Source organism: Pantoea piersonii, from assembly GCF_003612015.1.
Taxonomy (GTDB): domain Bacteria; phylum Pseudomonadota; class Gammaproteobacteria; order Enterobacterales; family Enterobacteriaceae; genus Pantoea; species Pantoea piersonii.
In genome coordinates, this window is the sequence record NZ_RARB01000010.1 from 1 (window position 1) to 115343 (window position 115343).

Below are 115343 nucleotides of genomic sequence, written 5' to 3' on the forward strand. Positions count from 1 at the left end.
TCGGAGTCAACCACTTTTTTCAGCGATTTTCTCCGGCGGCTCAGCTGCCTGAGCCTCCTGAACACTGCGCTTCGTAAGCCGTTGTGCCGTGTCAGTGGAGGCGCATTATAGGGAGTTCTTTCCGGCTGACAAGCGCTAATTTAAAAAAAATTATCGTTCGCATTAATTTTCGTCAAATCGCTGTTATTCACGCCGATTTGGTGGGTAACTGAGCAAATTCCTGCGCAAAACGCGCCACCTGATGCCAGTCGGTGTACTCCACCTCTTTCGTCTTGTCCGTTTCCCCGCCCGTCATGCGCATAATCAACTGAATCATCACCCGGTCAAACCAGCGATAGCGTGGATAGCGCAGCGCGCCAGCGAACACGGCGCAGCAATCAGGCTGCCAGGGCGACTGCTGTAAGAACTTACGCGTATAGGCATTGGTTTGCGGAGAACGTTTCTCCGGCTTACGCGCAGTCAGGTTCACGCAGAAGAAGCCGCTCGCACGCTGCTGCAGTTCACGCAGATGCGCCTTAACGAATTTCGCGACCGCCGGATGGAAATGGCCATAGCGGATCGAGGCGCCAATCAGCACGCGATCGTATTGCAGCCAGTCAACGGACCCGGCATGCAGAATATTGATAACGTCGCACGCCTGCTGCGCTTTTATCTCGCTGGCAATATAAGAGGCGATTTCGCGCGCTTGCCCGTCGCGGCTGGAAAAGAGAATCAAGGCTTTCATCGTTACATCCTGTTTTGCTTATTCACGCCAGAAGGTCGGCGTAAAGAGGACTAATAAGGTAAACACTTCAAGACGTCCAAACAGCATGGTCGAGATCAGGATCCATTTCGCCACGTCATTCATCGACGTAAAGTTGTCCGCAACTACGCCCAGTCCTGGCCCCAGGTTATTCAGGGTCGCCGCAACGGCTGCAAACGCAGAAAAGTCATCGACGCCGGTCGCGATAATCGCCAGCATGCTGATTAGAAACACCAGCGCATAGGCGGAGAAGAATCCCCATACCGCTTCCAGAATACGCTCCGGCAGCGCGCGGTTGCCGAGCTTGATGGTGTAGACCGCATTTGGATGCACCAGACGCTTCAGCTCGCGCGAACCCTGCTTGCACAGCAGCAGTATACGGATCACCTTCAGACCGCCGCCGGTAGAGCCCGCCATTCCGCCAATAAAAGCGGAGCAGAGCAACAGCACCGGTAAAAACAACGGCCAGCGTGCAATGCTGTCGGTAGTGAATCCTGCCGTGGTCGCCATCGATACCACCTGGAAAAAAGCCTGATTCAGGGTTTGCCAGCCGCTGGAGTAAACGTGGTGGAACCAGAGCACCAGCGTGCAGATAATGACCAGCGTAAGCTGCACGCCGATAAAGGTGCGAAACTCCGGATCGCGCCAGTAGACGCGTAGGCTGCGATTGCTGAGCAGCGAAAAGTGCAGGCCGTAATTACAGCCTGAAATCAGCAGAAAGATACCGATGATAGTGTTGATGGTGCCGCTATTGAAATAGCCGATACTGGCGTCATGCGTAGAAAAGCCGCCAATGGCGATGGTCGAGAAGCTGTGTCCTATCGCATCGAACAGCGGCATGCCCGCCAGCCAGAGCGCCACGGCGCAGGCTATTGTCAGCAATACGTAGATAAGCCACAGCGTTTTCGCGGTTTCGGCAATACGCGGTCGCATCTTATTGTCCTTCAGCGGCCCCGGCATTTCCGCGCGGTAAAGCTGCATGCCGCCTACGCCCAGAATAGGGAGAATCGCCACCGCCAGCACAATGATCCCCATCCCCCCCAGCCACTGCAGCATCTGCCGATAAAACAGAATGGCTTTAGGCATCGTATCGAGCCCCACAAGGGTGGTTGCGCCGGTCGTCGTCAGACCGGAAAAGGACTCAAAGAAAGCGTCAGTCACGGAGAGATGCGGCTGCTCGGCGAAGATAAAAGGCATCGCCCCCACGCTACCCAGCACCGTCCAGAAAAGCACGACGATTAAGAAGCCTTCGCGCGGCTTCAGCTCGGTACGCTGTTTGCGGTTCGGCCACCACAGCAGCGAGCCGATCGCCAGCGCCATCAAAAAAGTCTGGCTAAACGCGCGCCCGGCGCCATCGCGATAAATTAAAGCCACCAGCCCCGGCACGATCATGGTTACGGAAAAGAGAATGACCAGCAGACCGACAATGCGAGTAATGGCGCGAAAATGCATTCAGCCGTTCCTTAGAAATGAGTTGTCATGGTGTTAAAGGGTCGAGGCTCAGCGCGCCCCGGCTAAAGTCAGAAAGCGTCTGTTTGAAAGCGTCAATGTGCGCATAAGGTAGCGCCAGCGTCAGAGCGATACGGTCCAGGTAAACAACCTCATCGATGCGGCCGTCGAACCTGGCCAGCAGGCGTTCGATATCGCCTAACTGAGCATAATCGCACTTTAGCTCATAGCGTTTCACAGGCACTTTGCGCATGCGCGCCAGCTGCTTAAGCCCTTGCTGAACGCCGCCACCGTAGGCTTTTACCAGTCCGCCGGTGCCCAGCATAACGCCGCCATAGTAGCGCACCACCACGGCGGTGATCTCGCCGATATCCGCGCCCATCAGCTGCGCCAGCATCGGTTTGCCCGCCGTACCGGAGGGTTCGCCGTCATCTGAAAAGCCCAGCTGCTGCGAATCCTGCGGCGCGCCCGCAACCCAGGCCCAGCAGTGATGACGCGCGTCGGGATGTTCGCCTTTCACCTGCTGAACAAAGGCGCGCGCCGCCTCCACGCCGTCGGTATGGGCCAGCAGCGTGATAAAGCGGCTTTTCTTAATCGTCTCCTCGCTGATGCTGACAGCATCAGCGGGAATATCGTAAGCGTCCATCAGGCAAGATGCAGATCGCGCGTCATGTTCTCAATACGGTTCGCATGGATCACGACGTTATCTTCAATGCGAATGCCGCCGTAGGGCTTCAGCGCATCAATCGCCTGCCAGTTAAGGTATTGACTGAACGGACCTTCCCGCAGCGGCGCCAGCAGCGACTCGATAATATAGAAGCCCGGTTCGATGGTCAGCACCATGCCTGGCTCCAGCACGCGCGTGCAGCGCAGATAAGGATACTGTGCCGGGGCCGCCAGATGCGTGCCCGCCTCATCCTGCATAAAGCCTGCGACATCATGCACCTGCAAACCGAGCGGATGCCCCAGCCCGTGCGGCATAAAGGGTCCGGTGATGTTTTCCGCCACCAGTGCCTCTTCGCTTATCCCTTGCGCCAGCTCGAACTTCAGCAGCAGCTTAGCGATGCGCTGATGCATCTGCAGATGATAGTCGGTGTAGCGAACACCCGCTTTCAGCGTGCCAATCAGCGCCAGCTCCTCGCTGTTCATCGCCGCGACCAGGCTGGCGTAAAGCGAGTTCTTTTGCGCCGCATAGCTGCGCGTTAAATCGGCGGCATAGCCGAGATATTCGGCGCCCGCGTCAATCAGAAAGCTGTGGCGTTTCGACGGTGGCTGGTGATCGAGGCGAGTGTAATGCAGTACAGCGGCGTGCTCGTTAAGCGCAATAATATTGCCGTAGGGCACATCGATATCGCGATGGCCAGTCGCCGTCAGGTAAGCCTGATTGATATCGAACTCGCTCAGACCAGAGAAAAACGCCTCTTTTGCGGCGCGATGCCCGGCGACAGCCAGCTTTTGCGCCTCGCGCATACAGGCCAGCTCGTAATCGGTTTTGATGCTGCGATGGTAGTGCAGAAAATCGATCACCGCTTTCGGGTTAATGTTATCGGCGCTGATGCCCAGCTGCGCGGCGCGCTGCACGACTGGACCGATATAGGCGACCTTATCGCGCTGCGCGGGCAGCAGCTGAGCAATCTCATCGGCGCTTTTCAGACCCATTACCTCAACGGCCTCAGTCCAGAAGCTGTTCGGTAACGGCTCAACGTTATGCCAGTAATCGACCGGCGAGTAGAACCAGAGTTTGGGCTTATTGACCCCGTCGATCCAGAGCCAGCAGTTCGGCACCTGCGTGACCGGCACCCAGGCTTTGAACTGGGGATTCACCTTAAAGGGATAGTCATGATCGTCGAGAAAAACCGTCAGTAATTCGCCGGAGTGAATCAACATCGCATCCAGTTTATTACGTGCCAGCACCTGCTGCGCCCGCTGTTGCAGCGTAGCGATATGCGTCTGATACAGCGTTTTCATTGAATCCATTGCTCGCTCTCCCGTGTCGCGAAAATCGCCGCAGTGTAGCACAGCCGCAGCCTGAACGCCGCGTTGCAGACGCTGTGATCCTGTTAGCAAATAATCAAACTTTGGTTTGCAAAAAATTAACACGAATCCCACACTCCTGATCATCTGGTACGACCAGATCCCCTTTCGCGATCAGGAGACGCACATGCTCTACCAAGGCGATACCCTTTCACTGCGCTGGCTTGAAGACGGCGTCGCTGAGCTGCAGTTCAACGCCCCCGGCTCAGTCAATAAACTCGACACCAAAACCGTCGCCAGTTTTGGCGAAGCGATTAGCGTGCTGGAGCAACAGACCGCACTGCGCGGCGTGCTGCTGAGTTCGGCTAAACCCGCCTTTATCGTCGGGGCCGATATTACTGAATTTCTCTCGCTGTTCGACGCACCGACGGAAAAGCTCAGCCAGTGGCTGGCCTTCGCTAACAGCATTTTTAACCGGCTGGAAGATCTGCCGGTGCCGACTATCGCCGCTATAGATGGCTACGCGCTGGGCGGCGGGTGCGAATGCATCCTGGCGACCGATCTCCGCGTCGCCACTCCCGGCGCGCGTATCGGGCTGCCGGAAACCCGACTGGGCATCATGCCCGGCTTCGGCGGCAGCGTACGCCTGCCGCGCCTGCTGGGCGCAGATGCCGCGCTGGAGATCATCGCCGCCGGAAAAGAGGTCGACGGCGTTAGCGCGCTGAAGCTCGGGCTGGTCGATGCGGTGGTCAGCAGCGACAAACTGCACGACGCCGCGCTCGCCATGCTGAAAGATGCCATCGAACAGGGCGGCTGGCAGACGCGCCGCGCGCCAAAACTGGCGCCGCTGCGCCTGAGTCCCATCGAGGCGGCCATGAGCTTTACCGTTGCTAAAAGCGTCGTGCTGCAGACCGCAGGCAAACACTACCCTGCGCCGCTCGCCGCGGTAAAAACCATTGAGGCCGCCGCCGCGCTGGGACGGGACGATGCGCTGAAGCTGGAAACCGCCGCCTTCGTGCCGCTGGCACAGAGCGATGAGGCGCGCGCGCTGGTCGGCATTTTCCTTAACGATCAGTACGTCAAAGGGCTGGCGAAAAAATACGCCAGCGCCAGCAGCACGCCTGAGCAGGCGGCAGTACTGGGCGCGGGCATTATGGGCGGCGGCATCAGCTATCAGTCGGCGTGGAAAGGCGTACCGGTGAAGATGAAAGATATTCAACCGCAGGCGCTGGCGCTGGGCATGAGCGAAGCGAGCAAGCTGCTGAATAAACAGCTGGAGCGCGGCAAGATCGACGGCGCCAGGCTGGCCAGCACCATTGCGATGATTCAGCCCACGCTCGACTATGCCGGTTTTGAACACGCCGATATCGTGGTCGAAGCGGTAGTGGAAAATCCGCAGGTCAAAGCGAAAGTGCTGGCGGAAACCGAACAGCATCTGCGCGCGGATGCGGTACTCGCTTCTAATACCTCTACGATTCCCATCAGCCAGCTGGCGCAGGCGCTAACACGCCCTGAGAATTTCTGCGGCATGCACTTTTTTAACCCGGTGCCGCGCATGCCGCTGGTGGAGGTGGTGCGCGGCGAGAAGAGCAGTGACGCCACCATCGGCAAAGTGGTGGCCTGGGCGAGCAAAATGGGCAAAACGCCGATCGTCGTCAATGACTGCCCCGGCTTCTTCGTCAACCGCGTGCTCTTCCCCTATTTCGCCGCGTTCGGCCTGCTGCTGCGCGACGGCGCCGATTTCCGCCAGATCGACAAAGTGATGGAGAAGCAGTTCGGCTGGCCGATGGGCCCGGCCTGGCTGCTGGACGTGGTCGGCATCGATACCGCGCATCACGCGCAGCGCGTGATGGCGGAGGGTTTTCCGACGCGCATGCAGAAAGATTACCGCGACGCTATCGACGTGCTGTTCGAAGCCGAGCGCTATGGCCAGAAGAACGGCAAAGGCTTCTACCGCTGGGAGACGGATCGCAAAGGCAAAGCGAAAAAAACGACCGATGCAGAGGTGGACGCGCTGCTTAACCCGGTATGCGCCTCTACGCGCGTCTTCAGCGACGAAGAGATCCTCAACCGCATGATGATTCCGATGCTTAATGAAGTCGTACGCTGCCTGGAAGAGAACATTATCGCCTCTCCAGCCGAAGCCGATATGGCGCTGGTCTACGGGCTCGGCTTCCCGCCCTTCCGCGGCGGCGCGCTGCGCTATCTCGACACGCTCGGCAACAGCAACGTTGTAGATCAGGCGAGACGCTACAGCGATCTTGGCGCGCTTTATCAGCTGCCTGAACTGCTGCTACAGAAAGCGCATCGACGCGAAAACTGGTATCCGGCGGTTAAACCCATCGACGAAGCGGCGCTGCAAAGCGCCTGAGGAAAGAAAATGGAAAATGTGGTGATTATTGATGCGCTCCGCACGCCGATGGGCCGCTCCAAAGGCGGCGCCTTCCGCCAGGTAAGGGCGGAAGATCTCTCCGCGCACCTGATGCGCGAACTGTTAAACCGCTATCCGGCGCTCAATCCCGCGAGCCTGGATGATGTGGTGTGGGGCTGCGTGCAGCAGACGCTGGAGCAGGGTTTCAATATTGCGCGCAACGCCGCGCTGCTGGCGGAAATCCCCCATCGCGTTCCGGCGACCACCGTCAATCGCCTGTGCGGCTCATCAATGCAGGCGCTGCACGATGCGGCGCGGGCCATCATGGTAGGCGACGCGCACGCCTGTTTAGTCGGCGGCGTTGAACATATGGGACATGTGCCGATGAGCCACGGCGTCGATTTTCATCCCGGGCTGGGCCGTACGGTGGCTAAAGCGGCGGGCATGATGGGTCTGACCGCGGAAATGCTGGCGCATATGCATCATATCAGCCGCGAGCAGCAGGACGCCTTCGCGCTGCGCTCTCACCAGCGCGCCTGGGCTGCAACGCAGCGCGGCGACTTTCTGCGGGAGATTGTGCCAACCTACGGACACGACGCCGACGGCGTGCTGAAACGCTACGACTATGACGAAGTGATCCGCGAGGAGACCAGCCTCGAAGGGCTGGCGGCACTGAAGCCGGCGTTCGACCCGGTCAACGGCACGGTCACGGCGGGCAGCTCATCGGCGCTCTCCGACGGCGCGTCCGCGATGCTGGTGATGAGCGAGAGCCGCGCGCGCGAACTGGGCCTGACGCCGCGCGCGCGTATCAAAAGCATGGCAGTCATCGGCTGTGACCCGTCAATTATGGGTTACGGCCCGGTGCCCGCCAGCAAGCTGGCGCTGAAGCGCGCCGGACTGAGCGTGGAAGATATTGAGGTATTCGAGCTGAATGAAGCCTTCGCCGCGCAGACGCTGCCCTGCATTAAAGATCTCGGTTTGCTGGAAAAGCTGGACGACAAGGTGAACCTGAACGGCGGCGCGATTGCGCTCGGGCATCCGCTCGGCTGTTCCGGCACGCGCATCAGCACCACGCTGCTGAATATTATGGAACGACGCGATGCCCAGTTCGGCCTTGCCAGCATGTGCATCGGCTTAGGCCAGGGCATCGCAACCGTATTTGAACGTCTGTAATACGTTGATTATGTTGGTAGTTTGTTCCCGCCTGTCAGGGGCGGGTTTTTTCTGCCTGCGGCGCCTTAAATAAAGGCGAACGCGTCACCAAACATCTGCGTCTCTTTTGCGCCGCGCTCGGCGCAGAAGCGGTCGCGCGCGATCTTCGCCATCTCAAAGCGTCCGGCGATATAGATATCATGCTCCGCCAGCGTGGCGTAATCCTGCATAACAGCAGTCAGCACCGTACCAGAACGTCCCTGCCAGCCCTCTTCCGGCTGCTCGACTACCGGCACCACGCGTAAATTCGGGTGCTTCACCGCCAGCGCCTTGAGCTCATCCAGATCGTAAAGGTGCTGCAGTTCGCGGCCGCCCCAGTAAATGGCGATATCGCGATCCGGCTGCTGCGCCAGCGCGGTCAGCAGGATTGAGCGCGCATAGGAAAAACCGGTGCCGCCAGCGATCAGGACAATCGGGCGCGTGCTATCTTCCCGTAGCCAGGCGTCGCCGTGCGGAATATCCACGGTGATTCGACGATCGTCGCGAATGCGATCCATCACCGCCATGGCGTAGAGATTAAGATCGGAAGCACCGATATGCAGCTCGATAATATCCTTTTCCATCGGCGTCGAGGCGAGCGAGAACGGGCGCTTGTCGCGTTCGTCCATTACCACCATCAAATACTGCCCGGCGCGAAAGGTAAAATCCGCTTCGGGGATCAGGCGAACGCGATATACGGTATCGGTAATCGCTTCAACCGAGGTTACTTTACAGCTTAAGGTTGTCATGCGTTCCCTCTGTCGGGTCGTCATTAGGGTTGTGCTCGCCGTCAGCGCTGCGGCGGCGGGTTAAAGATGCCTAAGTCATCCCAGATCGCGTCGATGCGCGCCGTCACGGCGGGATCTTTCACGATCGGACGTCCCCACTCGCGCTGGGTCTCACCCGGCCATTTATTGGTCGCGTCCAGGCCCATCTTGGAACCCAGACCGGAAACCGGCGAGGCGAAATCCAGATAGTCGATAGGCGTGTTCTCTACCAGTACCGTATCGCGTGCCGGATCCATACGCGTGGTAATGGCCCAGATCACGTCGTTCCAGTCACGTGCGTTAACATCGTCGTCACACACAATAACAAATTTGGTGTACATGAACTGCCGCAGGAATGACCAGACGCCGAACATGACGCGTTTGGCATGACCTGCATACTGTTTCTTCATCGTCACTACGGCCAGGCGGTACGAACACCCCTCCGGCGGCAGATAGAAATCCACGATCTCCGGAAACTGCTTAATCAGGATCGGCACCAGCACTTCGTTCAGCGCGACGCCCAGCACCGCCGGTTCATCTGGCGGACGGCCGGTATAGGTGGAGTGATAGATGGCGTTCTGCCGCTGCGTGACATGCGTGACGGTGAAAACGGGAAAGTTATCAACTTCATTGTAGTAGCCCGTATGATCGCCATACGGCCCTTCCGGCGCCATATCGCCCGGCTCAATATAGCCTTCCAGCACGATCTCTGCGCTGGCAGGCACTTCCAGATCGTTGGAGAGACACTTCACCACTTCGGTTTTGTTGCCGCGCAGCAGGCCGGCGAAAGCATACTCCGACAGCGTGTCCGGCACTGGCGTCACCGCGCCGAGAATAGTGGCGGGATCGGCGCCGAGCGCCACCGACACCGGGAAGCGTTCGCCGGGATGCGTCTGGCACCACTCCTGAAAGTCGAGCGCGCCGCCGCGGTGGGAGAGCCAGCGCATAATCAGGCGGTTTTTGCCAATCACCTGCTGACGATAGATGCCCAGATTTTGCCGCTCCTTGTGCGGGCCACGCGTGACGGTCAGCCCCCAGGTAATCAGCGGCGCGGCGTCGTCCGGCCAGCACTTCATAACCGGAATGCGCGACAGATCGACCTCATCACCGCTGAACACCACTTCCTGACAGGGCGCGTTGCGCAGCCGTTTGGTCGGCATGTTCAGCACCTGTTTAAACTGCGGCATCTTGTCGAACAGATCGCGAAAGCCTTTCGGCGGCTCCGGCTCTTTCAGAAACGCCAGCAGCTTGCCGACTTCGCGCAGAGCGCTGACCTCTTCCTGGCCCATGCCCATCGCCACGCGTTTCGGCGTGCCAAACAGGTTGCACAGCACCGGCATGTCATAGCCTTTAGGATTTTCAAACAACAGCGCCGGTCCGCCAGCGCGCAGCGTGCGGTCGGCGATTTCCGTCATTTCCAGTTCAGGATCGATAGACTGGCTAATACGCTTCAACTCGCCGCGCTGTTCCAGCAGGGTGAGGAAGTCTCGTAAATCGTGATATTTCATGCGGCCTTCGCTTCCAGCCAAAGTGAATCGGCCATTATAGGGCCGATTCTTAAGCCGTGTTGGATTTTATGCGGCAACCTCAGTTGCAGCGAAAAGGAACCAGCGCCTGTAGCGCCGAGACGTCGCGATAAGCCTGGATCGGCTGTTCGTGGCGAAAAACTTTAAAGTCTTCGTCGCGCACGCTGAAGTAAGAGAGCTGGTTTTCATGCACATGCAGGAAGCTGCCTTCGCGCAGCGCAATGACCGACTCCTCAGGATTGACGGCGCAAAACTCCGCCAGGCGTTCGTCGCGCGTTTCGCCCATATGCCCGCTGGCATGCGCATCAAGATAGTGTGGGTTGATCTGGAGCGGAAACAGGCCCAGCGCAGGCAAGACCACACTACTGCGCACCGGCATATCATTAGTGGTGCGAATCGACGGCGTCGCCACGTTGCAACCGGCGCTCCAGCCGACGTAAGGCACCGCCCGTTCGCGTACAGCGCGCTGGATCGCTACGATCAGGCCGGTCTCGTGCAGCATCTGATTGAGCAGCCAGGTATTGCCGCCGCTGACCAGAATCAGTTCGGCCTGCTCGATGGCCGCCACCGGCGTAGCGAAATCCTGCACGCAGCGAACCGCCACGCCCAGCGACGCACTCAGCTCGGCGGCGCGCTGTTGATGGTCGCCGCGAATAATGGCGTACGGCACCAGCACCGCAGAACGGATGCCGCGCTGGGCGATCATCGCGTGCAGCTGCGGCTGCGCATAACCCAGCAAAGGCGCATCGTCAGCCAGCTTGCCGTTGCTCAATAAAAACAGTTCCATCAGCAGATCCTTTTCGCAAACGTGATAAGCACCGAGTCTGACCCAGCGCACCGCCGCTCGTCAATTATCCTTCTTGCGCCGGGCTGTTTGCGGAAACCTCAGCCAGTTTGCCCGCCCCGGCATCTTTCCGCGCTGCGATGCGCTATAACTCTGGCAGCAGGTTTGCTATTCTTAGCGTCCATTCAATGGGAGCATTTATGGAATCCTGGTACTTACTCTATTGCAAACGTGGACAGCTGTTGCGCGCGAAAGAGCATCTTGAGCGGCAAGAGGTGCATTGCCTCAGCCCAATGATCGCTCTGGAAAAAGTGGTGCGCGGCAAACGGACCACCGTGAGTGAGCCCCTGTTTCCTAACTACCTGTTTATCGAATTCGATCCGGAAGCGATTCATACCACCACCATCAGCAGCACGCGCGGCGTCAGCCACTTCGTGCGCTTCGGCACGCTGCCCGCGACGGTGCCTTCAGCGGTCATCGAAGCGCTGCAAACCGACGCGCCGCAAACGCTGATCGATCCGGAAACGCCGCAGGTCGGCGATGAGGTCATCATCACCGAAGGAACCTTTGAAGGCCTGCGCGCCATCTTCGCCGAACCAGACGGCGAAACCCGCTCTATGTTGCTGCTTAACCTGCTGAATAAACAGGTAATGCGTAGCGTAGATAACAAGCAGTTCCGCAAACTTTAAGCCAGGCGGAACAGCGCACGCGCGTTGCGATCGACCTGCGCCGCCAGCGCATCCTGCTCTTCCCCGCGCCACTTCGCCACCTGCTGCACGATATGCGGCAGAAAACAGGGCTCATTACGACGTGACGCGGGCCGTGGATGCATATCGCGCGGCAGCAGATAAGGCGCGTCCGTCTCCAGCAGCAGACGATCTGCTGGAATCAGCGGCAGCATGTCGCGCAGCGCCATGCCACGTCGTTCATCGCACACCCAGCCGGTAATGCCCACCGACAGCCCCATCGCCAGACAGGCCTCCAGCTCCTCACGCGTGCCGGTAAAGCAGTGCACCACCGCGCCCGGCAGCTTCGGCAGCCAGGGCGCCAGCACCGCCGCAAAACGATCGTGCGCCTCGCGGCAGTGGAGAAATACCGGCATATTCAGTTCGGCGGCCAGCGCCAGCTGCGCGTCAAAAGCGTACTCCTGCTGATCGTGCGCGGCGAGGTTGCGGTTGAAATCGAGCCCGCATTCGCCAATCGCCACCACCTGCGGCCGCTCTGCCAGACGACGCAGCGTATTGGCCGTCTCATTCGACCACTCACTGGCGTGATGCGGATGCACGCCCGCCGTAGACCAGCAAAAGTCGGGCTGGCGCTCCGCCAGCCGCTGCGCCTGCTGGCTCTCCAGCGCATTGGTCCCGGTTATTAATATGCCGGTGACGCCCGCTTCGCGCGCGCGCTTTACCACCTTGTCGCGGTCGGCGGCGAATTGCGTGCTGGTCAGGTTTACACCGATATCAAACATAATTTTTCCCATAGCTTATTAAACAAAAACCGCCCAGATGGGCGGTTCGGTAACAGGTTCTACCCGCCAGGCGCGGGAAACATAATCAGAGCGGATCAGGAATCGGTATGCTGTTCCTCTTCTTCCTGCGACCGCCGTCCCTTCCCGACGTAGTAACGGGAAAAGAATACGCCGACTTCAAACAGGCAGTACATCGGAATAGCGAGCAAAGTTTGCGAGAAAACGTCCGGCGGTGTGAGCAGCATCCCAACAACGAACGCGCCGACCAGGATGTAAGGACGTTTCTTTTTCAAATCTTCCGGCGTGGTAATGCCGGTCCAGCAGAGCAGCACAATCGCCACCGGCACTTCGAACGCCACGCCGAACGCCATAAACAGCGTCATCACGAAGTCGAGGTAGTTAGTGATATCGGTTGCGATAGTCACGCCCTGCGGCGCGGTTTTAGCAAAGAAGCCGAACGCCAGCGGGAAGACGATAAAGTAGGCAAAGGCCACGCCGACGTAAAACAGCAGGGTGCTGGAGAAGAGCAGCGGCATCACCAGCTTACGTTCGTGACGATAGAGCGCCGGGGCGACGAAAGCCCATACCTGATAGAGAATGACCGGCACCGCAAGAAAAACCGACACGATGATGGTGAGCTTAATCGGCGTAAAAAAGGGCGACGCGACATCGGTAGCGATCATGCTGGCGCCTGCCGGCATCTGGCTGATCAGCGGCGAGGCGACCAGATGATAGATGTCATTGGCGAAAGAGATCAGCGCCAGGAAAATCACAAACACCGCGATAATGCAGTACAGCAGGCGCTTACGCAGCTCAATCAGATGGCTGATAAGCGGTTGGGTATCTTCAACGGCCATGGTTATCGTTCATCATTTGCAGAAGAGGTTGTTGCCGGACTGCGCGACGCGGCCGGTTGCGGGTTAACAACCGGCGCTTGCAGGTTCGCATCGGTTTTAGCGGGGTCAGCGACATCTGGCGTCTGCGCCGGGGCGCTGGCCTGCGTGTGGGCCGTCGCGGGCGTCACGGATTCAGCCGCGCGCTGCTGCTGCGGCGCATGAATGGTATTGGCTTCGTCCTCGGCTTTCTCGATGTCGATGCTCTGCTGAACCGAACGCTTCATTGAATCGGCGGTTTTACGCAGCTCTTCCATTGACTCTTTCAGCTCCGGCGACATGGTGCCGCGGCTCGCCTCTTCCACTTTTTTCAGGCTGTCCTGCAGCTCCTGCAGTTTCAGCTCTTGCGCCAGCTCATGCTGCACGTTGGCGGCCAGCGAGCGCATCGCCCGAATCCAGCCGACTACGGTTTTTACCGCAACCGGTAATCGTTGCGGGCCGAGAACAATCAGCCCGATCACGAACACTAATACCAGTTCACTAAAACCAATGTCGAACACGGTTTATACCTGCTTGTCGTTTTTGGCTTCTTCTTTGTTAGCCGGAGTTTGCTGTTTGTCCGCCAGCGTTTTAGCGCTGAAGTCAGCGTCCTGCGGCGGGTTTGGTTCGTTCTTTTTCTCTTCTTCATCGCTCATGGCTTTTTTAAAGCCCTTGATAGAAGAACCAAGATCGGAACCCAGGTTTTTTAACTTATTGGTTCCAAACAAAAGAACAACGATGACGGCAATGATTAACAATTGCCAGATACTGATACCGCCCATGAGATATAGCCTCTGATGTTGCGAGATATTGAGAAGAATAATGTCAGCCAAAAGCCCTGATGACGCCGGGCTTAAGGCTGCGACATTACCGCGATTCAGGCGTGGCTGACAATTAGTTTGTCTTACGCCAGCCGATGAGCCAGGTGACGAAACCCGCCGCCATTAACAGGGCCGGGAAGAAATCCCAGTCCGGACGACTCAGCAATACGGCAGTACCGCTTAACAGCAGGGTCGCGCCGACGCCGAACAGATAGCGCGCTTTATGATGGCGCGTCCGCTGGGCGTGCATATCGTGGGTCAGCTTATCGACGCTGTGCTGCAAAAGTTTATGGTGCCGCATGCTTTCATAGAAAAGCTCCGGCAGCTCCGGCAGCTTCTCCGCCCAGAATGGCGCTTTCTCTTTTACGGCGCGCAGAATCGCAGGCAGACCAATCTGATCTTTAATCCAGTCCTCAAGGAATGGCTTTGCGGTTTTCCACAAATCGAGCTGCGGGTAGAGCTGACGACCGATGCCTTCAATATAGAGCAGCGTTTTTTGCAGCAGCACCAGCTGCGGCTGGACTTCCATATTGAAACGGCGCGCGGTGCTGAACAGGTTCAGCAGCACATGGCCGAAAGAGATCTCCGCCAGCGGCTTTTCAAAGATAGGTTCGCAGACGGTACGAATTGCGAACTCAAAATCTTCCACGTTGGTGTCGGGCGGCACCCAGCCTGAATCAACGTGCAGCTCTGCCACTTTGCGGTAGTCGCGGTTAAAGAAGGCGATAAAGTTTTCCGCCAGGTAGCGCTTATCCTCTTTATTCAGCGAACCGACAATGCCGCAGTCGATGCCGATATATTGTGGATCTTCCGGATGGTCATAGCTGACGAAAATATTGCCGGGGTGCATATCGGCGTGGAAGAAGCTGTCCCGAAAAACCTGGGTAAAGAAGACCTGCACGCCGCGCTCGGCCAGCAGCTTCATATTGACGCCGTGCTGCTCCAGCGTCGCCACGTCGGAGATGGGGATGCCGTAGATGCGTTCCATCACCAGCATCGTCTCGCTGCAGTAGTCCGAGTAGACCTCCGGCACGTAAAGCATGCGGCTGTCTTCGAAATTACGGCGCAGCTGAATGGCGTTGGCCGCTTCACGCAGCAGGTTCAGCTCGTCGATTAACGTCTTCTCATAGTCGCGCACCACTTCCATCGGACGCAGACGACGCCCGTCTGGCAGCAGACGCGGCACCCAGCGCGCCAGGCGGTAGATCAGCTTCATATCCGCCTTGATCACCGGCAGGATGTCCGGGCGAATCACCTTGATCACCACTTTTTTGCCGGTGGCTTTCAGGGTAGCGGTATGCACCTGGGCGATCGACGCTGACGCCAGCGGTTTGATATCGAAATCGTCAAACCAGGTTTCAACCGGACCGCCGATCGACTTTTCAATTTGCTCTTTGGCTTTCACGCCGTCAAAAGGCGCGACGCGATCCTGCAGGATGGCGAGCTGATCGGCAATAACGGGCGGAAAAAGGTCGCGACGCGTTGAGAGCATCTGACCGAATTTAATCCAGACCGGTCCCAGCTGTTCCATTGCCAGTCGCATACGGACGCCAATCTCTTCATCTTTATGACGATTGGGGATCCAGAAAATAGTGCGACGCCAGAGGCGCAGCGGGATGGTAAGGCGCATGCGGGGGATCAGTTCATCAAGACCGTAGGTCAAAAAGATCCTGATGATGAAATACAAACGGCGAATCTCTCCAAATGTCATTTCGCCTCCAGCTGCGCTAAACGCGCATTCAGCGCATCAAGCGAACGTTCCATCGCGTCTACCTCCTCAGAAAACCACGCCAGTTCCAGCGCGCCCGGCGCGACGCGCCACTCTTCGGTTAATGCCTGCCCCAGATAATCCTGACGACGTGAGACCTCGCCACGTAGCCGCCGCACAACGCGCTGCGCCGCCTGGCTGACGCCCTGCGCGGCGATATCGCCGATCCAGGGCGCGAGATATTCGGCAGGATCCAGCTCCGCCAGATCGATCAGCGCGGAAAAGCGCTGCACAACCTGCAGATCGCCTTCGACCTGCAGCTCGCCGCTGCGGATCAGGCTGGTCAGCTGCTGGCGGTCGCGCAGCTTCGGCAGGGTCTTCAGCTGCGTAATCACGGTGCAGTCGCTGCTGTCCTGCCAGTCGCTCAACACATCGAGCTGCTGTTCGCTAAAGACCAGCACCAGCGGATGGGAAAGCTCCTCAAGACGTAGCGTCAACACCTGTCCCACCAGTCGCTGGCGAGCGGCTTTCAGGCTGCGATCGCGATAGAGCATGCGGTTTAGCGCGGTCTCAAGACCGGCGGTAATCAAGGGCGTCAAGCGCATCACCATATCCGGTTAAAACTTAAATCCACGATGCAACGCGACGATGCCGCCGGTCATGTTGTAATAAGTGGTGTTCTCGAATCCGGCGTCGTTCATCATCGCCTTCAGGGTTTCCTGATCGGGATGCATGCGGATCGACTCCGCCAGATAGCGGTAGCTTTCCGCGTCCTGCGCCACCAGCTGACCGACGCGCGGCAGAATATGGAACGAGTAGGCGTCGTACGCCTTGCTGAGCGGATCGAGCACCGGTTTGGAGAACTCCAGCACCAGCAGACGTCCGCCTGGCTTGAGCACGCGGAACATTGACGCCAGCGCCTTCTCTTTGTCGGTCACGTTACGCAGCCCGAAAGAGATGGTGATGCAGTCGAAATAGTTATCCGGGAAGGGCAGCGCTTCGGCGTTGGCCTGCACATAGCTGACGTTGCCGACTACGCCGAGATTGCGCAGCTTGTCGCGGCCCATTTTCAGCATCGAGCTGTTGATGTCCGCCAGCACGACCTGGCCGTTATCGCCAACCAGACGGGAAAACTTCGCCGTCAAATCGCCGGTGCCGCCCGCCAGATCCAGCACGCGCTGTCCGCGGCGCACGCCGCTGCTGTCGATGGTAAAACGCTTCCAGATGCGATGGATGCCAAACGACATCAGATCGTTCATCAGGTCATATTTCGCCGCTACGGAGTGAAACACGTCCGCGACTTTGTCAGCCTTTTCGCTTTTGGCGACCGTCTGAAAGCCAAAATGGGTAGTTTCCTGCTGTGATTCATCTGCCATCGGTTTTACCTGTTCCACAAACAATACTTCCCGAAGTGTATCAGAGTCAGGGTAGTCAGGCACGCGACGACCCGCTTATTCGTGGAGCCGCCTTACGCGCGCTTCCATTGCTGCGACGTCGTCGTCGGGCGTCTCCTCGTCGTCCCATGCCTTTTCCGGCATAGCCTGCTCGACTAACTGCGGATTAATTGACCGTTTAACTTCAACGCCCAGGGATTTAAACGCCTCGCTCTGCGCGATCAGGTTGCCGCGCCCTTCCGCCAGCTTTTTCATCGCCTCGCGGTAGCTGTTATGCGCCTTGTCCAGATTATGGCCGATGCCGGTCATATCATCGACGAATAGCCGCATTTTGTCGTACAGGCGCGCCGCGCGTTCGGCGATACGCTGAGCGTTGCGGCTCTGATGCTCGTAGCGCCAGAGATTATTAATAGTACGCAGCGCTACCAGCAGCGTAGTCGGGCTGACCAGCATAATGTTCTGCTGCAGCGCCTCGCTGATCAGCTCCGGCTGACGGTCGATCGCCAGCAAAAACGCCGGCTCCACCGGGATAAACATCAACACATAATCGAGGGAGCGTAAACCGGCAAGTTGTTGATAATCTTTACGACTCAGCAGGCGAATATGGCTGCGTACCGCGGCGACATGCTCCTGCAGTGCCTGTTCGCGCGTCGCCTCATCTTCCGCGTTGAAGTAGCGCTCATAGGCCACCAGCGTCATCTTGGCGTCGACCACCACATCTTTGCCCTGCGGCAAACGCACGATCACATCCGGTTGCATTCTCCCCTGCTGTTCCGACTGTAAACTCACCTGCGTCTGATATTCATGACCTTCGCGCAGGCCTGAAGCCTCCAGCACGCGGCTCAGCACCACCTCGCCCCAGTTGCCCTGAATTTTGTTGTCGCCCTTCAGCGCCCTGGTCAGGTTGATCGCCTCCTGCGCCATCTGCGCGTTCAGCTGCTGCAGCTGACGGATCTCATGCGCCAGCGTGTGACGCTCGCGCGCTTCCTGACCAAAGCTGTCGTGCACCTGACGACGAAAGCCGTCCAGCTGTTCACGCAGCGGGCCGATCAGGCTGTTCAGGCTCTGGCGGTTCTGTTCGTCGACGCGGCGACCGCTGTTTTCGAAGATGCGGTTGGCGAGATTTTCAAACTGCGCGCTGAGGCGCTGTTCGCTGTTGGTGAGCAAACGCTGCTTCTCCTCGGCGGCGAAGCGCGTCTCTTCAAGGCGGATGGTCACTTCGCGCAGTTCAGCTTCCTGCGCGCTGTTGACCTCCAGCTGGTTGCGCAGTTCGCGGTTAAGCTGTTCGCATTCGCCGCGCCAGTAATTGAGCTGTTGCAGACGCTCCTGCGCACCGCTCAGCGAGCCGTGCAGCTGGCGCAGCTCTTGTTCACGCTGCTGAAGCTGTTGCTGGAGCTGTTCAAGCTGCTGCTGTTGACGCTGCTGCGCCTCCTGCTGCAGGCGGCGCTCGGTGGCGAAGCTGGCCGCCTGATGGCTGGCACGCAGCTGCGCCAGCATCCAGCCGATACCCAGTCCGGCGAGCGCCAGACAGGCGCTGATAATAATCTGCTGATCCATAATTCCCTCGCGACGCGCGTTGCTGGGAAGAAAGTAGAGTCGCACTGTATGAATGTCCAGACTATTTTCAGTCCGGGAAAGGATTTACAGCGCTTTTACCTGCAGGTCGCCCGCTTTCCAGGCGTCAGTTAAAAAGAACGGCATCGGCATTATCCATTCATCGCCGGTTACCCGCGCCGGATAAACAAAGGCGCTGCCGCCGTAGGTCAGTTCTACAGGCTGCATCTCGCCCTCTTTCACCGTCGCCTTGCCTGCCATGCTGGCGAAACCGGCGTTGCTGCCGACGTGGAAGTTGTCCATTCGCCAGCGCACCGGCGCATGCGGCGGCCAGGGCTGCGCCTGATGAAAATGAAAAATCTCGTCGTGGCTGAGCAGGCTCTCCCGCACCGTCGGCCACAGCGCCACCTTCAGGAAATATTGATCGGTAAAGCGCGCGCTGCCGCTATAGCGGGCGATAAAGTCGCGCATCGCCTGCGCCATATTGCTGAAGACGCCGTTGCAGCCGCCCCACATGCCCGCCAGCAGCAGCTCGGTATGAGAAAAATAGTCGCGCATATGGTGGAACCAGTATGGCGAAGCGAGCCAGGCGTTTACCGCCGCTGCTTCACGCTCCGACAGCAGCGAGTCGGCGTCACGGATAATGAAGCGTCTGACGCTGGGGTCGTCCATTACCAGAAAACGCCACAGCGTCGGGTAAATCGCTTTTTCCTGCGACATATCGATCAGCGTGACGTGCGGCTGCTTGAGACGCTGCCACACATGCTGCGGCACGCTCTCATCCAGATAGATGCGACAGGTCCAGCCGGGATAAAGCGCCTGCGCGACCTCAACGTTTTTAATCAGGGTTTCGCAATAGCGCGGGTGGCTGCCATAAAGGCTGAAGGCGATTACGTTCTGCTCGGGCCGGGTGAGATCGACAGGTTCAGGCCGCGCCGCCGGAAAGGCGAAACGCTGGCCCTGGCGGAAACGCGCGTCCGCGCCGTTGAGCGATTCCAGACCATATTTCGCCAGCTCATCTTTTTTACCCATCCAGCCGCACAGCTCCGCCAGACCATCCAGCCAGGTTTCCGATGCGGTTGCGCGCACCGCGGGCGGCGCCTGATATATCTTCTGATAGATCTTGTAAGACTTGTTGTACTGACCAAGCCGCAGCAGGCAGAGCGCATAGTCGCTCAGCACCTGCATCTGACTGGGCATCGCGCGCAGCACCTCTTCACAGCACCGGGCGGCGGCGGCGTAATCCTGCTGCGCCATATGCTGGCGGAAGCGCGCGGCGGCATGTTCAAGACGCGCCTGCATGACGGCGGGGGAAGCGGTTAAGGCCGGTTTTTGTCGGGGCGGAGTCTGGCGCATCGGGCGGTCCTCGCTTTTGCTGTAAAGAGCAGAGGCAGCGCGCGCGGGCGCGCTGCCTGAAAAGCGTTATAACAAACGGCGCGCCGCTTCGACCACTATTTTTACCGCATCGCTCTCGGTCTGCTTCATGGTGGCTGCATCCGGGATCTCTTTCTGGGTACGGTTGACGATAACGCCCGCCACCATGCCCGCGCGCAGTCCCTGGCTGGCGCACATCGTCAGCAGCGTAGCGGACTCCATCTCATAGTTGAGCACGCCCATCTGCTGCCACTCTTTCATTGAGCCCTGAAAGCGGCTGACTACGCGGCCAGAGAAGGTGTCGTAACGCTCCTGGCCCGGATAGAAAGTATCGGACGATGCGGTAACGCCGATATGGGTCGTGGCGCCGCTCGCCTCCGCCGCCGCGACTAGCGCGGTGGTACAGGCGAAATCGGCTACCGCCGGAAACTCCAGCGGCGCGAAGTGCTGGCTGGCACCGTCGAGACGCACCGCGCCGGTGGTGACCAGCACGTCGCCGACGTTAATGTGCGGCTGGATCGCGCCGGTGGTGCCGACGCGCAGGAAGGTGCGTACGCCAAGCTGCGCCAGTTCTTCCACTGCGATAGAGGTCGAAGGCCCGCCGATGCCGGTCGAGCAGACGACGACGGGTTTGCCGTCCAGCTTCGCCAGCCAGGAGGTGAATTCCCGGTGCGATGCCAGCGGCTGGGCATCCGCCATCAGTCCGGCAATTTTTTTTACGCGCTCCGGATCGCCGGGAACGATAGCCAGGGTCGCGCCCTGCAGATCGGCTTTGGTCAGGCCAAGATGGAAAACGTCAGACATAGCAAACTCCTGAACAGGGAAGTGAAGCGCGCCACTCTACGTGAGCGCAGCGCAAATTTGTGTGATAACAATCACCATCAAAAATGAATGTTACATTTTATCAGTCCACAAACGAGACCTTTGTCACATAACTCATCCATTCAGAGCGCCATTGCTACAAGCTGTATGCGCCAGGGTTGGCAGCAATGTTAAAGAGAAGAGTGTTTTTACTCGCTTCCTGCTCTGTTCCCCACCTCTGGCTCAGACGTCATCTGGCCAGGCTATAGTTACGTGATTGCGCTACTGCCAGCACGGAGAGAAAAATGAAAACCGAAGACAATATGGCACAAAAATCATCGACGGGCGGTTTTGCACCCGCAGTACAGCCGACCGCCTCAACCACTATTCACACCGACAGCCCGGATATTCAGGCTGGCGAAACCTCGGTGCCGAGCCAGGGCGAAAATATGCCCGCCTGGTACGCCAGACCCAAAGAGGCCAGCGGACCGCTGCCAGTGGTGCTGGTGGTGCAGGAGATCTTTGGCGTGCACGAGCATATTCGCGATATCTGTCGCCGCCTGGCGCTGGAAGGCTATCTGGCCGTCGCGCCGGAGCTTTACTTCCGCGAAGGCGATCCGAATGATTATCACGATATCCCGACGCTGTTCAGTGAGCTGGTAAGCAAAGTGCCGGATACACAGGTACTCTCCGATCTCGACCATGCCGCTAACTGGGCGGCGCGCAACGGCGGCGATATTCGCCGCATGGGCATTACCGGCTTCTGCTGGGGCGGCCGCATCAGCTGGCTTTACGCCGCGCACAATCCGCAGCTGCGCGCCGCCGTCGCCTGGTATGGCCGTCTGATCGGCGAAAAAACCATGAAGCAGCAGAAGCATCCGATCGATATCGCGGTAGATTTAGGCGCGCCGGTGCTGGGCCTCTACGGCGGCCAGGATGAGGGCATTCCGCTGGAGAGCGTAGAGCAGATGCGCCAGGCGCTGCATGCCGCTAACGCTAAAGCGGAGATCGTCGTTTATCCCGACGCGGGCCATGCGTTCAACGCCGACTACCGTCCGAGTTATCACGCCGAGTCGGCGCAGGATGGCTGGGCGCGTATGCTGACATGGTTTAAGCAGTTCGGCGTTGTCTGATTTCGCCATACAAAAAGGGGGCGCATAGCGCCCCAATATCAACAACACACAGCAAAATCAGGCGGTTTCGCCGCGCAGTTTCTTCGCCGCTTCCACCATGTTCGCCAGCGCCTGACGGGTTTCCGTCCAGCCGCGCGTTTTCAGCCCACAGTCCGGGTTAACCCACAGACGCTCTCGCGGAATGCTCTGCGCCGCTTTACGCAGCAGGTTTTCCATCCACTCAACGCTCGGCACGTTGGGCGAATGAATATCGTAAACGCCGGGGCCGATTTCGTTCGGATACTCAAAGGCTTTAAAGGACTCCAGCAAATCCATATCGGAACGTGAGGTTTCGATGGTAATAACGTCCGCATCCAGCGCCGCGATAGCGTCCATGATGTCATTGAACTCGCAGTAGCACATATGGGTGTGGATCTGCGTGTCATCTTTCGCCACGGCAGCGTTAAGACGGAAGGCGTCTACCGCCCACTTCAGGTAGGCCGCCCAGTCGGACTGGTGCAGCGGCAGCCCCTCGCGCAGCGCCGGTTCGTCAATCTGGATAATGCCGATGCCCGCCGCTTCGAGATCCGCCACCTCGTCGCGCAGCGCCAGCGCGATTTGCTTCGCAATGGTTTCGCGCGATACGTCTTCACGCGGGAAAGACCAGCAGAGAATAGTCACCGGGCCAGTCAGCATCCCTTTTACCGGCTTGTCGGTAAGCGACTGCGCGTACTTCGCCCACTCCACGGTAATCGGCTGCGGACGGCTAACGTCGCCGATAATGACCGGCGGCTTGACGCAGCGCGAGCCGTAGCTCTGTACCCAGCCGTTTTGCGTGAACACAAAGCCGTCGAGGTTTTCGCCGAAGTATTCCACCATATCGTTACGCTCAGCTTCGCCGTGAACCAGCACGTCGAGACCCAGACGCTCCTGCTCGAGGATCGCCTGCCTGATATGTTCCGCGATGCCGGTGCGGTAGTTGCCGCCGTCGATGTTGCCTTTCTTGAAGTCGAGACGCAGACCGCGAATTTCAGGAGTCTGCGGGAAGGAGCCGATGGTAGTGGTCGGCCAGGCGGGCAGATTAAAACGGTTGCGCTGCTTGCTGGCGCGTTCGGTATAGGGACTTTGACGCTCGGTATCCTGCGCCGAGATCGCCGCCAGACGCTTGCCGACCGCAGCATTGTGTACGCGGCTGGAGTGAGCGCGGTTGCGGATCGGCGCGCTCCAGGCCTCCAGCGAGGCCGCGTCGTTGTTATTAAGCGCATCGCTCAGCAACTTCAGCTCGCCGCATTTTTGCAGCGCGAAGGCGAACCAGCTTTTCACTTCGTCATCAAGGCGCGTTTCAACACTCAGATCGATCGGACTGTGCAGCAGCGAACAAGAGGAGCCGATCCACAACTGGTTGCGCTTGCCGACCAGCGGCTGCAGACGCTCGAACCAGCGGCTCAGATCGGCACGCCATACGTTACGGCCGTTGATGACGCCGAGCGACAGCAGCCACTCCGCGGGCAGCTGCTGATTGAGCAGGTCGATATCGTCGTGACCATGCACCAGATCCACATGCAGCCCCTGCACCGGCAGGTCGCGGATCACGTCAAGATTCTGGCCGATACTGTCGAAATAGGTGGTCAGCAGCAGCTTCACGTTGCCCTGCAGCGCGCTATAAGCGGGTTTGAACGCGTCGCGCCACGCCTGCGGCAGTTCCAGCGCCAGCGCAGGCTCATCAATCTGCACCCACTCAATATCGCGTTTTTTCAGCTCGGCCAGTACCTGCTGATAAACCGGCAGAACGGCATTCAGCAGCGACAGACGATCAAACGGCTCGCCTTTGACTTTGCCTAACCAGAGCCAGGTCACCGGGCCGAGCAGCACGGGTTTCACCTTATGGCCCAGCGCCAGCGCTTCGTCCACTTCGTCCAGCAGCTGCGTCCAGGTCAGTTTGAACTGCTGACCTTTAGTGAACTCCGGCACGATGTAGTGATAGTTGGTGTTAAACCATTTGGTCATCTCACCGGCCGCTGCCGGTTCACCGGTCGGTGCACGGCCGCGTCCAATGCGGAACAGCGTATCGAGATCGACGGAGCCGTCTCTATTCTGATGGCGCGCCGGTACGTTGCCCAGCATCAGGCTGGTGGTCAGCACATGGTCATACCAGGCGAAATCGCCGACCGGCACCAAATCAACGCCCGCCTCCTTCTGCTGCTGCCAGTGACGGGCGCGCAGCTCACGGCCCACGGCCAGCAGCGCTTGCTGAGTGGCATTGCCCGCCCAGTAGCTCTCCTGCGCTTTTTTCAGTTCACGACGCAGACCGACGCGGGGAAAGCCAAGGGTGTGGTTCAGAATAGTCATTTGCTCTTCTCCAGTAATCTCTCTCTTAGGCTTCGCCTGGAAGCCAAAGGATGTTTAGCCGTCCAGATGTTTACACCGCTATATTCTGCGGGTAGTGTATGTTCCTCAAGCGCAAATTGTTCAATCTCGATGTGAAGGACTCTCATGATCGAACTCAAGCACCTGCGGACGCTTCAGGCTCTGCGTAATACTGGCTCGCTGGCCGCCGCCGCCGCGCAGCTTCATCAGACGCAATCCGCGTTGTCTCATCAGTTCAGCGATCTCGAACAGCGGCTGGGATTCCGCCTGTTCGTGCGTAAAAGTCAGCCGCTGCGCTTCACGCCGCAGGGCGAGATCCTGCTACAGCTGGCGGAGCAGGTGCTGCCGCAGATCCAGCAGGCGCTGCAGGCGTGTCACGAGCCGCACCAGGCGACGCTGCGCATCGCGATTGAGTGCCACAGCTGCATACAGTGGCTGACGCCCGCGCTGGATAATTTCCGCCAGAGCTGGCCGCAGGTGGTGATGGATTTCAAATCGGGCGTCACCTTCGATCCGCAGCCTGCGCTGCAGCAGGGCGAACTGGACGTGGTGCTGACCTCGGATATCCTGCCGCGCAGCGGCCTGCACTACACGCCGATGTTCGATTTCGAGGTGCGGCTGGTGCTGGCGCCGGATCATCCGCTGGCGCAGATTGAACACATTACGCCGGAGGATCTGGCGCAAGAGGTGTTGCTGATCTATCCGGTACAGCGCCAGCGGCTGGATATCTGGCGGCATTTTCTTCAGCCGGCGGGCGTCAGCCCGGCGCTGAAAAGCGTCGACAACACGCTGCTGCTGATTCAGATGGTATCGGCGCGCATGGGTATCGCCGCGCTGCCGCACTGGGTCGTAGAGAGCTTTGAAAAGCAAGGCTTAATCGTCACGAAAACGCTGGGAGAAGGTTTGTGGAGTCGCCTTTATGCCGCCGTTCGCGACGGCGAGCAGCGTCAGCCGGTACTGGAAGCCTTTATCCGCTTTGCACGCCAGCACGCTTGCGAACATCTGCCGTTCGTGCGCGATGCCGCGCATCCCGGCGCGATTTTGCAACGCTGAGCCGCAATTTCCCCTATAATGCGCAGCCTGTTAAACGACCATGAGAAAATCTCACCATGACCAATAACGATATTTTGCGCAGCGTGCGCTTTATGCTGGATTTAAGCGATGCCAAAGTGGTGGAGATTTTCGCACTGACCGACTGCGAGGTCGCGCTGAGCGACGTGCAGGCCTGGCTGAAAAAAGAGGATGACGCCGCCTATAAAGCGCTGCCGGACGTGCTGATGGGCTACTTTCTTAACGGCCTGATTTTCTTCCGCCGCGGCAAAAGCGAAGATGCGCCCGCGCCCTCCATCGAGCGTCGGATGAACAACAATATTTTTATGAAAAAACTGCGTATCGCTTTCGATCTGAAGACCAGCGATATTCCGGCGGTGCTGGCTAAAGCCAACTTCTCGGTTTCCCAGGCGGAAATAGGCGCGATTTTCCGCAAGCCGGATCATAAAAACTATCGCGAATGTGGCGACCAGATTATGCGGAATTTTTTAAAGGGCCTGACGCTGACGCTGCGCCCGACGCAGGCGGCGAAATCAAAATAATCCCAACCTCAGTCAGGGCGTGAAGCCTGTCTGGCCCCTGCCCTGACTGCCGGCGCTAGTTATTGCGTACTACCCAGCGCTTATGCACATACAGCGAGGCGAAAATCACCAGCGCCCCGGCGATAAAACTGGGCCAGTGCGGCTTCTGCTGCCAGATAGCCAGGTTAACCAGCAGCCCCGCCGGAACGTGCATATTGTTCATAATGCCCAGCGTGCCCGCATCCACCTGCGTGGCGCCGTAGTTCCACATAAAGTAGCCCAGCCCTGACGCCGCCACGCCCAGCCAGACCAGAATGCCCCACTGTAGCGAGGTGGTCGGCAGCTTCGCGGCGTTGCCCCAGAGACACCAGGCGATAATCGCGATCAGCACCGCGCCGAGATAAAACCAGGAAAAGGCGGTGTGCTGCGGCATTGGCCGGGTTTCCTGGAGACGCTTGTAACCCACCATACCTACGGCAAAGCAGATATTCGCCAGCTGCACCAGCAGCAGACCCAGCCAGAAATGATCGCTGACCTTGTCATAGCGAATAATCGCCGCGCCCGCGACCGCCAGCAGCGCGCTGAAGGCGTAGCCAATACGCAGCGGCCGCTTGCTGATCAGATCATAAATCAGGGTGACATAGAGCGGCGTCATGACGGTAAACAGCAGGAACTCCGATACGCTGAGGTAAAGGTAAGCCTCGAAGCTGATGAGATACATGATGCCAAGCTGAAGCATGCCCACCAGCATATAGAGCAGCAGCGTGGACGGACGGTAGCCGCGCCAGCGCAGAAAGGGTAAAAACACCAGCGCCGCCAGCGCCAGGCGCATCAGAACGGAGAACCAGGTATCTACCTGCCCCGCCAGATATTCTCCGATCAGGCTAAACGAAAAAGCCCAAAGAATGGTGGTAACGATCAGTAACAGCACAGCGTCAATCCTGAAAAAAGAGAGAGGCGGCTAGTGTAATCAATGTCCTCTGCGCACGCGGCGCTTTTTGGTTGACAACTGTTCACAAACAAGACGTTTAGCGTGCATTGCACCCGGTCGTTTTATCAGCCATGCGCGTTTAACACCTCTGTGTGAATTTAACTCGACGTGATTGTCATAAAAGTGTAACAAATGTGTCAACTGTCACAGCCAGCATGCGCGAAAAACGCCACAATAAACGCGAAAAGGAACATGGCGGCGCAACCTCTGGGCATATCCGCTCATTTCCATTTCCCATAACGACAATACCGCCTGGGAGGGCAGCTATGCTGAGTATCTTTAAACCCGCGCCTCATCGACCGCAGGTAGCGGACGATCAGGTTGATCCTTTATATCGCCGCCTGCGCTGGCAGATCTTCTTCGGGATCTTCTTTGGCTACGCCGCCTACTATTTGGTACGCAAAAACTTCGCGCTGGCGATGCCCTATCTGGTAGAGCAAGGCTTTTCGCGCGGCGATCTTGGCTTTGCGCTTTCCGGCATCTCGATTGCGTATGGCTTTTCGAAATTCATTATGGGTTCGGTCTCAGATCGCTCTAATCCGCGCGTCTTCTTGCCTGCCGGGCTGATCCTCGCCGCTGCGGTAATGCTGATAATGGGCTTCGTGCCCTGGGCGACCTCCAGCATTATGGTGATGTTCGCCCTGCTGTTTATTTGCGGCTGGTTCCAGGGCATGGGCTGGCCCCCCTGCGGACGCACTATGGTGCACTGGTGGTCGCAGAAAGAGCGTGGCGGCATCGTCTCGGTGTGGAACTGCGCCCATAACGTCGGCGGCGGCCTTCCGCCGCTGCTGTTCCTGCTTGGTATGGCCTGGTTCAGCGACTGGAAAGCGGCGCTCTATATGCCCGCTTTCGCCGCCATCGCCGTGGCGCTGATCGCCTTTGCGCTGATGCGCGACACGCCGCAGTCCTGCGGGTTGCCGCCGATTGAGGCGTACAAAAATGACTACCCGCCGGACTACAGCGCCACGCATGAAGAGGAGCTGACGGCGAAGCAGATTTTCACCCAGTATGTGCTGCCCAATAAGCTGCTGTGGTATATCGCGCTGGCCAACGTCTTTATCTATCTGCTGCGCTACGGCATTCTCGACTGGTCGCCGACCTATCTGAAAGAGGTGAAGCACTTCACGCTGGATAAGTCTTCCTGGGCCTACTTCTTTTACGAGTACGCCGGGATCCCCGGCACGCTGCTGTGCGGCTGGATGTCGGATAAAGTGTTCAAGGGGAACCGCGGCGCGACCGGCGTCTTCTTTATGACGCTGGTAACCATCGCCACGGTAGTCTACTGGTTTAATCCGGCGGGCAATCCCGGCGTGGATATGGCCTGTATGATCGTGATCGGCTTTTTGATTTACGGCCCGGTGATGCTGATCGGTCTGCATGCGCTGGAGCTGGCACCGAAAAAAGCGGCGGGCACCGCAGCAGGCTTTACCGGCCTGTTCGGCTATCTCGGCGGATCGGTCGCGGCCAGCGCCATTGTGGGCTATACCGTCGACTTTTTCGGCTGGAACGGCGGCTTTCTGGTGATGGTGGTGGGCTGCGTACTGGCGGTGATCCTGCTGCTGTTAACCATGATTAATGAACGCAAACACAAGCAGCAACTGGCGTCATAACTAAAGGGGCCGGCATCGCGCCGGCCCTTTGGCCGTCAGGATAAAAACAGCGTGCGCAGCGTATGCGGCACGGCGTCTTCTGCATTGCTGCCAATCACTTCCAGTTCAGGCAACGTATCTTTCAGCCGCTGATGAGCGTTGCGCATAATGCAGCCTTTGCCCGCCATGCTCAGCATCTCTACATCATTCATGCCGTCGCCGAAGGCGATACACCCTTTTAGCGAGTGCCCAAGCTGTTTCGCCACCGCTTCCAGCGCATGCCCTTTCGACACGCCGCCCGCCATCACCTCCAGGCAGGTAGGCAGCGAAAAGCTGACGTTGACGCGATCGCCCCAGCGCGCCTGTAGCGCCAGCTCAAGCGGAATGAGCGCGTCGGGATCGTCGCTGGTGAAAAAGACCTTGCTGATATTATCGCCGGGCAGCATGCCTGGCTCATAAACCTGATAAGTGAATACGGACTCGCGAAAATAGTCCTGTTCCGCCGGATGCGCGCGGCTCATAAACCACTCATCGTCGCGGTAGACATGCGTCAGGATAGCGGGACTGGCGTAGTGCAGCTCGTAAAGCTCCAGCGCGATATCTTCGTCAAGGTTGTGGCTGAACACCAGCTCGCCCTCGGCATTGTGCACGCGCGCGCCGTTAGAGGTAATCATATAAGCGGGAATGCCCAGCTTGTCGCGCATCTGCCCCACGTCGATGTAATGGCGTCCGGTAGCGAAAACAAAGTGGATATCGCGCGCCACCAGCTGTTGCAGAGTATCGTGCGCGTAAGGCGTCAGGCGATGTTCAGGAGAGAGCAGCGTGCCATCCAGATCGGATGCGACGATTTGAAACATGAAAACCTCAGGTATTGTTTTAGGCCGTAGCCGGTAAGGTAGCGATTCGAATTACGGGTGCGCCTCGAAAAAATCGACCAGCGCGTTGAGCGCCTCAGCGCGCATGGCATCTTTTTCAAACAGGATTTCATGGCGCGCTTCTTTAATCAGGCGCGTCTCGCATCGATGACCCGCCTGCGCCATCGCCGCGCAGAAGAGATCCTGCGAACGGTTATCCACCACGCGGTCGTCGCCCGCCTGCAGCAGCAGGACCGGCGTAGTGATAGTGTTTGCCACGCTCAGGATATTGCGCCCGGCATGGATGCCTTCACGTACCCAGTGATAGGTCGGGCCGCCCACGCGAATAGCGGGATCGTCAGCGTAAAAGCGCAGGCTACGGCGGTAGCGCTCCGCACTGTGCGTCAGGCGATTGATGCCGAACGGATGGGCACGCCAGCGCCCGGTGCCGAGCGCATACCCATCGCGGATCGCCGGTCGCTTTTCCGCCCAGTCGAGGATGCGGTTCGCCAGGAACGAGGGCATCGGCAGCGCGATGCCGAACATCGGTGCCACCAGCGTTACGGCGTGAAACGCCTGTGGCTGACGCGCCAGAAACAGCGCCAGGATCGCGCCGCCCATCGAATGCGCCAGCGCGTAACGGCGCTGGTAATGTCCGCCGACGATCTCTTTCAGGTAGAGAGTCTCTAAATCATCCACGTAGTGCGTGAACTCTACAACATGGCCGCGATGGGTATCCTGCAGCAGGCGATCGGAACGTCCCTGCCCGCGATGATCGAGGATCACCACGTCAAAGCCGCAGTGAAACAGGTCATACGCCAGTTCGGGATATTTGACGTAGCTTTCAATACGTCCAGGTACGATAAGGATAACGCGCTTATGTTGCGGTGCAGTGAAACGTACATAGCGCAGCGTGACGTTTTCCACGCCGATAAATTCACGCTCTTCGCGGCGGTGCCAGAAGTCGAGCAGCGGACCGTGCGCGAAGGCGGCAAAGGCTTTTTCGCGATTGAGCCAGCTCGCTTTATGTCGTTCCATCCAACCCCCTGCAGATGCGCGATTAAAGAGTAACAGGCTGCGCATGCAGCCCGTAGCGCCGCGCTTGTTTCTGGCGTATTGTGTCACATTTCCGCCCAGACAGGGAGCGCAACCCATGACCACTGAATGGTGGCTGACCTACCTTCTTACTACCACTATCCTCAGCCTTTCGCCTGGCTCCGGCGCGATTAATACCATGAGCACCGGCATCAGCCACGGTTATCGCGGCGCAGCGGCCTCTATTAGCGGTCTGCAGCTTGGGCTGGCGATTCATATTGTGCTGGTGGGGATCGGTCTGGGCGCGCTCTTTTCGCAGTCGCTGCTGGCGTTCGAAATTCTGAAGTGGGCGGGCGCAGCCTATCTGGTGTGGCTCGGCATTCAGCAGTGGCGCTCTGCAGGCGCGATCGATCTGGATGCGGTAGCCAAAGCGATGCCGCGCCGCCGCCTGTTTAAGCGGGCGGTACTGGTGAACCTCACCAACCCGAAAAGCATCGTGTTTCTCGCCGCGCTGTTTCCGCAGTTCATCCTGCCGCACCAGCCGCAGGCGATGCAGTATCTGGTGCTCGGCGCGACCACCATTGTCGTCGATATTATCGTGATGATTGGCTACGCCACCTTAGCCACGCGCATTGCGGCATGGATCAAGGGACCGAAGCAGATGAAGCTCTTGAACCGTATTTTCGGCGGATTGTTTATGGCGGTCGGCGTGCTGTTAGCCAGCGCCAGAAAAATCGCATGAAGGTGTAACGAGAGCACCAGGAATAAGAGCCGTCGGCGGCGCAGTCAGATTGCGGGCGGACAGCGCGCAGTCACCGCAGCGTACTTTGAGTACGTGAGGATGACGAGCACTGCCCGCCCGCAAGCTGGCCAGTAAGCCAGGCTCTAGCGTGAAAGGATAAGGTGAATGCCGAAACCGGCGAATAACACGCCCGCCACGCCATCCACCCATTTTGCCGCACGCTGATACTTGTCGCGCATCCACGGCAGAGCGAAAATCGCCGCCACCAGCGTAAACCATGCAAAGGTTTCGCCAACGATCAGCAGAAACAAGCCCCAGCGCTCCAGCGCACCGACGTCGTTGCCGACGAACAGCGAGAATACGCTGCCGAAGTAGATAATCGCTTTTGGATTGGAGAGGTTAGTGAGAAAGCCTTTCAGAAAACTTCTGCCTTTTTTCGGCAACTCTACCACCGGGGCATCCTGCACCGGCTGTTTATGGCGCTGACGCGCCGAGCTGAGCAGCTGCCAGCCCATCCACAGCAGATAGAGACCGCCGCCAATCATTATAATCTGATGCAGCCACGCCATTTTCTCCAGGATCAGGTGCAGCCCCATCAGCGCGACGCCCGCCCAGATAACGATCCCCAGCGTAATGCCCAGCACGCCCATCATCGCCTCTTTGCGCGAGCGGCTGGCGGCGGTTTGCGAAACGAAAAAGAAGTCCGGGCCAGGACTCATCAGCGCAACCAGATGCACCAGCGCGACCGTAGCAAATAACATCAGCATGGGTAGTATCCTTTACTCTTCATCAAGATGCTCTTTGATCATTACCAGGAAAGGTTTGCCAAAGCGCTCCAGTTTGCGATGGCCGACGCCATTGACGCTCAGCATCTCCGACGCCGTGACCGGCATCTGCTCTGCCATTTCAATCAGCGTGGCGTCGTTAAACACCACGTAGGGCGGAATGTTCTCTTCGTCGGCGATGGCTTTACGCAGCTTGCGCAACTTGGCGAACAGCTTGCGATCGTAATTGCCACCATAAATTTTCGGCGAGCTGCTGCTCTTCGGCTTCGCCGCGTTCAGACGCGGCACCGCCAGCATCAGCGGCACTTCGCCGCGCAGCACCGGGCGCGCCGCTTCCGTCAGCTGTAGCGCAGAGTGCATGGCGATATTCTGCGTCACCAGCCCAAGATGGATCAGCTGGCGCAGCACGCTGACCCAGTGTTCATGGCTCTGCTCGCGGCCGATGCCGTACACCGGCAGCTTGTCATGGCCCTGCTCGCGGATGCGCTGGTTGTTAGCGCCGCGCAGCACTTCCACTATATAGCCCATGCCGAAACGCTGCCCGACGCGATAGATGCTGGAGAGCGCTTTCTGCGCCTCGACCAGGCCATCGTAACGCTTCGGCGGATCCAGACAGATATCGCAGTTGTCGCACGGCTGCTGGCGTCCTTCACCGAAATAGTTAAGCAACACCAGACGACGGCAGGTTTGCGCTTCGGCGAACGCGCCCATGGCGTTAAGTTTATGGCGTTCTATATCCTGCAGCGGACCTGGCGCTTTCTCTTCCAGGCATTTGCGCAGCCACGCCATATCCGCCGGATCGTAAAGCATCATCGCTTCGGCCGGCAGCCCGTCGCGTCCGGCGCGACCGGTTTCCTGATAGTAGGATTCGATATTGCGTGGAATATCGAAGTGCACCACGAAGCGCACGTTGGGCTTGTTGATGCCCATACCGAACGCGACCGTCGCCACCACGATCTGCAGATCGTCGCGCTGAAACGCCTCCTGCACGCGCGCGCGCTGCGCGCTGTCGATGCCCGCATGATAGGCGCCAACGCTCAGCCCGCGGCTTTGCAGACGCGCGGCGGTGTCTTCCACTTTGGCGCGGCTGTTGCAGTAGATAATGCCGCTCTTGCCGCGCTGATCCTGAACGTAGCGCAGCAGCTGCTCAGTGGGCTTGAACTTTTCCACCAGCGTGTAGCGAATATTGGGACGATCGAAACTGCTGATCTGAATCAGCGGGTCCTGCATATGCAGCAGGTGCACAATGTCGTTGCGCGTGGTTTCGTCGGCGGTGGCGGTCAGCGCCATAACCGGCAGCTGCGGGAAACGCTGGCGCAGCTGGCCCAGTGCGCCATATTCGGGACGGAAATCGTGACCCCACTGCGAAATACAGTGCGCCTCATCGACCGCCAGCATCGCAGGCTGCCAGTGCGCCAGGCTCTCAAGGAAGTTGTCCATCATCAGACGCTCAGGCGCGATATAGAGCAGCTTGACGCGGCCGGTGCGGCAATCCGCCATTACCTGCTGTTGCTGCTCGCGCGTCATGGTGGAGTTGAGGCACGCCGCCGCCACACCGTTCGCCAGCAGCTGATCCACCTGATCTTTCATCAGCGAGATCAGCGGCGACACCACCAGCGTCAGCCCGTCTTGCACCAGCGCGGGGATCTGATAGCAGAGCGATTTACCGCCGCCGGTGGGCATAACGACCAGACAATCCCGACCGCTCAGCGCCGCATTGATAATGGTTTGCTGACCGGGACGAAAATGCTGATAGCCGAAGGTATCCTGCAATACCTGCTGCGCCAGCGACTCCTGATTATGTACTACCGAGATTGCCACTGTATTCCTGTTGTTTTCCGGAGAGTCAGAACAGATCGTTTAGCATGACGCCGACGCCAACACGCGTCTGGCGATGGTTGTAGTCGATAAGCGACTCGCCATAACCGCTAAACACCTGGGTATAGAAACGAACGTGTTCGCTGATGGGATAGCTCCAGCCCAGCGTCGCGCCGCCAAAACCGGTGTTCCAGTTGTAGTTGCCTTCCACGCTGAAGATATTGTCGCCGGCGATATAGCCCAGTTTAAGACGGTAGTAGCCCATATATTTAGTAATATCCGGGTTATCGTCTTCACTGTCCGGTATGCGATACCAGGGTTTTACTTCGGCGAGGAAGTTACCGTTCTGCGCCATCAGGCGCGCGTAGACGCGGTTCCAGCTGCGCGAAGTTGGATCGCTGCGGCCGTTGGACTGGTGATTGAAGCCCATTTCAACATCGCGCAGCGTCCAGCCGGCGAAGTCATAATCCGTAGCCCAGCCGAGGAAAATCTGCGGCTCGTAGTTGGTTTCGCGAAACGGCGACGATTCGCCGCGGTTCGACAGCTGCCACCAGGAGCGCTGCGTATAGGAAGCCGCCAGTACGGAGTTATCCCCCAGAATACCGCGCCACAGCGGAAACGCCAGACTGAGCTGAAATTTCACTTCATCTTTACGCGCATTATCTGCCCAGTTATATGAGGAGATCGCCTCTTTATTCAAGTCGCTGGTATAGGTGTAGAGCAGATAGTTGCTCTCATACGGGTAGAGCACAAACGGGTTGTCGTGCTTCTCCAGCAGATTGGCGATAATGCTGCCGCGCACCTGAGGGGTGTCGTGGACATCTTTAACGGTGGCTTCCTCAGCCAGCGCCAGCGCAGGAAATAACAGGGCGGCTGCTAACAAGGCGCGATGCTTGCGCATAACTTTCTCCGATGAAGGCTGCGTGTCAAATGAATGGGGAGTCATAAAAAGGAGGCCATTCTACACGCAAAATGCGGTGAAGATGAGCGCTGATTTCTGAAACTGGAAACCCCTTCGCGCGCGGCTTAGAATACACAACTCGTTAACATTTCACGCCGCTAAAGGCGTGTTCGCAGGAATCTCGTCATGTCATCAGTGCTGCTGTCTCAGCATGAAGCCCGCCGGATGGTGGGCGAAATCTTTGTTTATCATATGCCCTTCAATCAGGCGCTCGGCCTGGAGCTGGATCGGCTGGAGAGCGACTACGCTGAAATCAGCTTCGCCAGTAAAACCATGCTCATTGGCAATGCGGCGCAGCAGATCCTGCACGGCGGCGTTATCGCCTCGGTGCTGGATGTCGCCGCCGGTATGGTCTGCGTCAGCAACGCCCTGACGCGCGCGGAAACCATTAGCGAAGAGGAGCTGCGTCAACGTCTCTCGCGCATGGGCACCATTGATATGCGCGTCGACTATCTGCGCCCCGGACGCGGCGAACGCTTTACCGCCACCAGCAGCCTGCTGCGCGCCGGGAATAAGGTGGCAGTGGCGCGCGTAGAGCTGCATAACCAGCAGGGCGACTATATTGCCACGGCGACGGCGACCTATTTGATTGGTTAATCGCGGGCGCCATGCGAGAATCGACTTTTTGCGGACGCTTTCTATCTATGGATACGCAACAAACTCGCCAGGGCATAGGCTTCGCGCTCGGCGCCTACTTTATCTGGGGCATCGCTCCGGCCTACTTCAAGCTGGTCAAAACCGTTCCGCCGACAGAGATCATGACGCATCGCGTGATCTGGTCAGCGCTCTTTATGCTGGTGCTGATTAGCCTGAGCCGCAGCTGGGGACAGGTGCGCAGCGTGCTGGTGCAGCCGAAGAAGGTGCTGCTGCTGGCGCTGACCGCCGTGACCATCGGCGGCAACTGGCTGCTGTTTATCTGGGCGGTGAATAACCAGCATATGCTGGAAGCGAGCCTCGGCTACTTTATCAACCCGCTGATTAACGTGGTGCTCGGCATGCTGTTCCTGCGCGAGCGCTTCCGGCGGCTGCAGTGGCTGGCGGTAGCGCTGGCGACCATCGGCGTGCTGGTGCAGCTGTGGAAGTTCGGTTCGGTGCCCCTGATCGCGCTGGGCCTGGCGCTGAGCTTCGCCTTTTATGGACTGGTGCGCAAAAAAATTCAGGTCGATGCGCAGAGCGGCATGCTGATTGAAACGCTGTGGCTGTTTCCGCTGGCGGCGATCTATCTGTTCGGCGTCGCCGATACGCCGACCAGTCACCTGAGCGCCAATCCGCTGAGTCTGAACCTTAAGCTGGTCGCAGCAGGCATCGTGACGACGATTCCGCTGATGCTGTTTGCCGCCGCCTGTACGCGGCTGCGTCTTTCCACCGTCGGCTTTTTTCAGTACCTCGGCCCGACGCTGATGTTCCTGCTGGCGGTGCTGTTTTACGGCGAGACCATTACGCCCGACAAGATGGTGACGTTTGCCTTTATCTGGCTGGCGCTGGCGGTGTTTATTTTCGATGCGCTGGTGGCGACGCTGCGTAGCCGACGCGCGATAAAGCAACAGGTTATTTAATTCAACAGCGCGCAAAAATGTCAAAACGCGAATGACAGGGGCCTAAAAGCAAAGCGTCCCGCGCCAGGGAGGGCGCGGGACGAGCGGGCAGCGATACCGTTTTTTGCGTCTTTGCGATCGGTCCTTGCTATTTGCGTAGGCCCCGGATTCGCCGTCCGCTGATGAACGATTACAACCAGTTTTTGCGCTTAAAGTAGAGATAAGGCGCCAGACCGGCGAGGATCATCAGGCCAATCGCCGCGGGATAACCAAAGCTCCACTTCAGTTCAGGCATAAATTCAAAGTTCATGCCGTAGCTGGAGGCCACCAGCGTCGGCGGCAGGAAGACAACCGACACCACCGAGAAGATCTTGATAATGCGGTTCTGCTCGATGTTGATAAAACCCATCGCCGCCTGCATCAGGAAGTTAACCTTCTGGAACAGTGATTCGTTATGCGGCAGCAGCGACTCGATATCGCGCAGGATCTCGCGTGCCTGCTCCAGCTGGTTGTTCGGCAGACGCGCCTTGCGCACCAGGAAATTAAGCGCGCGCTGGGTATCCATCAGACACAGCCGCACCTTCCAGCCGATATCTTCCAGCTCGGCGAGACGCGACAGCGCCTGGTCATACTCTTCGCCCTGCTGCCCTTCCATAATCACGCGGCTGAGCTTCTCCAGCGCGCTATAGATGTTCTCGATCTCATCCGCCAGCTGTTCGATTTTAGTCTCAAACAGATCCAGCAGCAGTTCGAAGGCGTTACCGTCGATCAGCGTCTGATTGCGGGCGCGCATACGGTAAAGGCGAAACGCAGGCAGCTCGCGCTCGCGCAGCGTATAGAGCCGCCCTTCACGAATGGTGAACGCCACGGTGGAGTTGCCGGCGTGGTCTTCCGCATCTTCATAAAAGAAGAAAGAGTGGATATGCAGCCCGTCTTCATCTTCGAAGAAACGCGCCGAGGCTTCGATATCCTCCAGCTCCGGACGCGTAGCCAGGCTCTGGCCCAGCTCGCTCTGCACGCGCTCGCGCTCGCCCTCTTCCGGCTCGATCAGATCGACCCAGACCGAGGTGGTCAGTTTGTCGTTTTCGTCTTCCAGCTCCAGACGCGTAAGGCGGCTGCGATCCAGTTTAAATGCGCTCAGCATAGCAATACTCCCCATTGCAGACTTAATGGGACAAGGCCGTAGAACGATCGGCCACGGCAAACGCCTGAACACGGAAACGCTCGTTCAAAAGGTGAATCAGTGCTGACTCATGCGACGGGATAAAAAAGGGAGGTCGCTGATAACCGCTAAGGCTACCAGCCAAAAGAGGTAGCCTTAGATGTTATTCCTGGTAACCAGGTGACTGAGCCAGCATCGACTGGGCGTGTCCAAGGCATTGTCCTCTCTTGATAATAGTGCGCGCATGTTACGCTGAGACGAAAAAGTCGTCAACCGGTGACTAAGCAGTTTCCAGCTTCGCATAGGCGGCCACCAGCCACTTGATGCCCTGGCCCTGAAACGCCACCTGAACGCGGCTGTGCTCGCCGCTGCCCTCCAGATTGATGATGGTGCCTTCGCCGAATTTCGCATGCTTCACGCGCTGTCCCAGCGAAAAACCGCTGTCGCTTTTCGAGACCGGCGTGCCCATACGCTGATGGCTAACCGGACGGCTGACGCTGGCGCGCAGGCGCACCTCTTCGATGCACTCTTCCGGCAGCTCGCCGATAAAGCGCGACGGCCGGTGATACACCTCTTTGCCGTAGAGCCGCCGCGTCTCGGCATAGGTCAGCGTCAGCTTCAGCATGGCGCGCGTCACGCCGACATAGGCAAGACGACGCTCCTCTTCCAGACGTCCGCCCTCATCCAGCGACATCTGGCTAGGGAACATTCCCTCTTCCATACCGACGATAAAGACCTGGCTAAACTCCAGCCCCTTCGCCGAGTGCAACGTCATCAGCTGCACCGCATCCTGCCACTTATCGGCCTGGCCTTCGCCCGCCTCTAGCGCGGCGTGCGACAGGAACGCCTGCAGCGGCATCAGATCTTCATCTTCATCCTGGTAGCTGAACTGGCGCGTTGCCGTCACCAGTTCCTCAAGGTTTTCAATACGCGCCTGGCCCTTTTCGCCTTTCTCCTGCTCATACATGACCCACAAGCCGGAATCTTTAATCACGCGGTCGGTTTGCACATGCAGCGGCATTTCGGCGGTTTCGCTCGCCAGTGAATCGACCAGCTCGCAGAAGCGCTGCAGCGCCGAGGCCGCACGGCCCGCCAGCGCTTTGGTTTGCAGCAGTTCGCGCGTCGCCTGCCACAGCGTCATCTGCCGTTCGCGGGCGGTCTGGCGTACCACGTCGAGCGTGCGATCGCCCACGCCGCGCGTCGGCGTATTGACCACGCGCTCAAAGGCCGCATCGTCGTTGCGGTTGGCGATCAGGCGCAGATAGGCGAGCGCGTCTTTAATCTCCTGACGCTCGAAGAAGCGCATGCCGCCATAAATGCGATACGGCATGCTGCTCTGCAGCAGCGCCTCTTCCAGCACGCGTGACTGGGCGTTGCTGCGGTAGAGAATGGCGCAGTCCTGCAGGGCGTTGCCGTTCTCCTGCCAGGTTTTGATGCGGTTGACCACAAAGCGCGCTTCGTCCAGCTCGTTAAAGGCGCAGTAGATCGAAATGGGATCGCCGTCGGTGCCATCGGTCCACAGCTCTTTGCCGAGACGGCCATTGTTATTGGCGATCAGGGCGTTAGCTGACTTCAGGATATTATTGGTAGAGCGATAGTTCTGCTCAAGACGAATGGTTTCCGCCGCCGGGAAATCCTGCAGGAAACGCTGAATGTTCTCGACCTGCGCGCCGCGCCAGCCGTAAATCGACTGATCGTCGTCGCCGACGATAATCACGCGGCCGCTGTCGCCTGCCAGCATGCGGATCCAGGCGTACTGAATGCTGTTGGTGTCCTGAAACTCATCCACCAGAATATTGCTGAAGCGTTCCCGATAGTGATTGAGAATATGCGGCTTATGCAGCCACAGCTCATGGGCGCGCAGCAGCAGCTCGGCGAAATCGACCAGTCCGGCGCGGTCGCAGGCTTCCTGATAGGCCTGATAGATGCGCAGCCAGGTCTGCTCTACCGGATTGCCATAGCTTTCAATATGTTTCGGGCGCAGCCCTTCATCTTTTTTGCCGTTGATGTACCACATGCCCTGACGCGCGGGCCACTGCTTCTCATCCAGATTCATCGCCTTAATCAGGCGTTTCAACAGGCGCAGCTGATCTTCGCTGTCGAGGATCTGAAAATCCTGCGGCAAGCCAGCGTCGAGATGGTGGGCGCGCAGCAGACGATGCGCCAGGCCGTGGAAGGTACCGATCCACATGCCGCCCTGGCTGGTGCCAATCAGCTGCTCGATACGGTGGCGCATCTCCGCCGCCGCTTTGTTGGTAAAGGTCACCGCCATAATCGAATAAGGCGAGCAGTTCTCCACCGACAGCAACCAGGCGATGCGGTGCACCAGGACGCGTGTTTTTCCGCTGCCCGCGCCTGCCAGCACCAGCAGGTTGCCGCGCGGCGCCGCCACGGCTTCGCGCTGTTTGTCATTCAAACCGTTGAGCAGATCAGAAACGTCCATAAGCACCGTTCACTAAAGAAAACAAAAAGCGAACCCTGAATCATTCGGCTTGCAGCAAGGCGCATGACTCAGGGTACGACTGGATAAATCTACAGCCATTATAACAGTGAGGTCAGGGATGCCAATCGCGAAATTTCCACATGCGGCACCAGACGCGCATCGGCAATGTGCATCAGGTTGCCGCCGCGCAGATTGATCCAGCACGCCTGCATACCGCAGCGCAACGCGCCAGCCACATCGGTGGTCAGATCGTCGCCCACGTGCAGGATCGCTTCCGGCGGAAGGCCGAGACGCTGCGCGGCGAGATGGTACATATCCTGATAAGGCTTCGCGCGGCCGTCCGGCCCGGCGCGCAGCGCGAACTGAAAATAGTCGGCGATCCCGAGCTGTTCCGGACGCGCATTGCCGTTGGTGATCGCCACCAGCGGGACTTTTTCGCCGAGCGCTTTGAGCGTCTGATGCGTCTCTTCCGGCATCTCCACCTGGCTGCGCCAGTGATGGAATACGCTCATGATCTCTTCAGCGCCGGTCGTCGCTTCCTGCGCCGAAAGACCGACGTTCAGCAGCGCCAGCTCGACCGAGCGTCGACGCCACTCTGAGACGTCGTGGTAAATATCCGGCTCGCGTGCCAGCAATTCGTCGCGCAGCTTCTGATAGTCCAGCGGCGTAAATTCGCGCAGCGACGGATGCCAGGCCTGCAGCGCCGCGTGCGCTTCAGCGGTGGTTTTGCGGATCACGGGATAGTTGTCGTAGAGCGTATCGTCGAGATCGAAAGTGATAGCCTTAACGGCGCGTAACGGACGGTAAAACTTCATTCGTTCTTTCCTCGTTTGGCGCGGGGATGCGCAGCATCATACACCGTCGCCAGATGCTGGAAATCGAGATGGGTATAGATTTGCGTCGTAGAGAGGTTGGCGTGGCCCAGCAGCTCCTGCACTGCGCGCAGATCGCCGCTCGACTCCAGCAGATGGGTAGCGAAGGAGTGACGCAGCTTGTGCGGATGGATGTGGCTGGCGACGCCCTGTTTGACGCCCCATTCGGCGAAACGCTTTTGCACGTTACGTGCCGAAATCCGGCGTCCGCGGCTGGAGAGAAACAGCGCGTCATCCTCGCCGCCGAAACTGGCGCGCAGCGGCAGCCAGCGCTCCAGCCAGGCAACGGCGGTGCGGCCGATCGGCACGCGACGCTCCTTGCTGCCTTTTCCCACGACCCAGACTTCGCCCGCCTCAAGATCGACGTGACGGCAGTCCATATTGACTAGCTCCGACAAACGCAGCCCGCCGCCGTACATCACCTCCAGCATCGCGCGGTCGCGCACCGCCAGCGGATCGTTGAGGTCGATCTCCAGCAGCTGATTGACCTCATCGACGTCGATATTCTTCGGCAGGTGACGCGCGTTGCGCGGCGTGGTGACGCCTTTAGCGGGGTTAGCGGAGAGCCGACCCTGGCTGACCTGCCAGTCGAGAAAACTGCGCAACGCCGACAGGCGCAGCGCGAGGCTGCTGGCGCCTAAACCAGCGCGGCGGCTGCGTGACGCCATGCTGCGCACCTGCGCAGGCTCCAGCTTCGCCCAGTCGTCCAGCTTCATCTCTTCGGCCATCGTCGTCAGCGCCGCCAGCTGGCGCGCATAATTCTCCTGCGTCAGCGGGCTGAGCTGGCGCTCAACCTTGAGGTAGCGCAGAAATTCGTCGACGACCGCCTGGAGCGCGTTCATGAGCGTTCTACCCAGCGCGACAGCAGCTCCGGCATCATCTGCGCCAGATGCTGCAACAGCAGCGTGCCCATACCAGCCTGATAGTGCTGGCTGTCGCGGCTGCTGAAAATCAGCACGCCCAGTTCGCCGCGCTCGCCCATAAGCGACATCGCAACCGAACCGATCGCCTTGGCCTGCGGCAGCAAGAGCAGCAGTTCGGGACCGTTCAGGCTGCCGAGAAAATGGTGTTGCTGACCGAAACGCTGGATGCGCAGCGGTTCAAACGCCTGACGCGACAGGCTGAGCTGCACGAACTCAGAGGGTGCGCCCAGTCGCCACTGGTCGGCGAAGAGGCGCAGGTTAGCACCAGCCAGACCCAGCTCGCGCGCCCAGCGTTGCAGGCGATTAAGCATCTCCTGCAGCGAATCGGCCGCCGCCAGATGTCCCTGCAGCGCCAGCAGCCGATCGAACAGCTCATGGTTAGCGCTGGCCTGTTCCATCAGCAGTGTGATCTCTTCCTCCAGCCGCTGAATATGGTTGCGCTGGCGCGCCATATGCCACTCTACCAGCGACACGCTGCCGCGCACCGGATGCGGCACCGCCATCTGTTCGACCTGGCGGGCGTTGCGAATAAAGAAGTCAGGATTTTGCTGCAGATAATCGTTAACGGCCTGATCGTCCAGCAGGAGAGTATTATCAGCCTGCTCTTCGATATTTTTCATAAATGAATAAACCCATCGTAAACGTGTGTGGCGGGTCCGGTCATAAACAGCGGCTGACCGGCTCCTTTCCAGGCGATATGCAGCATGCCGCCCGGCAGATCGACGCGCACCTTCGGCGCCAGAATGCCCTGCTGAACGCCGCAGGCTACCGCGGCGCAAGCACCGCTGCCGCACGCCTGGGTTTCGCCCGCGCCGCGCTCGTAGACGCGCAGGCGAATATGCTCTGACGACACCACTTCCATAAAGCCGACGTTGACGCGTTCGGGAAAGCGCTCGTGGCTTTCCAGCGCCGGGCCCAGCGTTTCGACCGCGGCGGTCTGCACGCTGTCGACCTGGATCACGCAGTGCGGATTGCCCATGGATACCGCACCGAACATCACCGTCTGTTCAGCGACGCGCAGCAGATAGAGGTTTTCCGCCTTATTGGCGCGGAACGGCACCTGCTGCGGCTCGAAGTTGGGCTCGCCCATATTGACGCGCACCAGTTCGTCCGGCGTCACGCTCAATACCATGCGGCCGGTTTGGGTGCTGACGCGGATCTCGCTTTTGTTGGTCAGGCCTTTCAGCCGCACAAAGCGGGCAAAGCAGCGCGCGCCGTTGCCGCACTGCGCCACCTCGCTGCCGTCGGCGTTGAAGATGCGATAGTGGAAGTCGAGGTCGGGATCGTAAGGCGGTTCGACGATCAGTAGCTGATCGAAACCGATCCCCAGATGGCGATCCGCCAGCCGGCGAATCAGCTCCGGCGAGAAAAAGACGTTTTGCGTCACGGCATCCACAACCATGAAATCGTTGCCGAGTCCGTGCATTTTGGAGAACTGCATTTTTTGCTCCGCCGGGTGCGCCATTACAATTATTCTGCTGACATGCTGGCGTTGCCGCCGCTCACCAGTCCACGCGTATCCGCCTGCGCCGCTCGCTGTTGCTGCTGCTTTTTCTGCTGCTCAGCTTGCTGTGGAGTTTGCGTTTTCGGCTGGTTAGCGGGCGGGAAGTAAAGCGGTCCTTTTAGTCCACAGCCTGCCAGGCTCGTCAGCGCCAGCGCCATTGCCAACAGGCTTTTTACTCTCTTCATCTCTTCTGCTCTTTTGTCCTTAACCTGGTTGCTTATCATCGCAGTTGAAGATGGAAAAGCAACAGGAAATCCCCGCAATTCACGTGCGCGCGGTGACAGTTCAGCAAGGAAAGGGCCGCGCGGCGAGCGCGGCGTCAGTGTACCTGGTAGCGCGGCTGATAGTCGCCGTTGTCGTTATCTGGCTGCGTGGCGCAGAGCTGGGCCAGCGTCTGGCTGCGGAACGGGATAACCTGGAAGCGTTCGCCGGTATTTACGATCTGGTAGAACTGCGGCAGGTTAAAGTTGATAAAGCTGGAGCCGTAGGTAAAACGATCGTGCGAAGAGGAGTAAAAGCGGCTAACGTCGCGCACCAGCTCCTCTTTGCTGCCTTCGCAGTGGTGATAGACCTCGACGCGGTTGGTTTCATCCAGAATATAGATGTTGAAACCTTGCTCGTCGGTGGTGTCTTCGAAGAAGAACTGAATAATGCCTTCGCTGGCGTAGCCGTTCACGACCGGCGGCAGGGGCGTTTGGTTCGACTCCACTTTAATCGACAGGCCGTGCAGCTTGTTGTTGGAAATCGCGCCGTAAAACTCCACGGCATTTTCCAGCTTCTGTACCGAGACGCTCATGCGCTCAAAGAAGAGTCCCCACGTCTGGCCAGCCATGCGCAGCGCCTTAAAGCGACCCGGCTCCTGACGCGTGCTGGAGAGACGCAGCTCAATACATTCGGAGACGAGCTGCTGAACGCGCGTGCGAATCAGCCCACGCAGATGCTGGCTGTAGCAGAACACTTCGACCGTGTCCGGCGGCGCGGCATCCTGGTGCATTTTGCCCAGAATAGTTTTTAACGCCTCGATCATCGCCTGCTCGCCGCTGAAGTGCAGCGTGCGCACTTCATTCCATGAGTTGCGGTAGAGCAGATCGATGCTGCCGATCAGGCACTGCTGCTGTTGACCGAAGCTAAAGACGTCGAGCTTACGGAAATCGAAATGCACCACCTGATTGCGGAAAGCGGAGGTCGGGTCGTGCTCAAGGTTGACGATAATCGCCAGATGACGGATCTCGCATGGGCTGTAGAGCGCTTTCGGCGTTGGCGCAGGCAGACGCAGCGGGAAGTGAGACGACACGTCGTTCACCAGCTCCTGCAGACGCGCCAGATCGCAAATCTCGTTGCCTTTGATATGCAGACGCGTCTTGCTGGTCAGCAGGCCGTTGAACCACGCCCAGGCCACCAGCTTATTCAGGTAGCGGTTATACTCCAGCGGCTGATGGCTGATGATTGAGCTCATATCCGGCGCCTGATTATAGAGATACCAGCCTGAACGGTTGGCGCGACCAGCCGGGACATGAATAAAGGTGAGGTTCTCTTCCGACAGATCGGGTGAAATCTGCGGGTTGACCAGCGTCACTTTGCCCGGCAGCGCTTCAAAAGCGGCGTACAGTTTACGCGTCAGCACGCCGATATCCTGCGGACTCGCGCTGACGCTTAAATTGTTGCGGCGGGCAAAACGGATCAGGTTGCGATAGCTCTGCATCATCGCATCCAGCAGTTCGTTGTGCGCCTCGCGCACGCGTTCGATTTTCCAGCCGCCGCGGTTATCGAGGATCGCCAGTTTCTCCTCGTCCCAGCCCCACTCTTTCACCAGCTGCGACAGGATCTCGCGTCGCCAGCCTGAGCGGCTGCTGTTTTCGTCGGCGCTCAGCTTCTCGCACACTTTCAGATAGAAACAGCGGCGCACCAGATCGAGACGCGGCTGATCGTCCACGCTGGTCAGATAGTGCGTCACGCGCTCCAGCATCATGCAGTAAGGATCAAGACCAAAGCTGACGATTTCGCCGTCGTGCAGGCGCTGTTTAATGTCCATCGCCAGCAGCTGCGTGTTGGGATACTCCCAGCTATACGCTTCCAGCAACAGGGTTTTCAGCACCGCCTTATAGGGTGAGTCGATACTTTTATAGAGCTGCCACAGGCTGGCGCCGAAATACTCTTCCGCCGACAGCGTGCCGAGTCCGCCAAGATCGAGCCACTCGTTAGGCGTCAGCACGCCCTGCGCATAAAGCGACATCACATAGTCGTCGTAGTGATGTTCTTCTTCGCACGGCACCATATTCCACAGGATGCGTTTACCCGCCATACGCACGGCGGTGCGATAGAACTCGTCCAGCAGCAGGATATGTTGCGTCGAGCCGCAGTCTTCTGCGCCGAGGCTGCCGCTTTCATTATGACGGAAGCGGTTTTCATCAATCAGGAAGAAGCTGACTTCCACGCCCATCGACACGCACCACTTCTGCAACAGCGTACATTTGCGCTGCAGGTTGAGACGCTCTTCGTTGTCCAGCCAGGATTGATGGCAGACCCAGATATCGAGGTCAGAGACGCTGTTCTGCCCGACCGACGAGGTGCTGCCCATGGAGTAGATGCCGGTAATCGGCATTTCGCCGGTGCGCGACACGTCCAGCATCAGCTCATGACCGCCCGCCAGCTCACGCATCAGCAGAAGCTGGTTTTCTTCAGGCGTGAAGAAGCTGATACCGCGGGGAACGTTACCGTCGAAGTAACCCGGCATCAGCGGATGATGATAATGCAGTAAGGTCGGCAGCAGACTGTATACGTGCTGGAAAGCAGGTCCCATCGCAGCCAGCGCACGATCGACGCGCAGCTGATTAATGGCATCCAGTCTCTGTTTCAGTGTCTCAATGTAGAGGTACAAGACGTTTCGCCTGATTGTCCCAGTGTTTAAGCAACCTGTTTCCGAAATCCGCCGCTTAATAATCGAAAAAGATGGGCAGATTATTGCTGGAAACGTGATCAATCTAACACCTGGCAGATTGACCGTAAAGAAAGTTGCGCTACTTAACAGTTTAGCACGTTCCTGTTCGCTTCCTGCGCTTTCGGACACCGGTATCCGCTTCATCCTCTTTTAACTGGCGAATCTTCCCGCCTGCCCGGTCAAATAATCCGTTGAAACTGTCAGCCTTCAGCCGACAATGATAGGATATTCGGTGAACGATCAAAATGGTTAACAGCATGTTAGACAAAATTTTCAGAATTGCTACAAGACAAAGTCCTCTTGCGCTCTGGCAGGCACATTATGTCCAGCAACGCCTGATGGCCGCGCATCCGGGCCTGCGCGTTGAGCTGGTGCCTATGGTCACTAAAGGCGACGTCATCCTCGACACGCCGCTGGCGAAAGTGGGCGGTAAAGGACTATTTGTCAAAGAGCTTGAGCTGGCGATGCTGGAAAATCGCGCCGATCTCGCCGTCCACTCAATGAAAGATGTGCCGGTCGCGTTCCCCGAAGGATTAGGGCTGGTCACGATTTGCGAACGCGAAGATCCGCGCGACGCCTTCGTCTCGAACCACTACAACTCGCTTGACGAGCTGCCGCAGGGTGCCGTGGTAGGCACCTCCAGCCTGCGTCGCCAGAGCCAGATTAGCGAACGCCGTCCCGATCTGGTGATCCGCTCGCTGCGCGGCAACGTCGGGACGCGCCTGTCGAAGCTCGACGCCGGCGAATATGACGCCATTATTCTGGCGACCGCCGGACTGAAGCGTCTGGAGCTTGAAGCGCGCATTCGTCAGCCGTTGCCGGCGGAAATTTCTCTGCCTGCTGTCGGTCAGGGTGCGGTGGGCATTGAATGCCGCCTCGATGACAGCGAGCTGATCGGGCTGCTGCAGGCGCTCAACCATGACGATACTGCCGTGTGCGTCAAAGCCGAACGCGCCATGAACACGCGCCTGGAAGGCGGCTGTCAGGTGCCGATCGGCAGCTTTGCGCTGCTGGAAGGCGACGAGCTGTGGCTGCGCGGCCTGGTCGGCGCGCCAGACGGCAGCGTAATGGTGCGCGGTGAACGTCGCGGCCCGCGCGCCGAGGCGGAAGCGATGGGAATTTCTCTCGCCGAAGAGCTGCTCGGCAAAGGCGCGCGCGATATTCTGCGCGACGTCTACCAGGGGCAGCAGCCGCTATGACTATTCTGGTCACTCGCCCGGAGCCCGCAGCCAGCGCGCTGGTGACTCGCCTGCGCGCGCTTGGCCGCGAGGCGTGGAGCCTGCCGCTGATTGAGTTTGCACCGGGCAGCGACCTTGACCGCCTGCCACAACAGCTTGCCACGTTACGCAAGGGCGACCTGGTTTTCCTGCTTTCTCAGCAGGTGATCCAGTATGCGCAGCCCGCGCTGGCGCGCCACAACGCAGCGTGGCCCGCAGACGTGGACTATTATGCAATTGGTCGCAGCACTGCGCTGGCATTTCACACCACCAGCGGCCGTCACGTCGACTATCCGCACGCGCAGGAAACCAGCGAAGCGCTTATCAACATGGCGGCATTGCAGCGGGTATCCGGTAAGAAAGCGCTGATTTTACGAGGGAATCCAGGACGCGAACTGCTGGCGGAAACGCTGATCGATCGCGGTGCGGAAGTCTCGTTCAGCCAGTGCTACCAGCGCTGTCAGAAGCACTACGACGGCCCCGTTGAAGGCCGACGCTGGCGTAACCGCGGCATCACAACGCTGGTGGTCAGCAGCGGTGAAATGTTACAACAGCTCTTTTCTCTGTTCCCCGCGGTCGATCGCGAGGAATGGTTATTACGCTGCCGACTGGTTGTCGTCAGCGAACGTTTGGCTACGCTCGCCAGTGAACTGGGCTGGCAGGATATTCAGGTAGCCGATGGTGCCGATAACGATGCGCTGCTGCGCGCGTTACGCTGAACTTAATCATGGGATGTGCCACAGATGACGGAACAAAAAGCGACCTCCGCCACGGTTGAAGAGACTACGCCAGCGGCAGATACTTCGCCCTCTTCCCGCCAGCAACCGCCGCGCGACAAAAAGAGCGGCGGCATGGTGCTGGGCGCAGTGGCGATTATCATTGCCCTGGCGACCGGCGCGGGTTTATACCTTAACGGGAAACATCAGGCTGAACTTCAGGCGCAGGCAAATCAGAGCCTGAGCGATAAGCTGAACGCCTTGCAGCAGCAAGCGAGCAGCGACAAACAGCAGCTGGCGCAGCAGCTCAGCAGCGCACAAAACGCGCTGAACGACGCGCGCACCCAGCAGGCCGCCACGGCGAAGGAGCTGGAGACGCTGCGTGAAAAGGTCGCCACCATCTCTGGCAATGATGTGCACGCCTGGCTGGTGTCGCAGGCCGACTATCTGGTGAAACTGGCGGGCCGCAAGCTCTGGAGCGATCAGGATGTCACCACGGCGGCGGCGCTGCTGAAAAGCGCCGATGCCAGCCTGGCCGATATGAACGATCCGAGCGTCACCAACGTGCGTCGCGCGCTGACGCAGGATATCAGCACGCTCTCGGCTATCAACCAAATCGATTATGACGGCATTATTCTGAAGCTGAACCAGCTATCGAACGGCGTCGATAATCTGCGTCTGGCGGACAACGACAGCGACGACGCACCGATGGACAGCGATGGCGGCGAGCTGACCTCCTCGCTGCGCGAATGGCGTCAGAACCTGGTGAAAAGCTGGCATAACTTTATGGATGACTTCATCACTATTCGCCGCCGCGACAATACGGCGCAGCCGCTGCTGGCACCGAACCAGGACGTCTATCTGCGTGAGAACATCCGCTCGCGTCTGCTGATCGCCGCGCAGGCAGTGCCGCGTCATCAGGACGAAATTTATAAGCAGTCTATCGACACCGTATCCAGCTGGGTTCGCGCCTGGTACGACACTAACGATCCCGCGACCAAAGCCTTTCTGGCGCAGCTGGACGAACTGAGCCAGCAGAGCATCAATATGAATCTGCCGGATAATCTGGAAAGCCAGCCGCTTATCGATAAGCTGATGCAGACACGCGTGCGCAACCTGATCGCGCAGCCTTCCGTCGCCGCTGACCAGCAAGGAGGCTAAGCGCATGCTTAAGGTATTTATCCTGTTCGTCCTGCTTATCGCCGGCATTGTGGTAGGCCCGATGATTGCCGGTCATCAGGGCTATGTGCTGATTCAGACCGATAACTGGAATGTAGAAACCAGCGTAACCGGACTGGTGATCATTCTGATCATCAGCCTGCTGATTATTCTGGGTGTTGAATGGCTGCTGCGTCGTCTGTTTCGCACCGGCGCACGCACCCGAGGCTGGTTTACCGGTCGCAAACGCCGTCGTGCGCAGCGCCATACACAGACCGCGCTGATGAAGCTGGCCGAAGGCGATCACCGTCAGGTTGAAAAGCTGCTCTCTAAAGATGCCGATCACGCTGACGTGCCGGTAGCCAACTACCTGCTGGCGGCTGAAGCGGCGCAGCAGCGCGGCGATGAAATCCGCGCCAACCAGCATCTTGAGCGGGCCGCTGAACTGTCGGACAACGATGTTATTCCGGTCGAAATCACCCGCGCGCGCATTCTGCTGGCGCGTAACGAAGATCACGCTGCGCGTCATGCCATCGATCGACTGCTTGAAGTCGCGCCGCGCCATCCGGAAGTTCTGCGTCTGGCGGAGCAGGCTTACGTGCGCACCGGCGCATGGAGCTCGCTGATTGAGATTCTGCCTGCGATGGAGAAATCGCAGGTTGGAGATGAGCAGCATCGCGCCGACCTGCAGCAGCAGGCGTGGCTGGGTCTGATGAATCAGGCGATGGCCGATCAGGGCAGCGACGGCCTGAAGCGCTGGTGGTCAAATCTGAGCCGTAAAACACGTCAGCAAACGGCGCTGCAGGTGGCGATGGCTGACCATTTGATTGAGTGCGACGATCATCAGACCGCGCAGGATATCGTGCTGGACGGCCTGAAGCGACACTACGACGATCGTCTGGTGCTGCTGATGCCGCGCATCAAAAGCAGCAATCCGGAAGCGCTGGAGAAAGCGCTGCGCCAGCAGATTAAGCAGCATGGCGCGACGCCGCTGCTGCACAGCACGCTGGGGCAGTTGCTGATGCGCCATGGCGAATGGCAGCAGGCCGTTGACGCGTTCCAGCAGGCGCTGGCACAGCGTCCCGACGCGTTTGACTACGCGTGGCTGGCGGACGCCTACGACCGTATGCATCGCCCGGAAGAAGCAGCGAAAATGCGCCGTGAAGGCTTACTGCTGACGCTGAAAAACAACCCTAATGCTTAATGTTGTTGTTACTTGTTTACGCCGGGCTTGCCCGGCTTTTTTTTGCCCTTTATCCGTACCAAAAAAAACACCTGCCAGAGGCAGGTGTAAAATCAGGTCGGTAAGACAACCTTGAGGTATCCGACTCAACGGTATGTCTGTTGACCCTGCAAGGCGTAAGCGATGCAGGCAGGCAGACAACGGATACCCAAAAGTGGCTCTGCGTCATTCCCAGGTTTATGCAGCATCAGCAGACATAAGAGGTGGAATGAGCATCTACGCGATAATTATTGCACAGCGCGTGCCAGGTTGCAGAAGATAAAATAAAAGCTTTAATTTCAACGCATTGAATTTTACCGCTCAGACAAAAAAGGCGCAGGTTGTCTGTGCCAGACGACAAACAGCCTGGACGCTGTCTCCTTTTTGAGACGATGAAGCGCATTTATTTTTAATATCTGTTAAATCAATAAATTAGTAGTCTCCAGAAAGAGACAATGAGTCTGTTTCTGTCACAGAGGGCAATCTGCTTATCCTCTTTTCTACAGACGAAAAAAAACCTGCTTTTTCAAGCAGGTTTATAAAATGGTCGGCGAGAGAGGATAACGCTTATCTGCGATAAGCGCCCTTCGGGCCGTTGCTGCGCAACGTTGTCTCGCTACGCTCGGCGCAAACCTCCTTCGGAGGTTCTCATCCTCTTTTTCTACAGACGAAAAAAAACCTGCTTTTTCAAGCAGGTTTATAAAATGGTCGGCGAGAGAGGATGACGCTTATCTTCGTTAAGCGCCCTTCGGGCCGTTGCTGCGCAACGTTGTCTCGCTACGCTCGGCGCAAACCTCCTTCGGAGGTTCTCATCCTCTTTTCTACAGACGAAAAAAAACCTGCTTTTTCAAGCAGGTTTATAAAATGGTCGGCGAGAGAGGATTCGAACCTCCGACCCACTGGTCCCAAACCAGTTGCGCTACCAAGCTGCGCTACTCGCCGATAATTTTTATTGTTTTGTTTTGCCTGGTGCGAAGAGAGGGACTTGAACCCTCACGTCCGTTAAGACACTAACACCTGAAGCTAGCGCGTCTACCAATTCCGCCACCTTCGCGTATCCCAGCAAAATCTGGGGTGGCTAATGGGACTCGAACCCACGACAACTGGAATCACAATCCAGGGCTCTACCAACTGAGCTATAGCCACCACAATTCGTTATGTTGCAAGTCTCTGACCTACAGCATGTAACTCTTTACTAACGCGGTAATGTAACCACCGCAGCTCCTGCGCACAAACTAAATGGCGCGCCCGACAGGATTCGAACCTGAGACCTCTGCCTCCGGAGGGCAGCGCTCTATCCAGCTGAGCTACGGGCGCGTAGCGCCGTTGCGGATGGGCATACTACGGACTTGGGGTGATGCTGTCCAGTGCTTTTTTAATAAAAAAACGCGTTTGATTACGCTTTGTGCATTTCGTCGAGTAATGCAGCACTCTGGCTATTTCCTCAGCGAAAAAACGCCGCAGTAATCAGTGATATCAGAGATCGCCGCGCCAGTGATAGCGCAAATATTTGATCAGTTTTAACTGGCGGCGCAGTCGGCTGGGCTGTCGAATCAGGCGATAGAGCCATTCCAGCCCCAGACGCTGCCAAATCTTCGGCGCGCGCTTTATCTGTCCCGTAAAGACATCATAGGTTCCGCCGACGCCCATATAGAGTGCGTGCGGCCAGCGCGCGCGGCAATCGCGCATTAACAGCTCCTGACGCGGCGATCCCAGCGCCACGGTGACGATACGTGCGCCGCTGGCGGCGATGCGGGTAAAAAGCGCATCACGATCGGCTGGCGCGAAGTAGCCGTTCTGCGCGCCGACGATATTCAGGTTCCACTGGCGACGCAGCTTATTGCAGGTCTCATCCAGCACCGCCTGTCGCCCGCCAATCAAAAACACCGGCGTGCCCTGCCGTCCGGCGCGTTCCATCAAGGCCTCCCACAAATCCGCGCCCGCTATACGCTGCACCTCGGCATGGGGATATTTTTTACGGATGGAGCGCACGATACTGATGCCGTCGGGATATTTAAACTCCGCCTCCTGCAACAGCGCGCGCAGTTCATCATCCTGCTCCGCCGTCAGTATCTTTTCGGCATTAATCGCCACTAACGTTCCGCTGCGTACCGCCTCGTCCGGCAGCAGAAAATCCACAAACGCGGACATACTGTCGAAACCATACAGCGACACGCCGCGTATCTCATACTGCGGCGCTTCTGGTAACCTTGTCATGGTTGAGTTTTGTTTCCCTGTTATGCCAGAGGCGTTAAGTGGGGCTCTGTAAAACCTGGCCGCCGCGACGTCGAATCAGCCCGGCACGATCCAGCAGCCAGTAAAGCATCTTCGCCACGCCGAGGCAGGCCAGAAAAATTAAAGCGAAAAAGACCACGCGGGAGCCGAATGCATCCAGCCCCTCGCGCGCCAGCACAATCATATTGAACACCGCGCCAAAGCAAAAACTCTGCATGATCGCACCGCTGTAGCGGTTGCTGGCGTCGCGGCCGCGCAAATAAAGCGTATCGAAACCCTTAATAATCAACCCGACCGCCACCGCGCCCGGCAGAATAAACCAGATGCCGCCCATTACCAGCAGCGAGCCCAGCAGCGTAGGCGAAATCGCCAGGCCTGAATGGTTGTTCAGTACTTCCCAGGTAAAATAGTTAGCACTGTTCAGCACCATCGACGGCCTGCCCGGCCACAGCCAGCCCGGAATATAGACATAGAAGTCGCGCCAGATGGGTGCCAGCCCCTGAAATTCTATTTTGGAATAATTTTCCAGCAGCAATGCCAGATTCTCCCACGGCGAAAACGTATCGCGTGTCAGGTAAAGAAACGTGTAAACCGCCTCTTCGCCGAGCACGTTAAGGTTATAGCGCCGCAGCGCCAGCCAGAACATGCCGCCTATCGCCAGGACGCCCGCCGCCGCCAGCATCCACAGGCTGATCCAGCCGCGCGTAATGCCGATAAACAAAAACAGGGCAAAAGCGATAATGATATTGGCGCGCGTACCGCCGACCAGCGCGTAGGTCAGCAGGCCGAACGCGACCGTAACCACCAGAAACAGCAGCCAGTTGCGCTGCGTAGGACGCAGAAAATAGAGGATCAGCATCGCCGGAATAAAGAAATAGAAAAAGCGCTTCAGCGCCACGCCGGAGACTTCGCTGGAGAAAATCTGGTTATAGGCGGTCAGGCGGAACAGCAGAAAGCCGTTGTTCAGGAAAAACACCGTCACCGTGCCGATAGCGACCAGCGCCAGCAGCACGCAGGTCAGGTGCGTCTCGACGCGATTCATCTGCAGCCAGGGTCTGGCGCGCGGCACCGTCGCAGGCCGCAGCCGCACCTTATAGCTGACGTAATAAACGGCATAGAATGCCGTCGCCGACAGCAGCGCCTGCAACAGATACTCAGGCGGCACCACCTCAACGTTAAAGCGGAACACCAGCAGGCTGGTCAGCGGGAAGCCGAAATAGAACGTCAGTAAAAACAACAGGGTAAAAAAGAGGTGAAAGTTAAAGCGTACACGCCTGAACTCCCGCCAGGTCAGGGTCAGGATAAAACCCAGCGACAGCAGATAAACCACCAGCAGACCGCTGAACTGCATCAGGTTCATGAGGACTCCCTTTCACAATGGCGCAATGCCTCACGCCAGCCCGTCACATAGCCCGGCGCGAAAAAAGCGATGGCCTGTTTGTCGCAGCTTGCCAGCTGGCGGCGCGCTTCCGCCACGCTCCCGCTGTCCAGCGCATCGCTGCTAAACAGCACCGGCAGCCCCTGCTCGCTGAGATCGCGCCAGAACGGGTTGCGTCGGTTAAGCACAAACGGCACGTTGGCCTGAATCAGCAGGCAGAGCGTTCCTATACCCTGCTGCCGCTCGAACATAAAATAACCTAAATGACAGCGGGCGAGCAGCGCTAAATAGTCATCAAAGGCGAGATTGCTGCGCAGCAGCTCGACCTGGCCGTCAGGAAACAGCCTGTCTGCCGCTGTCGCTACCTCGTTGATGTAGGCTTCATTGTTCGGCGGATAGCCCAGCGGCACGACGATGCGCACCTCTGTGCCAAACTGCTGGCGAATTGACGTTAAGCCTTCAATATGGCGATTGCTGGCGTCGCCGGAATTGCCCAGCAGAATGGTAAAACGCGATTCCGGCGCGCTTTGCGGCGCGGTGGAGGGCATTTTAGTTGGAAAATAGAGCCGCGCGGCAGGCACGCGGGGATGGCGCTGCTGGTAATAGTGTAAATCGCCAAGAGTGGCGAAAACCTGCGCCACGCGCCCCTGCGCGATACGTCGCAACAGATAAAAGAGGCGGAACTTCAGGCTACGCGACTCTTCGTAAAGGTCGGCGCCCCAGACGTGCCAGTAGAGCTGGCTGGAGCGGATCTTACCGCTCAGCAGCGCCAGCCAGATGCCCGGATTAAACTGCCCGTGGCAGAAAAAACGCTGTTCACGGTTTTTCGCCCGCGCCGTCAGCGCCTGCGCCAGCGCTTTCTTCGAACCAAAGGTCTCAATAGCAAGATTGCTGAAAGCGGCGAGCGAGGCGGGCTGCTGCGTCACCACCATAAAGTGGCGCGGCTGGTCGACAGGCAGCTCAACGCTTAACACATCGTTGAAAAAGCGCAGCACCGTTTGATTGTGATGAGGGATATCCGATCCCAGAACGTGTATTAACGTCATTTTTTCCGGTAATAAACCATAAATGCGCCGCAGCAGAGCGCGAAATAACAGAGATAGGTCGCCATGTAGGCCTGCGCTGCGCCGGTCGCTCCCGACAGCGGGATCAGCCAGCGCGAGAAGAGCGTCAGCAGCACGAACTGGCTGATTTCGGCCAGAATATAAAAGCGCAGCGACGCCTTAGCAATCACCAGATAACCGAAAACGTAGGCGCCGACCTTAAACACATCGCCGCACAGCTGCCAGACAAAGAGATCGCGCATGGCGTGAAACGCCGGAGAAAAGAGCAGCCAGATCGCCAGATCGCGCAGCAGCCAGACGCAAAAGCCGACTGCCGCCACGGCAGGCAGAACAAAGCGCAGCGCCCGCATGATTTCGCGCGCAATATCGCGCTTCTGCTCCAGGCGCGCCAGCGTCGGCAATAGCCAGACGCTGAAGGTGGCGGTAATGAACTGCAGCCAGGCGTCCGAGATGCTGGTGACGCCCTGCCACAGACCGACCTGCGCCCAGCCGTTATGTTGCGCCAGCAGGTTACGCATCATGACCCAGGCTACCGGCAGCGTTACCGAGGTAATCAGCGCCATCAGGGTAAACTTCGCCAGGCTGCGCGCAAAGTCTGGCTGCCACTGCGGCTTCAGCCAGCCGATCGGCAGCGGTACGCGTCGCTTTAGCAATGCGAATGCCGGTACCACAACCAGCGCAGGCACCAGCGCAAACCCTACCAGCGCGCCCGCATAGCCACCAACCCACCAGCACAGCACGTAGGCCGCGACCCCGATTAGACTGCCGATGATCAGCACCAGCGCGTTGCCGCGCGCGTCGCGATAGCCTTTCAGCAGCGCCAGCGCCAGGTTAGCCCAGGCGATGCCGAACTGCAGGAAGGCGACAATACGCACCACATTCTCGAAGCGCGTGTGGCCGAACAGCGCCTGGCTGATCGGCGCGGCCGCCAGCAGAAAAACCAGCGCCAGCAGCGTGGAAAAGCCCAGCACCATCGCGGATGCGGTACCCAGCAGCGCGCGTAGCGGCTCCGGCTGATGCTGATACTTCGCCACAAAGGTAGTGACGCCATTAAAGATGCCTGCGCCCGCCAGCACGCCCAGAACGGTGATCAGCTGGCGAAAGTTACCCGCCTGCCCGACGCCTTCCGGGCCGAAACTCACCGCCAGTAGTTTCACCACCAGCAGCCCGGCAGCGATTTTCACCAGCGTGGACGACGCCGTCCACACCGACGCTCTGGCCAGCGACATCAGGCGAAGAAGCTCAGTAAGGAACTTATAACCGTATTCTGGTTATTGTCCGTGAGGTTATAAAACAGCGGCAGGCGCAGCAGCCGCTCGCTCTCGCGCGTAGTAAAAAGGTCCTCGCCATGAAAGCGGCCAAACTCTTCGCCGGCGGGCGAGCTGTGCAGCGGGATATAGTGAAAAACCGTCAGGATCTCCGCCTCTTTCATCCAGCTAATCAGCGCCTGGCGATCGTCGCTGTCGCGCAGTTTGATATAGAACATATGCGCATTGTGTTCGCAGGCGGCAGGCAGCGTCGGCAGCTCGATGCGCCCTTTCGCCGCCAGCGGCTGCAGCGCGTCATAGTAGCGCTGCCACAGGCGCAAACGCTGCTGATTGACGCGCTCGGCCGCCTCCAGCTGCGCCCACAGGTAGGCCGCCTGTAGATCCGCCATCAGATAACTCGAGCCGATATCGCGCCAGGTATACTTATCTACCTGGCCACGGAAAAACTGGCTGCGGTTGGTGCCCTTCTCGCGAATCACTTCAGCACGCTCGATTAGCGCCGCATCGTTGATCAGCGTCGCGCCGCCTTCGCCGCCCGCGGTGTAGTTCTTGGTTTCATGGAAGCTGAAGCAGCCGATATGGCCGATAGTGCCCAGCGCGCGGCCCTTGTAGCGCGACATCACGCCCTGCGCCGCATCTTCGATCACCCAGAGCTTATATTGCGCCGCCAGCGCCATAATAGCGTCCATTTCGCAGGCCACGCCCGCATAGTGCACCGGCACGATGGCGCGCGTTTTCTCGGTGATCGCCGCTTCGATTTTGCTTTCGTCGATATTGAGCGTATCCGGACGAATATCCACGAAGACGATGGTCGCGCCGCGCAGTACAAAGGCGTTGGCGGTAGAGACAAAGGTATAGCTCGGCATAATCACTTCATCGCCGGGCTGAAGATTAATCAGCAGCGCCGCCATCTCCAGCGACGCGGTGCATGACGGCGTCAGCAGCACTTTTTTGCTGCCGAAGCGCTGTTCCATCCACTGCTGACAGCGACGGGTAAAACCGCCGTCGCCGCACAGTTTGCCGCTGGCCATCGCCGACTGCATATATTCAAGCTCGCTACCCACTATCGGCGGCGCGTTAAATGGGATCATGATCTTTCCTGTAGAACCAGTAAGCGGTGCTTTCCAGCCGGGCACCGCTGCGTAAATAGAGTCGCATCGCCGAGAGGTTGCTGAGCTGCGTCGCAACGCGCAGACGGCTGAGCTGACGAACCCGTCCCCAGTCTGCGCCCGCCAGCAGCAAACGCTGCCCGATGCCGTTGCCCTGCGCATGGGGCAGGACGCCCAGCAGCCCGACGCGCGCGTCGCCTTCCGTCTCGCGCAGCGAAATAAAACCCTGCAGTGCGCCGGACTCATCGCTGGCGATCAGGCACTGATGATCAAAAGTGCCGCGCACCGCGTTTTCAATCCACTGGGCGTAAAAGCGGGCGCTGGCGTCCGCATCGAACCAGGGCGCGCGAAAGCGGCTCTGCACGAAGATCTGCGCCGCCGCTGCGCGCAGCGCGTCGATTTGCGCTTCACGGGCGATGCGGATACCGCTCTGTCGTTCCGTGCGTTTAATATTAATAGCCAGGTCTGCTTCGCCTTCCGCCAGCTGAAAACCCTGCTGGCAAACGGCGTCGATCGCCTCAAGACGGTCGGCAGGCACTTTGATTTGCCATAACCCGGCCGGATGGCGCAGCGCCTCGTCCAGCGACAGGTCTCCATCGAGATCGAGGCGCGCTGTCTCGCAGCCGAAAAAGGCGCTTTCCCACGCCAGAGGATTAATACTGACGCGGACGGGCATGTAGGAGATCCAGCAAACATTGTTTCACCGCCATACTCCCCGCGTATCCACAATCCAGGATTGGGTAACCTGGGAGGTGTCAACGGCGCGGAAATGGTCATGATCCACCAGCATTACCAGCACGTCGGCCTGCGCCAGTGCCTGCTCGCGGGAGACGAGTTCAGCGTTGTCGCCAAGCGTGGCAGGCAGCGCGGCGATATGCGGCTCCACCACCCAGCTCTGGCCGCGGTGCCATTCGGCGATCATCTGCGCGACCTGCATCGCCGGGCTTTCGCGTAGATCGTCGATATTAGGTTTAAACGCCAGGCCGAAGCAGGCAATAACGATCTCATCGGCGCGTTTGCCGCTCTGGGTCAGGCAGTCAGCCAGCGCCGCCTTGACCTGATTAAGCACCCAGTGCGGCTTGCTGTCGTTCACTTCCCGCGCGGTGCGGATCAGTCGCGCCAGCGATGGGTTCTGCGCCACGATAAACCAGGGATCGACGGCAATGCAGTGCCCACCGACGCCCGGGCCAGGCTGCAAAATATTGACGCGCGGGTGGCGGTTCGCCAGCGCAATCAGTTCCCAGACGTTAATTCCCTGATCGGCGCAGATTAGCGACAGCTCATTGGCGAAAGCAATATTGACGTCGCGGAAGCTGTTTTCCGTTAGCTTGCACAGTTCCGCCGTGCGCGCGTTGGTCTCAACGCATTCGCCCTGCAGGAAAATGCGGTAGAGCGCGCTGGCCTGCGCCGAGCAGGCAGGGGTCATGCCGCCGATCACGCGGTCGTTGTGAATCAGTTCCTGCATGATTTTGCCCGGCAGCACGCGCTCCGGACAGTAGGCGATAAAGATATCCGGTTCGCCGCCGTGTTGCGGAAAACGTAGATCCGGACGCGTCACCGCCAGCCACTCTGCCATCTGCTCCGTCGCGCCAACCGGCGAGGTCGATTCCAGGATGACTAAATCGCCTTTTTTCAATACCGGCGCGATCGATTCCGCCGCCGCCTTAACGAAGCGCAAATCGGGCTGATGATCCGCCATAAAAGGCGTCGGCACAGCAATCAGAAAAGCATCGGCCGCTTCAGGCTGCGTGGTGGCGCGCAGAAAGCCCTGGGTAACCGCATCATGGACCACTTTGTCCAGCGCGGGCTCGACGATATGGATCGCCCCGCGATTAATGGTTTCTACTGCGTGGGCGTTGATATCGACGCCCACAACGTTTTTCTTCTGCGACGCAAAAACGGCTGCGGTCGGCAGCCCGATATAGCCCAGTCCAATCACGGAAATGGTATCAAAACTCATAGGTTAACTCGGGTATCTTTTAAGGCTTGCAGAATGCGCTGACAGGCGTTGCCGTCGCCGTAAGGGTTATGCGCGCGGCTCATGGTTTGCCATGCCGCGTCGTCGGTCAGCAGCAGGCTGGCTTCGGCCACGATTTTCTCCACGTCGGTGCCGACCAGCTTCACGGTGCCAGCATCAACCGCTTCGGGACGTTCGGTAGCGTCGCGCATGACCAGCACCGGCTTGCCCAGCGACGGTGCTTCTTCCTGAATACCGCCTGAATCAGTCAGAATCAGCCAGGCGCGGTTCATCAGCCAGACAAAAGGCAGATAATCCTGCGGCTCGATCAGCACAATATTGTCGATGCCGCTAAGAATACGGTTTACCGGCTCGCTGACGTTGGGATTGAGGTGCACCGGATAGACGATTTGCGCGTCAGGATGCTGGCGAGCGATGCGCGCCAGCGCGCTGCAGATGCGCTCAAAGCCTTCGCCAAAGCTTTCACGTCGATGGCCGGTAACCAGCACCAGTTTTTTTTCGCTGTCGAGGAAGGGATAGTGCCCCGCGAGCTGCGCGTTGAGGCCCGGATCGGCGATAACCCGATCGCGTACCCACAGCAGCGCGTCAATCACCGTATTGCCGGTAACGAAAATACGCGCGTCGGGCAAATTTTCCGCCAGCAGATTCTGGCGCGATCGTTCAGTCGGGGTAAAGTGCAGTCGGGCAAGATGGCCTGTTAGCTTGCGGTTGCCCTCTTCCGGCCAGGGCGAGGTCAGATCGCCAGTACGTAGCCCCGCCTCGATATGCGCGACCGGTATCTGGTGATAAAACGCAGCCAGACTGGCGGCGAGCGTCGTGGTCGTGTCGCCATGCACCAGCACAACGTCGGGTTTGAAATCGAGCAGTACGGTTTTCATGCCTTGTAAAATGCGGCAGGTGATCTCCGTTAATCCTTGCTCAGGGCGCATAATGTTCAGGTCGTAATCTGGCTGCAACGCAAAGAGGCGCAGCACCTGATCAAGCATTTCGCGGTGCTGCGCCGTAACGCACAGGCGCGATTCAAACGCAGGATCCTGCGCCAGCGCCTGCACCAGCGGCGCCATTTTTATCGCCTCCGGGCGAGTCCCGAATACTGTAAGCACTTTCACGCGGTATCTCTCACTGATCTGGCGCCGGAACGGCGCGCCAGCGCCACGCCTGCGCCCGTCAATGCGCCTAACGCGCCCCACATAATCATCATAAACAGACGACGCGGACTGTCGCGTGAAACCGGCTCTTCCGGCGTACGCAGATAGCGGTAGGTCTGGAAGGTTCGGTTTAACGTCGGCCCGGCGCTCAGGGTCGTGAGCATCGCCCTGTTCTGATCGTAACTGATATCGTAAGTCGGCCCGGTCGCCTGCAGCGTTTCCAGCTGCGCCTGCAGCTGCGGCTCGCCGAGCAGGAAGAGATCGCTGTCGGCGATCGGCTCGCGCGCGTCGCGCGAACGGTTCTCATGAATGCCTTGCTGGCTGGCCACCTTCAGCGCCTGCTGCAGACGGTGCTGCTGACGCTGGAAAACAGCGTTCGCCACATCTTCCTGCCGTTTCACCTGCGCCCGCAGCTGCTCGCTGCGCGCCTGCCAGGCACCTTGCAGTTCACCGTTAAGGTGGCGCGCCGCGCGCTCGCTGGCAAACGCGATATACTGCCGCAGCAGGTTATTGGCGTCGCTGGCGGTTTCCGCGATCAGCTTAACGCTGTCACGCGTGTTGCGCGCCGTATCGGCGGGCAAAAACTGGATATTAGCGACCATATCGTCCAGCAGCGCGGCGTCGTTGTGTGCGTTGCCTGAGCGGCGGCTTTTATAATACTCCGTCTGCTGCCAGAAGTCGCGGCGCGTATCCCAGGCGCCCAGCTGCATAATAAATTCCTGATAGACCTCATCCATTATGGTCGGCGAGGAGGTCGCCAGACTGAGCGTATTGTTGCGCACGTCGAGGTTGTTCAGAAATTGTTCCTGTGCGTAATAGTCGCCGAGCATATTTACCGTTGGACGATCGGTGATCGCCGTGGTGCTCCACGCCTGCGTCATCAATAGCGAAGCGAGCCAGGCGACCAGCGCGAAAAGCAGCGCCAGGCCGATAATCCAGCGCTTACCGCGCCATAACGTGCAGCCCAGCCCGCGAATATCCAGTTCGTTATCTGCAACCTCAGAGGTCATAACAAGGCAATCCTTATCAGGGTAATTTTTTCTTAGCATCGCCGTGAGCGTTCAGACGACGTTTTATACGACGAATCAGGCGCGCCACGCGCCAGGCGTGTTTCAGGCAGTAGCCGTAAAACATAAACGCCACCATAAACAGCACCAGCATCACCCATTCAGGGATAAAGGCGAGATATTCGCCGAGCACGCCGATACCGGCGAGAATAGCGGCTGCCACGGTGATCAGCACAAAAGCCTGACGCGAGGTGAAGCCAGCGCGCATGATCAAATGGTGGATATGCTGGCGGTCAGCGGAAAAGGGACTCATGCCTTTGCGCAGGCGGCGATACATAATCGCCACCATATCCATCAGCGGAATGGCGATCAGCCAGAGCGCGGTAACGGGCGTAATCGGATGGCTTAATCCCTGCGTGGTTTCCAGCAAAATCCAGATAATGGTAAAGCCAATCATGGTGCTGCCCGCGTCGCCCATAAAGACTTTATAGCGGCGGCCGAGGAAACCCAGATTCAACAGGATGTAGGGAATGGTGGCGGCGATCATGGCGAAGCACCACACCGCAAGGCTGTACTGTCCGTCGAAGCAGAGAATAATGCCCATCGCCGCAAAGGTGACGGACGAAAGGCCGCCCAGCAAGCCGTCGATGCCGTCCACCATATTAAAGGCGTTAATCGCGGCCCAGACGGCGAACAGCGTCAGCACATAGCCGAACGGCCCCACCACCAGTTCCACCGGGCCGATAATAAAACCGAGGCTGAGCAGATAGAGCTTGGCACCCACCATCATCGCCACCGCTACGGCCGCCTGCACAACGGCGCGGATTTTAACGCTGATATCGAAGCGGTCATCGAGCGCGCCGACCAGCACCAGCAGCCCCGCGCAGATAAGATAGAGCGTGGCGTGCGGCAGATAAAAACGGGTGATGAGAAACATAAAGCAGATGCCGGCATAGACGGAAATGCCGCCGACCAACGGAATCGCGCCGTGATGGCGTTTACGGGAATTCGGCGTATCGACCAGACCTATTTTTTTAGCCGCTTTGCGCGCAAAAAAGATAAAGACTAAAGAAAATAGAAAAGTAAGCCCCAGCTCAGTACTCATAGTGAGTAAATTCACGTTTAACGCTCTCAGCTAAAATCAGGGACAGGATAAACAAACTGCATGTTTTTGCCTTTCATCCCGAGTCCGAATTCTGCTTCCGACCACGCGCGCATGGTTAACTTTTGCGCACTGCCGCCGCAGTCATTATAAATGCTCCTGCCAGCGGTAATCCTAATGCGCACAAATAAAAAACGCCACGTTAAGACGTGGCGTTAGGGCGATTTCCTGCGCATTTAGGCTAAAAAAGTCGGTTTAGCCGTTTCGATTAGTCGATGCAGGATTACGAGCGCTTCATCATATCGAAGAATTCGTCGTTGGTTTTGGTCATCGCCAGTTTGTTGATGAGGAATTCCATCGCGTCGATCTCGCCCATTGGGTGAATGATTTTGCGCAGGATCCACATCTTCTGCAGCTCTTCCTGAGTAGTGAGCAGCTCTTCTTTACGCGTACCGGAGCGGTTGTAGTCAATCGCCGGGAAGACGCGTTTTTCCGCGATTTTACGAGAGAGATGCAGCTCCATGTTACCGGTGCCTTTAAACTCTTCGTAGATCACTTCGTCCATCTTCGAACCGGTGTCGATCAGCGCGGTTGCGATGATGGTCAGGCTGCCGCCCTCTTCCACGTTACGCGCAGCGCCGAAGAAACGTTTCGGACGATGCAGGGCGTTGGCGTCAACACCACCGGTCAGTACCTTGCCGGAAGCCGGCACGACGGTGTTGTAGGCGCGCGCCAGACGGGTGATGGAGTCGAGCAGAATAATGACATCTTTCTTGTGCTCAACCAGACGCTTCGCCTTCTCGATCACCATTTCGGCGACCTGAACGTGGCGTGAAGCCGGTTCGTCGAAGGTAGAGGCGATAACTTCGCCTTTGACCAGACGCTGCATCTCGGTCACTTCTTCCGGACGTTCGTCAATCAGCAGCACCATCAGCACGCAGTCTGGATGGTTGTAGGCGATGCTCTGCGCGATATTCTGCAGCAGCATGGTTTTACCCGCTTTCGGCGGCGCGACGATCAGACCACGCTGGCCGCGGCCGATCGGCGAAGCCAGATCCAGCACACGTGCGGTAAGGTCTTCCGTCGAACCATTGCCGCGCTCCATGCGCAGACGGCTGTTGGCGTGCAGCGGCGTCAGGTTTTCGAACAGAATCTTACTACGCGCGTTTTCAGGCTTATCGTAGTTAACCTCGTTAACCTTCAGCAGTGCAAAGTAGCGCTCGCCCTCTTTCGGCGGACGAATTTTGCCGGAAATGGTGTCACCAGTGCGAAGGTTGAAACGGCGAATTTGGCTGGGAGAAACGTAGATATCGTCGGGACCGGCGAGGTAGGAGCTGTCTGCGGAGCGGAGGAAACCAAATCCGTCCTGCAGTATCTCCAGCACACCATCACCGAAGATGTCCTCGCCGCTCTTCGCGTGCTGTTTGAGGATGGCGAAAATAATGTCCTGTTTGCGCATACGCGCCAGGTTTTCCAGCCCCATATTTTCGCCGAGGGTTATCAGCTCAGAAACCGGCGTATTCTTTAATTCGGTAAGATTCATAGTGATGGGTTCTTAAACTCGGGGTAATTCTCGAAATGTTGGTCGTGAATGGTATGGCTTAATATTCCATGCCTGTTAATGGCGCTTTCAACTCTTCTCGACGATCATCGTCAGGGATGGCGACTGGAAGCGAGAGAGACGGTTGAAATGCGATGCCAAAGTTGGTGCTAACCGTCAGAATTGTCAAACCGCTGCATACGGAACGTGCTTCAGGGTTTAACAAAGGAAATCTTTAAGATGCAAACTACAAGGTAAGTGCGTAATGCAGTGAAAGTAACTTAGCACGCTAAAATGCGAACGTCCAGCAGTGGAAGAAAATTCGCCACCGCCGAACGTTCTCGTCCTTACGCCAGGTTGGCGTTCAGGAACTCTTTAAGCTGGCTTTTAGACAGCGCGCCGACTTTGGTCGCCGCGACTTCACCGTTTTTAAACAGCAGCAGCGTCGGAATGCCGCGAATGCCGTACTTCGGCGCCGTGCCCGGGTTGTCGTCGATGTTCAGCTTGGCGATAGTGAGCTTACCGTCGTACTCTTCGGCAACTTCGTCGAGAATCGGGGCGATCATTTTGCAAGGACCACACCATTCAGCCCAGAAATCAACCAGCGTGACACCTTCTGCTTTCAGAACGTCTGCATCGAAACTGTCATCGGTGAGGTGAACGATTTTATCGCTGCTCATGTATTACTCCACAAGATTATGCCTGGCGAATTGGCGTAAAGTTTACCAACGAAGGTTGACTTTATTTCATCGGATACGCTTTCGTAAAGCGATAGTAAGCTGATATTCTACCACACTATGAGCAAAACACACTTAACAGAACAGAAGTTTTCCGACTTCGCCCTGCACCCTCTGGTCGTGGAAGCCCTTGATAAAAAAGGCTTTCATCACTGCACGCCTATTCAGGCGTTAGCTCTGCCTTTTACGCTTTCAGGGCGTGATGTCGCAGGCCAGGCGCAAACCGGTACCGGCAAAACGATGGCGTTTCTGACGTCAACGTTTCATCATCTTCTCTCTCACCCCGCGCAGGAAGGCCGTCAGATCAATCAACCGCGCGCCCTGATCATGGCTCCAACGCGTGAACTGGCAGTACAAATCCACGCCGACGCCGAACCGCTGGCGCAGGCAACCGGTCTGAAACTGGGCCTGGCTTACGGCGGCGACGGTTACGACAAACAGCTTAAAGTGCTGGCCGACGGCGTAGATATTCTGGTCGGTACGACAGGCCGCCTGATCGATTACGCTAAACAGAATCACATTAACCTCGGCGCGATCCAGGTACTGGTGCTGGACGAAGCCGACCGCATGTTCGATCTCGGCTTTATTAAAGATATTCGCTGGCTGTTCCGCCGCATGCCGCCTGCAACGCAGCGTCTGAGCATGCTCTTTTCCGCTACGCTCTCGTGGCGCGTGCGTGAACTGGCTTTCGAACACATGAATAACGCTGAGTACGTTGAGGTAGAGCCAGAGCAGAAAACGGGGCACCGCATTAAAGAAGAGCTCTTCTACCCGTCGAACGAAGAAAAAATGCGCCTGCTGCAGACGCTGCTGGAAGAAGAGTGGCCGGATCGCGCCATCGTCTTCGCCAATACCAAGCATCGCTGCGAAGATATCTGGGGCCATCTGGCGGCGGACGGCCATCGCGTCGGCCTGCTGACCGGTGATGTCGCCCAGAAGAAGCGCCTGCGCATTCTGGATGACTTCACTAAAGGCGATGTCGATATCCTGGTTGCCACCGACGTTGCGGCGCGCGGTCTGCATATTCCTGCGGTTACCCACGTCTTTAACTACGATCTGCCTGACGATCGCGAAGACTACGTTCACCGTATCGGCCGTACCGGCCGCGCGGGCGCAAGCGGACATTCGATCAGCCTGGCCTGTGAAGAGTACGCACTGAATCTGCCGGCGATTGAAGAGTATATCGGCCACAGCATTCCGGTGAGCAAGTACAACAGCGATGCGCTGATGAACGATCTGCCGCCGCCGAAGCGCCTGGCACGTACCCGCACCGGCAATGGTCCGCGTCGCGGGGGCAACAACGCGAATCGCCGTGGAGCGCCGCGTAATAACAACCGTAAACGTTCAGGTTAATCCACACTATGCTAAGCGCATCGTCACTTTATGCTGCGATTGATCTGGGCTCCAACAGCTTTCATATGTTGGTGGTGCGCGAAGTTTCCGGAAGTATTCAGACCGTCGCGCGTATTAAGCGCAAAGTGCGCCTGGCTGCGGGCCTGGATAAAAATAACCACCTTTCCGCCGAGGCGATAATGCGCGGCTGGGAGTGCCTGAAGCTCTTCTCCGAACAGCTGCAGGATATCCCGTCTGAGCAGATACGCGTTGTCGCTACCGCTACGCTGCGCCTGGCGGTCAATGCGAACGACTTTCTTTTTACCGCGCAGCAGATTCTCGGCTGTCCCGTCAACGTTATCAGCGGTGAAGAGGAAGCGCGCCTGATTTATCAGGGCGTCGCGCACACCACCGGCGGTTCGGACAAGCGGCTGGTGGTCGATATCGGCGGCGGCAGCACCGAGCTGGCCAGCGGCGACGGCTCGCACGCCTCTGTGCTCTTTAGCCTGCCCATGGGGTGCGTCACCTGGCTTGAACGCTTCTTTAGCGACAGGCATCTGGCGAAAGAGAATTTCGCCGCCGCCGAACAGGCCGCGCGCGATATGATCCGCCCGATTGCCGCACCGCTGCGCGCTCATGGCTGGGAAGCCTGCGTCGGCGCCTCCGGCACCGTACAGGCGTTGCAGGGGATTATGGTGGCGCAGGGCATGGATGAACGCATCACTCTGAGCAAATTGCAGCAACTCAAACAGCGCGCCATTCAGTGCGGCAAGCTGGAAGAGCTGGAGATCGAAGGATTAACGCTGGAGCGTGCGCTGGTTTTCCCCAGCGGGCTCTCGATTCTGATCGCGGTATTCCAGGAGCTTGGCATTGAGAGCATGACCCTGGCTGGCGGCGCGCTGCGCGAAGGGCTGGTTTACGGCATGCTCCACCTGCCGGTAGATCGCGATATTCGCAGCCGAACGCTCCAGAACGTACAGCGTCGTTTTTCCATTGATGTGGAACAGGCGGCGCGCGTGCGTCAGGTAGCGGACGTTTTTTTCCGCCAGGTAAGCACGGTATGGAAACTGGATCAGCGCTGTCGAGAGCTGCTGCTCAGCGCCAGCGCAATACATGAAATCGGCCTCAGCGTCGATTTTCGCCAGGCCCCTCAGCACGCCGCCTATCTGGTTCGCCATCTTGATTTACCCGGCTTTACGCCCGCGCAAAAGAAACTGCTGGCCTGCCTGCTGCAAAACCAGAGCGGCAGCATTGATTTAGCGCTGCTTACCCAGCAAAACGCCTTGCCGCCACGTCTTGCCGAGCGCCTGTGCCGACTGCTGCGGCTGGCGATTATCTTTTCCAGCCGTCGTCGCGACGACACCCTGCCTGCGGTGCGTCTGCAGGCTGACGACGATACGCTGCAACTTACTCTGCCGACAGACTGGCTGGACGCGCATCCGCTGCGCGCCGAGCTGCTTGAGCAGGAGAGCCATTACCAGTCCTATGTGCACTGGCTGCTGACCATCGCCTGATTTCAGACGGGGCTTTTTAGCCCTTTTTCGCCTTCTCCAGCATCGCTCGCAGTCCGGCAACCCGCGTTTGCCCGGTTTTCATTCGCTCTTCTGCGCTGACGACTTTACGCTCGGTTTCCCAGACGACATCATCCTGCGGCAGCTCCAGCAAAAAGCGGCTCGGCTCCGGGCGCACCAGTTCGCCATACTGACGACGCTCGCGGCAGAGCGTAAAAGTCAGCTCTTTCTGCGCGCGCGTGATGCCGACGTAGGCCAGACGGCGCTCCTCTTCGATATTGTTCTCATCGATGCTGCTCTGATGCGGCAACAGTCCCTCTTCCATGCCGACCAGAAAGACATAGGGGAACTCCAGCCCTTTCGAGGCGTGCAGCGTCATCAGCTGAACCTGATCGAGATCTTCATCGCTTTCGCCGCGTTCCATCATGTCGCGCAGCGTAAAGCGCGTCACCACCTGGGTCAGCGTCATCGGCTCATCAATATCGCTGCCTTCCAGCATCTCCGTCATCCACTGAAACAGCGTATTGACGTTCTTCATCCGCATCTCGGCCGCTTTCGGACTGCCCGACGTTTCGAACAGCCAGCTTTCATAGTCGATGCCGCGGATCAGATCGCGCACCGCATTGACCGGCTCGCGCTCGGTCATCTGCACGATCTCATGCAGCCAGTGGGTAAAGCGCTGTAAGTGCTCCAGACCGCGCCCGCTCAGCGTCTGGCCTAATCCAACGTCGAAGCTGGCGTTAAACAGGCTTTTGTTGCGCAGGTTCGCCCACTCTCCCAGCTTTTGCAGCGTCGCCGGACCGATCTCGCGACGCGGCGTATTGACGATACGCAGAAACGCGCTGTCGTCGTCCGGGTTAGTCAGTACGCGCAGGTAGGCGAGCAGATCCTTAATCTCCGGCCGCGAGAAAAAAGAGGTGCCACCTGAGATGCGATAGGGAATGCGGTTCTGCATCAGCAGCTTTTCAAACACGCGCGACTGGTGATTACCGCGATAAAGAATCGCATAATCTTTGTACTGCGTTTTGTTGATGAAATGGTGAGCAATCAGCTCGCCCGCCACGCGCTCTGCCTCATGATCTTCATGATTCGCAGTCAGCACCTTTAGTTCGCTGCCGAGCCCCAGCTCGGAGAAAAGGCGTTTCTCAAATACGTGTGGGTTGTTGGCGATAAGGATATTTGCCGCCTTCAGGATACGCTGCGACGAGCGGTAGTTCTGCTCCAGCTTGACCACTTCCAGCGCCGGAAAATCCTCTTTCAGCAACACCAGGTTTTGCGGCCGCGCGCCGCGCCAGGAGTAGATAGACTGATCGTCATCGCCTACTACGGTAAAGCGCGCCCGCGCGCCGACCAGCAGCTTCACCAGCTCATACTGGCTGGTGTTGGTGTCCTGATATTCATCCACCAGCAGATAGCGAATGCGCTGCTGCCAGCGTTCGCGGACCTCCTGGTTGCGCTGCAGCAGCAGCGTCGGCAACAGGATCAAATCGTCGAAATCGAGCACGTTGCAGGACTTCAGATGCTGGTCGTAAAGGCTATAGCAGTGGGCGAAAATATTGTCGCGCTCGCTGCGCGCCAGCGCGGCGGCGCGCGGCGGATCGACCAGATCGTTCTTCCAGTTGGAAATGGTGGAAATGAGCTGCTGTAGCAGCGTCTTGTCCTCTTCCAGCCACGGCTGCGTCAAATCTTTCAGCAGCGCCAGCTGGTCGGTATCGTCGAACAGCGAGAAATTGGACTTCATGCCCAGCGCGGCATATTCGCGCTTGATAATTTCCAGCCCCAACGTATGGAAGGTAGAGATCATCAGACCGCGCGCCTCTTTTTTCCCCAGCGTCTGGGCTACGCGCTCTTTCATCTCGCGCGAGGCTTTATTGGTAAAGGTCACCGCCGCGATATGACGCGCCTGATAGCCGCATTCGCGAATCAAATGGGCAATCTTGTTGGTGATGACGCGGGTTTTGCCCGATCCCGCTCCCGCCAGTACCAGACAGGGGCCGGTAACAAACTCGACGGCGCGTTGTTGGCTGGGGTTTAAACGCATAGTAAAAAATCGCTCAGTAAAAAGGGAGGAGGATGAAATAATGGGCGGTCAGTATACACAATCAGAGGACTATCATGGCGAAAACCGCGGCGGCTTTACACATTCTGGTGAAAGAGGAAGCGCTGGCTCAGGAGCTGCTGGCGAAGCTGGAAAAGGGCGCCAGTTTTCAGCAGCTGGCGAAGAAGCACTCTACCTGTCCTTCCGGGCGCAACGGCGGCGATTTAGGCGAGTTTCGACAAGGCCAGATGGTGCCGGCCTTTGATAAAGCGGTCTTCACCTGCCCGCTGCTGAAACCTTTTGGGCCGGTGAAAACCGCATTTGGTTATCACATCATTAAAGTGCTCTACCGCAGCTGATTACTTCTTGCTTTTCATCTGCTGCAGCACGTTGCTGCACTGGTTATCCTCGTTGTCGCTTGGGCTGATTAACGCCAGCAGCGCGGCGGCGGGGCCTACCACAGTGCCGAGCGCCACGGCCACCGCGCCGCGCGCCAGCAGTGGTCCAGCTTTTACTCCCGCGTCTGGATTTTTAAAAGTGCCGCGTACATAAAGCGGCGAACGCAGCGTCACAATACGGATGCCTTTACTCTCGGGATTAATCGACAGATCCAGACGCTCGCTGGCGAAGTTGGCGTTGCCGGTAACGTTGATTACCGCGTTTTCGGTGTCAAACACAAACAGGTTCGGCGTTGCTACCCCGTTTTGCAGCTTCACATCCGTCGCGGCGCAGTTAATGCGCACCTCATCGTCGCCAAAGAGCTTGCCGACCACATAGTTGCCGACGTTCAACCCGGCGATCTCCATCAGGCTACGGCTGATCACGCCGTCGTTCATCAGCAGCTTCAGCTGGCCGTTGCTGGTCGCCAGCAGATCCGCCACTGAATTGCCGGTGCCGGTAAAGCTGGCGTCGCCGTTCAGCTGACCCAGGCTGCGCTGCATCGCTTCGACGTTCGGGAAGAGCTGCCGCAGGTGCAGGCGACGCGCGTGGATATCGGCGCGGCCGCGCATCGGCGATTTATCCCCTTCAAGACGGATGGTGCTGTTCAGCGTACCGCCCGCCATGCCGAAGCGCAGCGGATCGAGCAGCAGCTCGCCATCTTTTAGCTGCAGATGAGTATAAAGATCGCTTAACGGTAGCGAACTGCCATGTTCGATGCGCTTGCCGGTGAACTTCACGTCGGCATCCATCACGTCCCAGCTTTTGGTGTCGAAGCTGTCATGCGGCAGCACGCGATCGGCGGGCTGCGTCGCCTTACCGTCTCGCTTCGCCTTCGCCTGTTCGGTTTTCGCGCTGCCTTTGCCGGAGTCAACGCCGATAAGCGGCCCCAGGTCCGCCATACGCAGCTGTTTCGAACTCAGCTCGCCCACCAGTGCCGGACGCGGTTTGCCCTGTGTGTAGGTAAGCGAGCCATGAATATCGCTGTCGCCGATATGGCCGTTAAAGTTCTCGTAATGGTATTCCGGCCCTTTTTTCCCGGCGAAGCGGGCGATCAGATGGCCGTCGGTTTCATAGGGCGGCGTGTCGGGCAGCAATACGCCGGTCAGGCCGTAGAGGTTAGCGAGCGTATCGCCGGAGAAGCGCAGTCGCACATTCACGCCGCCGAGATTCATTGGATCCTGAATGCCGCCCGTGACCTGCACGCGCGTCGTACCGTTACGCACATCGGCCTGAATGGGGAATGGCGTCGTTTTGCTGCGCAGCGAGAGCATGCCGCCGGTTTTGCCTTCGCCTTCCAGCTGCTCGTTGTTATAGGTGCCGCGCGCTTCCCAGCCGAAAACAAAGTCGCCCGCGCCTTTTTGCGCGTCGCTGCCGCCCGCCACCTGCCCGTAAGCCACCGGTTTGCCGAGCGGATTAATTTTTACCGTGACGTCAGCTTTATTAACCGCATCGCGGTAGCGCACCAGGCCCTGGTCGAACAGAATATTGTCGAGGCGGAATGACCAGGCGGATGGCGGTGCGTTAGGATCGGTATTACCGCTGTTGGCGAGATTGAAGGTCCAGTTGTTCTTTTTATCGGCAGTCTGAATCAGCCGCGCATCGGGCTGCTGAAGTTTGATCCATGGAATGTAGATCTCCTTATGCAGCAGCGCCAGCGGCGACAGGGTCGCGTCGACGCGCTCCAGATGCACCATCGTAACCTCTGCCATCTCAGGCGGATTGCCTAATATGATGTCCTGCGCGTGAACATGGGGCCAGGGGATCCAGCTGCGCCAGCCAGGTTCATTACGGTTGCGCTCCCAGGCGACGCCCAGATCGCCGCGAATCGCGAACTGGCGGTTCAGCTCCGTCGAGACCTTCTGATTGATGGTGGGCTTCAGACGATTCCAGTCAAAGGTCGCGATGATTACGATAATCACCACGATCAACAGCAAAAGAATCCCGACTATCCAGCTAACAATTTTTCCTGCGCGCGACATCTCGCTTCCTCCTTGCCTTTCCACAGTCTCCGTTAAAGATAGTCGAGACGTTGTAGAAGGACATCAGACAAGCTGAAGCGGCAGATGATTAAGTTGTGAAAAAGGGACCGGTCTTGAAAAAAAATAGCCTTGCGCCGCCATTGCAGGGGAACAGCACACCTGCCGCCACTCCTCTTCGGTTTCGACGCCTTCGACGATAACGCCGTTGCAGTAGCGGTTAATCAGCGCCAGCAGCATCGAGAAGAGCGCTTTGCCCTCTTCGGTTCTGCGCAGCAGGATAAACAGCTCGCGCGACAGCTTGATATAGTCATACTTCAGTTCCGTCAGCGCTGAAAAGTTCGCCATGCCGGAACCGAAATCGTCCAGCCACAGCGGCCCCAGCTCAGGCATCTGCGCGATCATCTCTTCCTGCGGCAGCGCGTGATGCTCGGTCAGCTCGAAGCGCACCCACGGCAGATCGGTGATTAAACGACGAATCGGCGGGTGCTGCTGAATCGCCATGAGCGTCGGACCGTCGATATTGACCGACGCCACGACCTGATTGTCGCAAAAAAAGCGCTCCCACTCTTTCAGCAGCGCCAGCTGTTCATGGACCACATGCAGGCGCTGGTTAATCGCCAGCGCCTCGAAGTAAGCCTCCGGCGATAGCCGTTTCTCCGGCGCGGCTGGATGCGTTACCGCAGTCAGGATTTCAATTGCCAGCAACCGGCCCGATACCTGGTATATCGGCTGGAAAGTGTAGAATCGTTGGCATTGCTGCCAGAAGAGACGCGCTTCCTGTTGTGGGTTGATGTCAGCTGAAGAAGGTAGCCAATGACTAATATTCTTCATCACCATGGTTTTTTCCTGGTTGTTGGCGAGTGCCATGTGTCAGCTCAGCGGCAAGTATCGGCTGTCCCCGCCATATCTTTATCCGCCTGCTGGACACATAAGACTACAGAGTGTAACAACCCGAATCGGACGCAATCGTGAAAAAAAGCCCGGCTTTGACCGCTAAATCGCCGCTAAGAAAGGCTTTTTTTACCTTAAGTGGAATTAAAACGACGTTTTAAAAATCATTGACGTCTGCCATACCAGACGCGAGACTAAGGCACTATTTCACTACAGGCCAAATACCATGACGCATAAAAAAATAGCCATTATCGGCGAGTGCATGATTGAGCTGTCCGAGAAGGGTGAGAACATTAAACGCGGCTTTGGCGGCGATACGCTGAACACGGCGGTTTATCTGGCGCGCCAGGTCGATGAGGCGCAGCTCAGCGTCGATTACGTCACGGCGCTGGGCATCGACTCCTTTAGCGATCAGATGATCGCCGCATGGCAGCAGGAAAAGGTGAATACCGGCTTAATCCAGCGGCTGGAAAACAAAATGCCTGGCCTCTATTTCATTGAAACTGATGATAAAGGCGAGCGCACCTTCTGGTACTGGCGCAGCGACGCCGCCGCGCGCTACTGGCTCGACGCCCCGCACGCCTCTGCCATCGTCGACGAGCTGGCGCACTACGATTACCTCTACCTGAGCGGCATTTCGCTGGCGATTTTGCCTGCCGATAGCCGCGAGAAGCTGATGACGCTGCTGGATCGCTGCCGCGGCAATGGCGGTCAGGTGATTTTCGACAATAACTATCGTCCCCGCCTGTGGGCCGACAAAACAAGCGCGCAGCAGGCTTACCGCGCCATGCTGCAGCGCACCGACATCGCTTTTCTGACGCTGGATGACGAACATCTGCTGTGGGGCGAGCATCCGCTAAGCGCGGTGATTGAGCGCACGCGCGCGGCGGGTGCCAGCGAAATCGTGATTAAACGCGGTGCGGAGTCGTGCCTGGTAGCGATCGGCGACGATGCGCTGATCGACGTGCCAGCGATGCGCCTCGATTCGGCGAGCGTGATTGATACCACTGCGGCGGGCGACTCCTTCAGCGCGGGCTATCTGTCGCGGCGTCTGACAGGCGGTTCGCCGCAGGCGTCCGCCGAGCGCGGCCACCTTACCGCCAGCACGGTTATCCAACATCGCGGCGCGATTATTCCGCTGGAGGCGATGCCGGAATAAAGGCGCGCCAGGTAGCCGGGGCGTGTTATTTTCACCGCTGCATAGCCAGCCAAACAGCGTTGCATTTGCGTTAGCACACGATATTCAGCGGTAAATATTAGTTATCATCACAGTAAAGGCTGGCGTTGATTTTTAAGCGAACGCCAGTCTCGCTTTTTCGCCCTTAACCCTTATCGATCCTCACTCCAGGCATAGTCTGAATCCTTCTTTGCACTCCGTTTTCGGATGGACGACCGCCGAAAAAAAGACCATCTTTTCTTCAATAACAGCAGGACGCTGTTTATCCGGCCGCGAAAAAAAAATTACAACACTTCTCGCATCAGGACCGTTTTATGCACACAGAAATTATCAATATCTGGCCAAACGGCGACGCGCCAGGTGCCAGCGATTCGCGCGCGCAGCCGCAGATTGTCGATCTGGCGAAAGAGTATGAGCCTTACGATCGCGCAGCCACAGGCGTGCGCTGCCCGGAGATCGCCATCTGGCATCCCGAAGAGTCTAACGGCATTACGCTGCTGGTCGCGCCGGGCGGCGGCTATCAGCGCGTCCTTATCGATCGCGAAGGCAGCGCGCTGGCGACATTTTTTACCGCGATGGGCTATACCCTGGCGGTCATGACCTATCGTCTGCCCTACGACGGCCACCACGAAGGCCCGGACGCGCCGCTGGCCGATGCGCAGCGGGCGGTGCGCGTGCTGCGCGAACGCGCCCAACGCGGCCTCAACGGAAAATATATCGTTATGACGGGCTTCTCGGCGGGCGGCCATGTCGCCGCCAGCCTGGGAACGCGCTTTGCCGAGAAAATCTATCCGGTACAGGACGGCGCGGATAACTTCTCGCCGCGTCCGGATGCGATGGTGCTGGTCTATCCGGTGATCAGTATGCGCGACGGCATTGCACATGAGAGTTCGCGTACGCGCCTGCTCGGCGCCTGGCCCGATGAGAAAACCATCGAAGCCTATTCGCTGGAGACGCGCGTCCACGCGCAGACCCCGCCAACGCTGCTCATCCACGCGGCGGATGATGAAACGGTCTCGGTGAACAACAGCATGGCGTTTTTCAGCGCGCTCCGCGAACATAAGGTGCCCGCAGAGCTGCACTTCTATCAGAAAGGCGGCCACGGATTCGGCATCCGCGGCGTAGCTGATCTGCCCCTTGCCAGCTGGCCGATGCTGGTGACCGAGTGGCTCAGGGCGAAAACCTGAGGGATCAGGAAGAAGGCGGCGCGCTGTCGCTGGCGCTGCTCTCCTGCGGCGCGGCGTCAGCTGCCGCTGGCGGCGCCATTACCTTATCCCAGATGGCCTGCAGGCTTTTGACGTTGGTTTCCGCTTCGCCTTCCGGCTGCATCAGCACCATGGTGAGCTCTTGCGACAGCTGCTGACGCAGCTCCTGATTCAGCTGCTCACGCGTCAGGCCGCTCAGAAACGCCTGACGCAGCTTCTGATACTGCTCAGGCGCGATATCTACCACGGCGTTCTGCTGCGAACGCAGACGCTGACTCATCAGCACGTCGGTATCGGTGCGCGCATAGGTAGCGAACAGCTTGTTCAGCTCCAGCAGCTTCTGCGCCATCAGCGCATCAAACTCCTCCTGCGGCAACCCTTTGTCACGCACCTCGGCCAGCTCGCGCGCCACCATATTCAGGCCCGGCTCCAGAGCGTCGTTGCGCGCGTCGAGATTAACCGAGCACTGGGCGCGCTGGTAGAGCACGCGGCAGTCGAAACCGACCTGCAGGTTTTGCGTTTTGCTGTCGCCCAGCGTGCGCTGCAGATGCCAGAACAGCGCCTCGCGCGCCAGATCGCTCTGCCAGTAGCGCTGCAGATTTTGCGAATCGCGAATCGGCTGCCAGGGCGTATCCCACACCAGCGCCAGTCGATCCTGACTTATCGCGCTGTTGACCAGATTAATCGGCTGATGCGGCAGCGGCGAGAGGGTCGGCAGCGGTGCGGGACTGCTGCGCTTGCCTTTCAGCGAGGAGAAAGCTTTATTGATCTGCTCCGCCAGGCTGCGGCTCTCAACGTTGCCGACGACATAGAGCGTCATAGCATCTGGTGTGTACCACTGCTGGTAAAAGTCGTTCAGCGCGTTCAGGTCGACGGGCGCGCGCGGCTGCTCGGCGGGATCGTGCGCCAGCAGCGTCGAGCCTTTCAGGCGGTAGCGCCACCAGACATCCTGGGTACTGGCAGGCCAGGTCGCTGTAGGATCGGAGGCGCTCAGCGCGGTGCTGACCACCTGCTCGTTAATGGACATCTTGCCCGCCGTCGCCGCCAGCCAGTTAAGCGCTTCTTTCAGCAGCTCCGGGCGGTTGTTGGGCAGGCTAAGGTTATACTGGGTAAAGTCGTAAGAGACGATCGCGGGCGGCAGCGGATGCTGCGGATCCATCGCCTGCTGCCACAGCGCGCGCTGCTGATTGGTGTCGAGCGCGGCGTTGTGCACCATCGCCAGACGCGGCAGAAGATGGCTGAAGCCGCTCTGCTGGGTCGTTTCCACCAGCGATCCGGTATTCACAACCATGCGCAGTTCAATGCGATCGCTGGGACGCTGCGGCGTAGTCAGCAGCTGCCAGCTCAATCCGTTATCCAGTTTCCCTTCCTGCCAGGCAGGATCGGGCTGCAGCGTTTCGGCATAAGCGCCAAAACTGGCGGCCACCCACGCTAACCCCCCAACCAAAAGCCGAATTCTGGTGCCCTGCATGTGAACCTCTAATCTAAAAGTCGTTATCACTGGCACGTTTCGCCGTTGTAATACGCGGTGAGTTTTTCTCTTTTTAGCCGCGTCGTTTTTCGACAACAGAGTCTTTGACCACGTGAAGGCCAGGATGTCGCGCAACGAAGTGAAAAACCATGAAAAAAATAAGTGGGCATTATTATGCAAATGCCCGCTGTCAGGGCAAGCGACAGCGGGCATTTAGAGGGTTTTTGCTAAAAAGGGGGCGTTATACGGAGGTTTCCGGCACTTTTTTCGCCTTTGCTTTGCCGGAAAGCGTCGCCTTTAACTGATTTTCATCGAGCTGGCCGACCCACTTCGCTACCACCACCGTCGCCACGCCGTTGCCGACCAGGTTGGTCAGCGCGCGCGCTTCAGACATAAAGCGGTCGATGCCGAGGATCAGCGCCAGACCCGCTACCGGCAGGTGGCCTACCGCCGACAGCGTCGCTGCCAGCACGATAAAGCCGCTGCCGGTTACGCCCGCCGCGCCCTTCGAGGAGAGCAGCAGCACCACCAGCAGCGTAATCTGATGGAAGATATCCATATGCGCGTTGGTGGCCTGGGCGATAAATACCGCCGCCATGGTCAGGTAAATTGAGGTGCCGTCGAGGTTAAACGAGTATCCGGTCGGAATCACCAGCCCCACGACTGACTTTTTACAGCCCAGCTTCTCCATCTTATCCAGCATACGCGGCAGCGCAGATTCAGACGAAGAGGTGCCGAGCACAATCAGCAGCTCTTCTTTGATATAGGCGACGAAGCGGAAGATATTGAACCCGGTGACGCGCGCAATAATCCCCAGCACCACCACCACAAACAGCACGCAGGTAATATAGAAACAGACGATCAGCTGGCCGAGCTGTACCAGAGAACCGACGCCATATTTACCGATGGTAAAGGCCATGGCACCGAACGCGCCGATTGGAGCAAGGCGCATAATCATATTGATGATGCCGAAGATAACCTTCGAAAAGCTCTCAATCACGTTAAAAATCAGCGTACCGGCACTGCCGAGACGATGCAGCGCGAAGCCGAACAGAATCGCGAACAGCAGCACCTGCAGGATATTGCCGCTGGCGAAGGCGCCGATGACGCTGCCAGGGATCACGTCCAGCAGGAAGGCGACCACGCCCTGCTGTTCCGCCTGCTGGGCATAGACCGCGACCGCTTTCGCATCCAGCGTCGCCGGATCGACATTCATGCCCACGCCCGGCTGCAGTACGTTAACCACCACCAGACCGATAATCAGCGCGATAGTGCTGACGATTTCAAAATAGAGCAGCGCGACCGCACCGGTACGCCCTACTGCTTTCATGCTCTCCATGCCGGCAATACCGGTCACGACCGTACAGAAAATCACGGGCGCGATGATCATCTTGATCAGTTTGACGAAGCCATCTCCAAGCGGCTTCATTTGCGTGCCTAGCTCTGGGTAGAAATGGCCTAACAGAACGCCGATGCCGATGGCTAACAGCACCTGAAAATAGAGGCTTTTAAACAGTGAAGTTTTCATAAGATGTGTCCACTACAACAGGGTTGTGAGGTTGTCGTTTTATTGTGTCCGCAAGTAAAGCGCTCCCCGGCGCTGGCGGTTGGCAAAAAATAACACCCTGTTAACGGGATTAATACAGGCCTACAAAGGCCGAGGGTTTTCTGGAAACGCAACTATGAACTGAAACGCTTCAGCAAGACCTTTTGTAACTAAAAAACGCGGGAAATCAACGAATCAGGTTGTTAAATCTTTTCGCAAGCGAGTAGCTGAACGGAGGTGCAAAGCGCCCCGCTGCGTTAAAAGCGCGGCAGAAGCAGAAGAGAGGGTCGCACTGACAGTCGTTGATGTCGCGCCCTGACCGGCCTACTGGTCAGAAGCGAGAGCGGGCAGCCAGGTTTGCACAAACCGCTCCAGCGGCAGCGCTTCGGCATAGAGATAGCCCTGGCCGATATGAATACCCCGCGCCAGCAGCCAGTCGCGCTGCTCTGCGGTTTCTACCCCTTCAGCGATAACGTCGAGATCGGTGATTTCGGCGATGGCCGCCACGATGCGCACCATGGTGTCGTCATCCGGCAGCGCAGCGACAAAGCTGCGATCCATCTTCAGCTTGTTGACCGGCAGCGACTTGAACTGATGCAGGTAGTTCAGATTGGAGTAGCCCATGCCGAAATCGTCCAGCGCGACCGCGACGCCCACCGTCTGCAAAGAGCGCAGCAGCGCCATCGCCACTTCGGCATCGCCAATCTGCGCGGTTTCGGTAATCTCCAGCACGAAACTGCCGGGCGCGATCTGATGACGCTGCAGCAAGCCCTGCAGATGATTCACCATGCTGGCGTCGCGCAGCTGCACGGCGGAAATGTTGACGCTAAGCGGGATGAATATGCCGCGCTTCTGCCAGCCAGCGAGAATGCGGCACGCCTCTTCAAATACCCAGCGTCCGATGGCAGCGATGACGCCGATCTCCTCCGCGCTGGCGATAAACTCTTCCGAGAGGCCGTAGCTGCCGTCCGGCATGCGCATACGCAGCAGCGCCTCCGCACCCGCCAGTTCGCCGGTTTGCATATTGATCTGCGGCTGAAGAAACAGCCGGAACTGCTCATCCTGCAACCCCTGCAGAATGTCATGCTCCTGCGTCAGGCGCTTCTGCGCGCGCTCGGTAAGCGCCGCATCGAAAAAGAGGATCTGGTTTTTACCTGAATGACGCGCTGACATCATCGCCGAGGTAGCGCGATCGAGCTGCTCGTTGGCGGAGAGGCGCTCTTCGTCATACAGCGCAAGACCGATGCTGGCATTGGGCCGCAGCTGGAGCTGATGCAGCGTCACCGGCTGGTTAAGGCGGATCATCAGATTGCGCGCCAGGCGCATCGCGCGAAACGGGGTACTGGCGCGCTTCATCAGCAGCGCGAAGTCGCTCGGCCCGGTCTGCGCCAGCAGCGTATGATCGTCGATGGTGCTGCGTATCTTCTCGACCAGCGTCAGCATCAGGGTGTCGCGCTGCTCGTCGCTCAGCACGCCGTTGGCTTCCTGCAGCGTTTCGATGCGGATCACCATCAGCCCAAACCCTTTGCTGTGACTGCGCAGGTGCTGATCGACCAGCGCCAGAAAGAGCGCGCGGTTGGGCAGATCGGTCACGGCGTAATGGGTGGTCAGCCGGCTCATCTCGTCATGCACCGACTCCAGCACCTGCTGGTTGCGGTTATAGCTGCGGATCAGCATGCCGATCTCATCGTCACGGTGGCTGGCGGGCAGCGCCAGCTTGTGGGTGAGAATCGCCTGCGGCGGCAATTCCTGCAGCTCGCGTGAGATATTGCGCAGCGGATGGACCACCAGCCGGTTGATGCACCAGCTGATCGCCACCGACAGAATAAGCGCCAGCAGCAGATAGGTGGTGACCATAGTGGAGACGGTGCTGAGGATAAACTGATAAACGCGTGTGGAGTTGGCCTGCAGCACCAGATAGGCGAGCGGCTTGGGCGAAGCGCTGCTCTCGACCGAATAGAGCGGCACGGTGATCTGCACCGGCAGTTCGAACAGGCGAGTAATCAGCAGCGGGATCGGTTTTTCATTCTCGAAGCTGGCGTGCAGCGCCTGAAAGGCGTTAGGTAAAACCACGTCGGCACGCGAAAGGACGCCAGCAGGCTTCAGGGTTTGCAGAATGCGCTCGGCCTGGGCGATATCCGCTTTCAGTACCGCCTCGGAGAGCGGTTGCCGCACGGTATGCGCAATATTCTCCATCTGCTGGGCGTAGTCGATCCTGCGCTGTTGCACAAAATGAAACAGTTGAATGACGATAAAGACAGAGACGGTTATCAGCGCCACCGCAGATACCGTCGCCATTTGCTTTATCGTAAGTGAACGGCTGACGCGCAAAATCTTCTCCAGGCTAAAAAGCACAGCTATCAGACAGGAAAATGCGCAGCAAGTATATCCTGGAACTCACTTTTTTTACTGCCTGCCAGAGTCCGAGTTTTACACGACCCGACGATTATTTAAAATCTGCGTAAGGGGTAAGCGGCTCTGGCGGCATATCGAGATCGCCGTCCCAGCCGGCGGCAGAGTAGCGCACATAGAGCAGCCCGTGGCTCGGGGTATAGTCCTTCGCCTGTTGAATATCCACTCCTGCGCCGATAAACCAGTGCGGTGTAATACGGCGCTCGACGACGGCCTGTAAAGTATAGCCGACGCCACCTCCGCTGCTGCTCGCCGAGGTGGGATTACTCGCCAGCGTAAAGCCGGGGTTCACCGGATAGCGCTGCTGCGCGTCTGTTTTCGAATGCGACCAGGAGACCGAGCCGCCCAGATCGAACGACCAGTTTTCGGTGCGCTGCCGCCAGGTGACCGGCACGGAAAACGACAGATACTCTTGCGGGCTGTAGTAGCCGCCCTGGCCGAAGGTATAGCCGCTGAGATCTTTCTGGTAATGCCACAGCATGGAGTTGAACCCCACGGTGGCGCGCTGGTTATCGGTATTGATCAGCTTGTAGTAGTAGCCCGCCATCAGGCGCTCGCGGCTGTTGTCCGTGACGTTCTCGCCGGTGATCTGATGCGCGCTGATATCGGCCCAGACGCCGTGTGCGCCGCCGCGATCGTAGCTCAGCCCGACGCTGCCGCCGGTCGCCACCACGCCGCCCCAGGTTTTGCCGCCGTTGGCCGCCGGATCGCGCGCGCCCGCAAAGGCGAGCAGCGAGCTGGAAACAGGCCGCCGCGAGGCGGTGAGCGTCACGCCGACCTCTTTTACGTCGGTTTTCCAGCTCACCCCACCTACCCAGTTAGTGACCTCAAAGCCAAGCGGCGTCGTGCCGAGGTCGGCCGACCAGACATCGTTGCGCCAGCCGACGCCCAGCGCGGTGCCTTCATCGCGCTGGTTGGCGTAGCGGCTACAGCCGCCTGAGTTCGCATCGTCGCAGCTGCCAAAAGTCTCGTCAAAACTGCCGTTGCTGGTAGAGAACGTGCCTGCCGATACCTCAACGCGATCGAGTCGTAAAAAGCCGCGTCCGTCAGCAAGCGGCGTTTCCGCCTGCAGCATAGTGGTATGGGCGGTAAAGTCAGAAACGCCGCCGGTGCCCTTGTTACGCGAATAATCCTGCTCCAGCATCAGCGTGGTGTCCTGCTGGCGATAGAGATCGGCGGCGTCGCTGCGAATGCTGCGCTTCAGCCAGTCATCCTGCGCGTTATTGCGCGTCAGTCTGCTGATATTCTCGCCGTCGCCGATACCGCTGGCGACCATCGCCTGTCGGTAATCCGCCAGCGCGGCGTCGGGCTGCTGCTGCGTGCGCTCAAGCCGCGCTGCATCACGAAATACCAGTGCCTTATCCTGCGAAGGCGGCTGCGAGGCGGCGCGCTGCTTCAGACCCGCAAACTGCGCGGCGGCCTGCGTGACGTCGCCTGTCGCCTGCCACGCCAGCGCCACGCGGCGGTCGGCGTTCAGGCTGGCCTGCGCGGGCGGCAGCGCCTTTAACGCCGCGCGCGCCTCGCTGGTGCGGTTCAGCGCCACCAGCGCCTCGATACGCCCGAGCGACGCATCGCCGTTGTCGGCGTCCCGCGCAAGCACCTGTTGATAACTATCAAGCGCCTCTTGCGCATCGCCGCGCGCCAGCGCCCAGTCGGCCAGCGTCAAATCGCGGCGGCTCGAAGCAGGCTGCTGGCGCAACAGGGCGATGGCCTCTTTCTCCTGCCCTGCCGCGCGTAAATCCTCCGCATGCGCGAACAGCTTATTCTGCGTCAGGCGTTCAGCCAGCTCGCGCATATTGCTGCTCCACTGCGCCTCCGGCAAACGATGCAGCGCCGCCAGCGCCGCCTCGTCATCATCCTTGCCGGAGAGATAGAGTGCCGAAGCATAGAGTGCGTTGGCATCCTGCGGGCGCTGCTGCTGCAGCGCCGCCATAACGGCATCCGCCTGCTGCGGTGCGCCGCCGTTGCGCAGCGCGCCAGCCAGGCGATAGCTGAGCCAGACGTCGTCCGGCGACAGCGCCTGCGCCTGGCGATACTTCTCCGCCGCCTCTGACCAGCGGCTCTGCTGCGCCAGCGCGTCGGCCTCGGCGCGCAGGCTGTCGCTGCGCAGGGAACGAAGGGTATCGGCCAGCGCACGCTGCTGCGCGGCGGGCAGGCCGTTAATAAACTGCATCGCGCGCGCTGGCGACTGTGTCTGATAAAGCCCCGCCAGGCGGCGAACCGCAGTGGTATTGCTGGCGTCAAGACGCAGCGCGCGCTGCCATAACTGCTCGGCGCTCTGCGCATTGTTGCGCGCCATCGCCACGTCCCCAAGGCCGATCAGGGCATAACTGTCGGTATTATCCAGCGTCTGCGCGTCGCGATAGCGGCGCTCCGCGCCGTCGAGATCGTGCTGCGCCAGCGCCTTATCGCCTTCATCAATGGCCTGCCAGTAGCGGTTGGTTTGCAGCAGCGACTGCCACTTGCCCACCTGCGTGCTTTGCTGGCCTGCCTGAATCGCGCGCTCCAGCCAGAGGACAGCGGCGGCGCGATTGTTGGCGCGCGCCTGCGCCTGGCCCATCGCCCCCATCAGATCCGCATCGTTGGGATTAGCCTTTAGCGCGGCGCTCAGCGTCGCGATGGCGTCGGCGCCGCCGCCTGCGTCCACCAGCGCCAGCCCACGCATGCGTTCGCGATAAGCGGGATCGGCGAGCAGCGCCTGCTGTTTCGCCAGCGCGTCCAGCCCCTGCTTCTGCGCGTCGCCTTCAGTAAAGACGGAGAGGTACGTTTTCAGCTCTGCTACGCTGCTGTCGCTGACCGGCTGATTAGTGATCTGCTGCAGCCAGAGTTCCGCCGCCGCGTCGCGTCCGCCGTTGCTGCTCGCCAGTCGCTTCAGCTGCTCTACCGCCTGCGCCGTCTGCTGGCGATCGAACGCCATACGCGCGATTTGCAGCTCAACGCCGATATTGCCGGGGTAGCGCTGCTCCAGCGCCTGCAGCTGCTGATAAGCGACATCCTGCTGGCCCGGTATGCGCGCCAGCAGTCGCCAGTACTCCAGCGCGGTATTCGCATCGGGAAAGACGCCGTTGAACAGCGCGTCGTAGGCGCTTTTCGCTTCCGCGAGGCGGCCGGAGGTGGCGAACAGGCGCGCCTCCTGCAGCTTCTGCCGTCCCTCAGACGACATCAGCGCCAGACCCACGGCCGATTCGCGCGTTGCCGCCGAATCGGGCGCGACCTTTTTCAGCTGCTCCAGCAGCGTCTGCGCGGCGGCGACGTCGCCCTGATGCAGCGCCAGCCGCAAACGCGCCGCCAGCACCTGCGGATTATCGGGATCGATCTTCTCCAGCCGGTAGAGCGACTGCTGTACCAGATCATATTTGTTAGTCGACTCGCCGGTGCGGATCTGCGTCAGCAGCCAGTCCACCGGCGAGACCTCCGGGCCTGCGCCAGGCGCAGCCAGTCCCGGCAGCGTGCCTAACACACCGCTCAGCAGCAGGCTCGCCCGTAGCGCGTAAGCTTTATTCATCTTCATCATCAAGCAGACGGCGGCGGGTAATGATGCGCATCAGGCGCCAGGTCATCAGCGCAAACAGCACCACGACAAATACCGCGCAGAGCGCCAGCCAGAACGGATGCGTCGCCAGCATCGTCCATAAACGCTCCCACTAGGGGAGATGGCCGACGAAATAGTTACCGCCGACGCGCAGGCTGTTAACGCCCGACTCGCGGATAATGGCGGCGGAGCCGAAAATCGCGCCGCGCTTGCCGCTGTCAATCAGCGCATCGTTCAGTAGCTGCCAGGCGCGCGGACTGCCGTCCGCCAGCAGCGCGACCACGCTGCGCTGATCGTTAAACGGCGACTGGAAGCCGATAACCGTCGCCAGCGGACCGCGCGAACCGATGGCGGTGGTGCTCTCCACCGCGCGATCGCTGTCGCTAAGGCTGCCGCTATCGGTGGCCGCCTGGCGCACAGGCGTGTTGATCCAGCTTGCGGCAGCGTCGACCAGCGCGCTGATCCGACGGTCATCCTGCAGATCTTTCGGGATGTCGCCGATCATCAGCAGATCGGCGTCCTGATCCTTCGCCTTGCCCCAGTCGTCGGTAAACTGCACCCGCAACGCCGGATAGCCGGTTTGCGCGCCGATATTGCCCAGCGTGTTCAGCAGCGTACCAACCTGCTGCGCGTCGGGTTTCGGCTGCACCAGCACCAGGGTCTGCGCCAGATCGGCGTAGCGCGTGAAGGGGAAGCCCGCGCCAGCCCAGGCGCGCAGCGAAGGCATTTCGATATAGTGGCGGTAGCCGGAGAAATCGACGCTGGAGCTGTCATCCACCACCACATGATGGCTGACCGGCGTGACGGTTTCGCAGCGTCCGTCGGCCGTGCCGCCGATATAGGTGTTGGAGTAGTCGAAGTCGAAGCGCAGCTGATTCACCACGCCGAGACGCAGCGCCGGAATCGTCAGCTGGCGGCTGTTATCCTGCAATCCCTGCACCAGCGGGATATGCAGCAGCTGCTGACCGGCGGTGTTTTTCGGCGGCAGTGGGTAATCCTGAATGAACTGGTTATTCAGGTTGACCGCCAGCCGCGAGCCGTCTGCCTGAATCGGCGCGGTGTAGCGATAGCTTAAATCCATATCGATGCCGCGCGCGCGCACCAGAAACAGGTCGGGCGGCAGATTAAGCGTCAGGCTGACTGGATTCGGCTGCAGTCCGTCGGACTGCAGCTGGTTCTCATACTGCGTCAGTTCGGCGAAGGTGGTGCGTCGATCGGTACGCACCCAGTTCGGCGCGTCGTAGGCTTTGCGCGGCGCGAGCAGCTTCACGCTGTCGATAGTCGACGTATCGCCGCGCAGCAGCAGCTCGCCCTGCGCGATGCCCTGCACCGCTGTCAGCAGATCCTGATCGTTGCGCCCCAAAATCAGCAGCATCTTTTCGTAAGGATTGTCGGGCTGGCTGACGATCTCCACCGTGGGTTTGGTCACCGGCGGCAGATCTTTCAGAAAGTCCGGGCGAGCATCATTGGTGGCGAAGACAACGGCATGCTGCTGCTGCGGCAGCTGATTGTAGAGCACCGGGAAGTTCTGGCCGCGCCATGCGGCTTTGCTGCCGAACCAGGAGGCGAGTATCGCGGCGGCGCGCTGCTGCGTCACGTCCGGCTGCGCGGCAAAGACGACCGGCAGCGTCAGCGGACGCTTGTCGCGCGCGTCGAAGAACGGCTCCGGAAAGTGCGACAGGTCGTTTTTCAGCGGCAGCTTTTGCAGCGTTAAATCGATGCCGCTCTCTTTACCGATATCGAGCCAGATGGTGCTGTTGGCCGGGTTTTCGCAGACGTTGGCGTAATGACCAACCAGCTCAAAGCGCACGCGGTTGAAGTCGGTGATAAAGCGCGGATCGACCGCCAGCTGGGTTTGATTCTCTTTGCCGAGCTGCTCCGGCGTCACGGTGATAACGCCGATCAGTTCGTCGTTGAGGTAAACCTTAAGCTGCGACAGCGTCGGCAACAGCGCGGGCGAAGGACGATAGCTGAGGTTAAGCAGCGCACGCGTCACCACCTCGTCGCTGCGCACGCCGAACTCAATCTGACCGTTCGGCTGCGTGCCGCGTAGCGTCATGCTGCCCGGCGGCGGCGCCAGCTGGGTAAAGTCGAGCTGGCTGTCGCGCAGCGGCGCGGCGGGGTCCTGCGGCGCGGCCTGAACCGGCGCCGGGTCGGCGGCGTTCGCTGGCGCGGCGTCCTGCGCAGCGGCGCAGCTCAGCGTTGCGGTGCCCAGCAGCAGGGCGGTAAACCAACCGTTCACTCTCGTCATCGTCATATCATCAACTCAATACGTTTTTTGAAGCGGGCCCACGTCCGATGCCTTGCGGCAACAGCGAGGCCAGCCAGCTCACCCCAGCGGTAAGCAGGTTAAACAGCCGACGTAACTGCGGCGGACCATATTCCGCCAGGCGCAGATAGCCTTTAAAGCCGAGGATCATGATGTCGGCGAGACTCTGCACCGGTTTATCTTCCGGGAAACCGTCCTGCCACAGCGCCCAGGTATCGGCGCGGGCGAAGGTGCACTGGATAAATTCGATGTGCTGCTGGGTCGTAAGCTGATGCAGGCGAATACCGGCGCGCAGGCCAAAAACGCGCTGTACGCGGCAGGGAAAGCTGAACTCCTGCTGCCCGCGGCGCAGCAGCAGCCAGACCTTTTCATCTTCCTTCAGCGCATTCGACTCGCGCAGCTCGACACCGACACCGCCGTCGGAGTAGTCGCGCAGCGTACAGGGCAGCATATGCCCGTCTTCGCGGGCAATGGCGGCTGGCATAGCGATCTCCACGCGGTGCGCCTCGCGGATCTGCCGCGCCTCGACGGAAACCGCCACCGCGCCGCCGAGGATCACCATGTTGTAGACGACCCAGACCAGGCTCACCCACACCGTCAGCACTTCATTGGCCGGGCCGTTGTGCATGCGCCAGAACGCCATCGCGACGCCCGCCAGGTTGAGCAGCACCAGGAACATATAGGGTTTAGTGATCACCCAGTCGAGATGATGCTCCTCGACCAGACCGCCTTTCGCCGTGACGTTGAATTTGCCCTTATGCGGATTAAACAGAGCCACGGTGGTCGGCCGGGCGATATACCAGGCCAGCACGGTTTCATACACTTCGCTCCAGAAGGAGTGACGCCAGCGTCCCTGAATGCGCGAGTTGGTCAGGCTGGTGTGTAGCATATGCGGCAAAACGTAGATGGCGATCGCCAGCGCGGGCGCGTAGATGATGTAAGCGTGGCAGAGCAGAAACGCCAGCGGCGCCAGCAGGAAGATGAGCCGCGGAATGCCGGAAAGAAAGTGCAGCATGGCGTTGGCGTAGCAGAGACGCTGTACCCACTTCAGCCCCTTGCCGAATAAGGGGTTATCGAGACGGAAAATCTGCACCATACCGCGCGCCCAGCGGATGCGCTGGCCGATATGCGCCGACAGGCTTTCGGTTGCCAGTCCCGCCGCCTGCGGAATGCGGATATAGGCTGAGGCGTAGCCGCGCCGGTGCAGACGCAGCGACGTGTGCGCATCTTCAGTAACGGTCTCTACTGCAATGCCGCCGATCTCATCCAGCGCGCTGCGGCGCAGCACGGCGCAGGAGCCGCAGAAGAAAGTGGCGTCCCAGGTATCGTTGCCATCCTGCACCAGGCCATAAAACAGCGAGCCTTCGTTCGGCGTGCGGCGGAAGCGGCCCAGGTTGCGCTCAAAGGGATCGGGCGAGAAGAAGTGGTGCGGCGTCTGCAGCATCGCCAGCTTCGGATCCTTAATAAACCAGCCGATGGTCATCTGCAGGAAGGCGCGCGTCGGCACATGGTCGCAGTCGAAAATCGACACAAATTCACTGCGGCAGCGCGTTTTCAGCGCGTGGTTGATGTTGCCCGCCTTGGCGTGTTCATGCGTCGGACGCACCACATAGTTAACGCCGACGCTGGCGGCGAATTCGCGGAACTCTTCGCGGCTGCCGTCGTCAAGCAGGAAGATATTGAGCCGGTCTTTCGGCCAGTCGATGCCCATCGCCGCATAGATGGTCGGCTTGACGACGCTGAGCGGCTCGTTATAGGTCGGTACCAGCAGATCGACGCTCGGCCATTGATCGAGCGTCGTCGGCATCGAGACCGGCTGGCGGTTAAGCGGCCAGAGAGTCTGGAAATAGCCCAGCACCAGCACCACCCAGGCGTAGGTTTCCGCGGCAATCAGCAGCAGGCCGAACACCAGGCTGAGCGGATCGTCCCAGTTTAACGTCGAGGTGTAACGCCACCACAAATAGCGGCAGGAGACAGTCAGCGACAGCACAATCAGCATCATGGTGGGGAAGCGGCCCGGCACGCGCCGTACCAGCATTGCCAGGCACCAGAGCAGCACCACAAAGATAAACTGTGTCATCAACCCGAACGGCTGACTGATACAAAGCAGCGCCAGTAGCGAGGCGAACAGCGCCGCACCGATAAAGATCAGGCGACGCGTTAACGGCGATAACCGCTGCAGCCGCTGCTCAATACGTTCGTCGACATTGCCCGTCTGCGCGCGCGCGGAGAGCGTATCAAGCCATTGATAACCGCGCTGACGCCAGCGAAACAGCGGCTGGAAGGCTTTAAAGCGCTGCCGCTCGCTGCGGCCGCTCTCATCCTGCGGCAGGGTAATGACCAGCCATAGCGTCTGCACCAGATAGCGAAGAATGTCTAACGGACGCGGCCGTTCCGGCGAGATATGCGGATAGAGACGACGGCGATCCTGAATAATGCGCTGCCAGCCCGGCGTTTCAAAACGTAGCAGCGCCCAGCCCAGCGTACACCAGAGCAGATTCAGGCCGCTGGCGAAGCGGGAGGCCCCCTTGTCGCGCGCCGTGGCATAGCGCACACGCAGCGCCTGCCAGACCGGCGCGGTCAGCAGCCAGCGCAGCGGATTCATGGACGCGCTCCGTTCAGATGGAGCAGCAGCCAGTTCGCCAGCGTCGTGATCTCTTCGCTGACCAGCGCGTGCGGACGGTACTCCCCTACCGGCTGCTTCATCATCAGCGCTTCCGCCAGCGCTTCATCACGGTGGACTAACAGCGGGATCAGGTTGTTCAACGACGCGACCCACAGCTGATGGAGATCCTGCTGCAGACGGCTGTTGGCGTTGAACTGATTAATAATAAAGTGCGTATGCGGCGTAAAGCGCTGCTGATGCAGGCGCAGATGACAGTTGGCGTCCGGCGTCAGTACGCGCAGCACGCCGTCGAGTTGTTCATAAAGCGTTTCATGCCAGGGCAGCAAATCGGCCGGAAGGTCAAAAATCAACCACTTATAGCGACTGTTCAGATCCGGCAGCGCATCAAGCAGCGGCGCGGCGACCGCGGCCTCCTGGCGCAGCAAAGTAAAGTCCTGCTGATGAGAAAGCGAGCCGTGCGGCAGCAGATCAGGACCATGGGGATAGCGCAGCGCGGTTGCCTGCCAGGCGTCACCGCGGCGCAGCGCCTGCATCCAGCCGTTTTCCGGCAGCGCGGGCAGGTTGAAGTGCGCGCCAAGCTGGCTGGACGGAGAGCCGTCGATCAGCAGCACGCTTTCTCCGAGTGCCGTCAGCGCCCAGCCGAGCGCCGCGCAAAGGGAAGTTGCGCCCGTTCCGCCGCGTACGCCTTGCAGCGCGATCAGCGGCATTAGCGCGTACGTCCCGGCCTGTCGCCCGCCGTTTCAGCCAGCAGCGGCCAGCGCGCCACGATGTTCGTCAGGCGCTCTTCACGGGCGATATCGATATAGCGAAAAGCCTGCAGAGAAAAAGCATCGCGCAAGGCGCTAATATCATCCTGACGTTGGCCGTCGGACGCGACCAGAGTATAAGCATTTTCATTTTTCATTACTTTTCGCCACGGATAAAACAAGGTCGGGTATAAGGCGGTTATATTCACGCGGGAGTTAAATCGACTCCGTCTGAATCGGCGCGATGATAGATCAATGCGAACCCGTCTGTCATAACGTATTTTTAAATTTCTTTGGTTGCATCCTGCCCCGTCTATAATAAGCTAGCCTGGACTGAACAAATCGCGAATTCAATATGAAAAATTCCTTTGCGCTGGGGCTGTTGCAGGTTCAGCCTGAATTAACGGTATTGCAAACGCCCGGCTGTTATTGGGTAACCTGCGCGCGTCATGAAGACGCGCGCGCTTTTATTCGGCAGGCGATCCTGGCGCAGCAATCCGTCACCCTTATCAGCGCAGACGAAAAACCACACGATCTCTTGACGCCGGACCCTGCAGGCGGTCCAGATCGTATTCCGTTGTTTTCTCTGCCTAAAAATAAAAGCAGTTTGCTGCGTCTGGAGAGCGACTTTACCCGTAAGCTCAGCAGTAAAAACGGACTGGTGATTTTTAACAGCAGCGCGGCGCAGTGGGATAAACTTGACGAGGCGGAGTTAACCTCCTGGATAAAGCGTATGCGTCGGGTGCTGAATAAAAAGCAGATGACGCTTTTAATGGTCACGTCAGGCGCAACGATAATTAACCTGCGTAATAATCTTCAGCGTTATTTTCGCCAGCTGGACGGCGTGGCTCATTTAACATTTCAACAGGATAGCTGGCAGTATCGAATTAACTGGTGGTACGCCGGCGATCGGCTGCTCGCTGACCGCGCCATTCGACTTGACTGCAAAGACGATCGTTTTTACGCCGTAAATGAAAATGAAAAGCAGGAGCCGCTCAGCCTTAACGATGAGCAACATTATCTTGCGGAGAAAATAGTGCTGGAGGGCGCGCCGCCGCTTTCGCGTCAGTGGCAGCTCTTTGACGATAATGAACAGGTCTTTTTCCGCGCGCAGCAGGCGAGCGCCGCGACGGTGATTTTCAGCCTGACCCGCAGCGACTATATCGGCGAGCTGGCGAAAATGGTGCACAGCCTGCGCCGCGCGCGCGGCAACGGCTTAAAAATCGTGGTGCGCGAGATGGGCACCAGCCTGCGCTACAGCGATGAACGCCTGCTGCTGGCGTGCGGCGTCAGCGCCATCGTGCCGACCAGCGCGACCATGTCGCGCTTTCTGACGACGCTGGAAGGTCTGCAGGGTCAGGTATTCAACCGCCGCGTGCCTGCCAACCTGGATGCGCTGACCGCCGCGCTGCAACCGCTGCAGGAGAAAGGCTATCTGCGCCTCGACGCCTTCTGTCAGGCGGTAGGACAGCTGATCGGCAATACGCTGCTGCCGGAGAACGATAAAGGTTTGCTGGTGGCGCTGCGCCCGGTGCCGCAGCTCAAACCGCAGCAGGTGTTGACTCTGTGCAAACCGCGACGCTTCGGCGATCTGGTCACGGTGCTGGACGATCGTGTCATTCTGTTTCTCTCTTCCTGCCGCTATAACGATCTTGATAAGGCGCTGAAATTTATCTTTTCGCTGCCGCACGACGAGCTTTTCGCTAACCGACTGGTCTGGTTTGAGGACAATCAAATTCTTGCGGAAATCAACAACATAAAAAATCTGACGCCCAATGCGCTGCAGGACATTACACCCGAGCTTCAGCCAACGCAGCCCGCCGCAGAACCGGTTGAAACCCGCGAGCGCCCCACGCCGCAGCCCATCATTTTACTGGCGGAGAGTAAAACCCGATGAACCTGATGGACTGGTTGCAAATCGCGCTCTTAATTCTGGTTATTTTATTGTTTTTAAAGCCGTTATATCGGCAATGGCTGCCGCGTCGCTGGAACGGCATGTTGAATCGCCTGCTGCCCGCCCGTGCGCTGAAGTCTGAAGGTCACTGGCAGCGTAAATCCTCGAAAAAGGATGCAAATCATTAATGAATAACGATCAATCCACTTCCGCTCACTCTTCCCGCTTATGGTCTTACTGGCGCGGGCTGGGCGGCTGGAACTTCTACTTTCTGCTTAAGTTCGGTCTGTTGTGGTACGGCTACCTCAATTTCCACGCGTTGAGCAACCTGATATTCCTGGCCTGGCTGCTGTTCCCGCTGCCCTCGCCGCGTCTGCATCGCCTTCGCAGCTGGATATCGCTTCCCATCGGCTTCGGCCTGTTCTGGCACGATACCTGGCTGCCGGGCATAGAGAGTATCCTTAGCCAGGGCAACCAGGTGGCGGGCTTCTCCGGTGCCTATCTGCTCGATCTGGTTAATCGCTTCATTAACTGGCAGATGATCGGTGCCGCCTTTGTGCTGCTGGTGCTCTATCTGTTTATCTCGCAGTGGGTACGCGTGACGGTGCTGGTCTCCCTGATGCTGATCTGGCTTAACGTGCTGACTATCGCCGGTCCCGCGCTGTCGCTGTTGCCAACCAAAGCCGCCACGCCAGAGGTGGTGCTGAACCAGACGCCTGCCGCCGGTCAGCCACAGGCCGCCAGCGCGCCGGACGGGCTTGACCAGTCGGCGCCGCCCACCAGCGCTAATCTTACCGCCTGGCTGAACCGCTTTTACGACAGCGAACGCAAGCGTGTGACCCATTTTCCCGACAGCCTGCCTGCGGATTCGCAGCCGTTCGATATTCTGGTGGTAAATATCTGTTCGCTCGCCTGGTCGGATATGGACGTCTCACAGCTGCGCAGCCATCCGCTGTGGCAGCACTTTGATATCGTGCTGAACAACTACAACTCCGCTACCGGCTACAGCGGCCCGGCGGGCATTCGTCTGCTGCGCGCCAGCTGCGGCCAGACCTCGCACAGCGATCTCTATAAGCCGACTGACGCGCGGTGTTATCTGTTTGATAATCTGGCCAGGCTGGGCTTTAAAGAGCAGCTGATGATGGATCACACCGGCGTGTTTGGTAACTATCTGAAGGAACTGCGCGACGACGGCAATATTCAGGCGCCGCTGATGTCGCAGGCGGGTATTGCGCCGGAGCTGACCTCGTTCGACGGCTCGCCGGTGTTCAACGATGCACAGCTGATGCAGCGCTGGCTTGACGATCGCAGCAAGAGCAGCGACGCGCGCAGCGCCACGTTCTATAACCTGATCCCGCTGCATGACGGCACGCGCGATCTGGGCAGCACCCAAACCGCGCCGTGGAAGCCGCGTGCACAGGTGCTGTTCGATCAGCTTGATGCCTTCCTGACGAATCTTGAGAAGTCGGGACGACGCGTGATGGTGCTGGTGGTGCCGGAGCATGGCGCGGCGCTGCAGGGTGACAAGATGCAGATGTCTGGCCTGCGCGATATTCCCAGCCCGAGCATTACTCACGTGCCGGTTGGCATTAAGTTTGTCGGCATGAAAGCGCCGCATCAGGGCCAGCCGTTAACCATCGATACGCCGGCCAGCCTGCTGGCGATTTCCGAGCTGGTTTCCCGCGTAGTGGACGGTCAGGTATTTAACGCGCCGAACGTGAATATGTCGGTGCTGGCGGACAAACTGCCGCAGACGCCGGTTGTCTCGGAGAATGACAATGCCGTGGTGATGATGTATCAGGGCAAGCCCTGGATCCGGTTGAACGGTGGCGACTGGGTGGCTTATCCGCAGTAAGCGGGTTTCGCCCGCCTGGTTTGCATGGCGTTCGCTGCGCGAACGGCTGGCGTTGTGCAGGTTCCGCCCGCCAGGCGTCGGGGAATTTCAGCAGCTGCGCTGCCGGCGTGCGTATTAAGGGGCTTGCCAGCCCCTTAACAATCCCGGCTTCCGGCAGCCTCCACGCCGCGCTATGCGCGGTCCCTTCGTTGCTTACGTCAGCCTTACGGACCGCGCGGATTCGCCGTCCTGGCTCATGCCGCGCTCTCGCCGACTTCCTGTCGGCTCGTCCTGGCCGCCGTGCGCGCCTCAGCGTGTCGGATGCCTCTGTCACACCCTCGCCTGTGAGTTCTCATTTTTTTATAAACGGCTGCGTTGTCTGTATGCAGGATGCGCGCTTGCAGCGATAAGATTGCGTCTTCTGGAGTCAGGACTCTTCGTCCTCGCCGCCGCGCACGCCTCAGCGTGTCGGATGCCTCTGTCAGACCCCCTGCCTGTGATTTCTCTTTTTATAAATGGTCGCGTCGTCTGATCGCGCTTATAGCGATAAGGCCGTTGGTAAAAACACAGAACTTGCAGCAGGGGTTGTGAGGGCCATCGCAGCCGCTGAGCGGAGGAGGGATTTCAGGACGAGCGGCAGGGATGCCGCGAAGAGGCTGGCATGAGCCAGGGAGGGCGAATCCAGCCGGTCCGTCAGAAATCCTGACGAAGCGAAGGGACCCGCGCAGCGGGCGGCGGAGCTGGCCCAGGGCGCGGGTGCAGGGCCGCCGCCTTGCGGCCCTGCTCGGTCGCCCGCAGAGGGCGGGATGAAACTGCCCGGCTGTTGGGCGAACGAAACCTGCACTGAAGCCCCCCGTCTGTCGTGCGAACGAAACCTGCACCAAAGCTCCCCCCACTGTTAAGCGAGCGAAACCCGCACCGGGGTTTAACAGCAGCAAAAACCCTCTGCTCAACGCCCGCTCGCGCAGCGAAGCCAGAGCCCCTGCGCAGCAGGCAAACGCTCAGCGCTTCTCCTGCAATGCCTGCCACACCAGCAGCTGCAAACTGGCGGAAAAGTAGTTCTGGTCCGGCGCAAGCCGGTCGCTGATATACCCCGTCTCGTTCAGCGTTAAATCCCGGATAGCCAGCAAGCCGCCGTCGAGGTGGTAAGGCGCGTTGTTGTTGCCCATGACATCGAACCAGGCGGGCGTCGTCAGGCGACCGTAACGCTGCCAGACGTTTTGAAACGGCACCAGACGCAGGCTTTGCGGGTCGTACCACCAGATGTTGAGCGGCACGCGAATCGCATCGTAGCTGAAGCGGCTGGAGTAGCCCACCGCTGGCGCGACCGAGCCGTCAGCATTCAGCGCCACCCAGTCGAGCGGCAGGCCCGTTTTGCCGAAATGCATCGCGCCCAGCAGATCCATGCCGTTATCAATCAAGGCGTTCCACACCTTGAGATGGCTGTGGTCGGCAAAGGTGCGCCAGGCCTCGAAAAGAAAATAAGAGGGGTTCAGCACGACATAGCTGGTCTTGTTGAAACCCTGCGCGCCCGGCAGCATCACCGTATGGCCCGCGAAGGTCACCACGTTATGCTTCACGATGGCGTGCTGAATCCGATCCGACGCCTGCTGATAGGTCTGCGAAGACCACTTATCGGCTGCGCGCTGCAGCGCCCAGGCAATAAGCACGTCGCCGTCGGAAGCGTTGTTCTTGTCCGCTACCGGATCGCTCACGTTCGGCGTATAGCGCCAGTAGAAGAGATCGTTTTGCGTATTCAACAGATGCTGGCGCGTCCAGCTCCACAGCTTATCGAACGTGGCGCGATCGTCATTCGCCACCGCCAGCAGCATGCCATAGCCCTGCCCTTCTGTATGGCTGACGTTATTGTTGGCGTTGTCGACAATACGTCCTTCCGGGGTTAAAAAGCGGCTCTTGAAGGTGCTCCAGCCGTCAGCCGAAGCCTGTGCGCTTACCATCATCACCATGAAAAAAATCACCCATCTCAGCCAGGCTGGCTTTGTCATGTCGTCGCTCCGTTAATACCGATAGTGCAGCGTATTGCCGTCGTTAAAATCCTGCGTCACCGCGACCGCCGTCCGCAGAAAGGGCATGAAGCTTCAGCAGAATTGCCGCATCTTGCGGCTGTAGCTGAACGAAACCCCAGCTAAAGCGGGCCAGCTGTAAATTCATGTCGCGCTCCCGATCCTGCGCGGTACGCGCGTCAGGCAAAGGATAGCGCGCCGCCAGCGATTCGCCCATGCTGTAGAGGAATGGCTCTGTCTCTGCTCTGTCCGCGTTTGCGCGCATCCCTTCCATCATCATGCTGACCAGATCGAACCAGCCAGGTTGATGCGTGTGATCATCAGCGAGACCGACGTCATGGTGAAATCGAAACGCTTGTCGCAAGATGGAAGCAGCCGCTCACGTCAGCGACGGTAAACGTTTATCGCTGCGGCTGGGGCTGCATCAGATGGAGTGAAGGATTTGGCAGTAAAAAGGCTCCTTACGGAGCCTCTGTTTTAAACGATCCCTTCCGCCGCGCCGACCGGCTGATTTTCATCCTGGTCGACGGCGAAGCAGGCGATCTGCTGATCGCCGTAGCGCTTCAGTTTCGGCTGTAGCTGTACGCAGGTACCGAAACGGCGGCGGCAGCGCGCATTAAAAGCGCAACCCGGCGGCGGGCTGAGCGGGCTGGGCAGTTCGCCGGTCAGCTTGATGCGCTCGCGCCGATCGTCCGGGTTAAGGCGCGGCGTGGCTGACAGCAGCGCCTGAGTATAAGGATGGCGCGGATTGTTGAAGATCGCCTCTTTGCTGCCTTTCTCAACGCAGCGGCCCAGATACATCACCATGACCTCGTCCGCGATATGCTCCACCACTGAGAGATCGTGCGAGATAAAGACGTAGGACAAGCCCATCTCCTGCTGCAAATCCATCATCAGGTTAAGCACCTGCGCGCGCACGGAGACGTCGAGCGCCGAGACCGGTTCATCGGCGATCAGTACGTCGGGTTCGAGCATCAGCCCGCGGGCGATAGCGATACGCTGACGCTGGCCGCCAGAGAACATATGCGGATAGCGATCGTAATGCTCGGTTTTCAGGCCGACCTTCGCCATCATCTCCAGCGTCTTCTCTTTACGCTCCGCCTTGCTCAGCGCGGTGTTAATCAGTAGCGGCTCCTCAAGGATCTGGCTGACTTTTTTGCGCGGATTGAGCGAACCGTAGGGGTTCTGGAACACAATCTGGATTTTCTGACGGCGCAGCGCCTGCGCCTGCGGATCGTGCTTCAGCAGATCCTGACCATGCCAGTAGAGCTGGCCTTCGGTCGGCGTTTCGATCATGGTCAGCAGGCGGCCGAGCGTCGATTTACCGCAGCCGGATTCGCCAACGACCGCCAGCGTTTTACCGCGCTCCAGATTAAAGGAGACGCCATCCAGCGCTTTCACCAGGCGCTGCTGGCCAAACAGGCCTTTCTTCACCGGGTAGTGTTTTTTCAGGTCAATCGCCTGTAGCAGGTACTCCTGCCTGGTATTATCAAGACTCATAGGTTGGTCTCCCGGCATCATCCAGCGGATAGTGACATTTGGACTGACGCCCCGGAATGTCGCGTAAGGCAGGTTCTTCTTTACGGCAGCGATCGGTGGCGTACGGACAGCGCGGATTCAACAGGCAGCCGACCGGACGGTCATATTTACCCGGCACGACGCCCGGCAGCGACGCCAGACGCGCTTTGTCGGCGGCGAATTCCGGCAGCGCGCGCAGCAGCGCCTGGGTATAGGGATGGCGCGGCGCCTTGAAAATATCGTTCGCCTTGCCGCTCTCTACAACCTGTCCGGCATACATCACGATAATGTGATGCGCGGCTTCCGCCACCAGCGCCAGATCGTGCGTAATCAGGATCAGCGCCATGTTCTCCTGCTGCTGCAGCTCAAGCAGCAGTTCGATAATCTGCGCCTGGATGGTCACGTCCAGCGCCGTGGTTGGCTCATCGGCAATCAGCAGCTTAGGCCGACAGGCGATCGCCATGGCGATCATCACGCGCTGGCTCATACCACCCGACAGCTGGTGCGGATAGACATCCAGACGCGATGCCGGATCGGGGATGCCGACCTGCGTCAGCAGATCGATTGCGCGCTGACGGCGGGTACGCCGGTTGCCGCCCTGATGCACCTTAATCGCTTCCATAATCTGGTAGCCGACGGTGTAGCAAGGGTTAAGGCTGGTCATCGGATCCTGGAAAATCATCGCCACTTCTGCGCCCACCAGCTGACGGCGCTCTTTCTCGGAGATGCGTTTCAGGTCGCGCTGGTTAAACTCCAGCTTCTCCGCCATCACTTTGCCGGGAAAATCGATCAGGCCCATAATCGCCAGCGAGCTGACTGATTTGCCGGAGCCGGACTCGCCGACGATCCCCACGACCTGTCCCTGCTCGACCTGATAGCTGATGCGGTCGACCGCGCGGAACGGTGCCTTATCGTCGCCGAAATGCACCGATAATTTATCTACATTTAATAACGCCATCTCGGTGCCTCTTACTGCTTGAGTTTCGGGTCGAGGGCGTCGCGTAAGCCATCGCCCATCAGGTTAAAGGCCAGTACGGTGAGCAGAATAACCAGTCCAGGGAAGGTCACTACCCACCAGGCGCTTTGCGCATACTGCAATACGTCGGAGAGCATGGTGCCCCACTCCGGCGTCGGCGGCTGCGCACCCATACCGAGAAAGCCCAACGCCGCCATGTCGAGAATGGCGTTGGAGAAGCCCAGCGACGCCTGCACGATCAGCGGTGCCAGACAGTTAGGCAGAATATTGACGAACATCTGACGCAGCATGCCCGCGCCCGCCACACTGGACGCAGTAACGTAGTCGCGGTTTACCTCAACCAGCACTGCGGCGCGGGTAAGACGGATATAGTGCGGCAGCGCGACAAAAGTCAGCGCGATGGAGGCGTTAACGATCGACGGACCGAAGATCGCCACCAGCACCAGCGCCAGCAGCAGACTCGGCAGCGCCAGCATAATATCCACCACGCGCATGATGATGCCGTCTACCACGCCGCCGAGGTAGCCCGCCAGCAGGCCGAACACGACGCCGAGGATCAGCGACAGCACCACCACCATACAGCCCACCAGCAGCGACAGACGCGCGCCGTACATCAGACGCGACAGCACATCGCGGCCCACATCGTCGGTGCCGAGGATATAGCTCCAGCTACCGCCTTCCTGCCAGACCGGCGGATGCAGCAGCGCATCGCGGAACTGCTCTGCAGGCGCATGCGGCGCCAGCGCGCCGGCGAAAATGGCGATCAGCAGCATCAGGACCACATAGACCAGGCCGATGACCGCGCCCTTATTGCGTTTAAAATAGTGCCAGAACTCCTGGATGGGGGTCATCGGCTTAGGTGCAGCGGCTACGCTTGCGGGATCAACAACAGACATGACGCCCCCTTATTTTTTATGTCGTATGCGCGGGTTGACCACGCCGTACAGCAGATCAACCAGCAGGTTGACCAGGATAATCAGCACCGCAGTCAGCAGCACGCCGCCCTGCACTACCGGATAGTCGCGGCGTTGCAGCGCTTCGATCAGCCAGCGGCCGAGGCCCGGCCACGAGAAGATGGTTTCCGTCAGGATGGCGCCCGCCAACAGCGTGCCGACCTGCAGTCCAATCACCGTGACCACCGGCAGCATGGCGTTACGCAGCGCATGAACGACGATAACGCGCATCCGCGTCAGGCCTTTCGCGCGCGCGGTGCGGATATAATCTTCGCCCAGCACTTCCAGCATCGCCGAACGCGTCATACGTACAATCACCGCCAGCGGAATGGTGCCGAGCACGATAGCGGGCAGGATCATATGCATCACCGCATCCTTGAAATCGCCCGCCTCGCCCCAGAAGAAGGTATCGATCAGCATAAAGCCGGTGAGCGGATTGCTGTCGTCCAGGAACACGGTATCGCTGACGCGTCCGGAAACCGGCGTCAGGTTAAGCTGCACCGATACCAGCATAATCAGCATGATGCCCCACCAGAAAATCGGCATGGAGTAGCCGGTCAGGGAGATGCCGACCGCGGTATGGTCAAAGATGGAGCCGCGCTTCACCGCCGCGAGAACGCCGACCGGGATACCCACGGCGACGGCGAAGATCATGGCGCAGATGCCCAGTTCCAGCGTGGCTTTAAAGCGCGGTACGAACTCATCCCACACCGGGATGCGGCTCTTGAGCGAAATGCCCAGATCGCCATGCAGCACGCCGTAAATGTAGTGAACGTACTGTTTCCACAGCGGCTGGTCGAGGCCAAAGGCCGCCATCAGCTGAGCGTGGCGCTCCGGGGAGATCCCGCGCTCGCCCGCCATGATCAGCACTGGATCGCCGGGGATCATATGCACGAACGCGAAGGTCAACAGGGTAATGCCGATAAATGTCGGGATGACAAGTCCCAGACGTCGGAGTATGAACTGCAGCATAAGCCGGATTCTCAGTCTTTTCCCGCCGCGATAAGCGGCAGGATCTATTGCTCACAACTCGCGCTCGAGGAAATCCTCGGACGCGACGCAAAGTGCGTTTAACCGTCATCTCTCGCTGTGCAGGCGCGATAACCCTTTTCCGACGCTTACCGGGGTAAATGTCGGAGACTGGTCGGCTCGCCGCTTTCCTGCAGCGCGAAGATGTTGGGTTTTATTCGAAGAAGTTAGCCGAAAATGTGCGTCGACTGAGCGGGCAAGCACCCGCTCAGGGGCCGAACAGGTCGGCCCGGACCGCAGGCGTTATTCCTGGATATCGACGTTTTCGAAGTGGTGTTTGCCTAACGGATCGACCACGTAGCCAGAGACTTTTTTGCTCACCGGCTCATACACCGTAGAGTGCGCGATAATCAGCGCCGGCGCCTGGTCATGCATCACAACCTGCGCCTGCTTATAAAGCTCAATACGTTTATTGTGGTCCGATTCGGCACGAGCCGGCTGGATCAGATCTTCAAACGGCTTATAGCACCAGCGCGAGTAGTTAGAGCCATCTTTTGCCGCCGCGCAGCTAAACAGCGTGGCGAAGAAGTTGTCCGGATCCCCGTTGTCGCCGGTCCAGCCCATCATCACCGACTGGTGTTCGCCCGCTTTCGCGCGCTTCAGGTATTCACCCCACTCGTAGGTCACGATTTTGGCTTTCACGCCGATCTTCGCCCAGTCAGCCTGAACCATTTCCGCCATACGGCGCGCGTTCGGGTTGTAAGGACGCTGAACCGGCATCGCCCACAGGTCGATAGAGAAGCCATCCGGCAGGCCCGCTTCTTTCAGCAGCGCTTTGGCTTTTGCCGGATCGTAAGCGTAGTCCTGTATCGCGTCGTTATAGCCCCACATGGTCGGCGGGATCAGGTTTTTCGCGGCCTGGCCTGCGCCCTGATAAACGGCATCGATAATGGCTTGTTTGTTTACCGCCATGGTCAGCGCCTGGCGCACCTTGACGTTATCCATCGGCTTCTTCTCGGTGTTAAACGAGAGATAGCCAACGTTCAGGCCCGGCTGCTCCATCAGGTTGATTTTGGTGTCTTTCTTCATGCTGGCGATGTCGGCCGGGTTCGGGTACGGCATCACCTGGCATTCGCCCTTCTGCAGCTTGGCGTAGCGTACGGAAGCGTCCGGCGTAATAGAGAAGACCAGACGATCGATTTTCGGCTTCGTGCCCCAGAAATCCGGGTTGGCCTTATACAGAATGCGTGAGTCTTTCTGGTACTGCTGCAGCACGAACGGGCCGGTGCCGACCGGGTTCAGGTCCAGCTTCTCCGGCGTACCCGCTTTCTGCATCTTGTCTGCATACTCTTTCGACAGAATCGATGCGAAGTCCATGCCGAGGTCAGCCAGGAACGGCGCTTCTGGACGCGTCAGCGTAAAGCGAACGGTATAGTCGTCGACTTTCTCGACTTTGCCGATCAGCTTCGGCATATCCATGCCTTCGAAATATTCGTAGCTGCCGCCGGAGACGTTATGGTAGGCGTTGTTTTTATCCAGCTGACGCTCGAAAGAGAAGATCACATCGTCAGCGTTGAACTCACGCGATGGCTTAAACTCTTTGGTGGTCTGCCACTTTACGCCTTTGCGCAGGTGGAACGTGTAGGTTTTGCCGTCATCGCTGATATCCCACTTCTCCGCCAGACCAGGCTGCAGCTCGGTGGTGCCGGTTTTGAACTCAACCAGACGGTTATAGATCGGCACGGAGCTGGCGTCGTAGGTCGTACCTGAAGTGAACAGCTGCGGGTTAAAACCTTCCGGCGAGCCTTCTGAACAGTAAACGAGGGTTTTTGCCTGAACACCTGCGGCGACGGTCATAGCAATCAGGCTCAGACCGACCTTCAGCATCCTGGATTTGGCCAGGGAGTTGATCATGCTTTTACTCCATTGTGATGTGTTGTTGTGTGTATTGCCCGACCTCTGTTTTTTTTATGCGGTTCAGGCAGACCACTGATGTGGTCGAAAGTGCGGAGCGGTTCTTGTTGTGTTTTTCCGACGCCGTAGAAACTGCCGGATCACGCCGCTTCTGCAACTTTATTGACGCATCAATTTGTCAACAGTTGCAAAGAACGTCAATACAGCCGCGAGTTATTTACACAGAGTGTGAGGAATAGCAAGCAACGGTAAAAAAAAGCCTTCGCCGCTAATTGCCGGATATTGCACAGCGCTTTTACCTGCATAACCATATATCCCACTAATTCGGACGATAATTGACAGTGATTCTCACCGCTAAAAAACATAAGCGCTAACCCGATAAATGTTGAATAACTGAACGATTTAGCGTGCGTTATCGCGTCCAGGCAGTGGAAAATGCTAGGTCGCAGGCATAAGAAATTGGCATGACAATAAAAAAGGTCATAAGAAAAACGTGATGCGAAATAAGCGTCTGGGCCTGTTGCAGCGGGCGATACCCTACTAAAAGCGGGAATAATCAGATTGATCAGGCCTGAATGTCGACAAAGGTTTATTTCAGCGGGTTTCCAGTAAAACGGTGAGAAACAGCTGAATCCAGCAGAGGCAATATTATGTCAGGAAATCGACGACGATATTTTTCTACGCGACCTGTTAACGCCTCATAAAAACTTATGCGAATAACGGCTTTATTGTGCTTATTTTTGATAAGCCGAGCGGCGTATTAAAAGGTTAACAGGGATAAAAAAGCAAAGCGTCTCGCCTCAGGGGCGAAACGGCAGGAGCATATTTGAATAACGCACAGTGTTGTCACGCAAAACAGAGCATCCGTTTTAAAAAAGACGAAAAAAAACCTGCTTTTTCAAGCAGATTTATAAAATGGTCGGTGAGAGAGGATAACGCTTATCTGCGATAAGCGCCCTTCGGGCCGTTGCTGCGCAACGTTGTATCGCTACGCTCGGCGCAAACCTCCTTCGGAGGTTCTCATCCTCTTTTCTACAGATGAAAAAAAACCTGCTTTTTCAAGCAGGTTTCTTAAATCTGGTCGGNTCGCTACGCTCGGCGCAAACCTCCTTCGGAGGTTCTCATCCTCTTTTCTACAGATGAAAAAAAACCTGCTTTTTCAAGCAGGTTTCTTAAATCTGGTCGGTGAGAGAGGATTCGAACCTCCGACCCCTTCGTCCCGAACGAAGTGCGCTACCAGGCTGCGCCACTCACCGATGGGGGCGCATGTTACTGCGCCGGTTTGTAAGCGTCAACCGCTTTTTTACCATTTAGCCGCGATCGCCTGAAAAGCAACCTGTCAGTAAAATCCCTCGCCGCTCAGTCAGTTCCGACACTTTACAGCGCGCTGGCACCTGAAGAAGCTGGCGCCTGGCACCAGTTGTTCGCCGCTTTAATGCCGCCATTCGGAGAGGTGTAGCCCAGACAGCCCAGAATAGTATCGAACAGCTCAACATGACGATGCGTCTTACCGATGCGCTGCTGCGCCTGCAAACGCTCGAAATTAGCGCGGTTATTGGCATCGGCCAGATACTTGTCCGAGGCCCACACCATCATCGGCACGCGGAACTGCTCCGGCGGCGCCATCTCACGCGGCGTACCGTGCAGATGCGTATTTTCGCTAATCGACTCGCCGTGGTCAGCGGCATAAAAGACAATCGCCTTCTTGTCGCGCAGCTGATCAAGCACGCTGTCCAGCATGCTATCCACGTAAAGGATCGAATTATCGTAAGCGTTAATCAGCTGCGCCTTGCTGCAGGTCTCATCGACGCCCATACACTCCGGCTGATAGCGGGCGAAACTGCGCGGATAGCGCTGCGAATAGAGATAGTGCGAGCCTTTGGTATGCAATACTACCAGATGCTTCCCGTGCGGATAACGATCCAGCGACGCCTTAAGCTCCGGCACCAGCAGCATATCGTCAACGGACTTGCCAGCGTTACGCGGCTCTGAGCCAATCTGCTCGCGGAAGGCGAAATTATCCACTTCCGCATTATCGTAAAACCACACCTCGCTCTGCATGGCGAACAGCTCGGACGAAAAGCCCAGCTCCTTCATCACGGCAAAAATATTCTTTTCTTTAAGCGTGCGTCCCGGACTGTCCTCCGTGCCGCCCTCACGCACAAACATACAGCGCAGCGACAGCTTAGTGGAGGTATCGCACGACTCGCCGCGAAACGCCACCAGGTTCTTCTCTTTGGAAAGCTTCGGCGTAGTGTCGCGATCGTAGCCCAGCATACCCATATGATCCCAGCGCGTAGTCTCGCCAATGACGAACACCACATAGGTATCGTCGATGCCCGGCGGCGCAACATAAGTAAACTTCTTCGCCGGGTCGAGCAGCTCCTGACTGTCCAGCGTCTCATCGATATGCGTCCAGGCGAACAGCCCTAACGCGGCCAGCCAGTTCGACGGCAGATAAGAGTGGGCAACCACGCCGCCGTAGCTCGGCAGATCGATATTGGTAATCTCTTCGTTAGTTTTTTGCAGCTTGTCGAAATAACGGATCGGCAGCCATACCAGCGCGACACACAATAGCATCACCAGCATCGGCTTCAGGCGCTGTCCCGGCGTACGCAGCTGCTCGATCAGCGTCTGGCTGAGATTGTTACGCCAGATCATCAGCAGCGGCAGCGCGCTGACGGCAACCATCCATACCACAAAGTGCAGGCCGACCACCTCTTTCGACAGATCAACATCGGTCGTCATGACCGATGCCACGATGCCGTAGCCAATCATTACGTTAAAAAAGGCCATGTAATAGGCGGCGGCAACGGAAATCACCACCAGCAACGTAGCCAGTACGCGATAGAAGCGCTTTCCGCCCAGCGACAGCAGACGCATCAGGAAAAAAGTGAGCACGACGATAGCCATCACTTCAGTCACAGCTGTCAGCCAGTTTGTTACGGTGGATTTGGTCAGAAAGCCGTCAAAGCGACGATAAAAGATCGGCAAATTAAGCAGAATGCCGATGTATAACGCCAGCAGCAACGAGAGCTTTTGCTGGGTTATGGTTTTTATGTAATTCATCTTAAAGGGTTTTCCCTGGAGTGGAGCATGATGTTGAACGCTATTGTGACTACCGGAACGCGGAAGAGTTCGCTTGCTTAGCGCAGAGACATGACGATTTCCTGGGGAACAGGAAGAATCTGAACGGGATCGGACGACTCTTTCACGAGGCCGCACAGTAGAACATAAATTAACCAGTCAGGCCAGAACAGAGGATGAGGCAGGCAGGGAAAATGCGAAGAGAGGCAAAAAAGGGGCCTGCAGAGGGGCCCCTGTCACTCAGCGAATAATATTCAGCGTCACGTCGATGTTATTGCGCGTGGCGTTAGAGTACGGACAAACGATATGCGCGGCGTCAACCAGCTTCTGCGCTTCCGCCTCGTCCATCTCCGGCAGGTGGATATTCAGTTTTACTTCGATACCGAAACCGTCTGGAATCGGACCGATTCCGACTTCGCCTTCGATCCAGGCATCTTTCGGCATCGCGATTTTATCGCGGCCTGCCACGAACTTCATCGCGCCGAGGAAACAAGCGGAGTAACCGGCAGCGAACAGCTGCTCCGGGTTAGTGACTTCACCGCCTGCGCCGCCCATCTCTTTCGGCACGCCCAGCTTCACGTCCAGCACGCCGTCAGAAGAGGTTGCACGACCATCACGGCCGCCGGTGGCTTTGGCTTTTGCGGTATAAACAACTTTCTCTAAAGACATAACTTCCTCTCTGTATTAAACGATTTAATCGTACGCGATTAATAAAAGTGTAGCAGGTGTTTCGACGGGCGCGAACGCCCGGTAAATCTTTAGCGCGACTGGTTAAGGTTGTCGCGCAGCAAATCGAGTCCGTTTTTCAGCGCCATCAGCGTGTCGTTATCACAGGCGGTCGCGCACTGGACCGCCTCTGGAATAGCGCTCGCCTGGCTTTGCAGCGCGCGGCCCTGCTCTGTCAGCGTGACCACTACCTGACGTTCATCCTGACGCGAACGCTGACGGTTAATCAACCCTGCGCTTTCCAGACGCTTCAGCAAAGGCGTCAGCGTGGCGGAGTCAAGAAACAGCTGCTCGCCGATTTCAGACACGGTGAGATCGTCCTGCGCCCAAAGCACCATCATTACCAGATATTGCGGATAGGTAATGTCGAGCTGCGACAGCAGTTGTCGATAGACTTTATTCATCGCCAGGTTGGCGGAATAGAGCGCGAAGCAGAGCTGTTGATTGACCAACAGTGGCGACGCGTTCACTTTTTTGTCATTTTGGTTACTGTTCATGTCAATGAATATAGATAGCGTGCTAGATAATTGCAAGCAACTTTTTACCAGGAGGGCATGTGCATGATGGAATCTCTGGAAGAGCAGGCGCGACGCTATGCGACACGCGCGCACGCGGCAGCCGGTCAACGGCGTAAATATACCAACGAACCCTATATCGTTCATCCCGCCGCCGTTGTGGAACTGGTGCGCAGCGTCAGCGCAGACGACGAACTACTGGCGACGGCCTGGCTGCACGATACGGTAGAAGATACAGAGACCACTCTTGCCGATATTGAATCACACTTTGGTTCGCGCGTCGCGCAGCTGGTTGAAATGCTTACCGACAGCGCTCAGCCGCAGGCGAAAAACCGCGCCGCGCGCAAGCTGGCGCATTTTCGTCATACCGCCGACGCCTCGCCCGAGGCGCAAACCGTCAAGCTGGCCGATATTATCGATAATACGCGCGCTATCGTACGTTTCGATCCCCATTTTGCGCGGGTTTATCTGGTGGAAAAACGCGTTCAGATCGCCCTGTTGAAGCAGGGCGACGCGCAGTTATGGCGGCAGGCCAGCGCCATTATCGAACAGGGAATCGCGCAGCTTGGTCAGCCGCCCTACAGCGTGCCGGAGAGCTGGTTCGTTAAACAGACGGCGAAATACCGCAGCCTGAGCTAAAAAAAACCCGCCGCTGGCGGGTTCTCTTTTTTCTTCTTTTTAGTCCAGTAACTGCCGTCCAAGATAGGGATTGGCATGCAGCAATTTCATCAGTTTCTGCGCCGTCGCGGAGGGGCGTGTACGGCGCGCTTCCCAGCTTTTGACTGAGGAGACGCTAACGCCCATCACTTTGGCAAATTCATCTACTTTCATACCGGTTAATTCACGCAGGCGTTGCGGCTCTGGCATAGCGGGCTGAAGCTGAATTTCAGTTGTGGCAGGTGTTGCATCACGTGTCAGTACAATCTGCTCAAGGCTGCTGAGCAATTCAAAAACGGGATCTTTTACTTCCATAGAGAACTCCTTAAAACTCACTATGAATCACGTGAAAGTAGAGGTAAAAACCAAATGGTTTACACACCGATCTTCGCAGGCTGTATCCCGCAAGAGTTTATGGTTATTGTTAGTGAAACCCTTACGGGACACAGCCTGATTCGCACCGCCTGAGAAACATGTCAGAGCAATGCATCATCTCGCCGGGATTCTAAGTATGGATAGAGACCTGACGATTTGCTGCGTGAATATTGATTATTTTTTTAGCCAAACCTGTTCTTTTTGCTATAAGCAAAACAAGCCCTTGATCACAAAAGGCAAACCCGTCGCGCCTCGCTTAAAAAAAGCGCAAAAAATGCAAAAAATGCACAACGTTTACACTGCTACTGTACCCTATTCTGTCTAAAAAGCAGGCAAAATTCGCGCCAGAATGCAAAGCCTGTGATTTTTTCTTATTTCACCTCTTCACCCGCTTGCGACAGGTTAGATGTTGCACCACCTCAGCGCATCGTTATGGCGCAGCTGCACTCTGCTAAGGAATGAGACATGCATTCTGAGTTCGATTTTCACGCCAGCTACGCGTCGCATCGCGTTCCTGTTATGGGCCGCAATGCCGTCGCCACGTCTCAGCCGCTGGCGTCACAGGCTGGTCTGCGTATGTTGCTGCAGGGAGGAAACGCGGTAGACGCGGCGATTGCCACCGCCATGGCGCTGACGGTGCTGGAACCGACCGGCAACGGCGCAGGAAGCGACGCCTTCGCTATCATCTGGGACGGCAGCCAGCTGCATGGTCTGAACGCCTCGGGACGCGCCCCGGCAGCCTGGCATCCTGAACGTTTTGTCGGCCGCGACCGCATGCCTGAAATCGGCTGGGAAGCCGTGACCGTGCCGGGCGCGGTGTCGGCATGGGTCGCGCTGGCGGAGCGTTTCGGCACGCTGCCGCTGACTACGCTGGCGCAGCCCGCTATCGACTACGCGCGGAATGGCTTTCCCGTCTCGCCGCTCATTGCCGAGCTGTGGCAGCGCGGCTTCGATAAGCTTCAGCATCAGCCCGGCTTCAGCACCTGCTTTGCCCCTGGCGGCTGCCCGCCGGGCGTCGGCGAACTGTTCCGCAACCCGGCGCTGGCCGATACGCTGCAAAAGATCGCTGAAAGCAATGGAGAGAGCTTTTATCGCGGTGAGCTGGCGGAAAAAATCGCTGCCTTCGCTCGTCAGCACAACGCTGCGCTGACGCTGGAGGATCTCGACAGGCATCGCGCCACCTGGGTAAATGTGCTGTCGCAGCCGTTTGCCGGCGGCTCGGTGCAGGAGCTGCCGCCTAATGGCCAGGGGATCGCCACGCTGATTGCGCTGGGCATTCTTGAGCAGCTTGATATCGGCCGCTACCCGCCCGACTCCGTTCCCTGGCTGCATCTCTCAATTGAAGCGATGAAGCTGGCGCTAGTGGATCTGGAGCGTTACGTCAGCGACGAAGATCATCTGGAGTTTCCAGCGCAGCGGCTGCTCAGCGAGGGCTATTTGCGCCAGCGCGCGGCACTGATTGATCCTGAACGCGCAGGCGACTTCACCTTCGGCGCGCCGCAGCAGAGCGGCACCGTTTACCTCAGCACGGCCGACGCCAGCGGCATGATGGTCTCTTTTATTCAGTCGAACTTTATGGGCTTTGGGTCTGGCGTAGTCGTGCCTGAAACCGGCATCAGTTTGCAGAATCGCGGAGCGGGCTTTTCGCTTGATCCTGCGCATCCCAACGTCGTGGCGGGTGGCAAGCGCCCTTTCCATACTATTATCCCGGCTTTCGCACTCGACGCGCAGGGCGCGCCGCTGATGTCGTTTGGCGTTATGGGCGGTCCGATGCAGGCGCAGGGCCACCTGCAGCTGGCGCTGCGCATTATGCTGCATAAACAGAACCCGCAGGCGGCAATCGACGCGCCGCGCTGGCGTGTGGTGCAGGGTCGTCACGTCGTGTTTGAATCCTCGCTCGAGCGCAATACGCTGGCGGCGCTGCGGCGGCTGGGCCATCAGGTGACGCTGGAAGATCCGCTGCAAGGATACAATTTCGGCGGCGCGCAGGCGATTGTGCGCGACCCGCAGGGGTTCTATATCGCGGCGACGGAGAGCAGAAAGGATGGTCAGGCGGTGGTATTTTAAGCGTTAACGGGGCAGCGCGCGGCCGCCCCGCAAGATAAGAGAAATTACGCAGCGATAACCGGTCGTACGCCCAGCGTATGGCAAATGGCGTAGCTCATCTCCGCACGGTTCAGGGTATAGAAGTGGAAGTCCTTCACCCCTTCGCGCGACAGAATTTTCACCATGTCCATGGCGATATTCGCGCCGACCATTTTGCGCGTCTCCGCATCATCATCCAGCCCGTCGAACATCGCGTTCATCCAGCCTGGGACGCGCACGTTGGTCATCGTGGCGAAGCGCGTCAGCTGTTTGAAGTTTGATACCGGCAAAATGCCCGGCACGATCTCTACGTCAATGCCGGTGGCGACGCAGCGGTCGCGGAAGCGCAGGTAGCTCTCTACGTCAAAAAAGAACTGCGTAATCGCGCGGTTAGCACCCGCATCGATTTTACGTTTCAGGTTGATGAGATCGGCCTGCGCGCTTTTCGCTTCAGGATGCACTTCCGGGTAGGCGGCCACAGAAATATCAAAGTCGCCCACCTCTTTCAGCAGGGAAACCAGATCGCAGGCATACATATCCGGTTTACCGCCGCCTGCAGGCAAATCGCCGCGCAGCGCCACGATATGGCGAATGCCGCTGTTCCAGTAATCTTCCGCAATGGCGCGCAGCTCTGCGCGCGTGGCGTCGATACAGGTCAGATGCGGCGCAGCTTCCAGTCCGGTGCGATCTTTAATGCCTTTAATAATGCTGTGGGTGCGGTCGCGTTCGCCGGAGTTCGCGCCGTAGGTGACGGAGACAAATTTCGGCTTCAGGCTGCTTAAACGATCGATGGAGTGCCACAGGGTTTCTTCCATTTCGCTGGTACGGGGCGGAAAAAACTCGAATGAGACATTAATTTGCCCGTTCAGCTCTGCCAGGCTCTGATTCAGCGCTTCGCGCTGGTTGGCATGAAAGAAACTCATCCTGCTTACCTCATCAAAAACGTCGGGTTAATTTGCTGCCTGCGAACATCCATACGTTTAGACGTCCAGATGCACAAAATGAACGAATCTCATGAAGGCGTCAACAAAAAAGTGCTAACGAGGTGTGACAAATATTCAAACAAGGTGAGGGAAATTCATACAGAAAAGAGAAGAGTCTTTGACAGTCAGCGCCTTATCGCAGGCAGCGGGGTCTGACCGCGACGTTACAGCAGGTTATTTAACGCGACGCATCTCGCGCATTCCTTTACGCGAGACGCGTTGTTACGATCGTCACCTGCTCTCAGACGACGCAAGGCATTCTGAAGCCGTTACAGCAGCTGAGCGAGTCGGTGAAGATCGGACTGAATGGCGCCAGCCGTAACGTCCCGCCCTGCGCCAGGGCCGCGGATCACCAGCGGATTGTCGCGATACCAGCGGCTTTCAATCGCAAAGACGTTATCGCACGGCAACAGCGCCGCCAGCGGATGTTCCGGGCGCACCGCTTCAACGCCGACGCGCGCTTTGCCGCTGGCATCGAAACGCGCCACGTAGCGCAGCACCAGACCCATCTCCTGCGCAGCCTCCAGACGCTGTAGCATCTGCTCGTTAAGCGCTTCGCCATGCTCGAAGAAGTCGTCGATCGATCCCGCTTCACAACCCGCAGGCACCAGCGACTCGACGCGCACCTGATCCGGCTCGATGTTGTAGCCCGCCTCGCGCGCCAGGATCACCAGTTTGCGCTTCACGTCCTGACCCGACAGGTCCACGCGCGGATCGGGTTCGGTTAACCCCTGCTGCCACGCCTGGTCCACCAGTTCGGTAAAGGGCACCGTGCCGTCGAACTGCAGGAACAGCCAGGAGAGCGTGCCGGAGAAGATGCCGCTGATAGCTAAAATAGTGTCGCCGCTGTCGCGCAGATCGCGCACCGTGTAGTTAACAGGCAACCCTGCGCCGACCGTGGCGTTATAGAGCCAGTGCCGACCGGTTTTGGTAAAGGCGTCACGGATCTGCCGCCAGGTCTGGCTGTCGGACGCGCCTGCAACCTTATTCGCGCTGATAACGTGGAAGCCATGGCTGGCGAAGTCGAGATACTGCTGCGCCAGCGGCGTGCTGGCGGTGACGTCGAGCACCACCAGATCGTCGAACGGATGCGCGCGCATCCACAGGAACAGCGACTCTTCGTCGCGCGCTTCCGCTTCGTCATCGAAGAAAGCGAGCGCGCGGCTGGCGTCGAGCCCTTCATAGCTCAGCAGGCTGCGCTGGCTGTCCGCCACGCCCGCCAGCACATACTCAAAGCCGGTGCGCGCCGAGAGCGCTTCCTGCTCGCGCGCAAACAGTTCCAGCCAGCGTGAGCCGATGTTGCCTTTGCCAAACAGCATCAGGCCGATACGCTTTTCCGCGCGGAACAGCGACTGATGCAGTCCCTGAATCAGCGACTGCGTCGGGCCGACGCGCAGCACCGCCACCAGGCTGATGTGATCTTCTGACTGCCAGACGAACTCGACCGGCTGATCCTGAATCTCCTGCCAGAAGCGGTGGCTGTGCAACGGATTGCGCGTAACGCCCGCGCCGACCAGCGCCACCAGCGCCAGCCCTTCGCGTAGCTGCAGATGCGCAGGCAGCCCCGCATCCTGCAGCAGCTGAAACACGCTGTTAACCACTTCGGCGGTATAGCAAAGCTGCAGCAGCTGACGATCCGGATGTACGCCGGTCGCCAGCGGACGCAGCTGCGCGCGCTTGAGGTGTAGCTCTACCTCTTTGTGCAGCGCCGCGAAATCGTGTTGATCCGGTACCTGAACATCAATCAGGCAGACATCGTCATGGCTGGTGACAATGCGCGCGCCGGTGCCGGAAGCCAGCACGCGCTCGATACGCGTCGAGCCCTGCTCCGGCTGGTAGCTGCAGCGCAGCTGAAGATCGATATCGCTGCCGGAGACCGGCTGCAGCGTACGCGTATGCAGCACCGGCGCGGCGAGACGCGCCAGCTCGCTGGCTTCGTCGAGGCGCAGCAGCGGCAGCAGACAGGCGTCGGAGACTTTGCGCGGATCGGCGCTGTAAACCCCGGCGACGTCGCTCCAGATCGTGACGCGGCTGACGCCCGCCAGCGCGCCGATCTGCGTGGCGGAGTAGTCAGAACCGTTACGCCCCAGCAGGACGGTTTCGCCCGCGTCGTTGCGGCTGATAAAGCCGGTTACCACGATACGCTGGTGCGGATGTTGCGCCAGCAGCGTTTGCAGCAGCGGCCAGGATTTGCCTTCATCCACCTGCGGCTGCGCGGCGCGCTCCGCACGCAGGAAGTCGCGCGCGTCCAGCCAGCAGGCATCGATATCGCGCTGGCTCAGCACGGCCGCCATCAGACGCGCCGACCACACTTCGCCGTGTCCAACCACTTCAGCATAGACCGCATCCGTCATCACGCCGTCCAGCAGCGCGGCGAGTTTTTCCAGATCGCGGATAAAGCTCGCAACCAACGGTTCAGCATATTCAGCAGGCAACAGTCCGGCGATCAGCTCGCTGTGATAACGCCGTAAAGCCTGTTGCACCTGATGCGCGGCAAGGCGATCGCTCTGGCTGAGCTTCAGCCAGCTAATCAGCTGGTTGGTCGTCGAGCCTGCCGCTGAGACCACCATTAAATCGCCTGGCTGGCTGTAATCCGCCATGATGCTGGCGACGCGCTGGTAACAGCGCGCATCGGCCAGGCTACTGCCGCCAAACTTGTGCAGTTGCTTAATACTCGGCGTTGCCGCGCCGGCTGAAATCGTCATTTTTAACCCTCGGATGCCGTCCGGAATGCATTATCCAGATCGGCGATTAAATCTTCATGATCCTCAATGCCCACAGAGACGCGCAGCAAAGTTTCGGAAATGCCTGCCGCCGCGCGCGCTTCCGCCGACATGCCGGCGTGCGTCATGGTCGCGGTGTGGGAAATCAGGCTTTCTACGCCGCCCAGCGATTCCGCCAGCGTAAACAGCTGCAGCGCCTTCAGGAAGCGACGCAGCAGCGCTTCGTCACCGTCCAGTTCAAAACTCAGCATCGCGCCGAAGCCGCGCTGTTGACGCGCCGCGTATTCGTGTCCGGCGTTTTCCGGCAGAGAAGGATGATACAGCTTTTTCACCAGCGGCTGCTGTTGCAGATAGCTCACAATTGCCAGCGCGTTGCGTTGCGCCGCCGCCATACGCGGCGCCAGCGTGCGCAGACCGCGCAGCAGCAAATAGCTGTCGAAGGCCGCGCCGGTAACGCCGATATTGTTCGCCCACCAGGCCAGCTCGGTCACCAGCGCCGGATCTTTGGCAATCACCGCGCCCGCCACCACGTCGGAGTGGCCATTCAGGTATTTGGTACAGGAGTGGATCACCAGGTCCGCGCCCAGCGCCAGCGGATTTTGCAGCGCCGGACTCAGGAAGGTATTGTCGACCACGCTGACGACTCCCGCAGCGCGCGCCGCCTCGCAGATAGCGGCGATATCCACCACGCGCAGCAGCGGATTGCTCGGGCTCTCCACCAGCACCAGCTTTGGTTTTTCCGCCAGCGCTGCATCCAGCGCCGCGCGGTTGCCCTGATCGACGAACTTCACGCGATAAGCACCGCGCTTCGCCAGGCTGTCGAACAGGCGATAGCTGCCACCATAGCAGTCGTGCGGAGCGATCAGCAGATCGCCAGGCTTCAGGAACACCGTCGTCACCAGATGAATCGCCGACATGCCGGTATTGGTCAGCACCGCGCCCGCTCCGCCCTCCAGCTCCGCCAGCGCGCGCTGCACCACATCGCGCGTCGGGTTGCCGCGACGCGAGTAGTCATGCGCGCGCGGCTCGTTGAAATCAAGGAAGTTATAGGTGCTGGAGAGATGAATCGGCGGGACAACGCAGCCATATTGCTCGTCATCATTCAAACCGCTGCGGACTGCGATGGTTGCCTGTTTACGCGTCATGGTGCTTTTGTTCCTGAAAAGAGTAATAGAGAGGCATCAGGATAACATTCCACAATTGGACGTCAATACATCTGGACATCTAAATGTCTTTGCGTATAGATTGAGCAGAATGCTATAAACCGCTAAAATTACCCCTCATTGCCTGCGTTTTGCGTCCGTTTTTGCGGCCAGGATGAAGAAACCCCGCAGTTCAAGAGGTCAGGCACGGTAAAATCGGGCATAATCCACGGATTTCCCCACTTTTAACTTTTATTGATTAAGGTAACCCATGGCTGAATGGAACGGCGAATATATCAGCCCTTACGCTGAACACGGTAAGAAGAGTGAGCAGGTCAAGAAGATCACAGTTTCTATCCCGTTGAGCGTGCTGAAAATTTTAACGGATGAGCGTACCCGTCGTCAGGTAAATAATCTGCGTCACGCCACAAACAGCGAACTGCTGTGCGAAGCCTTTTTACACGCCTTTACCGGACAACCGTTGCCGGACGACGTTGATTTGCGCAAAGAGCGCAGCGATGAGATCCCGGAAGAAGCGAAAAAGATCATGCGCGAGATGGGCATTGATCCCGATACCTGGGAATACTGATTCGCCAGATATAAAAAAACCCAGCCAAGGCTGGGTTTTTTCTTGCCGTCGAACCCGAAAGGTTCGAATGCCGTTTAATCTTATTTTTTCGCGCCTGGCACGCTGAAACGCTTGTTAAAGCGGTCAACACGGCCACCAGTTGCAACTTCACGCTGCTTACCGGTGTAGAACGGGTGGCATTTACCACATACGTCCAGGTTCATGTCGTGAGCCATAGTAGAGCGAGTGTGAATCACGTTACCGCAGGTGCAGGTGATGGTCACAGCTTCGTATTTCGGGTGAATACCTTGTTTCATGGGAGAACCTCATAAAAGGCCGTGTCGCTC

The 115343-nt window shown here is 58.5% G+C and carries 93 protein-coding genes, 5 tRNA genes, 3 other RNA genes and 2 pseudogenes; 25 read left to right on the forward strand and 78 right to left on the reverse strand.

The window, feature by feature from the left end; translation table 11 throughout:
- Positions 1–187: 187 nt before the first annotated feature.
- Genes hemG through pepQ form a run of 4 tightly spaced genes read right to left on the reverse strand, consistent with a single transcriptional unit; the run spans position 188 to position 4168 of the window.
- Positions 188–724 (reverse strand): menaquinone-dependent protoporphyrinogen IX dehydrogenase, encoded by a 537-nt coding sequence (gene hemG, locus D7S44_RS19925; RefSeq protein WP_120457858.1) that lies wholly within the window; start codon positions 722–724, stop codon positions 188–190.
- A gap of 18 nt (positions 725–742) precedes the next feature.
- On the reverse strand, positions 743–2194 hold the full coding sequence (trkH, locus tag D7S44_RS19930; protein WP_120457859.1) for a Trk system potassium transporter TrkH: 1452 nt from the start codon (positions 2192–2194) through the stop codon (positions 743–745).
- Between the two features lie 25 nt (positions 2195–2219).
- On the reverse strand, positions 2220–2837 hold the full coding sequence (locus D7S44_RS19935; RefSeq protein WP_120457861.1) for an IMPACT family protein: 618 nt from the start codon (positions 2835–2837) through the stop codon (positions 2220–2222).
- The gene (pepQ, locus tag D7S44_RS19940) at positions 2837–4168 is read right to left on the reverse strand and encodes a Xaa-Pro dipeptidase (RefSeq protein WP_120457863.1); all 1332 of its coding nucleotides are present in this window, start codon (positions 4166–4168) and stop codon (positions 2837–2839) included. Before pepQ ends, D7S44_RS19935 begins: the two co-directional genes overlap by 1 nt.
- A gap of 184 nt (positions 4169–4352) precedes the next feature.
- Between pepQ and fadB the strand changes: the two genes are divergently transcribed.
- The gene (gene fadB / locus D7S44_RS19945; RefSeq protein ID WP_120457866.1) at positions 4353–6536 is read left to right on the forward strand and encodes a fatty acid oxidation complex subunit alpha FadB; all 2184 of its coding nucleotides are present in this window, start codon (positions 4353–4355) and stop codon (positions 6534–6536) included.
- A gap of 9 nt (positions 6537–6545) precedes the next feature.
- On the forward strand, positions 6546–7709 hold the full coding sequence (gene fadA / locus D7S44_RS19950) for an acetyl-CoA C-acyltransferase FadA (RefSeq protein ID WP_120457867.1): 1164 nt from the start codon (positions 6546–6548) through the stop codon (positions 7707–7709).
- A gap of 65 nt (positions 7710–7774) precedes the next feature.
- Here the strand turns inward: fadA and fre are convergent, their stop codons facing one another.
- The 3 genes from fre to pepE all read right to left on the reverse strand — a co-directional run bounded on the left by fre (position 7775) and on the right by pepE (position 10807).
- Positions 7775–8476 (reverse strand): NAD(P)H-flavin reductase, encoded by a 702-nt coding sequence (gene fre / locus D7S44_RS19955; protein ID WP_120457870.1) that lies wholly within the window; start codon positions 8474–8476, stop codon positions 7775–7777.
- Between the two features lie 41 nt (positions 8477–8517).
- Positions 8518–10002 carry a 4-hydroxy-3-polyprenylbenzoate decarboxylase gene (gene ubiD / locus D7S44_RS19960; protein WP_120457872.1) on the reverse strand — a complete coding sequence of 495 codons (1485 nt, stop codon included), beginning with the start codon at positions 10000–10002 and terminating at the stop codon, positions 8518–8520.
- A gap of 79 nt (positions 10003–10081) precedes the next feature.
- Positions 10082–10807 carry a dipeptidase PepE gene (gene pepE / locus D7S44_RS19965; protein WP_120457874.1) on the reverse strand — a complete coding sequence of 242 codons (726 nt, stop codon included), beginning with the start codon at positions 10805–10807 and terminating at the stop codon, positions 10082–10084.
- A gap of 197 nt (positions 10808–11004) precedes the next feature.
- Between pepE and rfaH the strand changes: the two genes are divergently transcribed.
- The gene (rfaH, locus tag D7S44_RS19970) at positions 11005–11493 is read left to right on the forward strand and encodes a transcription/translation regulatory transformer protein RfaH (protein ID WP_081137977.1); all 489 of its coding nucleotides are present in this window, start codon (positions 11005–11007) and stop codon (positions 11491–11493) included.
- Here rfaH and tatD read toward each other — a convergent pair.
- The 10 genes from tatD to udp form a co-directional block, all read right to left on the reverse strand.
- The gene (tatD, locus tag D7S44_RS19975) at positions 11490–12272 is read right to left on the reverse strand and encodes a 3'-5' ssDNA/RNA exonuclease TatD (RefSeq protein ID WP_120457876.1); all 783 of its coding nucleotides are present in this window, start codon (positions 12270–12272) and stop codon (positions 11490–11492) included. The genes rfaH and tatD overlap by 4 nt on opposite strands.
- A 95-nt stretch (positions 12273–12367) precedes the next feature.
- Complete coding sequence (gene tatC, locus D7S44_RS19980; protein ID WP_120457877.1) at positions 12368–13129, reverse strand: Sec-independent protein translocase subunit TatC; 762 nt, start codon at positions 13127–13129, stop codon at positions 12368–12370.
- A 2-nt stretch (positions 13130–13131) separates the two neighbouring features.
- Positions 13132–13665, reverse strand: a complete 534-nt coding sequence (gene tatB, locus D7S44_RS19985; RefSeq protein ID WP_120457879.1) for a Sec-independent protein translocase protein TatB — start codon at positions 13663–13665, stop codon at positions 13132–13134.
- Between the two features lie 3 nt (positions 13666–13668).
- A complete protein-coding gene (gene tatA / locus D7S44_RS19990; RefSeq protein WP_120457881.1) occupies positions 13669–13926 on the reverse strand; it encodes a Sec-independent protein translocase subunit TatA in 258 nt (85 codons plus the stop codon).
- Positions 13927–14038: 112 nt separating this feature from the next.
- Positions 14039–15676, reverse strand: a complete 1638-nt coding sequence (gene ubiB, locus D7S44_RS19995) for a ubiquinone biosynthesis regulatory protein kinase UbiB (RefSeq protein WP_120457882.1) — start codon at positions 15674–15676, stop codon at positions 14039–14041.
- A complete protein-coding gene (ubiJ, locus tag D7S44_RS20000) occupies positions 15673–16278 on the reverse strand; it encodes a ubiquinone biosynthesis protein UbiJ (RefSeq protein ID WP_120457884.1) in 606 nt (201 codons plus the stop codon). Before ubiJ ends, ubiB begins: the two co-directional genes overlap by 4 nt.
- A gap of 12 nt (positions 16279–16290) precedes the next feature.
- Positions 16291–17049 carry a bifunctional demethylmenaquinone methyltransferase/2-methoxy-6-polyprenyl-1,4-benzoquinol methylase UbiE gene (gene ubiE / locus D7S44_RS20005; RefSeq protein WP_120457886.1) on the reverse strand — a complete coding sequence of 253 codons (759 nt, stop codon included), beginning with the start codon at positions 17047–17049 and terminating at the stop codon, positions 16291–16293.
- A gap of 75 nt (positions 17050–17124) precedes the next feature.
- Entirely contained in the window at positions 17125–18624 is a 1500-nt protein-coding gene (gene rmuC, locus D7S44_RS20010) for a DNA recombination protein RmuC (protein WP_120457888.1), read from the reverse strand.
- A gap of 84 nt (positions 18625–18708) precedes the next feature.
- Positions 18709–19977 (reverse strand): tetratricopeptide repeat protein, encoded by a 1269-nt coding sequence (locus tag D7S44_RS20015; RefSeq protein WP_120457890.1) that lies wholly within the window; start codon positions 19975–19977, stop codon positions 18709–18711.
- Positions 19978–20043: 66 nt separating this feature from the next.
- A complete protein-coding gene (gene udp, locus D7S44_RS20020; protein WP_081137960.1) occupies positions 20044–20799 on the reverse strand; it encodes a uridine phosphorylase in 756 nt (251 codons plus the stop codon).
- 302 nt (positions 20800–21101) lie between these two features.
- Between udp and D7S44_RS20025 the strand changes: the two genes are divergently transcribed.
- Positions 21102–21929 (forward strand): dienelactone hydrolase family protein, encoded by an 828-nt coding sequence (locus tag D7S44_RS20025; RefSeq protein WP_120457892.1) that lies wholly within the window; start codon positions 21102–21104, stop codon positions 21927–21929.
- 57 nt (positions 21930–21986) lie between these two features.
- Here the strand turns inward: D7S44_RS20025 and metE are convergent, their stop codons facing one another.
- A complete protein-coding gene (gene metE / locus D7S44_RS20030) occupies positions 21987–24257 on the reverse strand; it encodes a 5-methyltetrahydropteroyltriglutamate--homocysteine S-methyltransferase (RefSeq protein WP_120457895.1) in 2271 nt (756 codons plus the stop codon).
- Between the two features lie 144 nt (positions 24258–24401).
- Here metE and metR point away from each other — a divergent pair, with 144 nt between their 5' ends.
- Positions 24402–25328, forward strand: a complete 927-nt coding sequence (gene metR / locus D7S44_RS20035; RefSeq protein ID WP_120457897.1) for an HTH-type transcriptional regulator MetR — start codon at positions 24402–24404, stop codon at positions 25326–25328.
- Positions 25329–25384: 56 nt separating this feature from the next.
- Positions 25385–25867 carry a YehS family protein gene (locus D7S44_RS20040; RefSeq protein WP_120457899.1) on the forward strand — a complete coding sequence of 161 codons (483 nt, stop codon included), beginning with the start codon at positions 25385–25387 and terminating at the stop codon, positions 25865–25867.
- A gap of 55 nt (positions 25868–25922) precedes the next feature.
- Here the strand turns inward: D7S44_RS20040 and D7S44_RS20045 are convergent, their stop codons facing one another.
- Positions 25923–26777 (reverse strand): carboxylate/amino acid/amine transporter, encoded by an 855-nt coding sequence (locus D7S44_RS20045; RefSeq protein WP_120457902.1) that lies wholly within the window; start codon positions 26775–26777, stop codon positions 25923–25925.
- Between the two features lie 326 nt (positions 26778–27103).
- Between D7S44_RS20045 and glpT the strand changes: the two genes are divergently transcribed.
- On the forward strand, positions 27104–28447 hold the full coding sequence (gene glpT, locus D7S44_RS20050) for a glycerol-3-phosphate transporter (protein ID WP_120457905.1): 1344 nt from the start codon (positions 27104–27106) through the stop codon (positions 28445–28447).
- Positions 28448–28482: 35 nt separating this feature from the next.
- Here the strand turns inward: glpT and yigL are convergent, their stop codons facing one another.
- On the reverse strand, positions 28483–29283 hold the full coding sequence (yigL, locus tag D7S44_RS20055) for a sugar/pyridoxal phosphate phosphatase YigL (protein WP_120457907.1): 801 nt from the start codon (positions 29281–29283) through the stop codon (positions 28483–28485).
- A gap of 51 nt (positions 29284–29334) precedes the next feature.
- Complete coding sequence (gene pldB, locus D7S44_RS20060; RefSeq protein ID WP_120457909.1) at positions 29335–30318, reverse strand: lysophospholipase L2; 984 nt, start codon at positions 30316–30318, stop codon at positions 29335–29337.
- 115 nt (positions 30319–30433) lie between these two features.
- Between pldB and rhtB the strand changes: the two genes are divergently transcribed.
- A complete protein-coding gene (gene rhtB, locus D7S44_RS20065; protein WP_120457911.1) occupies positions 30434–31057 on the forward strand; it encodes a homoserine/homoserine lactone efflux protein in 624 nt (207 codons plus the stop codon).
- 143 nt (positions 31058–31200) lie between these two features.
- Here rhtB and rhtC read toward each other — a convergent pair whose 3' ends face one another.
- From rhtC to pldA, 3 genes are read right to left on the reverse strand one after another with little or no spacing between them, the layout of a single operon-like run.
- Entirely contained in the window at positions 31201–31824 is a 624-nt protein-coding gene (rhtC, locus tag D7S44_RS20075) for a threonine export protein RhtC (RefSeq protein WP_120457915.1), read from the reverse strand.
- 12 nt (positions 31825–31836) lie between these two features.
- Entirely contained in the window at positions 31837–33663 is a 1827-nt protein-coding gene (gene recQ / locus D7S44_RS20080) for an ATP-dependent DNA helicase RecQ (RefSeq protein ID WP_120457917.1), read from the reverse strand.
- Between the two features lie 25 nt (positions 33664–33688).
- Positions 33689–34561 carry a phospholipase A gene (pldA, locus tag D7S44_RS20085; protein ID WP_120457919.1) on the reverse strand — a complete coding sequence of 291 codons (873 nt, stop codon included), beginning with the start codon at positions 34559–34561 and terminating at the stop codon, positions 33689–33691.
- A gap of 186 nt (positions 34562–34747) precedes the next feature.
- On the opposite strand from pldA, the gene D7S44_RS20090 reads away from it, so the two are divergent.
- A complete protein-coding gene (locus D7S44_RS20090; RefSeq protein WP_120457922.1) occupies positions 34748–35218 on the forward strand; it encodes a thioesterase family protein in 471 nt (156 codons plus the stop codon).
- Positions 35219–35265: 47 nt separating this feature from the next.
- The gene (gene rarD, locus D7S44_RS20095; protein ID WP_120457924.1) at positions 35266–36177 is read left to right on the forward strand and encodes an EamA family transporter RarD; all 912 of its coding nucleotides are present in this window, start codon (positions 35266–35268) and stop codon (positions 36175–36177) included.
- Between the two features lie 169 nt (positions 36178–36346).
- Here the strand turns inward: rarD and corA are convergent, their stop codons facing one another.
- The 8 genes from corA to D7S44_RS20135 all read right to left on the reverse strand — a co-directional run bounded on the left by corA (position 36347) and on the right by D7S44_RS20135 (position 45938).
- Complete coding sequence (gene corA / locus D7S44_RS20100; RefSeq protein WP_120457926.1) at positions 36347–37300, reverse strand: magnesium/cobalt transporter CorA; 954 nt, start codon at positions 37298–37300, stop codon at positions 36347–36349.
- A gap of 298 nt (positions 37301–37598) precedes the next feature.
- On the reverse strand, positions 37599–39761 hold the full coding sequence (uvrD, locus tag D7S44_RS20105) for a DNA helicase II (protein WP_120457928.1): 2163 nt from the start codon (positions 39759–39761) through the stop codon (positions 37599–37601).
- A 98-nt stretch (positions 39762–39859) separates the two neighbouring features.
- Positions 39860–40576, reverse strand: coding sequence for a 5-amino-6-(5-phospho-D-ribitylamino)uracil phosphatase YigB (gene yigB / locus D7S44_RS20110; RefSeq protein WP_120457930.1), 717 nt, complete (start codon positions 40574–40576; stop codon positions 39860–39862).
- Positions 40573–41475: a tyrosine recombinase XerC gene (xerC, locus tag D7S44_RS20115; RefSeq protein WP_120457932.1), complete on the reverse strand. Its 903-nt coding sequence runs from the start codon at positions 41473–41475 to the stop codon at positions 40573–40575. Before xerC ends, yigB begins: the two co-directional genes overlap by 4 nt.
- Positions 41472–42176, reverse strand: a complete 705-nt coding sequence (locus D7S44_RS20120; protein ID WP_120457934.1) for a DUF484 domain-containing protein — start codon at positions 42174–42176, stop codon at positions 41472–41474. Before D7S44_RS20120 ends, xerC begins: the two co-directional genes overlap by 4 nt.
- Complete coding sequence (dapF, locus tag D7S44_RS20125; protein ID WP_120458151.1) at positions 42173–42997, reverse strand: diaminopimelate epimerase; 825 nt, start codon at positions 42995–42997, stop codon at positions 42173–42175. The genes D7S44_RS20120 and dapF overlap by 4 nt, the downstream gene beginning before the upstream one ends.
- A 29-nt stretch (positions 42998–43026) precedes the next feature.
- A complete protein-coding gene (gene lptM / locus D7S44_RS20130) occupies positions 43027–43245 on the reverse strand; it encodes an LPS translocon maturation chaperone LptM (protein ID WP_120457936.1) in 219 nt (72 codons plus the stop codon).
- Between the two features lie 134 nt (positions 43246–43379).
- Positions 43380–45938, reverse strand: coding sequence for a class I adenylate cyclase (locus D7S44_RS20135; RefSeq protein WP_120457938.1), 2559 nt, complete (start codon positions 45936–45938; stop codon positions 43380–43382).
- Between the two features lie 317 nt (positions 45939–46255).
- Between D7S44_RS20135 and hemC the strand changes: the two genes are divergently transcribed.
- Genes hemC through hemY form a run of 4 tightly spaced genes read left to right on the forward strand, consistent with a single transcriptional unit; the run spans position 46256 to position 50293 of the window.
- Positions 46256–47197 carry a hydroxymethylbilane synthase gene (gene hemC / locus D7S44_RS20145; RefSeq protein ID WP_120458152.1) on the forward strand — a complete coding sequence of 314 codons (942 nt, stop codon included), beginning with the start codon at positions 46256–46258 and terminating at the stop codon, positions 47195–47197.
- A complete protein-coding gene (gene hemD, locus D7S44_RS20150; protein ID WP_120457941.1) occupies positions 47194–47934 on the forward strand; it encodes a uroporphyrinogen-III synthase in 741 nt (246 codons plus the stop codon). The genes hemC and hemD overlap by 4 nt, the downstream gene beginning before the upstream one ends.
- A 24-nt stretch (positions 47935–47958) precedes the next feature.
- Positions 47959–49092, forward strand: coding sequence for a uroporphyrinogen-III C-methyltransferase (gene hemX, locus D7S44_RS20155; protein WP_120457943.1), 1134 nt, complete (start codon positions 47959–47961; stop codon positions 49090–49092).
- 4 nt (positions 49093–49096) lie between these two features.
- A complete protein-coding gene (gene hemY / locus D7S44_RS20160; RefSeq protein WP_120457945.1) occupies positions 49097–50293 on the forward strand; it encodes a protoheme IX biogenesis protein HemY in 1197 nt (398 codons plus the stop codon).
- A gap of 562 nt (positions 50294–50855) precedes the next feature.
- Here the strand turns inward: hemY and D7S44_RS20165 are convergent.
- The 18 genes from D7S44_RS20165 to trxA form a co-directional block, all read right to left on the reverse strand.
- Positions 50856–50984, reverse strand: a non-coding RNA gene (locus D7S44_RS20165) — RtT sRNA.
- Between the two features lie 32 nt (positions 50985–51016).
- A non-coding RNA gene (locus D7S44_RS20170) (RtT sRNA) lies at positions 51017–51145 on the reverse strand.
- A gap of 31 nt (positions 51146–51176) precedes the next feature.
- Positions 51177–51253 (reverse strand) — tRNA-Pro (locus tag D7S44_RS20175).
- Positions 51254–51278: 25 nt separating this feature from the next.
- Positions 51279–51365, reverse strand: a tRNA-Leu gene (locus tag D7S44_RS20180).
- Between the two features lie 16 nt (positions 51366–51381).
- Positions 51382–51457: transfer RNA gene (locus tag D7S44_RS20185), tRNA-His, on the reverse strand.
- A 94-nt stretch (positions 51458–51551) separates the two neighbouring features.
- A tRNA-Arg gene (locus D7S44_RS20190) sits at positions 51552–51628 on the reverse strand.
- Positions 51629–51787: 159 nt separating this feature from the next.
- Positions 51788–52528 (reverse strand): lipopolysaccharide N-acetylmannosaminouronosyltransferase, encoded by a 741-nt coding sequence (gene wecG, locus D7S44_RS20195; RefSeq protein WP_120457947.1) that lies wholly within the window; start codon positions 52526–52528, stop codon positions 51788–51790.
- Positions 52529–52562: 34 nt separating this feature from the next.
- A complete protein-coding gene (gene wzyE / locus D7S44_RS20200) occupies positions 52563–53906 on the reverse strand; it encodes an ECA oligosaccharide polymerase (protein WP_120457949.1) in 1344 nt (447 codons plus the stop codon).
- Positions 53903–54970, reverse strand: coding sequence for a TDP-N-acetylfucosamine:lipid II N-acetylfucosaminyltransferase (wecF, locus tag D7S44_RS20205; protein ID WP_120457950.1), 1068 nt, complete (start codon positions 54968–54970; stop codon positions 53903–53905). Before wecF ends, wzyE begins: the two co-directional genes overlap by 4 nt.
- Positions 54967–56217 (reverse strand): lipid III flippase WzxE, encoded by a 1251-nt coding sequence (gene wzxE / locus D7S44_RS20210; protein ID WP_120457952.1) that lies wholly within the window; start codon positions 56215–56217, stop codon positions 54967–54969. Before wzxE ends, wecF begins: the two co-directional genes overlap by 4 nt.
- Positions 56217–57347 carry a dTDP-4-amino-4,6-dideoxygalactose transaminase gene (rffA, locus tag D7S44_RS20215; protein ID WP_120457955.1) on the reverse strand — a complete coding sequence of 377 codons (1131 nt, stop codon included), beginning with the start codon at positions 57345–57347 and terminating at the stop codon, positions 56217–56219. Before rffA ends, wzxE begins: the two co-directional genes overlap by 1 nt.
- Positions 57334–58041: a dTDP-4-amino-4,6-dideoxy-D-galactose acyltransferase gene (gene rffC, locus D7S44_RS20220; RefSeq protein ID WP_120457957.1), complete on the reverse strand. Its 708-nt coding sequence runs from the start codon at positions 58039–58041 to the stop codon at positions 57334–57336. Before rffC ends, rffA begins: the two co-directional genes overlap by 14 nt.
- A 24-nt stretch (positions 58042–58065) precedes the next feature.
- Positions 58066–59325 carry a UDP-N-acetyl-D-mannosamine dehydrogenase gene (wecC, locus tag D7S44_RS20225; protein ID WP_120457959.1) on the reverse strand — a complete coding sequence of 420 codons (1260 nt, stop codon included), beginning with the start codon at positions 59323–59325 and terminating at the stop codon, positions 58066–58068.
- Positions 59322–60452, reverse strand: a complete 1131-nt coding sequence (gene wecB, locus D7S44_RS20230) for a non-hydrolyzing UDP-N-acetylglucosamine 2-epimerase (protein ID WP_120457961.1) — start codon at positions 60450–60452, stop codon at positions 59322–59324. Before wecB ends, wecC begins: the two co-directional genes overlap by 4 nt.
- On the reverse strand, positions 60449–61501 hold the full coding sequence (wzzE, locus tag D7S44_RS20235) for an ECA polysaccharide chain length modulation protein (protein WP_120457963.1): 1053 nt from the start codon (positions 61499–61501) through the stop codon (positions 60449–60451). The genes wecB and wzzE overlap by 4 nt, the downstream gene beginning before the upstream one ends.
- A gap of 16 nt (positions 61502–61517) precedes the next feature.
- On the reverse strand, positions 61518–62603 hold the full coding sequence (gene wecA, locus D7S44_RS20240; protein ID WP_120457965.1) for a UDP-N-acetylglucosamine--undecaprenyl-phosphate N-acetylglucosaminephosphotransferase: 1086 nt from the start codon (positions 62601–62603) through the stop codon (positions 61518–61520).
- A gap of 280 nt (positions 62604–62883) precedes the next feature.
- Positions 62884–64143 carry a transcription termination factor Rho gene (gene rho, locus D7S44_RS20245; RefSeq protein ID WP_120457967.1) on the reverse strand — a complete coding sequence of 420 codons (1260 nt, stop codon included), beginning with the start codon at positions 64141–64143 and terminating at the stop codon, positions 62884–62886.
- A 344-nt stretch (positions 64144–64487) separates the two neighbouring features.
- A complete protein-coding gene (gene trxA, locus D7S44_RS20250; RefSeq protein WP_033754540.1) occupies positions 64488–64820 on the reverse strand; it encodes a thioredoxin TrxA in 333 nt (110 codons plus the stop codon).
- Between the two features lie 117 nt (positions 64821–64937).
- Between trxA and rhlB the strand changes: the two genes are divergently transcribed.
- Positions 64938–66230, forward strand: a complete 1293-nt coding sequence (rhlB, locus tag D7S44_RS20255; RefSeq protein WP_120457969.1) for an ATP-dependent RNA helicase RhlB — start codon at positions 64938–64940, stop codon at positions 66228–66230.
- An 8-nt stretch (positions 66231–66238) separates the two neighbouring features.
- On the forward strand, positions 66239–67723 hold the full coding sequence (gppA, locus tag D7S44_RS20260) for a guanosine-5'-triphosphate,3'-diphosphate diphosphatase (protein ID WP_120457971.1): 1485 nt from the start codon (positions 66239–66241) through the stop codon (positions 67721–67723).
- A 16-nt stretch (positions 67724–67739) separates the two neighbouring features.
- On the opposite strand, the gene rep is transcribed toward gppA, so the two are convergent.
- Positions 67740–69761 (reverse strand): DNA helicase Rep, encoded by a 2022-nt coding sequence (rep, locus tag D7S44_RS20265; RefSeq protein ID WP_120457973.1) that lies wholly within the window; start codon positions 69759–69761, stop codon positions 67740–67742.
- 74 nt (positions 69762–69835) lie between these two features.
- On the opposite strand from rep, the gene ppiC reads away from it, so the two are divergent.
- A complete protein-coding gene (ppiC, locus tag D7S44_RS20270) occupies positions 69836–70117 on the forward strand; it encodes a peptidylprolyl isomerase PpiC (RefSeq protein ID WP_120457975.1) in 282 nt (93 codons plus the stop codon).
- On the opposite strand, the gene D7S44_RS20275 is transcribed toward ppiC, so the two are convergent.
- Complete coding sequence (locus tag D7S44_RS20275; protein ID WP_120457976.1) at positions 70118–72178, reverse strand: AsmA family protein; 2061 nt, start codon at positions 72176–72178, stop codon at positions 70118–70120.
- A gap of 63 nt (positions 72179–72241) precedes the next feature.
- Positions 72242–73015 (reverse strand): cyclic-guanylate-specific phosphodiesterase, encoded by a 774-nt coding sequence (gene pdeH / locus D7S44_RS20280; protein ID WP_120457978.1) that lies wholly within the window; start codon positions 73013–73015, stop codon positions 72242–72244.
- A gap of 280 nt (positions 73016–73295) precedes the next feature.
- On the opposite strand from pdeH, the gene kdgK reads away from it, so the two are divergent.
- Positions 73296–74228 (forward strand): 2-dehydro-3-deoxygluconokinase, encoded by a 933-nt coding sequence (gene kdgK / locus D7S44_RS20285; RefSeq protein WP_120457980.1) that lies wholly within the window; start codon positions 73296–73298, stop codon positions 74226–74228.
- A gap of 332 nt (positions 74229–74560) precedes the next feature.
- Positions 74561–75433 (forward strand): alpha/beta hydrolase, encoded by an 873-nt coding sequence (locus tag D7S44_RS20290; protein WP_120457981.1) that lies wholly within the window; start codon positions 74561–74563, stop codon positions 75431–75433.
- Between the two features lie 4 nt (positions 75434–75437).
- On the opposite strand, the gene D7S44_RS20295 is transcribed toward D7S44_RS20290, so the two are convergent.
- The 8 genes and pseudogenes from D7S44_RS20295 to bcsR all read right to left on the reverse strand — a co-directional run bounded on the left by D7S44_RS20295 (position 75438) and on the right by bcsR (position 90211).
- Entirely contained in the window at positions 75438–76922 is a 1485-nt protein-coding gene (locus D7S44_RS20295; RefSeq protein WP_120457983.1) for a M16 family metallopeptidase, read from the reverse strand.
- A 241-nt stretch (positions 76923–77163) separates the two neighbouring features.
- Positions 77164–78450: a dicarboxylate/amino acid:cation symporter gene (locus tag D7S44_RS20305; RefSeq protein ID WP_120457984.1), complete on the reverse strand. Its 1287-nt coding sequence runs from the start codon at positions 78448–78450 to the stop codon at positions 77164–77166.
- A gap of 342 nt (positions 78451–78792) precedes the next feature.
- Positions 78793–80799: a biofilm formation regulator HmsP gene (hmsP, locus tag D7S44_RS20310; protein ID WP_179256449.1), complete on the reverse strand. Its 2007-nt coding sequence runs from the start codon at positions 80797–80799 to the stop codon at positions 78793–78795.
- A 115-nt stretch (positions 80800–80914) separates the two neighbouring features.
- Positions 80915–84385 carry a cellulose synthase complex outer membrane protein BcsC gene (gene bcsC, locus D7S44_RS20315; protein WP_120457986.1) on the reverse strand — a complete coding sequence of 1157 codons (3471 nt, stop codon included), beginning with the start codon at positions 84383–84385 and terminating at the stop codon, positions 80915–80917.
- A pseudogene (gene bcsB / locus D7S44_RS20320) lies at positions 84378–86663 on the reverse strand (cellulose biosynthesis cyclic di-GMP-binding regulatory protein BcsB). Before bcsB ends, bcsC begins: the two are co-directional and overlap by 8 nt.
- 10 nt (positions 86664–86673) lie before the next feature.
- Positions 86674–89286, reverse strand: a complete 2613-nt coding sequence (bcsA, locus tag D7S44_RS20325; RefSeq protein WP_120457988.1) for a UDP-forming cellulose synthase catalytic subunit — start codon at positions 89284–89286, stop codon at positions 86674–86676.
- Positions 89283–90014: a cellulose biosynthesis protein BcsQ gene (gene bcsQ / locus D7S44_RS20330; protein ID WP_120457990.1), complete on the reverse strand. Its 732-nt coding sequence runs from the start codon at positions 90012–90014 to the stop codon at positions 89283–89285. The genes bcsA and bcsQ overlap by 4 nt, the downstream gene beginning before the upstream one ends.
- Positions 90014–90211, reverse strand: a complete 198-nt coding sequence (gene bcsR / locus D7S44_RS20335) for a cellulose biosynthesis protein BcsR (RefSeq protein ID WP_120457991.1) — start codon at positions 90209–90211, stop codon at positions 90014–90016. Before bcsR ends, bcsQ begins: the two co-directional genes overlap by 1 nt.
- A gap of 197 nt (positions 90212–90408) precedes the next feature.
- On the opposite strand from bcsR, the gene bcsE reads away from it, so the two are divergent.
- Genes bcsE through bcsG form a run of 3 tightly spaced genes read left to right on the forward strand, consistent with a single transcriptional unit; the run spans position 90409 to position 93802 of the window.
- The gene (gene bcsE / locus D7S44_RS20340) at positions 90409–91950 is read left to right on the forward strand and encodes a cellulose biosynthesis protein BcsE (RefSeq protein ID WP_120457993.1); all 1542 of its coding nucleotides are present in this window, start codon (positions 90409–90411) and stop codon (positions 91948–91950) included.
- Positions 91947–92135 (forward strand): cellulose biosynthesis protein BcsF, encoded by a 189-nt coding sequence (gene bcsF / locus D7S44_RS20345; protein ID WP_120457995.1) that lies wholly within the window; start codon positions 91947–91949, stop codon positions 92133–92135. The genes bcsE and bcsF overlap by 4 nt, the downstream gene beginning before the upstream one ends.
- Entirely contained in the window at positions 92135–93802 is a 1668-nt protein-coding gene (bcsG, locus tag D7S44_RS20350; RefSeq protein ID WP_120457997.1) for a cellulose biosynthesis protein BcsG, read from the forward strand. The genes bcsF and bcsG overlap by 1 nt, the downstream gene beginning before the upstream one ends.
- Positions 93803–94782: 980 nt before the next feature.
- Here the strand turns inward: bcsG and D7S44_RS20355 are convergent.
- The 12 genes and pseudogenes from D7S44_RS20355 to D7S44_RS20410 form a co-directional block, all read right to left on the reverse strand.
- A complete protein-coding gene (locus D7S44_RS20355; RefSeq protein ID WP_120457999.1) occupies positions 94783–95787 on the reverse strand; it encodes a family 8 glycosyl hydrolase in 1005 nt (334 codons plus the stop codon).
- Positions 95788–95854: 67 nt separating this feature from the next.
- Positions 95855–96085 (reverse strand): annotated as a pseudogene (bcsD, locus tag D7S44_RS20360) (cellulose biosynthesis protein BcsD); the annotation flags it as partial.
- 197 nt (positions 96086–96282) lie between these two features.
- On the reverse strand, positions 96283–97305 hold the full coding sequence (gene dppF, locus D7S44_RS20365; RefSeq protein ID WP_120458001.1) for a dipeptide ABC transporter ATP-binding subunit DppF: 1023 nt from the start codon (positions 97303–97305) through the stop codon (positions 96283–96285).
- Positions 97295–98281: a dipeptide ABC transporter ATP-binding protein gene (gene dppD, locus D7S44_RS20370; protein WP_120458003.1), complete on the reverse strand. Its 987-nt coding sequence runs from the start codon at positions 98279–98281 to the stop codon at positions 97295–97297. Before dppD ends, dppF begins: the two co-directional genes overlap by 11 nt.
- A gap of 11 nt (positions 98282–98292) precedes the next feature.
- Positions 98293–99195 (reverse strand): dipeptide ABC transporter permease DppC, encoded by a 903-nt coding sequence (gene dppC, locus D7S44_RS20375; RefSeq protein ID WP_120458004.1) that lies wholly within the window; start codon positions 99193–99195, stop codon positions 98293–98295.
- Between the two features lie 9 nt (positions 99196–99204).
- Positions 99205–100224 carry a dipeptide ABC transporter permease DppB gene (gene dppB, locus D7S44_RS20380; RefSeq protein WP_033754467.1) on the reverse strand — a complete coding sequence of 340 codons (1020 nt, stop codon included), beginning with the start codon at positions 100222–100224 and terminating at the stop codon, positions 99205–99207.
- Between the two features lie 300 nt (positions 100225–100524).
- On the reverse strand, positions 100525–102135 hold the full coding sequence (dppA, locus tag D7S44_RS20385; protein WP_120458006.1) for a dipeptide ABC transporter periplasmic-binding protein DppA: 1611 nt from the start codon (positions 102133–102135) through the stop codon (positions 100525–100527).
- Between the two features lie 916 nt (positions 102136–103051).
- A non-coding RNA gene (locus D7S44_RS20390) (RtT sRNA) lies at positions 103052–103180 on the reverse strand.
- Between the two features lie 134 nt (positions 103181–103314).
- A tRNA-Pro gene (locus tag D7S44_RS20395) sits at positions 103315–103391 on the reverse strand.
- 121 nt (positions 103392–103512) lie between these two features.
- On the reverse strand, positions 103513–105204 hold the full coding sequence (gene eptB / locus D7S44_RS20400; RefSeq protein ID WP_120458008.1) for a kdo(2)-lipid A phosphoethanolamine 7''-transferase: 1692 nt from the start codon (positions 105202–105204) through the stop codon (positions 103513–103515).
- 258 nt (positions 105205–105462) lie between these two features.
- Positions 105463–105891 carry an organic hydroperoxide resistance protein gene (locus D7S44_RS20405; protein WP_120458010.1) on the reverse strand — a complete coding sequence of 143 codons (429 nt, stop codon included), beginning with the start codon at positions 105889–105891 and terminating at the stop codon, positions 105463–105465.
- An 89-nt stretch (positions 105892–105980) separates the two neighbouring features.
- The gene (locus D7S44_RS20410) at positions 105981–106445 is read right to left on the reverse strand and encodes a MarR family winged helix-turn-helix transcriptional regulator (protein ID WP_120458012.1); all 465 of its coding nucleotides are present in this window, start codon (positions 106443–106445) and stop codon (positions 105981–105983) included.
- Between the two features lie 63 nt (positions 106446–106508).
- On the opposite strand from D7S44_RS20410, the gene D7S44_RS20415 reads away from it, so the two are divergent.
- Positions 106509–107102 carry an HD domain-containing protein gene (locus tag D7S44_RS20415; protein ID WP_120458013.1) on the forward strand — a complete coding sequence of 198 codons (594 nt, stop codon included), beginning with the start codon at positions 106509–106511 and terminating at the stop codon, positions 107100–107102.
- A 39-nt stretch (positions 107103–107141) separates the two neighbouring features.
- On the opposite strand, the gene D7S44_RS20420 is transcribed toward D7S44_RS20415, so the two are convergent.
- On the reverse strand, positions 107142–107435 hold the full coding sequence (locus tag D7S44_RS20420; protein ID WP_033754453.1) for an HTH-type transcriptional regulator: 294 nt from the start codon (positions 107433–107435) through the stop codon (positions 107142–107144).
- 525 nt (positions 107436–107960) lie between these two features.
- Here D7S44_RS20420 and D7S44_RS20425 point away from each other — a divergent pair.
- Positions 107961–109562, forward strand: a complete 1602-nt coding sequence (locus D7S44_RS20425; RefSeq protein ID WP_120458015.1) for a gamma-glutamyltransferase family protein — start codon at positions 107961–107963, stop codon at positions 109560–109562.
- Between the two features lie 44 nt (positions 109563–109606).
- Here D7S44_RS20425 and metF read toward each other — a convergent pair whose 3' ends face one another.
- From metF to metB, 3 genes are all read right to left on the reverse strand, one after another.
- Entirely contained in the window at positions 109607–110503 is an 897-nt protein-coding gene (metF, locus tag D7S44_RS20430) for a methylenetetrahydrofolate reductase (RefSeq protein ID WP_120458017.1), read from the reverse strand.
- 329 nt (positions 110504–110832) lie between these two features.
- On the reverse strand, positions 110833–113268 hold the full coding sequence (locus D7S44_RS20435; RefSeq protein ID WP_120458019.1) for a bifunctional aspartate kinase/homoserine dehydrogenase II: 2436 nt from the start codon (positions 113266–113268) through the stop codon (positions 110833–110835).
- A gap of 2 nt (positions 113269–113270) precedes the next feature.
- The gene (metB, locus tag D7S44_RS20440) at positions 113271–114431 is read right to left on the reverse strand and encodes a cystathionine gamma-synthase (protein ID WP_120458021.1); all 1161 of its coding nucleotides are present in this window, start codon (positions 114429–114431) and stop codon (positions 113271–113273) included.
- Positions 114432–114699: 268 nt separating this feature from the next.
- Between metB and metJ the strand changes: the two genes are divergently transcribed.
- On the forward strand, positions 114700–115017 hold the full coding sequence (metJ, locus tag D7S44_RS20445; protein WP_081137884.1) for a met regulon transcriptional regulator MetJ: 318 nt from the start codon (positions 114700–114702) through the stop codon (positions 115015–115017).
- An 80-nt stretch (positions 115018–115097) separates the two neighbouring features.
- Here the strand turns inward: metJ and rpmE are convergent, their stop codons facing one another.
- Positions 115098–115313, reverse strand: a complete 216-nt coding sequence (gene rpmE, locus D7S44_RS20450) for a 50S ribosomal protein L31 (RefSeq protein WP_033754439.1) — start codon at positions 115311–115313, stop codon at positions 115098–115100.
- Positions 115314–115343: the final 30 nt, after the last annotated feature.

Coding starts and splice junctions, on each gene's coding strand:
- ubiE (WP_120457886.1), bottom strand. CDS start 17,049: ATGGCAGATGAATCACAGCAGGAAACTACCCATTTTGGCTTTCAGACG.
- D7S44_RS20120 (WP_120457934.1), bottom strand. CDS start 42,176: ATGAAAAATATCGAAGAGCAGGCTGATAATACTCTCCTGCTGGACGAT.
- dppD (WP_120458003.1), bottom strand. CDS start 98,281: ATGGCGTTATTAAATGTAGATAAATTATCGGTGCATTTCGGCGACGAT.
- rmuC (WP_120457888.1), bottom strand. CDS start 18,624: ATGGATCAGCAGATTATTATCAGCGCCTGTCTGGCGCTCGCCGGACTG.
- wecC (WP_120457959.1), bottom strand. CDS start 59,325: ATGAGTTTTGATACCATTTCCGTGATTGGACTGGGCTATATCGGGCTG.
- bcsA (WP_120457988.1), bottom strand. CDS start 89,286: ATGAATCCGCTGCGCTGGCTGCTGACCGCGCCGGTCTGGCAGGCGCTG.
- rho (WP_120457967.1), bottom strand. CDS start 64,143: ATGAATCTTACCGAATTAAAGAATACGCCGGTTTCTGAGCTGATAACC.
- D7S44_RS20040 (WP_120457899.1), top strand. CDS start 25,385: ATGACCAATAACGATATTTTGCGCAGCGTGCGCTTTATGCTGGATTTA.
- wzzE (WP_120457963.1), bottom strand. CDS start 61,501: ATGACCTCTGAGGTTGCAGATAACGAACTGGATATTCGCGGGCTGGGC.
- tatA (WP_120457881.1), bottom strand. CDS start 13,926: ATGGGCGGTATCAGTATCTGGCAATTGTTAATCATTGCCGTCATCGTT.
- gppA (WP_120457971.1), top strand. CDS start 66,239: ATGCTAAGCGCATCGTCACTTTATGCTGCGATTGATCTGGGCTCCAAC.
- rffC (WP_120457957.1), bottom strand. CDS start 58,041: ATGCCCGTCCGCGTCAGTATTAATCCTCTGGCGTGGGAAAGCGCCTTT.
- D7S44_RS20355 (WP_120457999.1), bottom strand. CDS start 95,787: ATGACAAAGCCAGCCTGGCTGAGATGGGTGATTTTTTTCATGGTGATG.
- dppF (WP_120458001.1), bottom strand. CDS start 97,305: ATGAGTCTTGATAATACCAGGCAGGAGTACCTGCTACAGGCGATTGAC.
- D7S44_RS20305 (WP_120457984.1), bottom strand. CDS start 78,450: ATGAAAACTTCACTGTTTAAAAGCCTCTATTTTCAGGTGCTGTTAGCC.
- fadB (WP_120457866.1), top strand. CDS start 4,353: ATGCTCTACCAAGGCGATACCCTTTCACTGCGCTGGCTTGAAGACGGC.
- yigL (WP_120457907.1), bottom strand. CDS start 29,283: ATGTTTCAAATCGTCGCATCCGATCTGGATGGCACGCTGCTCTCTCCT.
- rarD (WP_120457924.1), top strand. CDS start 35,266: ATGGATACGCAACAAACTCGCCAGGGCATAGGCTTCGCGCTCGGCGCC.
- metJ (WP_081137884.1), top strand. CDS start 114,700: ATGGCTGAATGGAACGGCGAATATATCAGCCCTTACGCTGAACACGGT.
- pepQ (WP_120457863.1), bottom strand. CDS start 4,168: ATGGATTCAATGAAAACGCTGTATCAGACGCATATCGCTACGCTGCAA.
- D7S44_RS20425 (WP_120458015.1), top strand. CDS start 107,961: ATGCATTCTGAGTTCGATTTTCACGCCAGCTACGCGTCGCATCGCGTT.
- bcsQ (WP_120457990.1), bottom strand. CDS start 90,014: ATGCCGCTGATCGCGCTGCAAGGCGTACGCGGCGGAACGGGCGCAACT.
- hemG (WP_120457858.1), bottom strand. CDS start 724: ATGAAAGCCTTGATTCTCTTTTCCAGCCGCGACGGGCAAGCGCGCGAA.
- ubiB (WP_120457882.1), bottom strand. CDS start 15,676: ATGACATTTGGAGAGATTCGCCGTTTGTATTTCATCATCAGGATCTTT.
- dapF (WP_120458151.1), bottom strand. CDS start 42,997: ATGCAGTTCTCCAAAATGCACGGACTCGGCAACGATTTCATGGTTGTG.
- pldB (WP_120457909.1), bottom strand. CDS start 30,318: ATGGAACGACATAAAGCGAGCTGGCTCAATCGCGAAAAAGCCTTTGCC.
- D7S44_RS20435 (WP_120458019.1), bottom strand. CDS start 113,268: ATGACGATTTCAGCCGGCGCGGCAACGCCGAGTATTAAGCAACTGCAC.
- rhtB (WP_120457911.1), top strand. CDS start 30,434: ATGACCACTGAATGGTGGCTGACCTACCTTCTTACTACCACTATCCTC.
- rpmE (WP_033754439.1), bottom strand. CDS start 115,313: ATGAAACAAGGTATTCACCCGAAATACGAAGCTGTGACCATCACCTGC.
- glpT (WP_120457905.1), top strand. CDS start 27,104: ATGCTGAGTATCTTTAAACCCGCGCCTCATCGACCGCAGGTAGCGGAC.
- D7S44_RS20025 (WP_120457892.1), top strand. CDS start 21,102: ATGAAAACCGAAGACAATATGGCACAAAAATCATCGACGGGCGGTTTT.
- ubiD (WP_120457872.1), bottom strand. CDS start 10,002: ATGAAATATCACGATTTACGAGACTTCCTCACCCTGCTGGAACAGCGC.
- D7S44_RS20420 (WP_033754453.1), bottom strand. CDS start 107,435: ATGGAAGTAAAAGATCCCGTTTTTGAATTGCTCAGCAGCCTTGAGCAG.
- wecG (WP_120457947.1), bottom strand. CDS start 52,528: ATGACAAGGTTACCAGAAGCGCCGCAGTATGAGATACGCGGCGTGTCG.
- wecF (WP_120457950.1), bottom strand. CDS start 54,970: ATGACGTTAATACACGTTCTGGGATCGGATATCCCTCATCACAATCAA.
- trkH (WP_120457859.1), bottom strand. CDS start 2,194: ATGCATTTTCGCGCCATTACTCGCATTGTCGGTCTGCTGGTCATTCTC.
- D7S44_RS20295 (WP_120457983.1), bottom strand. CDS start 76,922: ATGCAGGGCACCAGAATTCGGCTTTTGGTTGGGGGGTTAGCGTGGGTG.
- D7S44_RS20275 (WP_120457976.1), bottom strand. CDS start 72,178: ATGTCGCGCGCAGGAAAAATTGTTAGCTGGATAGTCGGGATTCTTTTG.
- hemD (WP_120457941.1), top strand. CDS start 47,194: ATGACTATTCTGGTCACTCGCCCGGAGCCCGCAGCCAGCGCGCTGGTG.
- trxA (WP_033754540.1), bottom strand. CDS start 64,820: ATGAGCAGCGATAAAATCGTTCACCTCACCGATGACAGTTTCGATGCA.
- bcsE (WP_120457993.1), top strand. CDS start 90,409: ATGAAAAATTCCTTTGCGCTGGGGCTGTTGCAGGTTCAGCCTGAATTA.
- rfaH (WP_081137977.1), top strand. CDS start 11,005: ATGGAATCCTGGTACTTACTCTATTGCAAACGTGGACAGCTGTTGCGC.
- wecA (WP_120457965.1), bottom strand. CDS start 62,603: ATGAGTACTGAGCTGGGGCTTACTTTTCTATTTTCTTTAGTCTTTATC.
- hemY (WP_120457945.1), top strand. CDS start 49,097: ATGCTTAAGGTATTTATCCTGTTCGTCCTGCTTATCGCCGGCATTGTG.
- D7S44_RS20405 (WP_120458010.1), bottom strand. CDS start 105,891: ATGTCTTTAGAGAAAGTTGTTTATACCGCAAAAGCCAAAGCCACCGGC.
- wzyE (WP_120457949.1), bottom strand. CDS start 53,906: ATGAACCTGATGCAGTTCAGCGGTCTGCTGGTGGTTTATCTGCTGTCG.
- pldA (WP_120457919.1), bottom strand. CDS start 34,561: ATGCGCAAGCATCGCGCCTTGTTAGCAGCCGCCCTGTTATTTCCTGCG.
- D7S44_RS20290 (WP_120457981.1), top strand. CDS start 74,561: ATGCACACAGAAATTATCAATATCTGGCCAAACGGCGACGCGCCAGGT.
- ppiC (WP_120457975.1), top strand. CDS start 69,836: ATGGCGAAAACCGCGGCGGCTTTACACATTCTGGTGAAAGAGGAAGCG.
- rhlB (WP_120457969.1), top strand. CDS start 64,938: ATGAGCAAAACACACTTAACAGAACAGAAGTTTTCCGACTTCGCCCTG.
- tatC (WP_120457877.1), bottom strand. CDS start 13,129: ATGGCCGTTGAAGATACCCAACCGCTTATCAGCCATCTGATTGAGCTG.
- lptM (WP_120457936.1), bottom strand. CDS start 43,245: ATGAAGAGAGTAAAAAGCCTGTTGGCAATGGCGCTGGCGCTGACGAGC.
- rhtC (WP_120457915.1), bottom strand. CDS start 31,824: ATGCTGATGTTATTTGCTACGGTCGCGCTGGTGCATCTGGTTGCGCTG.
- D7S44_RS20410 (WP_120458012.1), bottom strand. CDS start 106,445: ATGAACAGTAACCAAAATGACAAAAAAGTGAACGCGTCGCCACTGTTG.
- hemC (WP_120458152.1), top strand. CDS start 46,256: ATGTTAGACAAAATTTTCAGAATTGCTACAAGACAAAGTCCTCTTGCG.
- yigB (WP_120457930.1), bottom strand. CDS start 40,576: ATGAAGTTTTACCGTCCGTTACGCGCCGTTAAGGCTATCACTTTCGAT.
- D7S44_RS20090 (WP_120457922.1), top strand. CDS start 34,748: ATGTCATCAGTGCTGCTGTCTCAGCATGAAGCCCGCCGGATGGTGGGC.
- bcsC (WP_120457986.1), bottom strand. CDS start 84,385: ATGAATAAAGCTTACGCGCTACGGGCGAGCCTGCTGCTGAGCGGTGTG.
- hemX (WP_120457943.1), top strand. CDS start 47,959: ATGACGGAACAAAAAGCGACCTCCGCCACGGTTGAAGAGACTACGCCA.
- pdeH (WP_120457978.1), bottom strand. CDS start 73,015: ATGGTGATGAAGAATATTAGTCATTGGCTACCTTCTTCAGCTGACATC.
- bcsG (WP_120457997.1), top strand. CDS start 92,135: ATGAATAACGATCAATCCACTTCCGCTCACTCTTCCCGCTTATGGTCT.
- D7S44_RS19935 (WP_120457861.1), bottom strand. CDS start 2,837: ATGGACGCTTACGATATTCCCGCTGATGCTGTCAGCATCAGCGAGGAG.
- dppA (WP_120458006.1), bottom strand. CDS start 102,135: ATGATCAACTCCCTGGCCAAATCCAGGATGCTGAAGGTCGGTCTGAGC.
- tatD (WP_120457876.1), bottom strand. CDS start 12,272: ATGTTTGATATCGGTGTAAACCTGACCAGCACGCAATTCGCCGCCGAC.
- dppC (WP_120458004.1), bottom strand. CDS start 99,195: ATGTCTGTTGTTGATCCCGCAAGCGTAGCCGCTGCACCTAAGCCGATG.
- kdgK (WP_120457980.1), top strand. CDS start 73,296: ATGACGCATAAAAAAATAGCCATTATCGGCGAGTGCATGATTGAGCTG.
- dppB (WP_033754467.1), bottom strand. CDS start 100,224: ATGCTGCAGTTCATACTCCGACGTCTGGGACTTGTCATCCCGACATTT.
- corA (WP_120457926.1), bottom strand. CDS start 37,300: ATGCTGAGCGCATTTAAACTGGATCGCAGCCGCCTTACGCGTCTGGAG.
- bcsF (WP_120457995.1), top strand. CDS start 91,947: ATGAACCTGATGGACTGGTTGCAAATCGCGCTCTTAATTCTGGTTATT.
- rep (WP_120457973.1), bottom strand. CDS start 69,761: ATGCGTTTAAACCCCAGCCAACAACGCGCCGTCGAGTTTGTTACCGGC.
- bcsR (WP_120457991.1), bottom strand. CDS start 90,211: ATGAAAAATGAAAATGCTTATACTCTGGTCGCGTCCGACGGCCAACGT.
- fre (WP_120457870.1), bottom strand. CDS start 8,476: ATGACAACCTTAAGCTGTAAAGTAACCTCGGTTGAAGCGATTACCGAT.
- metR (WP_120457897.1), top strand. CDS start 24,402: ATGATCGAACTCAAGCACCTGCGGACGCTTCAGGCTCTGCGTAATACT.
- eptB (WP_120458008.1), bottom strand. CDS start 105,204: ATGAATTACATAAAAACCATAACCCAGCAAAAGCTCTCGTTGCTGCTG.
- fadA (WP_120457867.1), top strand. CDS start 6,546: ATGGAAAATGTGGTGATTATTGATGCGCTCCGCACGCCGATGGGCCGC.
- D7S44_RS20015 (WP_120457890.1), bottom strand. CDS start 19,977: ATGCGCCAGACTCCGCCCCGACAAAAACCGGCCTTAACCGCTTCCCCC.
- xerC (WP_120457932.1), bottom strand. CDS start 41,475: ATGAACGCGCTCCAGGCGGTCGTCGACGAATTTCTGCGCTACCTCAAG.
- metE (WP_120457895.1), bottom strand. CDS start 24,257: ATGACTATTCTGAACCACACCCTTGGCTTTCCCCGCGTCGGTCTGCGT.
- uvrD (WP_120457928.1), bottom strand. CDS start 39,761: ATGGACGTTTCTGATCTGCTCAACGGTTTGAATGACAAACAGCGCGAA.
- udp (WP_081137960.1), bottom strand. CDS start 20,799: ATGTCTGACGTTTTCCATCTTGGCCTGACCAAAGCCGATCTGCAGGGC.
- metF (WP_120458017.1), bottom strand. CDS start 110,503: ATGAGTTTCTTTCATGCCAACCAGCGCGAAGCGCTGAATCAGAGCCTG.
- wzxE (WP_120457952.1), bottom strand. CDS start 56,217: ATGTCGCTGGCCAGAGCGTCGGTGTGGACGGCGTCGTCCACGCTGGTG.
- rffA (WP_120457955.1), bottom strand. CDS start 57,347: ATGATCCCATTTAACGCGCCGCCGATAGTGGGTAGCGAGCTTGAATAT.
- metB (WP_120458021.1), bottom strand. CDS start 114,431: ATGACGCGTAAACAGGCAACCATCGCAGTCCGCAGCGGTTTGAATGAT.
- ubiJ (WP_120457884.1), bottom strand. CDS start 16,278: ATGCGCTTGACGCCCTTGATTACCGCCGGTCTTGAGACCGCGCTAAAC.
- D7S44_RS20415 (WP_120458013.1), top strand. CDS start 106,509: ATGATGGAATCTCTGGAAGAGCAGGCGCGACGCTATGCGACACGCGCG.
- pepE (WP_120457874.1), bottom strand. CDS start 10,807: ATGGAACTGTTTTTATTGAGCAACGGCAAGCTGGCTGACGATGCGCCT.